Source organism: Terriglobales bacterium, assembly GCA_035651655.1.
GTDB lineage: Bacteria > Acidobacteriota > Terriglobia > Terriglobales > Acidobacteriaceae > DASRFG01.
Genome location: DASRFG010000001.1, coordinates 57,672 through 173,014, shown reverse-complemented (window position 1 = coordinate 173,014; position 115,343 = coordinate 57,672). Strand labels below are relative to the sequence as shown.

Below are 115,343 nucleotides of genomic sequence, written 5' to 3'. Positions count from 1 at the left end.
CAAAAGTTCCGGGCCGTAAAGGCCGTTAAAGCAGCGGCCCGGGAGCACGTGGGCATGCCCCCACCGACCCGGCGGGTGGAGCAGCGCATAAAGAAAAATCTGGAAAAGCATAAGCCCACGTTGGAGAAGCTGTTGGAGGATGAGTAGTCGTTTCGGTTGTCTAAAGAACTGAACCTCACCGCGAAGGGGTTTCATCGTAAGGTATGTTGTTGTTGCTCAGACCCGGCCCCACGGAGGCTTTCATCACTATGACCGACTTTGTTCCCACCCAGCGCACGCAGGTAAAGCGTCTTGCCAAACGTGGAGTGTACGACCGCAAGACGGTGTACCAGATCCTGGATGAGGGATTCATCTGCCATGTGGGATTCGTGTCAGAGGGGCACCCGGTTGTGATTCCGACGGGCTACGGCCGCTCCGCAGACACACTTTACATTCACGGCTCGGCCGCCAGCCGGATGCTACGCGGCGCCGCCAGCGGAATAGAAATCTGCATAACCGTCACTTTGGTGGACGGATTGGTACTGGCACGATCGGGTTTCCATTCATCAATGAATTACCGCTCGGTCGTAGTCTTTGGAAAAGCAACCATGCTCCAGGATCCGGCAGAGAAGGCGGAGGCGCTGCGTACTTTCTCTGAACACGTAATGCCGGGTCGCTGGGCAGAGATCCGCCCGCCCAGCCCGCAGGAACTCAGCGGAACCATCGTCCTGGCCGTTCCTCTGCAAGAGGCGTCCGCCAAAGTACGCACTGGACCACCGCTCGATGATGAAGAAGATTACGCTATGCCGGTGTGGGCGGGTGTCCTTCCCTTAAAGATGGTGCCAGGAGAGCCGATTGCTGATCCGCGGATGAATCATCCCACGGCAGTCCCGGATTACGTCCGCACTTACAGCAGAGGCAACAATGGGCGCGGCGGAAGGGTTGACGGCAGAAGGCATTAACGTGAGCGTTAGCGAGCTGCAGCTCTCGATATAGAATGCAGCTCACGAAAGCCAACTCTGCTGCAATTCTCGGCAGCAAACCTTCAGACGACTTCCGCATCTCTTAGGACAGCCCACCTTTATAGGCTGGGAAAAGACACCGTGGATTTCAGGAGGCAGTCATGAAGGCATTTCTATTTGGGTTGGGTGTGGGAGTCGGACTGGGTATTCTGTTTGCTCCCATGAGCGGGCAGGAGACCCGTGACCAGATCGCAGAGCGGGCCAGTGACCTGGCTAGTTCGGCGCGGGAAAGCGTGGAATCGGCGCGCGAGACCATTGATCAGGGCCGTGAGCGGGTGAAGCGTGGCGTCACCGCATTGCGCGATGTGGCTACCGGCGAACGGCAACGCGCCACCGGTACCGAGTCTCCCTCGGGAGTGTAACTCCCTTATAATTAACAGATTAGCAGGCCGGAGAACCCGGCCTGCGTTCCCTTGAGCAGATTTCAAGCGTGCGTCGCCCGGAAAGTCTTGAGGCATCTGCGCGCAGTCTCCAGCTCGGAAAACCTGCTGCCTTCCTGCTCGACCAGGTAATACTCAGTTCCGCCCACCGTCTCGGCTGCCTTAAAAATGTTCTTCCAGTCGGCTGCCCCTTCTCCAAACAAGACCTTGTAATCTTTGTTGGGCGACCAGTCTTTGCAATGAAGGGAGCGTATTCTTCCCGGGTTGCTGCGAATCCAGGCGACGGGATCCGATCCTGCCTTTAAACACGTGCCCACATCGAGTTGCAACGCGACTGAAGGTTTGGTCGCTTTCGCTATTAGCTCAATCGGGCGTTGGCCTTCGATGGGAGTGAACTCGGCTTCATGATTGTGATAGCCGGCCTTCAGCCCTGATGGTTCTAATTGATCGGCAGCACGGTTCAGCAGGTCGGAGATAGGGTTCCACTCAGACAAGCTGGCCTTTTTGTCAGAATAGGCAAGTACCGCGTACTTGGTCCCTAAAATCAAATTCAGGTCCCGCACTCGACTGAGGTTTTTGGGACTGAAATACTCTTCGTCATTATGGGTTGAATAACAACGCACGCCGAGGTCATCCAGTAACTTCCTGATCAGCTTGGTTCGGTCTTCGCTCCATTCGAAGTAGGGAGCGTAAAATTCCACGCATTGATATCCCATCCGCGCGACGGCGCGCAGAGTAGCCTCGGGATCACGCTTCAATTCCACGCGAACGGAATACAGTTCCAAGCCAACAGGCAGCGATGTGGCCGTGTGTTCACGAAAGGCCCAGGGAAGCATCGCTGACAGTGCAATGAACGAACGGCGTGAGAGGTGGCTTGACATGGCAGAATCCTACTCGAGAATGGCAAGATTTTCAGTCCCCGGGTTGGAACCACTCGCCTGTGCCTTCCTTGACACTCCTGCGCGCGGGCCGATATCCTTTAAGTTTGCTGCCTGGATAGTAGGCGCCTCTGAGCCGGGGCATCCCAGCGATGGCCGGGATGGCTAAGCGGTTCCCGCGGGCCTTATGGTAGTGGTTGGAGGCGTGCGGGGGTTTCGGATGTTCATCAGTCTCCACGAATTAGGGCTTCACCACCTCGACTTCCAGGAAGAGTTTCGCCCAGACACGCTCGATTTGGGCCCGGACGTGCGTCAGCGCATGCCGCTCAAGAGTTCGGGACGGGCGCAGTTGGTGGAAGAGCACCATGGCCGTCGTGGAACGCTGGAAGACATCCGAATAGCAGGCGATCTCTCCACTGGCGTGGAGTTGTTTTGCGCCCGCTGTTTGGAGCCGGTGGTGCACAATATTCAGCGGGACTTCGATCTGTTGTATCGCCCGCAGGGCGCTGACGCGGGAGTTAAAGAAGCCGCTGTGCAAAGCACGGAAGCTGAGATCAGCTATTACACTGGCGAAGGCCTGCTGTTGGAAGATGTACTGCGCGAGCAGGTACTGCTTTCCGTTCCGCTCAGGGTATTGTGCCGCGAGGACTGCCGCGGGTTATGTCGGCATTGCGGCAGGAACCTTAACGTAGAACAATGCTCCTGCGTCGAGCAGCCCGATGATCCGCGCTGGTCGGCGCTGAAAGAAATCAAAAATAAGCGGCAGCACTAATCGCAGCCCGCAATACTGAGGATTGAATGGCAAACCCAAAACGAAGACATTCCCAACGGCGCACGTCAACCCGGCGCGCGCACGATCATCTTACGGCACACTCGCTCTCTGAGTGCCCGAACTGTCACGAGAAGAAAATGCCGCACCGCGCATGCCCCAAGTGTGGTTACTATAAGGGCCGTGAAGTCCTGGAAGTCGAAGAGGCAAAATAGCTCTGATCTAGCCAGATGCCAACCGTCATAGCGGTGGACGCGATGGGTTCGGACCGTGCCCCCAAGCCTGAAGTCGAGGGCGCGATTCAGGCGGCGCGGCATCTCGGAATCCACGTTCTCCTGGTGGGACGCGAGCCGCAAGTCCGCGCGGAGCTTGACCACCACCACCTTGCCGCTGGGCTTCCCATTGACATTGTGCATGCCAGCGAAGTAATCACCATGCAGGACAAGGCTTCGCAGGCAATCCGCTCTAAGCGGGATTCCTCCATGCGAGTCGGTCTGCGTCTGGTGCGCGAAGGCCGCGCCGCTGGATTCATTACCGCCGGAAATACCGGAGCGGCGATGGCGACCGCGAAAATGGTCTTAGGCGCGCTGCCGGGAGTGGATCGTCCGGCGCTCGCCGCCGTCTTTCCGACGGCTCCCGGGACTGCCGCGATTCTGGTGGATGTTGGAGCGAACGTAGATTGCAAGCCGCAAAACCTCGAACAATTCGCCATCATGGGCGAAATCTATTCTCGGAGTATCTTCGGCAAGCGGCAACCCCGCGTGGGCTTGCTTTCCATCGGCGAGGAAGAGACCAAAGGGAACGACCTGACCCGCGAGGCCTATGAGCTGTTGAAGCATCTTCCGATTTATTTCATCGGAAACGTGGAGGGCCGGGACCTCTATAACGGCCAGGTGGACGTAATTGTCTGCGATGGGTTCGTCGGCAATGTTGCCCTAAAGATCTCTGAGGGCGTGGTCGAGTTGGTGCGGGAGGCCTTGAAGGATTCCCTTCGTTCGACAATTACCCGCCAGGTGGGTGCGCTGCTCTCCCGCAAGGCGTTTATTGATTTCAAAAAGCGCTTGGATTATTCCGAGTACGGCGGAGCTCCGCTGCTGGGGCTGAAAGGCGTTTGCATCGTAAGCCACGGTTCCTCGAATGCGAACGCGATCAAGAACGCAATCAGAGTGGCCTCCGAATTTTCTGAACGGGGCATCAACGCCAAGATTGAACACGAACTGGCAAAGGGCCACACCGTTACCCCTTTGACGCCTGAAACCACCACCGCTAAACCGGTCTAACGATCGCTGAGCCACCATGCCCGAAGATTCCCAGAAAGCTCACAACCCAAGTGGCCACTTGCAGGGGCCGCAGAAGAAACATCTCGCGCCATTGGCATTTTTGTTTCCTGGGCAGGGGTCGCAATCAGTAGGAATGGGGCGGGAACTCGCTGCCATGTACCCGGTAGCACAGCACACCTTCGAGGAAGCCGACGAGGCCCTCAACTTCAAGTTATCCAAAATTTGCTGGGAAGGGCCGGAGGAGAAGCTTCGCCTCACCGAGATTACGCAACCGGCAATTTTGACAATGTCCATAGCCGCATTCCGCGTTTTGCAGGAGAAAGGGATCGTGCCGCAGTACGCCGCCGGCCATAGCTTGGGCGAATACTCGGCACACGTGGCGGCCGAAACTGTGAGCTTCCCCGATGCCATACGCACTGTGCGCAACCGCGGCAAATATATGCAGGAGGCGGTGCCGGTGGGCGAGGGCGCCATGGCTGCGGTGCTGGGGATGTCACTGGAGAAGCTAACCGAGCTTTGTCGCGAAGCCGCACAGGGACAAGTGTGCGAGCCGGCAAATATTAACTCTCCCGAGCAGATCGTGATATCCGGCAGCAAAGCCGCCGTGGAGCGCGCAGCCGAACTGGCCAAACAACGAGGGGCAAAACGCGCCATCCTGCTGCCGGTGAGCGCGCCATTCCATTGCTCGCTGATGCGGCCGGCGCAGGACCGGCTCGAGCCCGACCTTCGAGCGTTGCACCTCGATGATCCCGAGACAGAGGTTGTATGCAATGTTGATGCCGATCTGGTGGAAACCGCTGAGAGATGCCGCGACACGCTTCTTCGCCAGGTGACGGGAGCGGTACGATGGTCGGACTCCATGCGTCTGCTGATCGGCCGTGGAGTCTCAAGTTACATTGAGGTTGGGCCGGGCAAGGTGCTCTGTGGTCTTATGCGCCAGATTGACCGCGCGAGTACCTGCATGAATGTTGAAGACGAAGCCTCGTTGCAAAAAGTTCTGAATCACTTCGAGCACGCCAGCAGCCGCGCGCAGTAGTTTCAGCTACTTAGTGGTACTTCCCCTCTATTGACCCGGTGATCCTCTTTTACAACTCAAAATACGCTGTCCATTGCAGTCCTCGTACGTCTTACTGCTAACACGGCGGGCTGGATTCTACGGAACAACTCGCCTGTCTGCTTCGTAATCAGCCTCAGGGTTGAGGCTATCGTCTGTGCCAAAACAGGCGCCTACTGTTGAAGATGGGGTGCAGCGGGCGTTAAGAGGGTCAAGACGTCGGAATTCTGTGACCGAATTTCGCATCGTTTTGAGAAGACCAAGGTCTAACGACTATGCATTCGGACGCTATTGAGCGACGTCTGCTACAGCGGCAGTGGTTCATCTGGTTCTTGCTCGCCTGTTTCTGGATGACCCTGAGCGTTGTTGGCACTTGGGTCAACCACAACCAATACATCTTTTCCAAGCACCCCATCACATGGCACCACGCCGGGATGATGAACCTGGTCGCGTATGGCTCATGGGCTCTGGTTCTCACGCCGCTCATTTTGCTCATCTGTTGGTATTTTCCCTTGGAGCGTGGCAGGCTGGGCCGCGCTATACCGGTGCACTTGGTTGGCATGTTCTCCATGGGAGTTGTGGAATCTCTCATTCGACTTCCGTTCTGCCGTTTTCTGTGCCCTGACCTCATTTCCTTGAGCCCGTGGCAGCGCTTCCGAGGTGAGGTGTTCGTGCTCATGGAAGCCGACATCTGGATGTACCTGGCGGTGGTGGGGGTCCTCCATGTGCTGCTGTACTACTCGCGATTCAAAGATCGTGAATTGAAAGCTGCCCGCCTGGAAGCGCAGCTGGCGAGTACCGAGTTACAGCTGCTGAAAATGCAACTGCACCCGCATTTTCTGTTCAACACCCTGCACACAATTGCGGCCATGATGCACAAAGACGTTCGCCGAGCGGAGCAGATGATTATGCAGCTTGGCGATTTGCTCAGACTCACGCTTGAAGGCGTGAACGTAGAAGAGGTGACGCTAAAACGCGAGGTGGATTTCTTGCAGCGTTATCTCGACATACAGCAAGTGCGCTTCCAGGAGCGCTTGCAGGTGAACATTGATATTCAACCGAACACCTGGGACGCCTGTGTTCCCTATCTGCTGCTGCAACCATTGGTAGAGAATGCCGTGCAACACGGCATAGCGAGGCGGTCGTTGCCAGGAAGAATAGAGATATTTGCTAGTCGAGAGAACGGCCACCTCTTACTTTCCATACGGAATGATGGCCCACCAGCGAATGGCGGAGGTGTTGTCCGCAGTGGTGGTATGGGACTGAGCAACACCCGTGCCCGGCTCCGTCGGCTGTATGGCCCCGGTCACGACTTCACGATGGAGCACCTGGCCACCGGAGGCGCTGAAGTGCAGGTCCGCATACCTTTTAAGTCAGCTCCTGCCGTTGAGCAGCCGGCACACGTTTTTTCCGCGGCCGATTAGCCGTGATGCAGGGAGACCATGATCCGCACCTTGATTGCTGAAGACGAGCCCGTCGCGCGCGAGCGGCTGCGCACTCTGCTCACGCAGGAAGAGGATATTCAGGTAATCGGCGACTGCAAGGATGGAGAGGAAACCATCAATGCAGTGCGCGCCCTGAAGCCGGATTTATTGTTTCTCGACGTGGAAATGCCAAACGTAAATGGCTTTGGGGTCCTGGATGAAGTTGGTCCCGATGCCTGCCCGGTGGTGATTTTTACCACTGCGTACGACCACTATGCAGTGAAGGCCTTCGATATGCATGCTCTCGATTATTTACTCAAGCCCTTCGACGAAACCAGACTCAAGCAGGCCCTGAACCGGGCCCGCACACATATTCAGCGCTCGGAAAATGAACAGCTGGCCCATCGCTTGTTCAACTTGTTGCAGGATGTGGGCCCCAAGTTTGCCGATCGGCTGGTGATTCGCTCTGGCGGCCGCATCGTTTTTCTGAAGACCCGTGAAATTGACTGGATTGAGGCCGCGGGCAATTACGTGCAAATCCACTCAGGGGAGCACTGCCATCTGGTGCGCGAGACCATGAACTCGATGGAGAGCAAGTTAGACACTTCCATGTTTCTTCGCATTCACCGCTCCATTATCGTTAACGTCGAAAGCATCAAGGAGTTGGAGCCCTGCGGCAACGGCGAATACATCGTGCAGCTCTACAACGGCAAAGGCCTGTCTCTGAGTCGCAGTTTCCGCGACCGGCTTGACCAACTCCTTGGAAGCGATACTCCTGCCAGCAAGCGAATACGCGCGATCTGAAGAACACGTGTAGGGCGGACACTCTTGTCCGCCACATGTTCGCGGGCAAGAGTGCCCGCGCTACACGAAGACAATTACACTTGAAATGTTATTTTCTCTGTGCTTTCGGCTCTAAAAATCCCTCAGCCCTAATGCAACACAGCTCGTCCTAGCAAACCTGGCGAGCTGTCCCATCCTGCGAAACCCCACAACTGCCACCCCGTCGAATGCCCAATGAACATTTGAGCAGTGGTCGTTGGGGGGCGTCATGACCGATCAAGGGTTGAGAGGCAAGCAGCAGAGTTGCTCGAACGGAACACCACGTCGCTGGAACTTGGGACCTGCAGCAACATTGATATTCATCTTGATGGCAAGTGAATTCATGCTGGCCGGCGGCGGTGCGGACCTGACCGAGAGCACGCGGAAGATCGTGCCGCTTGAACAGTCAACCGTCCCGTTCAGGCTCTACAACGGATACACCATCATCGCTCAAGGGACGATCGGCGGCCTGACCAGTCAAAACCTGCTGATAGACACAGGAGCAAGTCCCACGATCATTGATCAGAGGGCGGCCGATAAGCTCGGGCTCAAACGCGAGCTCGCCAAGTTAGCGCTGTTCAATCGCAACGTTCCCGCGCAAAATGCAGTCGTAAAAAATGTCGTCTTCGGCCCGGTGCACAGAGACATCCTCCCCGTCCTGGTCGCAGATTTGTCCTCGATCGAGCGGCAGCTCAAGTTACGCGTGGATGCGATTATTGGTTTGGATTTGATCGGGGAGAGAAGCTTCAGCATTGATTACAAGCACAAGCTGATCTCGTTTGGAGCGGCACAGGATTCACAAGAGGTCCCATTCTCCAGCGGGCCGCCCTTTATCACGGTGGCTATCAAGATTGCTAACCGGCCCATGCGGTTATTAGTAGACACCGGCACCTTCGGACTGATGTTGTTTGGCAGCCAGGTACGCGGACTGGACGCAGAAATGACTAAGGTGAACGGTAGTTCCCACAACATTGGTGGCCGCTTTCGATACCAGACGATGGTCGTTCCGGCAGCGAAACTAGGACGCGTCAACTTCGGTCAGCAATACGTTTCCGTAGTGGACGACCAGCTAGATTGGGGCAGGCAATTTGATGGTTTGATGGGGATTCCGTTCCTTCACCCCAGCCGCATCAGTTTCAACTTTGAACGCAACACCTTTGGTTGGAGCCATTGACCGTAGTCAGTTAAGAAGGGAACTGCCCCGCGGGGAAGAACCAGGATCTTGCCGTTTCAGGGTAGGACGATCATCGTCGCTGCCACCCTTTTTCTGCTCAGGATTCTGCGTCCGTCGCAAGGTAGGCTCTTTGTCCTTCGGATTCGTGACCTTGTGGCGGTTTTCAATCTGCGCCAGCCGGGCTTTCACGTCCTGGAATTCCGACGTGTCCACTACGTACTGCTGTCGCGACGGCAAAATGGTAGCGATTTCCTCCTGCGATCTTGCCGCGCGCTCCGGGGTCTGCGGATGGCTGTCAAAAGTCTTGTCTAAAAATCCAGGTTTCTTCTTTTCCATCGCCGAAAGCTTCTCGAAAAAGCTGGTGAAGGACTGCGGATCGTAGCCGGCCTTGTACATGTATTGCACGCCCAGATAATCGGCCTCGGCCTCGAAGCCGCGGGAAAATTTCATGAACGTCACAGGCAGGGCCAATCCCGCGGCACTCTGGACTGCGTAGCCAATCCCGCCGCCCACAAAAATCAAAGGAATGGAAGCCAGATTGGCAAGTTGGCCGCGTGTCTGCTCGCGAGCAATGTGGCACGCGGCAACATGCGCAATCTCATGGGACATGACGCCGGCGAGTTCAGCTTCGTTGTCCGCAGCCAGAATCAGGCCGGAATTCACGTAAAAAAATCCGCCCGGCAGAGCGAAAGCATTCACCACGTCGGAATCAATGACTTTGATGGTGAAGGGAACCTTGGAGTCCGAGTTGCGCACCAGGTTTTGGCCGAGCCGATTTACATATTCGCCAACCAGGGCGTCTTTGACCAGCTTGCTGGAAGAATCCACCATCTGGGAATACTGCCGTCCCATTGCGACCTGTTTTTCCAGGCTCATCCAGTTACCAAAGCCGCGGTTGCAGCCGACGTTGCGATTGCCAATCGCGGAGACGTCTTTGAGGCTGCCGTCGGTGATCTCCTTCGGTAACTTCTCGTCTTTGGTGGTGTCCTTATCGCTAGCAAAACCGCCGACGCTAAACAGAACTGCCGCGATGAGCGCGAGCGCACGATATCTCATAGGAGTGCCTCACCAGCTACTATAAACCCTGTACCACCCAGTTATTCCGGATTCTGCAGTGGTTTTGAGTAGACGCGGGCCCCACAAGATTCAATTACTGGTAAGTGCCTGCCGCACCCCGTTTTACACGATCTCGTCGGCAGCGAAACGGCTTGGTATCGCAGGCGCTTCGTTGACCCGCGGCAGCTTTCGCCCAGTGAGCACGCGAGACCACTCCAGCGCGGACTCGGCCACAATCAGCACCACCAGTAGCACCAGAACGCCGCTGACGGCGGCGTCCAGTCTATCGTTGAATACCAGGCGCGCAATCTCGCTAGCTCGCGCAGGCGTTGCGCCGGACTCTGTGGTCAGTTGCCGCGCGTGTGCCAGGAATCCAATGCGCGGATTCTCGCTGAAGATTTTCTGGTAGGACGCGCTGAAGGTCACCGCAATCAGCCATCCGAGTGGGACCACCGTCACCCACGCGTAACGGGCCTTCTTCATTTTGACGAGTATGGTAGTAGCCACGCAAAAAGCTACTGTCGCCAACAACTGGTTTGAAATTCCAAACAGTGGCCACAGGGAATTGATTCCGCCCAGCGGGTCTTTGATCCCCTGCCACAGAAAATAACCCCAGGCGCCCACGATCAGCGCACTGGTGGTGATCACGCTGGGGTACCAGCTGGTACGGCCAAGCGGCTCCCAGATGTGGCTGAGCGCCTCCTGAACCATGAAGCGGCCGACGCGCGTGCCGGCATCGAGAATGCTGAGGATAAACAACGCCTCAAACATGATGGCGAAGTGGTACCAAAGGGCCATTAGGATTTTCCCGCCCAGGCTGCTGGCAAAGATGTGCGCCATGCCAACTGCAAATGCAGGTGCGCCGCCGGTACGATTGAACAACGTGCGTTCGCCAACGGCCTGCGCCAAAGCCGTCATCTCCGTCGCAGTCACGGGAAAACCCCACGAGGAAATTGTGGCCGTAGCCGCTGCGGGAGCGGCGCCCACCACTCCTGCAGGACTGTTGATCGCAAAATACACACCCGGCTGCAGCACGCAGGCTGCGATTGTCGCCATGATGGCCACAAACGACTCTGCCGCCATTGCGCCGTAACCCACCATACGGGTCTCGGTTTCCCGAGTAATCAACTTTGGAGTTGTGCCGCTGGAGATCAAGGCATGAAAGCCGCTGATGGCGCCACAGGCGATGGTGATGAAAGCGAACGGAAAGATTTTGCCCGCGAACACCGGCCCCGAACCGTCGGTGAATCGCGTCAGCGCCGGCATGTGCATCGTCGGGTGAAGGATCACAATTCCGACCGCCAGGACCGCGATTGTCCCCAACTTCACGAACGTGCTCAGATAGTCTCGCGGGGCAAGTAGCAGCCAGACCGGCAATGCCGAAGCCGCAAAACCGTAAACAATCATGGCCACCGCGAGGGTGCCGGCACTCAGAGTGAAATACGGGCTGATGGTTGCCGATTGCGAAACCCACTGCCCACCCCAGATAGCGGCCAGCACCAGCACGAATCCAATGAAGGAAACCTCCAGAACTTTCCCCGGACGAATCCTGCGCAGATAGACTCCCATCAACAGCGCAATAGGGATCGTCATCGCGATAGTGAAGGTTCCCCAGGGACTGTTCTTCAGCGCGTTCACTACAATGAGCGCGATGACACCTAGCAGAATGGTAATGATCACCAGGACCGCGACATAAGCTACGAAACCCCCAATTCGCCCGATCTCATCCCGCGCCATTTCGGTCAGTGATTTGCCGTCGCGCCTCACGGAAAAGAGCAGGATCACAAAATCCTGCACGCAACCGCCGAACACCGCGCCCGCCAGGACCCAAAGCGTACCGGGCAGATATCCGAATTGGGCCGCCAGCACTGGGCCCACCAGCGGCCCGGGTCCTGCAATGGCCGCGAAGTGATGACCGAAAACCACCCACTTGTTTGTAGGCACAAAGTCGCGGCCATTCTCCAGGCGCTCAGCGGGAGTGGCTCGCGTTGAGTCGAGCACCAGAACCTTCGCTGAAAGAAATTTGCTGTAGAAGCGGTAGCCGAGTGCGTAGCTGCAAACCGCGGCTACGACCAGCCACATGGCATTTATGGACTCACCACGCCGTAGCGCGATGGTGGCAACCGAGGCAGCGCCAAATCCGGAGATCCCAATCCACAAGCCAATACGGAGTATTCGGTTCATTAAGGAGTCTTAAGCACGGAATTGTGCAGACCTTCCAGAAATGACTTGCCGGTGTTCCTCAGCTTTTCTTCGAGACGTGTCGTGCAGTCGCAATCCCCGCAGGCCCAGGGTTCGCTCCCATTCTGATCGCGGCACTTGCGCCGGTCATGCGCGTCCTGCACCTTGACCAAATCGAAATACTCTTCCCAGTAAGGACGTTCTTCCTGCAAAGGCGTAGGGCAGTAACAGACCTCAACCCAGCGCGCGGTCTGGTCGGCGCATAGCCTCGCGTCGTTCATGTTGCGCAGGTACTCGCCTTCAGCAACCGAGCCTTCTCCCAGTGTGCCGCGGTCAATCGCGTCCAGGAGGGCGCGTTCACAGCCAGGTCTAACGCGGGCTCGAACTAGATATCGCATATCGTTATAGATAACCTCGAGAAAAAAATCGATGCAGCCGCCGGCGCTGAGAATGCTATTTCACGAACGTCAACCCATGAGGCACCGCATGCGGGAAGACGTACGCGTACAGCATCACAATAATTCCCACGATAGCTCCCAAGGAAACTGAGTGCCAAAACATAAAACGGAAAACAATTCCCTCATTGCCTACCTGCTCCGTAGCTGAGGTGGCGATGGTAATGGATTGAGCGTCAACCATCTTGCCCATGACGCCCCCGGCACTATTGGCAGCACACATAAGGACAGGATCAATGCCGAGCTGCTGTGAGGTGATGCGCTGCAGGCTTCCAAAAAGTGCATTGGATGAAGTATCACTGCCCGTGAGGGCGACCCCGAGCCAACCCAAGAATGTGCCAAAGAAAGGATAGGCCCAGCCGGTGCGAGTAAAGGCGAGCCCTAAGACTGCATCCAGCCCCGAGTACCGGGTCACGTAGCCGAGTCCGAGCATGAAGGAGATGGCGATCATAGCCAGGCGCATGCGGACCAGTGTCCTCCAGAAGATTTTCGTTAGCCTGAGCGGACTCAGGCCGAGCAGCAGGCCAGAGACGAGCGCCGCTAGAAAACAGGCACTTCCCGTGGCTGACAGCCAGTTGAAATCGTATCGCGCCGGTTCGGGGCTTGGCTTGGCCACGACCGGCGCAGAACGATACACCGCATTGTGCAGGTGGGGGACATCCCAACCCGGCGGTCCAGGTCTAACTTTTCCATCCGCTAGCACAACAGTAAACGCCGGAGTCGTGGCTTGATTTATGGAGCGCTTGATCGAGGGTAATCCCCATACCAGTACAAAAACGGAGAGGATGGCGAATGGCATCCACGCCTTGAACACTTTGCCGGCAGAATATGAGCGCGGTTTGACGTACCTGTCAAAGTCCGCAGCGGCCCATCTCCCGCCTACGTCGTCCATAATTTGTGGCAGCGCAGAGGCCGGGGGCGTGGCTTTGTCCTCTTCGAAGCGCCAGATGTTCTTAGGCTTCCAAAACCGGAGAAAAGCTACGGTGACAACGATCGCCACCACCGCGCTGATGATGTCCACCAGATTGCTGTCCACATGGTTCGACCAGAAGAACTGAGTCAGAGCGAAAGAAAAGCCGACAACCAGGATCGCGGGGAGCACTTCAAGGGTTTCGCTCCAGCCCACCATGGTTCGAACTAACCACAACGGAACAATCACGGCGGTAAAGGGCAGGATGCGGCCAATCATGGCGCTCAGGTCAGATTCTGGTAAGCCGCAAACTGCCGCCAGCGTGTGAATGGGCGTTCCGATGGAGCCCCACGCAACCGGGGCCGTATTCGCAATCAGGTTCAAGACGGCTGCATGGAAAGGCTTGAACCCAAGTCCAATCATGAAGGCGCCGGCAATCGCCACCGGGGCGCCAAATCCAGCTGCTCCCTCAATAAACGCGCCGAAGCAGAAGGCGACCAGCAACGCCTGCAAACGGCGGTCCGGAGTGATGGTGGCCACCGACTCCTTCATGATTTCGAACTGGCCGGTTTCTACAGAAATGTCGTACAGATAAACAGCGGCGAGGACAATCCAGGCAATCTTAAGCAGCCCAAAGGCTACGCCATAGCCGAAGCTCATCACCGCCAAAATCGCCGGCATCTTGAAAAATACCATTGCCACCACGATCGCGGTGAAGGCTCCCGCAATAGCACACCAGTGCGGCTTCACTTTGAGGCCGGCGAGCATACCCAGCAGCACGAAAATGGGAAGCGCAGCAATGAGTGTGGACAACCACCAGTGACCCAGCGGGTCGTACACCTGGTTCCAGTGCATTCGGCTCTTCCTTGCCGGAGAAACTCCCGGACGCCTTTCCTCAAACCCAGCGAATCGCCATGTATGATAATCGCTTCGCCAGCGTCTGAGACTTGCAATATTGGGGAACTGCAGATGACCAGAGCAGCCCGCGCGGTTGCGTCTCCGCGTGTGATCAACATTGAAGATCTGCGGCGGATGGCGCGCCGTCGTGTGCCACGGGTCGTATTCGACTACATTGATGGCGGAGCCGATGGCGAGGTCACACTTCGCGAAAACTGCCGTGCCTTCGATCGCGTGACTTTTCGGCCGCGACATGCGGTGGCGCTTCCCGCCTGTGATCTGCGCACAAAAGTCTTGGGAGCGGAGCTTTCTTTGCCCGCCATGCTGGCTCCAGTTGGGTACAGCCGGCTGATGCATCCCACAGGCGAACCGGCCGCTGCCCGCGCAGCCGGTGCAGCGGGGACGGGGTACATCCTTTCCACTCTTTCTGGTCACAAGCTGGAAGATGTGAGAGCGGCCTCGTCGGGTCCGGTCTGGTACCAACTCTACCTGGTAGGTGGGCGCGAAGTGGCCGAGGCCAGCATCGCCAGAGCGCGGGCCGCTGGTTTTTCAGCGCTGGTGGTCACCATTGACACCGCCGTGTCCGGGCTGCGCGAGCGCGATTTGCGAAATGGCATGATCGAGCTTATGAGCGGCAGCATTTTTGCCAAGATTCCTTTTCTGCCGGAATTGCTATCGCATCCGGGATGGCTGGTATCTTTCCTCGCCGATGGCGGCGTACCGCGGCTCCCCAACGTAGTTTTTCCTGGTTCAGGTCCGCTCCCAATGACTGACGTCGGCGCGGCACTCGCCAGTTCCACCGTTACCTGGGAGGATTTGCGATGGCTGCGCGAATTGTGGCCCGGACCCATCGTCGTCAAAGGTGTGCTCACGGGCGAAGATGCAAAGCGGGCGGTGGATGAAGGCGCAGCGGCGGTAGTGGTTTCAAATCATGGCGGGCGGCAACTGGACGGAGTTCCAGCCACGCTGGACGTGCTTCCCGAAGTTCTGGCGGCCGTTAATGGCCAGGTTGAGGTTCTGATGGACGGAGGGATCCGTCGCGGCAGCGACATTATTAAAGCAGTTTGCCTTGGGGCCCGGGCTGTTCTCATGGGCCGGGCATATGCCTATGGTCTGGCCGCTGCCGGTGAGGCTGGGGTCACGCGCGCGCTTCAGATTGTGCGTTCGGACATGGAACGCACGCTGAAGCTCCTGGGATGTACTTCGGTGGCGAAGCTCGACCGATCGTATGTGACTGCTCCAGTTGACCACTGCTTACCGCAAAAGTCCTACTGACGTGTATCACCACGGTGGAACCTGGTTTTTCTTTTTCCCCGATCACGTTTACGCTACAACACCTACGCTGGTAATGGCGTCCATCCATTAAATTGGGCCGATCTTTCTTTACTGGGCATCTCACCTAAAGAACATTACAGTTCAGCGAAGGCGCGTGTTCGCCAATTGAGTTCAAGACGGGAGATAACAGGAAATGAAAGTAGGGTTCATCGGCTTGGGCAACATGGGGTCTGGTATGGTCCGCAACCTCATTAAGGCGGGACACGCACTCACCGTTTACAACCGGACACCCAAGCGCGCAGAAGAGTTCAAGGTGCTGGGCGCCAAGGTCGCCGAGACCCCGGCAGACGCTGCCTCCGGGGTGGAAGTGTTGATCACCATGTTGGCAGATGATCACGCGCTGGAAGGTGTAGTGTTCGAGCCGGGCAGAGTGCTTCAGTCACTCCCTGCGAACGCCATTCATGTCTCCATGAGCACGATCAGTGTTGCCCTTTCCCAGCGGTTAGTGGACGCTCATCGGCAAAACAAGCAGCATTATGTTGCTGCGCCCGTTTTCGGGCGTCCCGATGCAGCTGCTGCCGCGAAACTTTTTATTGTCACCGCCGCCCCATCCGAGCAGGTCGAGCGCTGCCGCCCTTTGTTCGAAGTCATGGGACAAAAGACGTTTGTGATCAGCGACAATCCTCCGGCAGCAAATACTACAAAATTAGCGGGAAATTTCCTGATCAGCACCGTCATTGAGAGCTTTGCAGAAGCCTCGGCATTGGTCCGGAAATCGGGCGTTGATGCGAAAAAGTTCCTGGAAGTTATGACCGGTTCTCTGTTCGATGCCCCAATCTATCGAACTTACGGAGCTCTCATCACTGAACAAAAGTTCGAACCGGCTGGATTCAAACTGCAACTCGGATTGAAAGACAACCGCCTGGTCATCGCTGCCGCGGAAGCAGCAGCGGCGCCTTTGCCCATGGCCAGTCTTGTGCACGACCATTTTGTGGCCGCCGTCGCGCAAGGTTTGGCCGACGCCGACTGGTCCGCGGTTTCACAGATCTCGGCGCGAAACGCCGGACTCTGAGTGGCTGCTGGTCTATGCCGCAGCTCGGAAATATGGAGGTCGTGATGCCAACCAAAACTGAAGAACTCAAAGATCGTCTCACCCGGGCCGAGGAAATCGAAATCAGCGTGGTCGGAAGAAAGACCGGCCGTAGAATCTCTAACCCGGTGTGGTTCGTAGTTGAGGGGAACACGTTGTATCTATTGCCGGTGAAAGGCTCAGACACACAGTGGTACAAGAACGTACTTCAGAACCGGCGAATCCGAATTTCTGCCGAGGGGGTACAAGCTGAATTCGACGCCAATCCAGTGACCGACCCCAAAATCGTCAAGTCCGTCGTTGAGAAATTCCGCAAGAAGTATGGAGAGGCGGACGTGAAGAAATACTATTCGAAATTCGATGTTGCAGTGGTTGTAAAGATCGAATAAAGCGTTTCGAAAAACTAATCAGGAGGAGTGTTATGGATAATCTTAAGGGTTTGAAAGTCGCAATTCTAATCGAGAATGGCTTCGAGCAAGTGGAGATGGTCAAACCCAGGAAAGCACTGAATGATGCAGGAGCTGAGACATACGTGGTGTCTCCGCAGCAGCAGCGCGTTCGGGGGTGGAACTTCACCGAATGGGGCGAGGAGTTTCCTGTAGACATCCACCTGGACAAAGCTAAACCTGATAATTTTGACGCGCTTTTGCTGCCGGGAGGGGTCATGAATCCCGACAAACTCCGTATGGAGCCGAAAGCGGTGGAGTTTGTGAAGGCATTTTTTGATGCCAACAAGCCTGTAGCGGTGATCTGCCATGGCCCTTGGACCGTCATCGAAGCCGGCTCGGCCCGCGGCAAGCGTATCGCTTCATGGCCGTCGCTTAGAACCGATCTGCGCAATGCGGGTGCAGAGTGGGTGGACGAGGAGTGCGTGACCGATGGCAACATAGTATCCAGCCGCAACCCTGATGATATTCCGGCATTCAATCGGGGGATGATTGACCTGTTCAGCCGGACGAAAGGGCAGGTACGACAAGCAGCATGACAACAGCAATCAAGAAGCTGGCTGAATGCGCTCACTTGGATGAAATTAAGCTCACGAAACCGACGAAGCACGTGTGCGAGGATTGCGTGAAGATCGGCGACACTTGGGTCCATTTACGAATGTGCCTGACCTGTGGCCACGTCGGCTGCTGTGACTCATCGAAGAACCGGCATGCCACCAAGCACTTTCACGCGGTTGGACATCCGCTCATTCGTTCAGCCGAGCCAGGCGAGCGTTGGATCTGGTGCTATGTTGACGAGGTCGCACCGGGCGAATTGGCTGCGTAGCGGCTGACTTGAAGTCCTAAAGCTGGATTGCGGCTTCTCCAGCCAGCAGCTATGATGCGCAGACCGTGACGGAACTCCTCCGCACCCTGCGCTTACGCGATTTGCTGTTGCTGGTGATAGGTTCCGTGATCGGGTCAGGAATTTTCCTGGTTCCCGCCGGAATCCTGAATCAGGTTGACCACTCGGTGGTCGCGGCAGCGCTGGTGTGGGTCTTTGGCGGAATCCTCTCCCTGATGGGGGCGCTCACTTACGCGGAGCTGGCGGTTACCCGGCCCGCCGCCGGTGGCGTTTACGTCTATATTCGCGACGCCTTTGGATCGCTTCCCGCCTTCCTCTACGGCTGGAGCCTATTCCTGGCAATTGCCAGCGGCGAAGTATCGGCACTGGCGGTCGCGTTCAGCGCCTACCTCGGCAGAATAATTCCTCTAAGTACGTTGGGAGCGAAGATAGTCGCCTCGGCAATGATCGCCGTGGTCACTGCGGTGAACGTTTGGGGTACTCGCAAGAGCTCAGACCTACAAAACTGGACAACTCTGATCAAGGCCCTCTTGATTGTTGGCATCAGCGCTGTACTGCTGGCGCTTGGCCGCGGCTATTCGGGAATACCTGCCTCTCTCTGGCCGTCCACTGTTTCAGGATCGCTGTTTTCGAAGTTCGGACTGGCAATGATCACGGTTTTTTGGGCATATGAAGGCTGGCAATTCGTGACCTATAGCGCGGGCGAAGCGGTGAATCCTAAGAGAGACTTTCCCCGGGCCATGTTCTCCGGAGTTATATTCCTGATTGGGGTTTACCTGCTGGCAAATCTTGGTTATCTCGCCGCTCTGGGGCCAGAGAAGGTAGGCCGCTCCGAGACCATCGCCGCCGCTTCCATCTCAGCGGTACTAGGTCCGGGCGCAGCCAAGATTGTGGCGCTCACTATTTTGATTTCTGTATTCAGCGCTACTAACAGCGTTGTTCTGACCGCGCCGCGAGTGTTTTATGCGATGGCAAACGACGGCCTGTTCTTTCGTAAGCTTGCGGACGTTCATCCGCGGTTTCGCACTCCCGCAACTGCTGTGATTGCGCTCGGAATCTGGTCTATTTTTCTGGCTTGGCTGGGAAAATTCCAGGAACTGATCGGCTACGCCATGTTCGTGGCTTGGATTTTTTATGGGCTGGCGGCCGCAGCGGTTTTCGTCTATCGGCGCAAATACCCGGAAGTAGAGCGTTCGTACCGCGTGCCGGGATATCCGTGGACGCCGATGCTCTTCGTGCTCGCAGCCGCGGTGCTGGTTATCAATGCCATCATCTCCGCCGGCGCCAATGCGGTGATCGGGCTCAGTGTGGTCGCGGTCGGGTTGCCGGTTTATTTTCTCTGGCGCCGCCGTCGCTTGCCAGAAGCTCCCGAGTACTCCCGTGTTCCCTGACCGAATGCTCGCGGTGATTCTCCTGGTAAACCCACCATGCTATTCTGACGCTACTTCCGAATCCTAATGAAGGTGCTGTACACAGATCTTCCCGAGACGCCGGTGGCGGCTCCGAGGAAGCTGGCAGGGCGTGTGGTCTTGGCTTTGCTGGTACTGGCCTCGGTGTTGGCTGGAGTCACTGCCGGACTCGTGTTCGTTGATTCCACTGATCTGCCGCAGGTGGATGAGCTCCAGCACTACCGTCCCATATCTATCACCGATCTTTACGACGATCAGGGGCGCATCATCGGGTCATTCGCGCTACAGCGCCGCGTAGTGGCCTCTTACGACGACTTCCCGAGAGTCCTCTACCAGGCGGTGATCTCAATTGAAGACAAGAATTTTGAGAAGCACTGGGGAGTCAACGTGCGCCGGATCCTAGGGGCGGCCTATCGCGACATCCTAACTCCGGGCCGCAGGTTACAAGGCGCATCCACGCTGACCATGCAGCTCTCACGGAACCTCTTCCTCTCTCCCGAGCAGAAATTTCGCCGCAAGGTGCAGGAAACCATGCTCGCCATCCAGATCGAGCGGCGATTCACCAAGGCACAGATTTTTACTATGTACGCCAACCAGATTCCCTTAGGACATGGAGTCTGGGGCTTCGAAGCTGCGGCGGAGTTTTATTTTGGCAAACGCGCAAAGGACCTGACGCTTCCGGAAGCCGCATTGCTGGCCGGTTTAGCGAAGGGCCCAACTTCCTACTCTCCTATCAATTACCCGGACCGCGCTTTGCGACGGCGCAACCTGGTGATCAATGCAATGCTCGAGGATGGCAAGATCACCGCCGCACAAGCCACCGCCGCCAAGAACACGCCGCTCAACCTAAATGTTCAGAGCGATCCCAACTCGCTGGCTCCCTACTTCGTCGAGGAAGTCCGACGGTATCTGGAGAAGAAATATGGCACCGATCAGGTCCACCAGGCGGGATTGCATGTGTACACAACTTTAAATGTGGACCTGCAGAGAGCAGCCAACCGGGCAGTACTCGATGGCCTCGCCGCGTACGAACGCCGACACGGATGGAAGGGGCACCTTGAAAATGTGCTGCGCGCGGGACAGGATCTGGAGAGCTACAAACATCCAGACTGGAACGAGCGCATCAGCGCTGACAGCTACGTGCATGCGCTCGTCGTCGAGACCACGTTGCGCTCAGCAATCGTGAAATTTGGCAATTACACTGCCACACTCAGCGCCGCAGATACCGCCTGGACCAACCGCCGCATACCCGCCTTGCTGCACATGGGCGACATCGCCTACGTGAAGGTGCTTTCACTTTCTTCGGGAGATCGGGCGCGGGTGAGTCTGGAGCAGGACTCTGGAGCGCAAGGCGCACTCGTGGCCCTCGATAATGCCAGTGGTGACATTAAGGCCATGTTTGGCGGGCGCGACTTCGATCTTTCAAAGTTCAATCGTGCCACCCAGGCATTGCGCCAGGTTGGGTCGTCTTTCAAACCATACGTTTACACGGCTGCGGTGGATCAGGGCGCCAGTCCGGACGACACCATCGAAGATGCGCCGATCATTTTTAACACTCCCTCTGGTCCATATATCCCGCACAATTACGACGAAAAGTTCGAGGGCAATATCACTCTCCGCCGGGCACTGGCACAATCGCGCAACATTCCCGCACTCAAGCTGGCAGACCACCTGGGAATGAACACGGTCATTGATTATGCGCATCGCTTCGGGATCAGTTCGCAAATACCAGCGTATTTGCCCGTGGCCTTGGGAGCGGCGGAGGTAACGCCGCTCGAACAGACCTCCGCATACAGCGTGTTCCCCGATGACGGCGTTCATGTAACCCCGCGCTACATTCTTAAAGTCACCGATTACGACGGCCGCGTGTTGGAAGAGAATTATCCCGAGGTGCGGGAGTCCATCAATTCACGGACGGCGCGGATTATGACCGCCATGCTGCGCGAGGTGGTCTTGCACGGTACGGGCGTAAAGGCGAGCCAGCTCAACTACCCGCTGGCCGGGAAAACCGGCACGACAAATGACTTCACGGATGCCTGGTTCGTCGGGTTCTCGCCTTCCCTCACCTGTGGAGTATGGGTGGGCTTTGACGAAAAGAGATCACTCGGCAATCGGGAAAGTGGCTCGATGGCCGCGCTGCCCATCTGGATTGACTTCATGAAAACGGCCCTGAAAGGCCGACCGGCTCAGGATTTCCAACCGCCGCCCTTCATCCCTCCGAGTACAGTCGCGCGCAAGCTGGATACGCCGGATACCAGTCCGGCAGACGAAGAAGCTCACTGAGCCGATGAAACTAGGGCTCGATCTCTAATTCTGTATCCGATTCCTTAGCGGCAGGCTGCGCCCCGGCTGGCTGCGCCCCGTCTGGCGATGCCATTGCCAGGTCGGTCAATTGTAAGGTCAGATTGCCGGGATTGGTCGAGTAAGCTATTCCCGTGTCTATGTCGAGCGTGCCTGCCCGGATCAGCTTTTCCAGTTCGCCGTCAAAGTACTGCATGCCTTCCTGACCGCCATCTCGCATCGCATCCAGAAGGGTCTTGCCATCGTGCTCGCCTTTTTCAACGTACTCGCGCGTGCGTAGCGACGATACCAGGATTTCGAGAATGGCGACCCGACCCTCCCCGTCTTTGCGAGGCACCAGCCGCTGAGAAACGATATAGCGAAAAGATTTCGCCAGCCGATTGCGGATAGTCTGCTGTTCCGCCGCCGGGAACACTCCGATGATTCGCTCCACCGTCTTGGAGGCATCAATCGTATGCAGGGTTGAAAGCACCAGGTGGCCGGTTTCCGCTGCTTCCAGTGCGGTCTCAATGGTTTCCTTGTCCCGCATCTCGCCCACCAGGATTACTTTTGGCGCCTGCCGCAGGGCGGCCCGCAACGCCAGGGCAAAGCTCGGCGTATCACTGTGCAATTCCCGCTGATGAATGGTCGCCTTTTTGTGTGGATGCAAGAACTCAATCGGGTCTTCGATGGTGATGATGTGGTATCCATGCAGCTCGTTGACCTTGTCCAAGATCGCCGCCATCGTCGAAGACTTACCGGATCCAGTGGGGCCGGTGATAAGAACGATTCCATTCTTCAGTTCCGCGATCTTCGCCAACTGCGCAGGTAAATTGAGATCGTTAAGAGTAGGAATTGTGTGTGGAATCACCCGCATTACAACGGCGCAGGTGCCGCGCTGGATGAATACATTCACGCGGAAACGCGCTTTTCCCGGAAGACTGTACGAAACGTCGCAAGCCCCTTGTTCGCGGAGCTTGGCCAGTGCCACTTTGTTGTTACCGATAAGGTCGCCTGCAATCCGCCGCGTATCTTCGGCGCTGAGGTGAGGAATCTCGGCGATTTTCACCGCAACGAGCTCTCCACTCAACTCTACTTGTGGCGGCCGGCCAGGAGAAAAAATCAGGTCACTTACCTTGCTCGAGGTCCGCAGCATGGCCGATAAAATGGCGTTCGTGGAAGCGGTGGAGTCCGGTGTGGTCTTCGGTTCTACTCCGGGCATGGGCGCTGGAGCTGGCGTTGCGATGGCTTTCTCCTTGAGAACTCGACCGGGCAAGGCGTGGCATTCACACACCAGTCGCTTATCTGGGGGGAAACGCTAATTTAGCCTAAGAATCACAGCGCGGCTATAGGGCAAACCCTTTCGCCGCTACACGACGGTGCATGGCCGCCCGAACTAAAAAAGGGACGGCATACTGCCGTCCCAGAAAAACCCAAAGAAAAGCCAAACTCTGCTGTTATTTCTTGGCCTTCTTCTTCCCGTAGCTGGTTTCCACCGAAGCGCCCATTGAAGCCAGCATCTGCTTGGCTGGTTCAGCATAGGGGCCGGTAGGCTGAAGCTCAAGGTACTTGTTGAAAGCTTCCGAAGTACCCTCGGGCGCCACCATTTTGTCGCCTTTCAGAGTGGCTTTCCCCAGCAAATTAACGCCCTTCCAATAGTAAGCCTCAGCCCGGTTGGGATCCGCGGCAATCGTCTTATCAAAGGCCTGCACGGCATCATCTATTTTGCCGGTATTGGTCAGGGTTGCGCCCAGATTGAAATAGTACATAGCCGCATTCGGGGGATCCACTTGCGCTGCCTGGTTGTAAGCCTTGATCGCGTCATCCGTCTTGCCGGACTTTGCCAAGGCCTGCCCCAGGTTGTTGTAAACAGCCCCGCTGGGTTTCAAGGCAAGAGCTTTCTGATAGGACTCAGCCGATTGCGCATAGAGCTGGGCTGCCGCAGGACGGTCAGTTGTTTCGGACTTCTTTGCCGCGTCGCTATATACATTTCCCAACTTGGCCCACAGGACATCGCGATTAGGATCCATGGCCGTTGCTTCTTTCATGACCGCGATTGCCTGATCGAAGTTACCGGCCTGTTGCGCCTGGGTGGCGGCTGCCAGTTTTTCGTTCAGCGCCTTGATGGTGAGATTTTCCTTTTGGGCCTTTTCCTGGGCTGCTTTCTGCTCAGGCGTCATCTGTGCCTGGCCGCGCGCCTTAGCGTCTGCCGATTCCTTTTGCAGATCGAAGTTGGTAACATTTTCTTCGTTACCCAGTGAGACCTGCACTCCGTTGAAAAAGAACAAGACCTGGCCATTGCTGATTAGGCTGATCTTGTATTTGCCCGGAGCAATACCCAGCGAGAAGAATTCACCCTTCTTATTGGTCTTAATGTCGTACTTTTGACCCGTGTCCTGATTGACGTAATTCACCGTGGCGCCGGCCACCGGTTGTCCCTGCATGTCTTTGGCAACACCCTTCACCGTGGCAGTGGCTTGCGACCAGGCAGACGGAGCACACAGCGCCGCAATCACCAGTGTCACCAACAATATTGATAAACGCTGCTTCATTTGAGCCTCCCGGCTAACCTCAAAAATAAATCTTTTCTTGTCCGCTCAAACTTCGTGTGGTTCGCGCCTAATCGCCTGTGCCCGAAACTGCCGGTTCCAGGTAAGGAATAGGGTCGTGCGCACCCGCATTTTGAAACGCGCGCAGCCGCAAAACGCAGCTGTCGCAGATCCCGCAGGCGCGGTCTTCCCGGCTATAGCAAGACCACGTTAAATCGAAGGGCGCGCCCAATTCAAGGCCCAGGCGCACGATCTGCGATTTGCGCATGGCTATCAGCGGCGTCGCAATTTCAATGCGTCCCTCTCGCGTACCTCTTCGTACCACCTCGTTAAAGGCCTGGTAATAATCCGGGCGGCAGTCAGGATAGCCCGAGCTGTCCTGCTGCACAGCGCCCATTAATACTTTCTCCGCGCCCAGCACTTCGGCCCAACTCACCGCGGTGGACAAGAAATGCGCGTTGCGAAAAGGCACATAGGTGATGGGTATTTCGCCGCCAATCACCTCACTCGCGGTTGGAACGGCAAGATCAGGATCTGTAAGCGCCGAACCGCCAACCGCGTGCAACGAGTCATTTCGTACCATCAGCCGCTGGCGAATACGCAGCCGATCGCAAATCGCGAGAAACGCCTGCCGCTCCCGCTTTTCCGTGCGTTGCCCATAGCTGACGTGCAACGCCGCAGCATCATAATCGCGAACCGCTAAGGCGGCGCAAACGCAGGAATCCATCCCGCCGCTCAATAACACAACAGCCCGGGCCTTATGCCTGGGATCAGCTGGAACCTTCCTAGTATCAATATTTCGAGTGTCCAACAACTTAGATGTCATCTCCTGCCGAGCCGCTGCCCAGCTAAATACCATTGAATCAACGAGTCATTGACGCTCTTCATCACACTCCTTTTTCCGCCGGGTCCCAGATGAACTTATGCAACTGCAATCCGAGGCGGGCTTGCAGGCCGTCCGCCAGCATCCAGTCCGTCAACTCGCGGGGATCGAGCAGGCAATGCGAGCTGTCTCGTCTTCCGGTTGCGTCCTTGCGGAACGCGGGTGAGAGGATCACGGACGCCACTCGCCGGCCAAGATTCTGCTGCTCTATAAATGCGCGAGCAAATTCATAGTCGGTGCGGTCACTGAGCACAAACTTTACTTCGTCGTGCCTCGTAAGCGCCTCCAGGTTTGCTTCCCGGAAGGTATCTGCGGCGCCAGAATGCGGGCACTTTACATCTACGACCTTGATCACCTCTTTGGGAACGGTCGCCAGCGGCCGTTCGCCGCTGGTTTCGAGCAGTACTGTGTACCCATCGGCCACCAGTCGCTGCATTAGCGGAACCACTTCGCGCTCCTGCAGCATAGGCTCGCCGCCGGTGATCTCCACCAGCTTGGTGGAGTGGCGCGTGCCGTTGCTGGGATTTGCTGGCGAATCCGGTGCGCCGCCGTTGAGCCGATGCACTTCCCGCTCGACTTCTTCCAAGGTCATCTTCTTGCCGCCGGTAAAGGTGTACTCGCTGTCGCACCACGAGCAGCGCAAGTTGCAAGCAGTGAGCCGCACAAAGATGCAGGGCAGACCGGCGTAGGAAGATTCACCCTGCAGCGACTTGTAAATCTCCGTGATCTGCATTGGAACTATATTGAATTAATGGTTCATTGAGGCATTCAGCGTTGACTAAACAGAAGGGGACACAATGTCTCATTGATTCAATGATTCAATCAGTGAACGACTCATGACTCCCGCTCAACCCTCAAAGTATCTGGCGGTAGTGGTATCCGTTTCCCACACAATGACGTCTTTTACGCGCACGCGACCATTTGCCACGGAACGCAGCTTGCCGTTCGTCTCCTGGTAAAAGTATCGAGCGAGATTCTCTGCCGAAGGGTTTTCCGCCTTGAACGGCTCAATGTCGTTCAGATACTGGTGATCGAGCCGATCAATAATGTCCGCCATCACCGCTTTCAAGTCCTTAAAATCGAAGAGCAGGCCGATGCCATCCAGCTTTTCGCCCTCAAGGGTCACCCGTACTTTGTAATTGTGGCCGTGCGGGTTCTCACACTTTCCCCGGTAGCCGCGCAAAGCGTGGCCGGCGGCGAATGTGTCTTCCACCGTGACTTCGAACATGGATTCCCCTGCGGCCCGCATAACTACAGGAGCCGCGCGCCTAGCGTCAGTAATCTTATATTGTAACCTGCTGTGACATGCGGGCGGAACGAGCAAGCGATGGGGTTCAAACCGACCAACGAGGTGAGACTGAAGCTGCAGCGCCGGGCAAACAAGAGTGCCTGCCCTACATCTTAAGATGCTTGTATAAGGCGGACACTCCTGTCCGCGAGCTTACGGCGGCGACTATTCCACTCCGAAGAACTGCTCCACCTGCGCCAAGTCCATCGTTCGCCGGTAATTTGGAAGACTCTCCACAAATACGCGTCCATATGATTTCTTCACAATGCGATTGTCCAGCAGAGCGAGCAGTCCGCGATCGTGGAGTGACCGGATCAGTCGTCCGAAGCCTTGTTTCAGCGTAATGACCGCTGCGGGCACCTGATATTCGTAAAACGCATTGCCGCCTTCGGAGTTAATCGAGCTCACGCGTGCGGCTACCACCGGATCGCTAGGCACAGAAAAGGGTAAACGATCAACGATGACGGCGCTGAGCTGTTCGCCCTGGACATCTACGCCCTGCCAGAACGAAGCAGTGGCGAAGAGCACGGCGTTGGGCGTGAGCCGGAATTCTTCGAGCAGCGCGGTTTTCGGAGCATCGCCCTGCAGGAGCATGGGATATTCCAGTTCTCCCAATAGGCGGTTATAGATTTCCCGCATCTGGGCGTAACTGGTGAACAGGCAAAAGGCGCGGCCACGAGTGATTTCTAATAACCTGCGGATGCACTCCGTAGCGCGCCCTACGAACTGCGGAGTGCGCGGATCGGGCAGATCGGTCGGAACGTAGAGCAGAGTCTGATTGGGATAATCGAAGTGTGAAGGCAACACCAGTTCGCGGGCGTGCTCGATTCCCAGCCGTCGGCGAATGTATTCAAAACCAGGGCCGACCGCCAGCGTGGCCGAGGTCAGCACTGCGGTCTCGAGCTTATCGAAGACGCAGGAGCGCAGAATCGGCGCGACATCGATGGGAGTGGCCTGCAAGAATACATTTGCCGGGCCGCTGCGGCCTTCCCGCCCAAAGCTCCGCCGCTCAATCCAGAACACGGTGTTGCGGTCCTCGGACTCCATCACGAACGAGACCTGCACGCGCAGTTCCTCTATTCGCCGGGAAAAGTTGAAAATTTCTTCCGGCTTTTCGCGCATGCCTTCGAGCTCGGAGCCGAGGCGAGTGAGTGCTTGCATCAAGGCAACGAATTCGTCCCCGTTTTCTTCGAGAAATTCGCGGCGGTTCTGGAAGGCGAAGCGGCCGTCCCCCGGCGGCAGCACGGAAAAGAAAAACTGTGACCGCTCGCGAAGGCTGCGAGTGGCGCTGAGAAGCCCTGCCGAAACCAGCTTGTGACGCTGCAGAAATGACTCTACATCGCGAATGAGTTCCTCAAAGCGCAAGTTGCTGACGGTCACGCCAAAGTAGCTGCCAGCCACATTTTCCAGATCGTGTGCCTCGTCGAAGATCACCGCACCGCAATCCGGCAGGATGCCGGCATCAGGAGCGTTTTCTGCCGACTGTTTGATGGCGAGATCGGCGAAAAACAGATGGTGATTGACGATGATGATGTCGCTTTCCATCGCACGGCGGTGCATTTCCGTAATGAAGCAGCGGTCGAACTGGCTGCACTTCTGGCCCAGACACTTGTCAGAGCGCGCGTCCAGACGCGGCCACAACGCGCTTGACTCGGGCAGCGAAGCCACCTCGGCGCGATCTCCGGTCTCGGTGCTTCTTTCCCACTCTGCAATAGCACGGTATTGCTCGATTTCTTCCAGGCCGCTGAGCACCGGCTGCCCGGTGAGGTCGTAGAGTTTCTGCCGGCATAGATAGTTGTTTCTTCCCTTCATGTAGCAGACGCGCAGGTGAGCTTCACCTTCCGGGAAGAGTGCGCTCTCGAGAAACGGAATGTCTTTGCGGAAGAGCTGCTCCTGCAGATTTTTCGTTCCGGTGGAGATGATTACGCGCTTGCCTGAGCGAATCACCGGCACCAGGTAAGCCAAGGTCTTGCCAGTGCCGGTGCCTGCTTCGACGATCAAGTGCCGCTTTTCATTCAGCGCTTGCTCGACGGCCTGGGCCATCTGCAATTGTCCGCGACGAAATTCGTACGCTGGGTGAGTACGGGAGAGCAGGCCGCCGGGGCCGAAGAACTGGTGGAGAGATGGCCGTCCAATGGCGGAGGGCGCGGACTGGGGAAGGCTGGACACGAGGAGTCTCTATAATAATCCGAGTGCGTACGCCGACCATCGCTATTGTGGGCCGTCCCAACGTCGGCAAATCCACACTCTTCAATCGGATTATCGGCCGCCGTCGGGCCATTGTCGGTGACGAGCCCGGCATAACCCGCGACCGCCTATACGGCGAGGCACACTGGCGTGGGCGGACGATGCGCGTGGTGGATACCGGCGGCATCATTCCCGAAGAGAAAGAGCACATTCCCGCCGAGATCTTCCGTCAGGCCAAGGTAGCTCTGGAGGAGGCCGATGCCGTAGTGATGGTGGTGGACGCTCGCACGGAACTCGCGGCACCCGATCTGGAGCTGGCGCGCGTCCTGCAACGGGGTGGAAAGCCATTGTTCCTGGCAGTGAACAAAGTGGATGCCGACAAAATCGAGGCGGCAGCAGAGGAGTTCCGACGCCTGGGCATTCGCAATCTTTTCCCCGTTTCCGCGGAGCACGGCAGGGGAGTGGCGGAGCTGCTGGATGCGATCCTGGAGGTGCTGCCGGAAGATCAAACCAAAACCGAAGACCAAAACATAACCACAGAGGGCACAGAGGAACTTCTAGAAACGGCAGAATCTGCCGATGCAGCGCCGAGGGAGACAAGAGTTGCCATCATCGGCCGGCCGAACGTCGGCAAATCTACGCTCCTGAACCGGCTCACAGGCTCCTCGCGAGCTATCGTTTCCCCGGTACCTGGAACCACGCGGGATGCGGTTGACGAAATCGTGCAGCGTGGTTCGCAGCGCTATCGTTTCATTGACACCGCCGGTATCCGCCGCAAAGGCAAGACACGGCTCATGGCTGAGAAGCTCTCAGTGGTGATGGCGCGCAAGCACCTGGAAGCCGCGGATATTGCGCTACTGGTGATCGACGCCACCGAGGGCGTAACCGCCCTGGACGCTACCATCGCCGGCTATGCCCATGAGAGTGGCCGCTCCATTATTGTTGTGGTCAACAAATGGGATTTGGTGGCGGGAAAACCTGCAGCTCAGGATTCCGACGAAACTAAAGCTAAGGGTGCCACCCACACCTGGCGTGGGCGCCAGATGCCGCGCCAGGACCGGCCGGTTGATCGCAAGGTTTACGAAGCCCAACTCCGCGATTCACTGAAGTTTTTGGCTTACGCACCGGTAATCTTTGTTTCGGCTAGCACCGGCAAGAACACCCACAAAATCTTCCCCACTTTGGAACTTGTCGCCGCGGAGCGCCGCAAGCGCATTCCGACTGGCGAAATGAATCGCTTTCTCAAACACATTGACTTCGACCGGGCCTCGGTTCCGGCAGCCAAGCGGATCAAAATTTATTACATGACCCAGGCTTCCACTTCACCCCCGACATTCGTATTGTTCGCCGATCGCGCCGTGAAGCTGCATTTCTCTTATCAGCGTTTTGTCGAGAATCAAATCCGGCAGGCGTTTGGATTTGTGGGCACACCAATTCGCATCAAAACGCGCGGGCGCGAGTAGCGACAGCCTCAGCCGGCCGCTGGTTCAAGCTGCGGCGGCACCGGAGGAGGGGCAGGGTGCAACACCGCATTGAGCGCAGGGTACCTCGCAGCCAGAAAATAGATGGAATAAGCGGGAAAGAACACGGTCGCGGGTACTGATACCAACCCCACCACGTAAAGTGCTCCTGCGAACACCAAGCACCCAGCGATGACCGCAGCGGTGATGGTGTACACATTCCAGGTCACGCCTGCGCCTTTGAACACGAGCACAAGCACAACCGTGAGCAAGCCTGTGGGTATTAGTGCCATCAGGAAAACGATGACGGTAGCGATTCCTATTATGAAGGCGGCGCCGATGGCCAACACCAGCTTCATCCCAAGGTACCCAGCATAACTCCCGCGTTCGCTCTTCATCATGCGAAGCAGGCGGCGCCAGCCTTCCATTGCGCTGATCGGCTCCAATGCCATTTGAGGTACGACGAAGTCTTTGGTCAGCACGGTTATCACAAAAAGAACCAGCATGTAGGCCATGGCCACCAGGACGGCCAGTACCATTCCCAGCCCCGCCGCCACCGCATGTCCGGCGGAGTGCCGCGTCATCCCTAACAGCCCCGCGATCCCGGCCGGAATGCCGATCAAAACTACCAGTCCCCCTAGTGCAACTAATCCCAGCAGCAACTGCCAAATGAAAAATCGTCTGCCCTGTGGCTGCCACTTCTCCCAGCCTTCGCGCAGTAAGCATCGGCCGGTGAGCACGCACTCGAAAAGAATGAACCGGGAGATACTGTTTATATATAGAAACGTCAGAAGAAGAATCGCACCGGCTACGATCAGTCCCGTGATCAAAATCGCGAGATGAACGTGATCCATCCCCTTCAGAATTCCCGCTAAGGGCAGCAATTCTCGCGAAGCATTGCCGGTGGTTGTAGGAGCGGGTACGTGAAAGCTGCTACTAGGGCAACCGCCAGCGCTGGAGATTTCCCCGGTCGCGAGTCCGAGCAGCGCCAACCGCGCCCATTGCGCAAAACGGAATGGCCTGAACAGCCGTTCCTTGGCAAGCTGAAGCGCGGGGCTAATGGCATCTACTGCGGAGGTCGGCACTACAAACTCCTTGCTTGCCTTTTCGCCGCGGGATGACTGCAAGGTACTTTGAATCGGGCTGGCCGTCAATCGGTTTCACTCGCCAACGAATGACGTTTAATCGACCTCGGAGCTGCAGGAGAGTCCCCTGACTAAAAAGACACTGCTCGTTCTGTAGTACAGGGTACATTCGGTTGGGACTCCAACCAACTTTGCAATTCCCCTAACGCGCGTTCACACTGCAGCCGATGCCGCTCGGCGCGGTCGCGGATTTTTGTTTCGAGCGGCGGCAGAAGATCGAATGTGATGTTTGCCGGCTGAAAATTCTGCGGATCAGCATGTGTGACGTAGCGCACCAGAGACCCGAATGCAGTCGCACGCGGGGGCGGAACCGGCACGTCGCCAAGCGCTAGCGCCGCGGCATGCATCCCCGCCATGAGTCCGGTTGCAATTGATTCGACGTAGCCTTCCACGCCGCAGATCTGTCCGGCAAAGAGCACATTCGGATGCAGCTTCATCTGCAAAGTCTCGCGCAGCAGAGAAGGCGCATTGATGTAAGTATTGCGATGGATCTGTCCATAGCGCAGAAAGCGCGCGTTCTCCAGCCCGGGGATGAGGCGCAGCACGCGGGCCTGCTCACCAAACTTCAAATGATTTTGGAAACCAACAATGTTGTACGAATCGGCTCGCAAGTTTTCCTGCCGCAATTGCACTACGGCGTAAGGCTGCTTCCCAGTGCGGGGATCGCGGAGGCCTACCGGTTTCATGGGCCCGAATCGCAAAGTGTCGCGCCCACGCCGGGCGATTTCTTCAATTGGCAGGCACGCTTCGAAATAGTTCAGCTTCTCCCAATCGCGAGCCTCCACCGACTCTGCCGCGAGCAGCGCGGCATAGAAGCGGTCGTACTCTTCGTTACTCATGGGACAGTTGATGTAATCGGCTGTCCCCTTGTCATAGCGGGCGGCGCGGTACACGCGCGAAAGGTCAATCGAGTCAGCCTCGACGATCGGGCTTATAGAATCGAAAAAATAAAGATGCGTGCTGCCGCTGAGGCGTGCGATTTCTTGCGACAGCGCATCGGAGGTGAGCGGTCCGGTCGCAATGATCGTGGTCCCGGCTGCTTCGTCAATGCGCGTGACTTCCTCTCGGTGCACATGGATGTTCGGCTCGCCAGAAATTGCCTGGGTAACTGCCGCGGAGAATGCGGTGCGGTCCACAGCCAGCGCGTGTCCGGCGGGAACGGAGGCGGAACGCGCCAACTCAAGTAGCAACGAGCCGGCACGGCGCATTTCTTCCTTGAGCAGCCACGGGGCGGTGTTCTCGCTCTCGGACTTGAGAGAGTTCGAGCACACCAGCTCAGCAAAGTCGCCGGTCTGATGGGCTGGAGTGGAGCGCACCGGCCGCATTTCGTAGAGGTCAACGGACACACCCCTGCGAGCCAGTTGCCAGGCGGCTTCCGAGCCGGCCAGACCGGCGCCAATTATTTGCACTCGCGATGGCAAGGTTCGACTTCCCCGGTCTTGTATTATAGGTGCCTAATCATGGAGTTAACGATGGCAAGAATTAAGCTGGTGGAACCGAACGCTGCCGACCCCGAAGTAAAAGAAATTTACGAGAAAGTGCTCAAGGGCAAGCCGGGCAATGTTCACAAAGCATTGGCTCAGCGACCGGAGATCTTCAAGAACTTCCTAAGTTTTTACAGCAGCGTGGGCAGAGGACTGGAGAAGCGCCTCTACGAGATGGTGTACATCCGCGTTTCCATGTTGAATCGCTGCCAGTATTGAATGCAGCACCACCTCGCTTCGTCGAAGCGCGCCGGGCTTACCCAGGAAGATTGGAAGGCACTAAAAACCCCCTCTACCGCTTCTTTCAGCGACAAAGAAAAAGCTGCGCTGGCATTCGCCGAAAAGCTCACGCGCACACCGTGGGAGATCAGCGACGGCGACATCGCCGGCCTGAAGAAGCATTTCTCCGACCCTGAGATTGTTGAGTTGGATATTCTGGTCGGCGTGGTTAACCTGACCAACCGATTTACTGATCCACTTGGGCTGGAGCTCGAATTTCCGCCGGAAAAGATTTAGTTGCCCTATGTAAGTCGATGAGTGCATGCACCCAACTCACGTGGGCACAGGCGCCCTCGCCTGTGCTGGCGAGCGTGGCTCGCCTTGGGCCCGCGAGGGCGGATGCCGCGATAGGCAATCAAAGTATTATCCGTTCGTCGGCTACTCGCCGGGTCACGCGCTCGCGATCCAGGTATTCGAGCAGTGGGATGGCGTACTTCCGCGTGATGCCGGTGAGGTCTTTGAATTCGGCCACGCCCATCTTCGGGGATTTGGCTTTGTGTGCAATTACGCGGCGCCGAAGATCATCCAGGGCATCGCGATGGAAAACCAGGTCGTCGGAAATCTTCACCAACACTTTATCGCGCAAAAGCAGGGTGACGATCTTCTGAGCGCGCACACGATCCACTCGCAATCCGGCTAGCACGTCCTTTAACGCCGGCACCTTCAATCCTGCTGACGAAAATGCCTGCTCGATGGTGCGCTTCGATTCCGCCTCCTCGTCGCGCAGCACCACGCCTCGCCCCGCGGCTCGTACCTGCTCGCCCGTGGCCTCGAGCTTCTTGTCGCGGAGCAGCGCTTCGAGAACCCCCTGAAAAACTTCCGAACTTAGATGCAGTTTCTCGCGAAGCTCTTCCTTGCTGATCCCCGCCACCAGCGGATTGGCAGCATGAAATGCATTGACGGTGGCGAGCGCCCCTGCCCGGGCCTGATCGAACCCTTCCGCCGATATCAGAACTTTCCCGATGCGGCGAATGCTTTTGTCTAGAGATTTCGCAGTCGCTTCGATCTCCTGCCGTCGCCACCCTGTTTCGTTGACAACGTCCTCGAGCCCGAGCCCGGATTTGCCACGCCGGGCCACACGAGCACTGAGTATTTCTGCAGGCGAGCCATTGGCAAGGATCTCGAGATCAGTTCCGCTTTTCTGCGCTAATTTGCCCGGCAAGGGAGCCGCATCGAGCACCACCCCGCCCCCGATCGTGACCACCGGTGAAAACTGGCGCAGGATGAAGCGGTCCCCGGGCAGCAGCAACATTGGCTGCGCGGGACGCAATCGCGCAAAGCCGGATTGTCCGGGCGCAAGCTGCTTGGCGCCATGCAAGTTAACTTCGGCGACGGTTTCTGCGGTATAAGCGTGCAGGTGAACCCGAGCCCGCTCGCGCAGCGGACGCGCCGAGGGCAGCAGCGAGAGCGACACGTCAATCCGAGAAGTCGCGCGAAAGGTGTCCGGGGGCGCGAGAACCATGCCGCGCGCCAGATCATCAGTGGTGAGGCCGGCGAGATTAAGCGCGGTACGCTGGCCTGCGGTGGCCACGTTGGCTTGACGGCCATGCACTTGAATTCCTCGGACCCGCACCCGCCGTCCGCTCGGAAACACTTCCAACTCGTCTTCCTTCTGAATCCTTCCTGAAACCAGAGTGCCGGTCACCACAGTCCCGAAGCCTTTCATTACGAACACGCGGTCGATCGGCAGTCGCGCGAAGGCTTCGGAATCTTTGGGCTGCGCCGCAGCAGCGATCTTCGACAGAGCCTGCTTGAGTTCCGGAATACCTGCGCCGGTCTTTGCGCTTACGGAGACGATTGGCGCGTGCGAGCTATCGAGAAAAGATCCACGCAGAAACTCTTCCGCTTCCAGTCGCACCACATCCAAGGTATCGGCATCCACCAAATCAGACTTGGTGATTACGGTGATCCCGCGTCGAATCGAAAGCAGCCGGCAAATATCAAAGTGCTCGCGAGTTTGCGGCTTGATGGATTCATCGGCGGCGATGACCAGCAACACCAAGTCAATCCCGCCTACACCCGCCAGCATGTTGCGCACAAAACGCTCATGTCCGGGGACGTCAACAAAGCCGAGTCGCAGCGTCTCGCCTGCAGCGTCGGGCAGCTCCAGATACGCGAAGCCGATATCAATAGTTATGCCGCGTCGCTTTTCTTCCTCTAACCGGTCAGGATCGGTGCCGGTCAGCGCCTTCACCAGCGCGGATTTCCCATGATCAATATGGCCGGCGGTGCCGACGATTACGGACTTCATCGCACAACAGTGTACTCAATCCGCCGAAAGCGCCACCGTCGGGCATCTTCACGGCCGAATCGCTTTAGAATGGAAGAGAGATGGCAAAGCCCCTGGTCACTATCGCCAGCTTTCGCGACCTGCCTGAGGCGTGGCTCGCAAAGGGCTCATTAGAGTCAGTCGGCATTCCCTGCTTTCTGGCCAATGAGAACATCGTTCGGTTGGATTGGCTGTATGCCAATGCGGTAGGTGGGGTGCGCCTTCAGGTTCACAAGAAAGACGCCAAGATTGCCACCGAACTTCTCGGCTCGGGAATTCCGGCAGTAATTTTTGGTGAGGAAGGCGAACTTTACCTTCAGCCGACCTGTCCGGAGTGCGACTCATTAAAGATCTCTTACGGTGACCGCAATCGTTGGGTCAGGTTTCTTTCCTGGCTAATGCTTTCTTTCCCTTTGCCATTCCCAAGGAGGCTGCGATGGAGATGCCAGGATTGCGGGTATGAATGGAAGGAGAAACCAGGGGAGCCTGCCGAAGATCCCGCAAATCAGGAAGAACGGGTATAAACACCCAGAAACTCGGCATCAACCCCGTACGGGGCTCAGGAAAGCCGCAGTTTTTCGGCTCTCCTGAGGCTGTCCCGTAACCTCCGGGACAGAAACTCGTTACATACCAGTTCAGATGCGCCCACCGCCGCAGGGGTTTTGCTGCTCCCTTTCCAGTTGGGCAGTTCAATGCGACAATAAAGATATCCCCGAGATCCAATCAATGAACCCGGTTACCGCCTCTGCCATTAGTCCCGAAGTCGTCCGCGAGCACGGTCTTACGCCGGAGGAGTACGAAAAAATCCAAAAGTTGCTCAGACGCGAACCTAGCCTGACCGAATTAGGTATCTTCAGCGTGATGTGGAGCGAACACTGTTCCTATAAGTCGTCTCGCGTTCACCTGAAGCGCCTGCCAACCCGCAGCCGGCGAGTCGTCCAGGGGCCGGGAGAAAACGCCGGCATCATTGACATTGGCGATGGCTGGGCCTGCGCGTTCAAGATCGAGTCACACAACCACCCCTCCTTTATTGAGCCGTTTCAGGGTGCCGCGACTGGTGTAGGCGGCATTCTGCGCGACATCTTCACCATGGGCGCGCGTCCGGTAGCGGTAATGGATTCGCTACGCTTTGGTTCCATTTCAAAATCCGGTACCGCCACAACTGAGGACGACTCCACAATCCACAAGAATCATTCAGTACTCGAAGGGGTAGTGAGCGGAATCGCCTCTTATGGAAACTGCTTTGGCGTGCCAAATCTTGGCGGCGAGACTAAATTCGAAAGCTCCTACTCCCGCAATCCCCTGGTCAACGCTTTCGCCCTTGGGCTGGTTCGTCGCGACAAGATCTTCTACGCCCGGGCCGCTGGCGAGGGAAACCCCGTCATATATGTTGGCGCGAAAACCGGCCGTGATGGCATCCATGGCGCCACCATGGCCAGCGAGGAATTTAGCGCGGCCTCAGAACAGAAGCGGCCCAATGTGCAAGTGGGCGATCCTTTCCTCGAGAAGTTGCTCCTGGAAGCTTGTTTGGAAGCCATGGAAACGGGTGCCGTGGTTGGCATCCAGGACATGGGCGCCGCTGGCCTGACGTGCTCGACTTGCGAGATGGGAGCGCGTGGCAAAGTGGGACTCGAGATTGAACTCGACCGCGTGCCGCAGCGCGAAACCGGTATGAGTGCTTACGAAATCATGCTCAGCGAGTCCCAGGAGCGCATGTTGCTGGTCGCTGAAAAAGGCCGCGAGCAGGAAGTATTGCGTGTTTTCGAGAAATGGGGTTTGGACGCCGTGGTCGTCGGGAAGGTGATCGCAGAGAACCGCATGCGCGTGTTGCAGCACGGGGAAGTGATGGCCGACATTCCCAATGACGCTCTCACCGACGACGCCCCGGTTTACGCCCGGCCAATGGAGCGTTGGGAGCCGCCGGTTCCGAGGGAAATGCCGGATGCGGTGCTATTGGGCGAGCGAGCCAACTTGACCGCGGAACTCAAGCAGTTGCTGGCCAGTCCGAATATCTGTTCGAAACGCTGGATTCACGAGCAATACGATTCGATGGTCCAGACCAATACGGTCGAAGGCCCCGGAGGCGGAGATGCTGGCGTCATCCGATTGAAGGGCACTGGCCGTGGTCTGGCAATGGCGCTCGATGGAAACGGGCGTTGGTGCTATCTCGATCCCAAACTTGGCGCCATGCACGCGGTCGCGGAGGCTGCTCGCAACGTCGCTTGCACGGGAGCGACTCCCGTTGCTGCCACAAACTGCCTGAATTTTGGCAATCCCGAGAAGCCCGAGATCATGTGGCAGTTCTCGCAGGTGGTGGACGGCATCACCAAAGCCTGCGAAGAGCTGGAAATTCCGATCACCGGCGGAAACGTCAGCTTTTACAACGAAACGCTGGGAGAGGCAATCTATCCCACTCCCGTTCTCGGCGTGGTGGGAATTGTTGACGATGTGGACAGCATTGCCCGAATGCATTTTCAGCAGCCCGGCCGCAGCGTAGTTCTACTTCGTGGTTCTGAGCCGGGTGATGTGACCGATGCTCAGGCGGAGTTTGGATCATCCGAGTACGCGAAAGAAGTTCTGGGAGAGATTTGGGGTTTCCCTCCGGCTTTGGAGCTGGAGAAGGAAGCTGCCCTGCAGAAATGCCTGGGTGAGCTGGTTCGCGACGGCCTGATCGATTCCGCCCACGATCTTTCCGAGGGCGGCTTGGCTGTAGCCTGCGCGAAGTCGGGGCTCCGGAATCTCGTCGGCGCCAGACTGGAATTGGGTTCCGGCGGCCTGCCTGCTGAGTGCGTCCTGTTTTGCGAGGATGCCAGTCGGGTAGTTCTCTCCTGCGACCCTGAGCATGTCGCGGGAATCCAACAAGCAGCCAGAAAATATGGCGTCAGGGCCCATTCCATCGGGGTTACAATTCCCGAAAAATTAGAGATTGAGGTAGACGGCAGGGTGGTGGTGTCGGCGGACATCTCAGACCTGCGCGAGGCCTGGGGCGAGGCGCTCGATCGAGCGCTCCACGCTGAGACTGAAGAGCGGCTGGTGCCGGAGATTTTGCAGAAGAGCTGAGAGCATGGTAAAGGCCTAACTGAGTAGGGCGAGGGCACACGGTTGAGCGGTGTTGGAGCACGAAGCGGAGCGGCCCGAAGGCCGCCGCGCCGCGCGATCAAAGGCCTGACCGAGTAGGGTGAGGGCACACGGTTGAGCAGCGGTGTTGGAGCACGAAGCGGAGCGGCCCGAAGGCCGCCGCGCCGCGCGATCAAAGGCCTAACCGAGTAGGGCGAGGGCACACGGTTGAGCGGTGTTGGAGCACGAAGCGGAGCGGCCCGAAGGCTGCCGCGCCGCGCGATCAAAGGCCTAACCGAGGATGTCGAGGGCACACGGTTGAGCGGTGTTGGAGCACGAAGCGGAGCGGCCCGAAGGCCGCCGCGCCGCGCGGTCAAAGGCCTAACCTGAGGATAGCGAGGGCACACTGTTGAGCGGTCTTGATAAATATAAAGACGAGTGCGGGGTGGTTGCTATATACGCTCACCCTGAGGCGGAGAAGCTCGCCTATCTCGGCCTCCACGCCCTGCAGCATCGCGGCCAGGAGTCGGCCGGGATCGTCACTTCTGACGGTGTGACTCTTCACTTCCACAAGGCCATGGGCCTGGTTGCCGATATCTTCACCGAAGAAGTCCTGGCTCCGCTTCACGGCACTTTGGCGATAGGTCACACCCGTTATTCCACCGCCGGTGGTTCCGCCCTGCTTAACGCACAGCCGATCGTGGCGCGTTCCAACAAGGGCACAATCGGGCTGGCACACAATGGAAACCTGGTAAACGCGCAAGAAATTCGCAACCGGCTAGAGAATCAGGGATCGATTTTCCAGACTACGAGCGATACGGAAGTCATCGTTCACTTGATCGCTCAATCCAAAGAGCAGACGCTTCCTGAAGCCATCGCGGATTCTCTGCGCCAGGTCGAGGGCGCATTCTCTTTGGTAATGATTACCTCCGACCGCATCTTCGCGGTGCGCGATCCGCGTGGATTTCGGCCGCTGGCCATGGGGCGCATTCGCGCTGAAAAAGGCGGACAGGACACAATCGTCTTCGCCTCTGAAACCTGCGCCTTCGATCTGATCGGCGCCGACTACGAACGCGAGGTGAAGCCGGGCGAAATGGTAGTGGTCGGCCCTGAGGGTGTGTATTCAAAGTTCTATGCGCCCGCCGCTCCTCAATCTTCCTGCATTTTTGAGCACGTTTACTTTTCGCGCCCGGACAGCATCGTCTTCGGGCGCGCCGTCGAAATCAGCCGCGAGTCTCTAGGCCGGGAGCTGGCACGCGAAGCGCCAGTCGAGGCTGACATCGTAGTGCCGGTGCCTGATTCCGGCGTCAGCGCGGCCATGGGCTTTGCCGCGGAGAGCGGCATCCCATTCCGCTTTGGGCTTATTCGTAACCATTACGTGGGGCGCACCTTCATTGAGCCGCAGCAGCACGTCCGCGATTTTGGTGTGAAGCTCAAGCTGAACCCAGTGCGGAGCGTGCTTCAAGGAAAGAAAGTCGTCCTGATTGACGACTCCATCGTTCGCGGCACCACTAGCCGCAAGATCGTCCGCATGATTCGCAACGCAGGGGCCCGCGAGGTACACATGCGGATTTCCTGCCCTCCAACCATCTCGCCGTGCTTCTACGGAGTGGATACGCCTTCGAAGCGGCAATTAATTGCGGCCAATAAATCCATCGAGGAAATTCGCGAATACATCGGCGCAGACTCGCTCTCCTATTTGTCGCTGGATGGAATGAAGCGCGCCTGCGGTGACGGGCAGAAAGCTACCTACTGCACTGCTTGCTACACCGGGAAATATCCTACCGACTGGGTGGACGTGGAAGAAATCCAACCCGCCGAAATTAGCAAGCCGTAATTCCGGAAGTTAGAAGTTCGGCACAGCTTCCAGCAGACGCACGTTCCACCGGTCCGCTGCCGGCGTCATAAGCGTCACGTAACGAATTGTTGCTTGCTCATCGTGGAGGACGGTGCTGCCATCGAGAACTTGAATTTCCAATTGTGCGGTGTCGTGCAGCTCCATGGCGCCGCCATCCGGAGAGTAGAAGTAGGCCGTCAACTTGTGGCCGTGATCAATGTAGCGAGTGCGGGTACCAGACTTTTGCTGCGCGGCAATTGCGTCCCCGAATTTCGTCCGCGCGAATCCTGCAAAGTACTGGTCTAAAACTCCGGCGCGGTTCTGCTCCAGCGCGGCGGCAAGCGTCTGCCAGGCTCGCGCGTAGTCACGCGGAATATTTCGTGCGGTCACGTCTTCAATCTGGCGTGGGCCGATATTGTCGGTGATGAACTGCACCTGTGGCGGGTTTGGGGCAGCCCCGTACAAGCGCGCCACTGCGGCCAGTAGCAAAAGGCCGATGATCAAACCAACCCAATGAATCCTGCTGGTCTGCGGCCAATTCATTGCGCTCCTCCAACCCGCACTTCGTTTCCCATGACGACCCCCGAGGCCACCGAGATAGTTGCGGGCCCCGCCGTCTTCAAGGTGGCCCGCGCCACACCCTTTTTGATGGGAGCGTCTACCGTGCTCGTTCCGCTGCTATCGGCTGCGGTGAAAGTTACCACCGTCCCATCCGAAACCGGATTCCCCGTGCAGTCGCGCACCGGATCGGTTTCTACCTCAATTCCTTTGGGCGAGCGCTGCGCCTTCAGGCGGAGATTGCAAGGATCAGAAGCCACTTGCTGGATTACACGTTTCTCGTTTGCTCCTTGCAATGAGGCCACAAACTGAGCATTGCCGGCCTTGCGGCTGGAATTCATTCTTGTCCACGCCACCCCATCGCGGGACTGTACCGACTGTGAAACCGCTGGCGCATCCTTCACGGCCAGCCGAAAATCAACCGTTTCCGGCTGCCGAACCAGGTTCTTATATTTATCGAATACGAAGACCACACCCAAAATGCCGCTCCCCCGGGCCACCGGCACCCGTGAAGGATGCGCCAGGAAGCTGAGGTCCGCCGCGTTGGTTGCAACCACATAGAAGCTGGCGCTGCTATCGTTTCCGGAGCCGCGAACCAGAGCAAGATATCGTCCCGCGCTGCGGATTTCTTCCGGGCGAATGTGGATCTCATCGCCCAGTCGAACTTCGCGCTTCACAGAAAAACTTGGGCCGACCAGATAAAACGTGGCCTTCCCACTGCCGCTCGTCGCAATGGAAAATTCGGTTCCCGCCGGAACCGTCGGCGGCACGCGCAATTCCGCTGCCTCCAGGCAATAGGCGGCAAACAAAGTTACGGCAATCAGCCATCCCCAATGAGTGATCCGCATGTCGGCTAGGACCGTTCCCGAAGGTAGTAATTTACCGTGACCCGATAGTTCTGCACTTTTCCGGCAATCGTGTCCGGCATCTGCACTGCAAAAGGTTCCGGCGTCTGGGGCAATAGTGCCCGATCCACATATCCGTTCGAGACCCAAATGACCTTGCCTTGATTGTCGTAGTAGGTAGCCAAAACCTGGGCAATATTGACGGTTTGTCCGCTCTCATTGAGCAGTTCACCACGCAGCACTTTGCGGCCAAGAGCGTCGCTGTCTTCATGCTGGCTGAGCACGCCGATCACGGGATCTGCCGAGGCTGGCACCAGCATGGCGCGCGCATCCATGCGCACACTCTTGATCTGGGTCAGATTAATCCCGCGAAAGTCTATGCGGAACGGCGAGACCTGTTTTGGCAGCAAAGTATGCGAGATGTTATCGAAGCTGCCTTCTTCATCAATGTTCGAGCCGTCTTTCCCGATCAGAATTGCGTTTACGTCTATGAACGCCGGAACCGTGTCTTCATTCACGATCTCGCCCATCACGATGGTGTCGCCGCCGTGTTGGACAGCGTTCATGGAGACAATGCGCACTTGCGGTGAGTCAACGTTCTGGCTTCCCCAGTCGTCATCCACGCCCCGATTGATGATGTCCCAGCGCAGGTAATTTACCGGTATTACCTGTGGGGGAACTTTGGCCTGCTTCTCTAACGGCCACACCACTTTCCATGCCTCGCCGTCGCGCACCACCTTCAAGTCGCGCACGTCATAGATGGGGCCGACCGCGGTTGACCAACGCATGCTGGTTCGAACCAATGACTGCTGCGGGTTCTCGTTCAGCACGCGCGTTTGCGATCCTTCCAAGCTGGAATATGTGCGCAGGCTGCCATAGTTGCCGTTTAGATCGTGAATGAACGAGTCCTTATCCACATCACCAGTGTTGGCCAATTTCGCATAGGCATGGTCCCAGTCGTGGCGAGCTATGTCACCCAGCAGGGCGCGGACCATTTGTTCTGGAGTCTTGGTTGGTGCGCCCACGCCGGGAAGAGCTTCCCCCATGGGCATGGTGAGCGAAGGGGACTGGCTAACCGGGAAAACGAAGCCCAGTACCACAAGAAGCACAGTCAAAATTGCGAGAAAAATTCCGACCTTCATTACCGGGCCTCCCGTAGAAACATTGGCTCTCCCGCCGGAAATTCCACCGTCTCCGCCGCTCTCTTTCGCTCCGGCAACAGCAGGACGAACAATATGGCGAAGATGCTGGTGGCCATCGGCAACGTGCCCCACAGCACGCCCTGCCAGGGCGCAGGCATCGCATCCGAAGGAATGGGATGAGCGGGGGGAACGCTCTCCTTCGACCACACCGTTATTAATCCGCTATCGAAGGTGTCTATCTTTCGCCAGCCGGCGAAAACGAGAAGCGGGTCATAGTACGGGTCGCGCACAAAAATATATTTGAGGCCGTAACGATTCGCGTGTTCGAGCATGGCGCGCAGCGATGCCATTCCCGCGGTGCCGTAGTATTTCGCACTCGTCAGCTGGCCGGTGCCATACTGGGTAAACTCAGGCAGCAATCGCGCCGAGTTGTACTCGCCATCCACACTGCTGGCTACGGTATAGGTCCCTACCTTGGAAAGCTCATTGCCGAAGCCGAGCGTCAAGTACCGGTAGCGGTCGTGACCGTCGCGGTTCAAGAACTGAATCACCGGTTTTACATCAAATCCGGTGACCGGTTTATACGGATTAATGGGCAACCAACCCAGTGCGAGTGCCAGACTGCCGATACCACCCAGCGCCATGATCAACGCCCCTTTTCTGCGGTAGCGGGCGATCATTTCCGTCGTCAGCAATCCCACAAACGGTAGCGCCAGCAGCGTCGCCCAAAAGGTGAAGCGCTCAAACGTAAGGATGTCGAAGGCGCGGCCCAGGAGCCATTTCGGCATTGGCGTGGTGCCGCCCAGTCCCAAAATGAAGGTGATCCAGAATCCGACCAGCAAAGGCCGCAAACGGCGAACCTGGCCACCCCGAATAAAAATGTACGGGAATGCCAGCAGCAACGCGCCATAGGGAACTAGGAAATAGTTGATTCCCAGCAAACCCCCGGTCAGTAAGTTGGAGCGGCTGGCGTGAGGAATCGGAATCTGTTTGATGGGGTGCTGAATAATCGCGAGCCAATAGGGAAGCAGAACAATGCCTGTGCCAATTGCTGTCAGCGCCGTGAATACGGCGGTACGGGCCCATACAGCCACCACAGACGTTGCCGGTTGTTCATTCCGATCCATCACTGCAAGCCAGATCACGGGGAGGGCAAACAGAATTGCGCCAAAAACCAAGGTGACGTGGTGGACCGCAGCACCGGCAAGGCTAATGGCGACGCCTTTTAGAAGCGAACGAAATTTTGAGCTGCGTATCCAGTCGTAGAAATCCGGGAGCGCATTGAAGAACAGCGCTGCCGCGATCGTGGTTGAGAGCTGGCCCGCCTCATACAGCAAGAAAGAGAGCGCTCCAACGAAGACGCTTGCTATTGCCGCATAACTGGCTGAGCGTTCGTCCACCCACAGCTTGGAAAAACGGTAGATGCCGACCGGCAACAGCAGCACGCCGATCAATTGCACAATGGCGTATGCCATGTTCAACCCGACCACGTGTGAGACGAGTGCCATCCATTGGTGCTCCAGGGGCGGATAGGTGGTCTGTGAAAATCCCGCAAACCACTTCTCATTCCACGGGTTCCACCAGTGCTGGGCGTAATGGCTGGCAAAAAAGATATGGAAATTACTGTCGAACGAGTTTGACGGCAATTGCATGAACAGCAAAGGGCCGTGTATCGCCAGGGCCAAGAGCACAATTGCATAGAGCGGAATAAGGCGTCGCTGGGGTTCAGCGTAGGACGTTGCAGCCAATGGGAGCCTCCGAAATCCTGAGCAGCAGTTTGGATTCCCAAACCAGGGGTCGGGGTTTTCCAGCTACTCACCTGCCCGTGCCATTAACTTTGCTTCGCTTTTCCTTGGTGGCTCCTGATTTCAGGTGCTCCGATGCCCTCCGCGGCCGTGGCACCGGAAGTCACAACAAGGGTATCCGCCTTCCATAGGTAGGTATTCACACTGCTGTACTTTCCCTAAGCGTCCGTTTTATCGGCAGTTTGCATCAGAGCAGTTGGAATGCTGCTTGCCTGCTGTTCTGCCGGCAGACCTATACCTGCAATGGTGATCCGTTGAGAAAAGTGTTCCCGATCATTACTTGTTCCCTAATGGTGCTGGCACTTGGCCGCCTGCAGGGGCAGACCTTCGAGATTAATGGTCAATCCACTCAATCCAGTAAGCCATCACCCGCCAGACCTGCCAAAAAGTCTGCACCCAGGTCCGCGCCAAGCGGCAAGAGCGCCGGCCAGCCAGCCCCATGGGCACGCGAGTCACAGGGAATCGGTTGGGGCTCGAGCATCCAGGTCTCCCGGGTAGCGCGCGCCGCCCAGGACGCCATGCGCCGAGGCGAAAATGGCAAGGCGGCTGACTTCGCGCAACGTGCGGCACAGGCAGCGCCGCAGAACCCCGATTTCTGGTTTCTTTATGGCTATACCGCTCGCGTCGCCGGTCGTTACCAGGCCTCTATAGACGCCTATAACCATGGCTTGCAGCTGAAGCCCTCGTCCATTCAGGGACTTTCAGGTCTGGCTCAGACATATGCCCGCATGGGCAACTCCGACGAGGCCAAGAAGCTGCTCATGAGAGTGATCGCCGCCAATCCCCGCGGGGCGAACGATCTGTTGCTCGCCGGGGAACTGTTCCTCAACACGGACGAGCCACAAAAGGCGCTGCCTTTGTTGCAGCGCGGGGACGCGTTACAGCCTTCATCCCGTGCGGAAGTGCTCTTGGCAAAGGCGTATCAGCGCACCAAGCAGCCAGAGCGCGCTAAACAAATGCTGCAGGCTGCGGAGCGCCGGTCTCCTGGAAGTCCCGAAGTGCTGCGCGCTGTCGCCGGGTTCTATCGCGAGGCTGGAGACTACAACTCAGCCATTGCGGCCCTGAAGAAGGTCCGTTCGCGCACTCCTGATCTGGTGGCCGAGCTGGCCTACACCTATCAGCTTGCCGGCAACAAACAACAGGCCGCCCAGTATTATGCGGAAGCTGCCAACGCCGCCCCCCAAGAATTCGCGTTGCAGATTAACGCTGCCCAGGCACAAGTCGGCGCCGATAATCTTTCCCAGGCAAAGACTTTCATAGATCGCGCGGCTGCCCTGCAGCCGGATCACTATCGTGTGCACGCGGTGCGGGGGACCATCGCTCAGCTGCAGGACCGTCCTGCCGAGGCCATCCGCGAGTACCAGACCGCCCTTGAGAAACTTCCCGAGGGGGCGCCCGAAGGCTTGCTGTATCCCATCGAGCTGCGCATGACTCTTGCTCAGCTATATCGTGATACCAATGACCAGACTTCGGCCGAACAACAGGCCCGTCTGGCTTCCGCCGAGGTCGGCAAGTTACAAATTACGGGGCCACTCCGCCCGGAGTTCCTGCGCTTGCGGGCGGCCATTGAAAACAGCAATGACGACCTCCAGTCCGCCGATAGAGATCTGAAAGAAGCGCTCTCACTCGATCCAAATAACAACAATATCCGGTTGCAGTTTGCAAACCTGCTCTGGCGATTGAAAGATAAGCCTGCCGCCAGGCAAATGTTCATGGAAGTCTTGCAGCGCGAGCCCAATAACCGCTTCGCCTTGATTTCAACTGGCTACCTCCTACGCGACATGGGAGACACCAAAGGTTCAGAGAAGTATTTTCTGAACGCCGTTCATCTCTACCCCAACGTGTACGTTCCGTACCTGGCATTGGGTGACCTGTATACCGGGACCGGTGAGTTCGCCAAAGCGCTGCAGAGTTACGAGCAGGCCTACAAACTGGCGCCCACAAATCCGCTGATCGTTGCTGGCGGTACCAATGCGGCGCTGGAATCACACAAGCTTCCACTGGCCCAGTCCTGGCTGGAGCGCGCTAAAGGCGAAATGCAAAACAATGCCGAGGTGATGCGCGAGCACGAGCGCTATCTCACCTGGACCGGTAAGTACGAGGAGTCAGCACGATTGGGTTGGCAGGTAATTCAGAAATTGCCACGGGACCGCGAAGGTCCGGTGTATCTGGCCTACGACTTGTTTTACCTGAATCGCTACGACGACGCGTTGCGCGTGGTGGAACACTACAAGCCCATCCTGCCCAAGGAAAAAGATCTGTGGTTGATCTCCGGTTACGTGCACACGCGTGCCGGATTGCTGACCAAAGCAGTGGACGATTTCAGCCATGCGCTGGAGCTGGACTCCAAAATGGCCACCGGCTACGTGAATCGCGGCTTTGTATTCAACGACACTCAAAATGCACAGCAAGCCGCGAGCGATTTTGAGACCGCGCTCAAGTTGCGGCCCGACTACGGCGAGGCCCACTTGGGAATGGCGTATGCCAACCTGCAGCTGCATCGTCCCAAGCAGGCCCTGCAGCAGGCTAATACGGCCGAACGCCTGCTCGGCGAATCAAAAGCCACGCACCTGGCGCGGGCCGGTGCATATCGCCAGCAGTTGCTGCTTGCCGAAGCGACCAAGGAATATCAAGCGGCGCTGAACTACGAGCCGCGGAACCTCGAGATCCAGCTTTCGCTCGCGGACACACAGTACCGTCTGCACCGATTTAACGACTCCATTGACACACTAAACAAAGCGCTGGCGCTCTCTCCCGACGACCCTTTTATCTATGCCCAGCTGGCTCATAACTATGTCCGCTTACACAGGCGAGAGGAGACCCTCCGCTACATTGAAGCAGCCGAGCGCGCGGGGGGTGACCAGACCGACGTGTTGCTGGCCAGCGGCGATGCACTGCTGGAACTGGGTGATCGTAATGCGGCTATGGACCGCTTCGCTCGTGCGCTTAGCTCGCCTGCCGCAGACCGCGTTGAAGCTCGTCTGGCGATTGCCCGGGTCTTTCAGCGTGAGGGACATTTCGACGATGCTCGCCAGCAGATCAGCCTTGCCTTTGCTGAGGCCCGCATAGGCGAGGCCGCCCCCGTTACCTCAGACAATTTTGTGGAAGCTGCCGGACTGTTCCTGCAGATGCACGACTTCAATCTGGCCGAAAAGTATTTTCAGCGAGCCAAGGCCGCCGGCGCTGACGATAGCGTTATTGCCATCGGAATGGCGAATACCTATCTCGCTCAGGGTCAAACTCAGAATGCTGAGGCGCAGCTTGCCAGCCTGGGGAATTCTGCAGATTACGACCACAATTACGACTTCATGATGGCGCAGGCCAATGTCTACCGGCAGCAGCAGAACAGCAATCGCGCCCTGATGGCCTTTGCCCGCGCTACCAGTCTGGCAGCGGAGGATGAAAATGCACAGCGTGCCGAGCTGGACGTTGCCGGGCAAGAAGGGCGACCCATTACCGAGAACGTGAGCGTGGGTTCCCAGATGTCCCTGGCGCCGGTTTTCGAAGACATCAATATCTATCAGCTCGACGCGCGGTTATTGGGAGTCACGGGAAATCCCGCGCTCCTTCCACCCCCGCGGCATTCCTGGGAAACCAAGGCCGACGCCGACTACAAGATCCATATCGGCAACTTTCCTACCATTACCGGCTTCGTGGAAGAGCGCAATGCGAACGGAACCGTCTCAATCCCGAGCACACTATTGATCCAGCATCGCAACACGTTCGATACCTCTTTCAATAGCGGGATAAACCCTGTGCTCCGTCTCGGATCAAACAAAATTGTCTTCAACCCAGGACTGCAGTTCACTCTGCGGCGAGATACCAGCGCTCCGACCTCAATGAACCAGAATTTGTTCCGGCAATACCTGTATCTCTCTACGTCTTCCTTCTTCAACTGGGTTTCGATACGGGCCAACTTAATGCGTGAAGCTGGTCCCTACACACGTTCCCCTCTCCCCCTACGCTCGAGCGACAAAACTGCGACTCTCCAATTCACCGTGGGCCGCCCCTGGGGAAAGACAGCACTTATTACCGAATACTCCGTCCGTGACATACAGTTTCCGCCCCTGGTGCGTGAGTACTACCAGACCAGTGCCGGCATTGGTCTTCGGAGAAAATTCGGCGAGAGATTCACCGCCAGCGTGTTGGCTGACTACTTACGTGCATGGCGCGTGCAGGACAATAGATTCGCAATTGCTCAGGCTTTGCGGCCCTGGGGACGCTTCGAGTACCGGCCCAATACTCGCTGGTCTGTCTTGGGAGCAGTTGCACTTTCGCGTGGCGCGGGATTTCACCTCTATGACAACGTGCAAGGCGAATTTCTCGTCTCATATGTAAAGCCCGTGCAACACACGCTGAGCGCGGTGGATGGCGAGGTGCCGGTCGCCTATCCTTTGCGGTTCTCGGTGGGTGTACAACAGCAGACCTTTTATGGTTTTACTGGCCGTGGCAGCGCAACCAGCATTGTTCCAGTGATTCGCCTCTCGCTCTTTTGATCGTTTAGGCGCATCTCCCGACAGTTCACTCAATGTCCCAACTCACTTCCATTGCCGACCGGTTCGGATCAGCGTTGAAACTGAACCCCACTGCGACCCAAAAGCGCATCGTGACTGGAAGTCTCACCATGCTGGTCGGGTCCGGGATGGTCGCGCTCTTGAACCTGATCTATAACGTGGGCATTGCCCACCTTCTGGGCCCAATCGCATTCGGCGAAGTGGCAGCCATATACACGCTGCTGATGCTGCTCTCAGCTATTACTTTGACGCTTCAGTTGGTATGCGCCAAGTTTGTAGCCCGCAACGACTCACCCGGCGCCAAGGCTGCCGTGTACTTGGCATTGCGCCGGCGCGCTTGGTACTTCGGAGCGACGATTGCTTTATTGCTCATTTTGGCTAGCCGCCCATTAGCCGTTTATCTGAACCTTAGCTCTCCTATTCTGGTCATCCTGCTGGCGGTTGGGATCGCCTTCTACATTCCTTTAGGGGTGCGACGGGGCGGAATGCAGGGCACATATGCCTTCCGCAAGCTGGCACTCAATTTTGTTCTCGAAGGCGTGGTCAAGCTGGGGGGCGCTCTGGTTCTCATCCGGATGGGAACGGGCGTGATCGGCGCCATTGCGGCGGTATCAGCCTCGGTGATCATCGCTTACGTATTTTCCCACCCCGGTCACGAACTGGAAGCCTCTCCCCAACCCGGCATACCGGCTTCCTTCCGCGAGGTCATGCAGGCCATCGTCTTCTTTGTGGGTCAGGTGATCATCAACAATATAGACATTGTTCTGGTGAAACATTTCTTCTCTCCCGAGCAAGCCGGCCTGTATGCCGCGGCCGCCCTTGTCGGTCGCGTGGTTTACATGTCGTCATGGTCGGTGGTGAGTGCGATGTTTCCTATCTCGGCGGGCGCCACCCCCGCCAAGCAGAACGATCGAGGCATACTGGCGGCTCCTCTGGCTATCGTTCTTTTCATTACCGGCAGCTTCGCATTGCTGTTGTCGTTTTTTCCAAATCTGGTTTGGCGCGCGGTGTTCGGCGCCGACTTCCTGCATCGAGACTTGGCCTTCTACTCATCTTTGTTGGTTCTCTATGCGGTGGCAACCGGGGTTTATTCACTCTGTGTTGTCCTGATCACTTACGAAATGTCGCGCAAGCTGGCTAACAGCGCTTGGATTCAGTTGGCGTTCAGCGCCGCCATCGTTCTTGGCATTCTCGCTTTTCACAATACCCTTCAACAAGTTGTATTGGTGCAATTGGTGATGCTGGCGGTACTGCTGGTTACGGTTACGTTGCCTTTCCTGCGCAGCCCAGCACGAGTACGTCCGGAACCACTCATAGTGCCGGCGCGCGTCACCATGCGCAAGCTGCGCGCAATGACCGAGGACGAAGTGATCTCCGAATTCTTGCGCAATGAATTTCACCACCGCGAATTCGACGCTGATCGTCAGAAATTTACTCCAGTGGTGGAAACTCCCGACCTGAGCAATCCCCAGCAGAACCGGCTGCGCCGCGCTCTTCTCTTTCGCCGTCGCGGGGGCATGTGGCGCGAACTGCCAGGCGACACTCAGTGGTGGGAAGTGGAATTAGGTCCGGAAGAAATCGCCCGCATGCGTTTCTTTCCGCGGGCCATGTGGCGCAAGTTCTCCAACGGAAGTTTTTATATTACCGACATGATAGAGCGAATTCGTACCGCCAGGAGCAAAGCCAGGGGCAGCCAGTTCAATGCCAAGATGGAAGAAGTCATCAGCGCTTTGCGGCGGCAAAACTCGCCAGCCACTTCAGTTTTGTTGATCGCTGAGGCTGAAAGCCGGCCGTTCACCATTATTGAGGGCAATCATCGGGTAGCTGCCGCCATGCAGATTTCGCCGGAATTTCTGCGTTCCCGCTTGCGATTTATCTGCGGCCTCTCTCCCCGCATGCATGAGTGCTGCTGGTACAAGACGAATTTGCGGAATTTATGGCGATATGCCCGGAATAAGGCGCGACACCTGGCTCACGATCCCGAGTCTGACATGGACCGCTTGCTCCAGCTACCGACGGAGACACCGGCAATTCAGTGACCAATTCCGCCCAAAATCAACTGTGTATTTTGTGTACTGCTGAAGGACAACGTGAGTAACCACCCAGGCATCTGTTTAATAGCTGCTGATAGCGAGCAGGTTCTAGATGATAGGAGGAGCGGTCTGTCGCCTGCGAGTTCAGCGGTGAAGTTCCCCGGTAACTCGGCCCGTTCTTCGAACCTTTTCGATGTGCTACTTACTGGTTGTTGGGAGCGTCTTTTGTGATTTTGGGCCCTATCAATTTCAATGTAAAAAATGAGCGGGAGTTCCCGGGCGCGAGGTGGCTGGCGTGGATGTAGCTGCCATAATCGTCATCGGTGCTCCCCCGGCGCGTTCTGCCCACGGCGCAAACGGCCACTCCTCTAATGGCCATGGGTCTAACGGACATGGGTCTAATGGCCATGGCTCCAATGGCCATAGCTCCAACACCCACGCCGCCGACGGGTACTCCATACCAACCTCCCCCGAAGAATTTGTGGGATTGCCCATCGCCTTGATGGATGTGCTTGGCGCGTCGGTGGTGCAGCGAGTGGTAGATCGTCTGCGCGGGGCAGGGATTTCAGCCATCTCCGTTTTGTTTGAAGAGCGTTTGCAAGGCTCTCCCGTGGTCCGTGAAGCCGAAGCACCTGACGCTAAGTGGGCTGCCGCGGCTGATCCGTGGGCTGCTGCCGAGGATGTCTTCACTGACTACGCCGCTGAAGGCGCAGACAACGTAATCGTTATCCGACTCGGAGCTTATGCCGAATTTGACCCCGCCGATCTGCTGCAGTTCCACGTCTCCCAAAGGCAGCACGTCACCCAGGTGTTCAACGATCGCCAGACGGTTGAGGCAGTAGTCATTAACTCCGATCGGCGAAATGATGCCGCGTGCCTGTTTCGTAGCCGTTTGACCAAGTTCAGATCGCCGGCGGCTGCTTACCTGATGCAAGGCTATATGAATCCTCTTGAAACGCCTCAGGACCTCCGTCGGCTTGCCCAAGATGGGCTCCTGAAGCGTTGCGCGCTGCAACCCGCGGGCAAAGAAATTCGCCCAGGGATTTGGCTGGGAGAGCATGCGCATGTTCACCGGCGCGCGCGCTTGATCGCTCCCTGCTACGTAGGACCTGGGGCAAAGATTCGTGCCGCCGCAGTCCTCACCCGCGCGACCGCAGTGGAACATCACGCTGAAGTGGACTGCGGAACGGTGGTTGAAGATGCGAGCATTATGCCCTACACGTATCTGGGTTCCGGTCTCGACTTCTGCCACATGGTAGTGGGCTTCCGGCAAATCGTGCATCTACACCGGCACGCACAAGTGGAAATTTCGGATCCCAGGTTGGTGGATGCTCTCACCGCCTCCGCACCGTGGCGTACGATCGAAAGTGCGGCCGTACTCGCGACCTACCTGCCATTGCAGTTCCTTCGAGGGTTGCTGTCGTCCGCGCCGCGCCAACAGCCTTCCAACCAAACCGTGCGGGTCTTATCACCCGCTCTCGACTCCTCCGCCTTGCAAGCAACTACGCAGTGCGCCGGAGGTGAAGATTTTTCTGCCAACCTGGCAGCCGTGAGGAGATATGGGGACCAGTAGGCCTGTAATTGTGAAACGTATGCCGGAACGGCTGAACCTGAAGCATGCTCAGGAGTTTCTGCGGGAAGTTCAACCTTTCGTCAAATCGGATCGGCCACAGATCGTGTTCGACTTTTCCGCCGTGCGTCTGATGGATGCTGCAGGCGTCGAACTTTTGTTGCAGTGCATGCGTGAAGCCATGAAGCGCGACGGCGATTTGAAGCTTGCCGCGCTCTCGCCCCAGGCGGCAGTAGTGCTCGAACTTACACGCACTGATCGCCTATTCGAGGTGTATGACAACGCCGCCGACGCAGTACGCAGCTTCAGCGGCTTCTTGCCAAACGCCCTGCGGAACTACCCAGATTGGAAGGTGGTTGCGCCGACTCCCAGTGTCAATGAGCTGGCAGCGTAAGCACGTCCTTCGCAGGAAGGTAAGGACTTCTATGAGAATTCAGAGTAGGTGGACGTTGCGAGCGGTCAGCTTGGGTTTGAGTTTGATCCTGGCGAGTGGAGAGTTGGTCTGTGCGGTTGGTCAGACGGAAGCCCCGCAAGCCAGCCCGGCTCAAGCAGAAGGTACGCAAGCACAGGTGCCACCGGCGCCGCGGGCGGAAGCGCCACCTGCGCCTTTGCCTGATGCCCCAAGCTCTTCCCCAGCCAATCAACCGAGCGCGGTTGGCCAAAGTAGTGGAGATCAGGGCAATGCTCAGCCCAATGGTACTGAACCCAAGCCTGTTCAGCCCCAGAACGGCCAGACTCCCAACAACGATCAAAATCCAGCGCAGCAATCGAAGCCGCAAGAGCCAGCCGGCACCGCCGCTGCTCAAGCCGCGCAAACTTCTGGTGGAGCAGCATCCAAGCCGGCCGGAATGGCGATCGCTCCCGCCAAACAGCGCCAGGTTCGTTCGTTCCTCATAAAGTTGGGTGCTATCGCCGGGGCAGGAGTGGCAATCGGTACGGTGGTCGCCTTATCCAAAGGAAGTCCCTCCAAGCCGCCGGGCGCGAGGTAATGGGACAAAAGCTGATGGAGACCCGCGATTCACGGCAACGCTCCCCTGTGCTGATCAGTTTTTCCGGCATTGATGGCGCTGGGAAAAGTACCCAGATCGAGCACCTGGAATCCGAACTCGCCCGTTCCGGGCGGCAAAGTTACCGACTCGCCTTTTGGGATGACGTGGTCGTTCTCAAGAGCATTCGTGAAGGAGTTACCCACAAAGTCTTTAAGAGTGAGAAAGGCATCGGCGCACCTGGGCGTCCCGTTGCGCGCCGCGATAAAAACGTGCGCGCCTGGTATCTCTCCCTGGTTCGTTCAGCCTTTTATCTGCTCGATGCCATTCATTTGCGTCTGACGGTTAAACGAGCGCTGAGAATGCGGGTAGACGTAATTATCTTCGACCGCTATTTGCATGATGAGCTCGCGAATCTTCCCCTGGGGAACCCTATCGCTCGGGCCTACATCCGTTTCTTGGCCTGGTTAGCGCCCCGGCCTGACTTGGCGATGGTTTTGGACGCTGATCCTGCGGCGGCTTGCCTTCGGAAACCAGAGTACCCGGTTCAGTTCGCGGAGCGTTGTCGCAGAACTTATCTGGATATGGCAGCCCTGCTGGGCATGACCATCATTGCTCCCCAGCCCCTGCCCCAAGCCAAAGCAGCAGTTTGGACTGTTGCCCGCAGAACGTTGGTTCCGCCCATCGCCGAGGAGCGCCACCTTCCGGTGGCGGCTCGAATTCCCGCGTAACTCCGCACAGGGCCGCTTCTACAAGAAACAGAATCCAGCAACTCTGGATGCAGAATCGTGGTCTGACGACCATTCCCACACCATTTTCAACTCGTATATGGGCGGAATTGTCCAATTATTTTTTGTGCCGCAGCTCAGCCAACACTGCTGCTCTGGCTTCCATCCTAAGTATGCAGACGAAGCAACTCTGCAGGATTCGCAATGAACTCAATGCAAAAACTGGGGCTTGTAATCCCCACATTAAACGAAGCGGGCAACGTCGAGGTGCTTCTCCAGCGAGCGCAGGCCAGCCTTGATCCACTGGGGATAGATTACGAAATCATTGTTGTGGACGACGACAGCCGCGACGGCACGGGAGAGGTCGTACAAAACTACGCCCGCGGTAACCACCGAGTGAAGTTACTCGTGCGCCGCGGACAGCGTGGTTTGGCAGGCGCGGTCATTTATGGCTGGCAGAACACGGATGCGGACCTTCTAGGAGTTATGGACGCGGATTTGCAACACCCTCCCGAGCTCTTGCCCAAGCTAGTCGCAGCCATTGAAGAAGGCAACGACATTGCAATCGGCAGCCGCTATGCCCAGGAAGACAGTAACAGCGTGGCCGGTTGGAATCCGCTGCGGCGTTTGGTTTCTACCTTGGGGACGTGGGTGACGGTTCCTCTGTTGAAGCGAACTGTTCGCGTAAAGGACCCGCTTTCCGGATTTTTCGTGGTTCGGCGGAATTCAGTTGCGGGTATTCCCTTGCAACCTGAAGGCTTCAAGATTCTGCTGGAAATCCTGGTCCGCGGCCGTGTGCGTTCGGCGGCAGAGGTTCCGTTCCGCTTCGGCCTGCGTTACGCGGGTAAAAGCAAAGCCAGCATGAAAGTGGCGCTCGATTACTTTTCACTTCTTGGAAGACTTTCGGTCAACGCGTTCTTGAAGTTGGGATCCTGATGAAAATTTGCCTGATCAGTACATTTCCACCTAGTCGGCAGGGGCTCAGTGAGTACGGATATCACATTGCACGCGAGCTGCGCCAAAATCCTCTCACCAGTATTACCATTCTGGCCGATGAGCTCACCACTCCCGAGCCTGAACTGGAAGACTTCAGCGTGATCCGCTGCTGGTCCTTCAACTCTCTCCGTAACCCGGCCCGGTTGTTGCGCTACATCCACACCCTTAAACCTGACGTCGTGTGGTTCAACCTGGGCTTTGCAACTTTTGGGGATAAGCCCCTCCAGACCTTTGCCGGCATTTGCATCCCGTTGTTGACGCGCCTTAACGGCTTTTACACCCACGTCACGCTGCACCAGGTGGTTGACTACGTTGACCTCAAAGCGGCCGGTATCCGCTATCCGCGGCTGTACCGCGCTGCCGGATACATCGCAACTCGGCTGCTGCTGATGTCGAATTCCATCTCCGTTCTGCTGCCTGCTTACCGCCGCACTTTACGTGACAGATATCGCGGAAAGAACATTCACGTGCGGCCTCATGGGATCTTCTCCAATTGTCCGGAACACCCCGATCTGTCTTTGCGCGGCAATCCGGTACAGCGCATTCTGGCGTTCGGAAAATGGGGTACCTATAAACGCCTGGAGCAGATTCTGGATGCCTTTCCTGCCATAGCTGCGGCGGTTCCAAACGCTCAACTAGTGATTGCGGGCGGCGATCACCCCAAGACAATCGGTTATGTAAACTCTGTGGCAGAAAAATATAAGAACGATCCGCGCATTGTGTTCACCGGCTACGTGGCAGAGGATGAGCTTCCGGAACTTTTCAAAACGGCATCGGTTGCCGTGATGCCCTACTCCTCCGCCGCGGGATCGAGTGGCGTTGCCCACCTCGCATGCACCTACGGCCTGCCCATTGTCTGCGCAGACATCCCCGATTTCAGGGAGATGGCAGATGATGAGAACCTGGCTATCGATTTCTACCGGACCGGCGACACACGCAGCATGGCTGAAGTTCTCACCAACCTCTTGTTGTCCACGGAACGGCAGCACGAAATGGCGGAGCAGAATTTCTCCGCTGCCATGCGCATGACTATGCCCCAGGTCGTTCGGCAATACTTGCGTGCCTTTGACGTGCACCAGCGCACCCGCGCGCTCGATCCGCTGCGACGTTTTCGCCGCATACCTTCCTGGATACCTTCACGTTCCGCTTTAGCGCGTGCCGTCGGTTCCAGGACTGCACCCTGGAGCTGAATCTCTCACCGGGCAGCTCATGCCGTGTAAGCTGCAGCAGCTAATAGGTTTGTTCCCACCTACCCGCACCGTGATTTCAGCCAGTTTCGCAAACTAAACGTAGCGGCACATCCCCGCAGGTGTTTACAATTTTTTACTTCTTTTTACTTGCTCGTGACACACCTGCAATACACTTCAACTATCTTGTGGCCCGGTAGCAGTGATGAGCAACCTCGGGCAGGAGAAAGCGATGAAGAAACGGATGCCGGGGAAACAGCCCACCCGAATGGTGCTGATGTTGATGTTGGCCGTCGTACTGCCCGCGGCCGGTTTGATTGGTTTCAGCGTGCTTCATTTGGCGTCCATTCAGCGCAACAGCGGAATCGAAGCCCTTTTTCAACGCGACTTTTATCATACCCTCGGCATCTCGGAAAAACAGATCAATCACAAAGCGTTCGACATGATTGATGGCCTCAGGCGTCAGTTTCCTAATCCAGGAACGGCTTGCGAGAGTTCTCTCGACCAGTTGCTGGAGAAAAATTCATTCGCAGCACACTTATTCGTTTATAACCCGGAACGTGGGTTAGTCTACCGCTCCCAGCCGGCTCGTATGAACGATCCGGAATTTCGTTCCGAGCGCGAGCAAGTGCAAGAACTTGCCGGATGGATTAAGGGCGGCTATGAATCCATGATCAAAGAATTCGAGAAGATGGATGAGAAGGGAAAGCTGCCAGTCTATTTCGACCACATGATGGTTAGCCGCGGCGAAAAACACCACTATATTTCCGTGGCTTGGTTCCTTGTGCCCCCATCACCGGGTGTGACCCCCTCGATTGGAGCCATGGCGTTTGACGCTGACTTCCTGCGTGATCATTTCTTCCCGGAGATGCTGAATAGCCTTTTAACAGAGAACGCCGGGCAGGACAGAAATCATGCAGTGATGATGGTGCACGTGAAGGGCGATTCGTCCCCGACAGCAGTCTCCGCAGAATGGGATGGCGGCTACCCTGAAGTAGAACGGCCGCTCGACGGAGCGTTTCCGGGAATGATCCTCGGCATCAAGTTACGCGGTACCACCCTGGCGGCACTGGGCCAACATTTTATACGTACCGAGTTTCTGATCCTCTCCGTCCTTTCGCTATTGATGGCAGGAGGAATTGTTCTGACGTATCGCAATGTCAACAAAGAGATGGCGTTGGCCCGCCTCAAGTCCGATTTTGTGTCCAATGTTTCCCACGAACTGCGAACTCCTCTGGCGCTGATACGCCTCTATGCAGAAACTTTGGAAATGGGCCGCCTCACGAACAAAGAGAAGTTTGAGGAGTACTACCGCATTATCCGCAAAGAAAGCGAGCGTCTCACCGCACTGATCAACAATATTCTCGACTTTTCACGTATCGAGGCCGGCCGCAAAGAGTACGACTTTCGCGACACCGATATCGCCGAGCTGGTGCGCAACACACTCGAATCTTATCGCTACCAGATCGAGCAAAACGGCTTCGCATTTCAGGAGAACATCGCAGACGATGTTCCTCCGGTCAAAGTCGACCGCGAAGCGATTGCCCGCTCCTTGTTGAATCTGGTCAACAACGCCTTAAAGTACTCGCAGAAAGATAAATTCCTGAATGTGAATCTCTATCGCGAAAACGGTTCCGTCAAATTGGAAGTGGTTGACCACGGAATTGGCATTCCAAAATCTGAGCAGCACAAGATTTTTGAGAAATTCTACCGAGTCGGCGATCCGCTGGTTCACACAACCAAAGGGAGCGGTCTGGGACTCTCGCTGGTTCGTCATATTGTTCATGCTCATGGAGGAGATGTTTCCGTCGAGAGCGCGCCCGGCCAAGGCAGCAAGTTCACTATCGTTTTGCCGGTGGATTCGGAGGGCATCAATGCCAGGACAGCATCCGCATAGAAACGGTGAGTCAGTGACCGCGAAGCCCGAAACTGTGAACATGGCTGGCCGCTCTACTCAGGAAGGCAGGAGGTCGAAGGGAATGGCAAAAATTCTCATCGTTGAAGATGAGCCAAACATGGTTGCCGGCTTGCGCGACAACTTCGAGTACGAAGGTTACGAAGTAATTACTGCGGGAGACGGCGTGGATGGCTTGGAGCGTGCGCTCAAAGATTCCCCGGACATTCTTGTGCTCGACGTCATGATGCCCCGGATGAGCGGGCTCGACGTTTGCAAGCAGCTCAAGGCCAAACGCCCTTCGTTGCCCATCATCATGCTGACTGCCCGAGGTCAGGAAGTAGACAAAGTTGTCGGCCTCGAACTCGGCGCCGACGATTACGTAACCAAGCCGTTTTCTATCCGCGAGCTGTTGGCGCGAGTCAAAGCTGTTCTTCGCCGCAGCCAGGGAGCCGCCAAAGGCGGTGAGAATCATTCCTTCGGCGATGTTGACGTCAACGTGCGCAGCTGCCGGGTCCTGCGCGCCGGAAAGCCGCTTGAATTTTCGGCGAAAGAATTTGAGCTGCTTAAGTATTTTCTGTCTCATCCCGGCGAGACCCTCAGCCGTGATCGTTTGCTGGAAGAGGTCTGGGGCTATGACAAGTTCCCCACAACTCGCACGGTGGACGCGCATATTGTCCGCCTGCGGCAGAAGCTGGAAGCCAAGCCGGAGGAACCTCGATTCATCCTTACAGTTCACGGCGTTGGATACAAATTTGTAGGTTGATCAGAATCGAGCAAGGTTTTTGAAAGCAAGAGTTGGATAGCGAGCAACTGCGTTGGATTCATAAACTGGCACCGTAAATCTCGGCAATTAGCCGGAGGAAGCAGTGGGCGAATTTTTGCAGGAACGGCGGATCCAGTACACGCGGCAGCATTCATCAGTAGCGCTGGGAGTCGCGCGGCGTGGGGCCGCATCCCCAGCTCACAAGCAGACGCTACTCCACCACAATCAGGCGCTGGAGGCGGAACTCACCACCCTGCGAAGCGAGCGCGATACCTTGGCACGCGCGGTCGCAGAGGCCGCTCAAGTGCAGCGCAAGCTGAGTGCTCCTCGTTATTTTCGTCACGCCGATTTCGACATCGCGGGAGAGATCTTCCCTGTAAACCAGGTCTCTGGCGACTTGCTGGCCAGCTTTGAAGTCGGAAACCAAATGCTGCTTGCGATCGGCGACATTGCGGGCAAAAGTTTCTTTGCGGGCATGTGGTTCGCTCACATCATGGGGCTCATTCGCTTGTTCGCCGGATCGCTAGCAGACCCGGCGGCCATTGCCGCGGAAATGAACCGGCAACTATCAGCACTGCAACCAGAGCCACCCATGACCACGCTTTTCCTGGCGCTGCTGGATGCAGCAACCGGTGAGCTTATCTATTGCAATGCTGGCCATCCCCCTCCGCTTCTTCTGCGCCGCGACGGCACCGCCGAATGGTTGCAAACCGGCGGACCCTTGCTCGGCGCGGTTCCCGGCGTTCCGTTCGCAAACGGACACGTTGTGCTCAGCCATGCAGACACACTAGTGGGGTATTCCGACGGGATCGTCGAATGTCGCGACGCTGACGGCGAAAATTTTGACCAACCGCAACTTGTGGCCGCGGCCCGCAAGTCTGCAGTCAGCGAGTCGACTACCCGGTCTGCTGACTCCATTCTGTTTTCCGTGTTGGGAGCCGCCCAGGATTTCGCCGGCGGTCACCCTTGTGCCGATGACATTACTTTGATGGTCGTACACCGTCTGGAGGAGACCGGAACGCTTTCGGTCGGATGACGTATGCCCCTTGCTGATGCCAAATCGAGGGCCACCCCGCTGGCTATGTCCGGTGTGCCCTTTGCATCTTCTCGAGCACGCAACCCGAACATCACTGTGCCCGTGGACCACACCTCGCTGGTTCGCGAGGCGCAGTCGGGGAATATTGCGGCCTTTGAAGAACTGGTGCGCAGCTACGATCAGGCTGTGCTCCGGCTCGCGCTGCATGTCACCGGTTCGGAGCACGACGCCCAGGACATTTATCAGGATGCATTTCTGCGCGTTTACCAGAATCTTTCCACTTTTCGCTTTGAGTGCTCGTTTTACACCTGGGTTTATCGCATCGTGACCAATTTGTGCCTGGATTACATACGCCGGCGGCAGAACCGTCTGAAGCATGTCACGGTCACTGTCTCTCCCGATGGTGAAGAAAGCGATGTGATGGATCGCGTTCCGGATCGCCGGCCCGGAAGCAATCCCGACCGTGAGTTGATGAACCACGAGCTACGCGGTTACATCAGCCGCGCCCTGGCAAAACTCTCCCCCCGCGAAAGAATGGTATTTGAACTCCGGCACTATCACGGGCTCAAGCTGCGCACTGTCGCCGGCATGTTAAAGACCAGCGAGGGCACCGCCAAGAACATCCTGTTCCGCGCTACTCATAAGTTGCGGGGTGATCTGGCTGAGGTGCGGTAAGGGAGAGAGGATTAACTGCCCGAGAGGGTCAACTCGTCTTCTTGAAATGCTTGCTGAGGGTAAGGCTCTGCCGCTGATACGATGAGCCGATGTTGGTTCCGTAAATTTTCTCCGGCAGACTCAACAATCGCATATAGGTAAGGCGGCCGACGATCTGCCCATCTTCCAGGAGGAACGGCACATCGTGCGCCCTTACCTCCAACACGGCGGGCGTCCCTTTGATGTCGCTGAGTCCGTATCCAAATCCAGGGTCAAAAAATCCTGCATAGTGAATGCGGAACTCACCGACTGAGGGGTCAAAGGGCACCATCTCCGCCGCGAACTCCGGTGGCACCCGCACTTTTTCCTTCGATGCCAGAATGTAAAAGTCTCCCGGATCAAGGATCAGCCGATTTTTGCTAGGCTGGCGTTTTGCATCCCAGAATTCTTCTGGCGAGTAGTAGTTGATCTTCTCCAGATCAATGGCGGGAGCGTTTCTCTTCGCCTTATAAGCAATCACTTCCGTCGGTTCATGGGGCTGCAAATTCACGGAAACTCGCAAGCCTCGATCAATCAAAGCCTTCGTGGGACTCTTTTCATCGCCCAGATACACCAACGATTTCTCCTCATCCAACGCATAAATTGCGCGATCGCCACTAAGCGGATTGCCACGCAGAAAACGCAGCTGGCTTAGCCTCATGCCGGCCCGCACGATGATGGCGAAGGTTCGCGGAACAATCTCCGCGTACAGCTTGCCGGTATAACCCTCGGGGACTTCTTCGAATTCAGTTCCGTAGTCGGCAATCAGCCGCGTAAAAATATCCAGCCGACCGGTGGAACTTTTGGGGTTTGCCCTGGCGGAGATGCTGGCCGGCAGATTTAGCTCCTCCATGAGCGGCACAATGTAAACGCAGCCCGTCTCCAGCACCGATGTTTTAGTCAGATCAATTCTGGCCATCCGCAGATCTTGAATCTTCTGCTCAACCGTGCAGGAGGGGCCCGGCAGGAAACTGGCCTGGACACGGTGCGCCACTTCTCCAATGCGCAAATCCAAGCTGGCTGGTTGAATCTGCTCTTCTTTTATCTCGGTGTACGCGCGAACCCGCCCTGCCTCAATGAGAGCTCTTATGTCCTGCGAAGGCAGGACTCCCGTCTTGGATGTTGCCACATCGGTGCGCTCTAGTTCAGGGAAAAGACCGGGTGCCACCGTGGTCACATCCAAAGGCATAGTATCTGGGGATCCCTTGCTAAGGGGGCTACGAAAACAATATCAGAATTCCCCTCTCCCGGTTTCTGAGGAACCCTGTGAATTTTAGGTAGGAAAATAGGCGGTAAAGTCGCCTGCCATGACTGCGGGTTATGCGGGAGCTGTCTAGCGCCCCGCCATGGCGGCCATGGCTTGGGCAGGTTTCACCTCGGCCTCTGCTACCGGCCTGAAGTACAGGTGGAACGAACGGTAGGTGAAGTACATGAGCGTCATCGCCAGTGCCGGAATACTCCAATGCAAGTAATCTGCAGCGCTTGGCCGGGTTGTGTGCATGGCCATGAGCGAGATTGCAGCCACCCCAGCACTCAGAACGAAGTAAGGCAGCGTCAAACTCGCCACCTCTCGCCAAACCCGCTGCACCTTGAGGTGTTCTGTCAGCGAGATCACGGTCGCGACCGGCACTGTCTGAGCGAGGAAGAAGATGGCGCCGGTCACTCCAAGTATCACTGCTTTTTCATGCAGATTTGTGCGCGTCAGAAGTCCAACCCCGAGAAAGCCGAGTGCCACCGCGTTCATCATGTTGCACATATTGAACGCTACCTGAACTGCTGTGGACCGCTTCCCAGCTCTCGGAAGGCATTGCACCAGCGTGGACAAGGCCGCCACGGTTACCGCTTCGCTAAAGCTGAGGACGGCAACTGCCAGCAGAATAAACGGCAAATTTACCGACATGTTGCCATTCAGGCCGGGTAACGAGACCTTAAACCTGGACGCAACCACCGCCATCACGCCGATGTAGATAAACCAGGCCTGATGACTAAACCCTCTGAGCAGCATTGCTTCGCCGAGGACAACGGTGCCCGATACCAGTACCGCGCCTATAAAAACTTTGCTTAGGCCGTCAAAACCCGCAACTCCCGCCTTTGTCTTCATTGGCACACCGCCAGGCCCGTAACTGGATCAATCGGGCAATCGCCGTCGTCGGCACTGAATGCCGAGGTATCGCTTGTGCCCCAAATGACGCTGGTTCCCCATATGACGCTGAAGGCTGAGTTGGTATCCGTGCCCCATACCACCGATGATCCCCAGAGGACCGAGGAGGCGCCCACGAACATATTGCTTCCCCACACTACTGAAGTGCCCCAAACCACCGAGGTTCCCCACAGCACGGACGTACCCTGCGGCACGGTGTTGGGGTATTTCAAGGTCACTGTGTGCGTGATTGGGTTGTACACGACGTAAGGCGATAATGCCAATCCGGCGCCGCTGTCCTTGTTGTTCAGCGCGGCAGGGATGTCCAGATAGCCCGCACCGTAAGTAAAAAGATCGCTCTGGCTGCTATAGCTATAGCCGTAGTGATCCATGCCCACACTGAAGTTCGAAAAGAACTTATACGCCGTCTTCATCATCCGGGCTTTGATCAAGTCCGGTGTAAGGGTCGGGTCCTGTTGAATCATGAGCGCGGCAGCACCTGAGACAACCGGTGTCGCCATGCTGGTCCCGCTCAGACGGAAGTACTGCGAAGGACCGACGGTACTGTTGCACTGTCCAAATGCATTGCAGGGGAAGATGTTGAGCTTGGGATATGTACTCTCCAGGGTTGCTCCTGGATCACCCAGCGAAACCACTGTGTTTCCGGGCGCGACCAAGTCGGGCTTTACGACATGGTCAAACAATGACGGGCCCTTGGAACTGTAGCTGGCAATGGTGTCATCGGCACGGGAATACGTGTTCATCGTGTTGGTGGCGCCGACAGTAATCACGTAGGGATCATTTCCCGGCGCTGCGATCGTCGCATACCCTCGCGTGCCCAGGGAATTGTCACGCCCATAATTGCCGGCTGCCACCACCACTACGATGCCCGCCTTCCAGGCCTGTTCTACCGCCTGGCAAAGCGGATCCAGCGTGTAACTCTCGAAGACTCTGCGTCCCAGAGAAAGATTAATGATGCGGATGTTGAACTGGGCCTGCAGTTCGATTGCCCTCTGAATGGCAGACACTACACCGCTGTCGGTGCCTCTGCCGTTCGCATCCAGCACCCGCAGATTGATAATGTTTGCGTTGGGAGCGATGCCGCGATACTCGCCCTTATAGCCATTAACAGAGCTCTGGCCATCTCCCGCGGCGATTCCGGCAACGTGAGTCCCGTGCCCATAGGCGTCGTCGGGGTTGGCATCGTTCGGAACGAAACTCTCGCTGTAAACAATGCGTGAACCGCTGCCATCGGCGGTGTTCAAATCGGGATGTGAGTAAACTCCGCTATCGATGATGGCAATACCTATGCCGCTGCCGTCGAGGCCATAGGACCAGGCGATATCGGCATTCACTGCCTTGGTAACGTAATCCAATGACATCGCAACCGGGCGGTCCAACGTGATGTATTCGACTTCCGCTTGCTTAGCCAGGATCAGGATGGCTCCCGCCGGAAGACTCAGGGCCGCAGATTTGATCGAGTGCAGACGCCGGTGGACTCTCCCGCCGTGCTCCCGAACATTGTCATACTGCTCCTGCCGCGGAGCCCACCGGTACCGGACGATGATGTTGATCCGTGTGTCCAGAGTTACGCTCTGGATCCTCTCCAAGAGGTCGGGCGAGATCTTTGAGGAAACTTTGGGTGATATCTTCGCGCCGTTGATTAGCGACACCGATGTAGAGTCGCTTACCGTACTCCCGTGTAACGAGGTAATGCTCAGCAGGACGATCAAGATTGCCGTCAGCGTCCGCCCGACTAGATTTCCGAATTTAATGTGCTTGCTCCGCATAACAGTCGGCAAATGAGGCCGCCGTCTCACTGCCTAACAATGCAGGAGGGGGGCCAATCTTCCCATTAGCTGTAACTTGCTGTGGATGTGGTACTTAGGTCGGAGATACCGTTGTCGGCAAAGGGACAAACTGTCCCCCGGGCATAGCCACGTGACGTTTTGTCCCACTGCTTTTGATGTCAGGGTAGCGAGATAAAAGGCAAAGGCGGATCCCCGTTCGGGAAACCCGCCTTTACCTCCTTAGGAGGGAGAACAGATATGTGGCGCGCCTATTGCCCGGTCACCTACCAGAGGGTGACCTTCATTTTGTCAACCCACATGTACCATGGGTCGCCGTACATATCCGTGTCTTGCTCCCACTGCACTTTGAAGTTGTGACCGGCAGCTACCCCCACAGCGCGCATCCAGCGGTTGATGTAGTACTGCTTACCATCGACCTGGAGGGTTACGAAGTGGACGTACTTTTTAACCGGGTCCCGCTCCAGGTACCACGTCACGTTGTGCCAGCTTCCCGGCGCCCACTTCTGGCAAGGAAGGGATAGGTGCTCCCAGTAACGGCCCGACATGTTCCAGAGGTCCCAAGTGCCATGCGCATAGCCGCACTGCGTGCCGAACCAGTATTTGTACCCGTTGTCCAGAAACAAGGTGTCGAACTCAATCGCCTGGACTACATATCTTCCGTTTGGCTGCCTGATCTTGGGCGCATTCCACTTAAAGGTCGTGCTCCACAGAATGTGGTTCTTGTTTCTCTGATCGCCGAACTCTTTTACGAATAAATCGTCGGCCCATAACTTATAGCCGCCCTTGATATAGCCCAGCATCGAACGCCCATCCAGCGAGGGGCTGCTGACGTTCTGCTTGAACCAGAAAGTTGCGCGCACGCCATTGGCGCACTTGTCACAGCCGACCCAACCACTCATCTGATCGACATCATTGAATACCTTTGCGCTGCTGGGAGGCTTAGGGATCAGTTGAGCCAAGCTGGGAGAAACCGCAAGCAGCAGCCATGCGACCAGTTTTGCAAAATTCATTAGGACTCCTAAAAAGTAGTAGTTCGGGAATTGGCGGCGGTCGAGCGCGACGGCAGGTTTGACGGTCGAAGCTTCCACCCTGACGTAGGTGAAAGTAACATCTCTGCAGGATCACACCAATCCGCCAAATGCCTCAGAATCAAAGAAATCCAGAGACAAACGATTGCGAGAGAACGTCTAAGGTGTATACCTAAGGTGTTCTCAGGTGATACCCGTGTTTGTGGAAAAAATAGGGCGCAAAACAACGCGGAAAAGGGCCATGGGCCTCGTCCTGGAGAGTCCTGAAGCATTGGGGGAGCAGTGTTGCAGGGGCATCTTGGCGAGGCAGGTTTTTGCGCGTCCGCACCCGCGCCGGGTGGATGACAACCTGCACCAGCTCTCATGCGTCGTAAGGTTAGCTGTTAGTGCGTATTAGCGATTGTCCTGGGCCAAACACCGGCTCAGAAGGTCTTTCTGATTCCGGATATCAATCGCGCCGGCAAATGGAACGGATTCCTAGATCGTGGACTGGCGAAAACCTCAAAGAAAACCTGCGCACGGTAGTTCTCAGCTCCGTGGCAAAGTCGTCCCTTTTCAAGGAGAAACCAAACCTCCAGGGACTAAGCCTCAGAGCGGATGGAGAGCGTGGTTATCCAGAATCGCCCCGGGAATCGTAACCGGCGCATCTGACCTCGATCCTTCGGCGGTTGTCACTGCTACCGTAATTGGAGCGGCTTTTTGGTTCTCTTTACTTTGGCTGGTTGTGCTTTGCGTCCCTTTCCTGCTCGCTATCTTCTCTGTCACAGCCCGTGTGGGCGTTCAAACCCGTAAGGGTTTATTCGATCTCCTGCGTGTGCACTACGGACGAAAGCTTTCGATTGTGGCGGCGGCCCTCACCATCACCAGCAGTATGGCAGTGATTATTGCCGATTTGATGGCAGTGTCTGACGCATTTTCGATATTTATTGATGTGCCCAGGACCTTCTTGGTAGGCGCGATTGCCTTTTCAGTGTGGTACATCCTGATCTTCCGCGATTACCGGAGAATCACCCAGGCCCTGGTCTGGTTTTCACTGCCCCTCTACGTCTATGTACTGGCGGCGATTCTCATGAAACCCAGCATTTCTCAGTTGCTGTGGCATAGTCTTGTGCCCCATCTTCCCCAAAACGGGCACCTGCTGGACGGAGTGATTGCCATCTTCGGCTCATTACTGACTCCCTACATTCTGCTTTGGCAGGCAAGTTCACGGACCGATCCCGAACACGAGCCCCATCAAGCGGACGCATATGCTGCGACCCTGATCAGCGGGCTGCTCTTTTTCTCGGTGATGGTCTGCGCTGCGTCGGTGCTGCACCTGAAGGAGCCGATTGACATGACCACGCGCCAGGCGGCTGAAGCGCTGAGCCCCGCGGTTGGCGGCTACGGCAAGTTTGTTTTTGCGCTTGGGATTATCGGTTCTGGGTTGGTTGCGCTTCCAGTCCTTGTGGGTTCTATGTGTTATGACGTAGCTCAGAGCCTGGGCTGGGAATATGGACTGAGTTCGTTTCCATGGCATGCCAAGAGGTTCTACCTGCTCATATCGGGAGCGATGATTGCCGCAACCATCGCAAACTTCACCCCGATAAACCCCGTGAAAGCCCTCTATTGGTCAATGATCCTGGCGGGAATACTAACAGTCCCTACGTTAGCCTTTATTCTGGTGGTGTCAAACGACACCCGCATCGTTCGCACCAAGAATACAGTTTGGCAAAACTTCGCGATAGGGGCCGCTGCTGGCGGTTGTGCCGCGGCAACTCTGTTATACCTCGGCCGCGTGGTGCTGCACTTATAGTGTGAGCACCACATTCAACCTTACATTCCGCTGTCGGTGCGTCGCTTGAGCGTCGGCCGGCCATCATCGGTCCCGCTCGGGTTCTTCTGGTCGGGTTGCTGCTGCGCCCTTCGCAGCGTCGGCCGATTATTGTCTTTCTGATTATCAACCTTATGGCGGTTTTCAATTTGGTTGAGCCGCGTCTTCACATCCTCGAACTCCGAGGTGTTCACAATGTATTGCTGGCGCGCCGGCAGGATGCTCGCGATCTCCTCTTGGGATTTGGCGGCCCGGGCCGGCGTCTGGGGATGGCTATCGAAAGCCTTGTCTAAAAATCCGGGCTTCTTCTTTTCCAGGGCCTGGATCTTCTCAAAAAAACTAGTAAACGATTGCGGATCGTATCCTGCTTTGTACATGTACTGTACGCCCAGGTAGTCAGCTTCCGCTTCAAAGCCACGGGAGAATTTCATGAAGGTTACGGGTAGGGCGAGTCCGGCGGCATTCTGAATGGCATATCCGATTCCGCCTCCCACAAAAATCAGCGGAATAGAGGCCAGGTTAGCCAGCTGCCCGCGCGTCTGTTCGCGCGCAATGTGGCACGCCGCTACGTGGGCAATCTCATGCGCCATTACTCCGGCAAGTTCGGCCTCGTTATCAGCGGCCAGAACCAGTCCAGAATTCACATAGAAGAAACCACCGGGCAACGCGAAAGCGTTTACCTGGTCGGAATCAATCACTTTAATTGTGAATGGCACCTTACTATCGGAGTTCCGTACCAGATTTTGCCCAATGCGATTCACGTACTCCGTCACTACAGGATCACTCACCAGCTTGGACGAGGATTCAACCTGCTGAGCGAACTGCTTGCCCATGGCGATCTGCTTGTCCAGGCTGTACCAATTGCCGACACCGCGTCCGCATCCCACATTGCGATTTCCGATGGCGGACACATCTTTCAGACTGCCGTTCTGAACTTCTTTAGGCAGGCTGTCGTCCTTGCTGTCTTTCTTGTCGTCATTCGCGGCAAAGGCACTGACACTAAGGATGAGGACGGTAAGGAGTGATAAGGCTCGGCATTTCATATGGTTACCTCACAACTGAACCGAGGATGGTCCTGCAGTTCTGGCCGCGCTTGAGATGGGTGGAGTCAGTGAGTTAGACGCATAACGTTGCCGGGCAGTTGCACGGAAAGCGCCTGGAGCCAAGGAGAACCAGGATAGACCCCCTCCCGCGACGCAGGGCATTCTGCCGTCGCCAGCTTGGTTCTATTCCGGTGGTGCCGAGAGCTGCGGATCGGGAATAGTCTCACCACTCAGTTCACGTTGGCGTTCGCTGCGCCGCGTGTTCATCATTCGAGAAGCAAGGTCGAGTTCCACCTTTGCCTGCTGCATTCTGCCCATGTGCCGCAACACCTGTCCCTTGAGGTAATGGATGTTGTAGCTATTCGGATCCAGCTTGCCGGCTTCTTCCAGCGCCTTTAATGCAGCGGGATACTGTCTCTTCTTTTGGTAGAGCTTCGCCACTCCCAGATGAGAACTGGTGAGGCGAGGGTCACGCTTCAGCGCGGCCTGAAAATTGCGTTCGGCGTCGGCATCTTGACCAAGATAGGAATAAACCAATCCCAATTGGTCGTAATTAAAAGCCACATCCGGTTCCACCGCAACATCTTTAAGAAACTCATCCCGAGCGCTCTCGTAGTTCTGCTTGCGAAGCAATGCCAGCCCCAAATTGAAGTGTAGGAACGGCAGTTTGGGATTGACCTTGGCAGCTTGCTCCAGTTCGGCGATCGCTTTGTCGTCCTCCTGGCGATTCAAATAGGCCTTGCCCATCAAAAGATGAAACTCCGGCGTATCCTGCCCAATTTCCAATAAGCGGCCGAGTGCGCGGTCCTCGATTTCGCCCCGTTTTGCTTTGTGCGCCGCGATTCCCAGCACATAGAGGTACGTCAGATTGCTATTCTCCTGCGGCCATAGTCCATCGAGCGCCTCAATCGCATCGCTGTGTCGGTTCGTAAAGAAATAGCAGAGGCCCAAAAGGTAGCGCGCCTGCAGTGAGTCGGGTTGGTCTTGGATCACGGACTGGAACGGCGCAACCGCAGAAGCGAAATTTCCTTGCCGGTAATAAGCCAGCCCAATGTTCAGCCGGATACCCGGCACTTTGGGCGCCAGCTTTCTCGCTGTTTGAAGATAGCGCAGCGCCAATGGCCAATTCCGTCGTCGCATGTAGATCACGCCGAGATTGGCGTTGGCCCCAGGATCGGCCGGGTTATGGGCCACGATCTCCTGGAATGCTCCCTCTGCAGTACTCAAGTCCCCTTTTTGTAACGCGGTCTCGCCTTTCAGATAGAGCGCCTTCGTCTTTGCCTCACTTGCACTGGTCGGAGAACTTGTGGGCAGTCCACTCGCGCTACCTGATTGGGTGAGTTGCAAGCTGGGCATCGCTAGCAGCAAATATGTGAGGCAGAATATGATCATTGACCCAGGCTCGGCTTCCTTTTCACGATATTACGTGCGGACCCCTTAGCGTCAAGAGAACAAGCTTCCGGCGCGAGCCCCTGGGCGGCTCTCCCAAAATCTGTATTACGATCGTAGTTTCTATGAAATTTCAGAAGGCTTTCACTGTATGGAAACGAATTACCTCGGCATGAGCCAGCTAATCATTTGCAGCAACACAGTTTATGCCACATACTTCCAGCGTTAACGATTTGTAAACAGTTGGTGTCCGGATTGCGACAAGAACGATGCAGTGCCTCTCCTTTTTGCCCGTGACTCAGAAATTCTCGCGAGTTTGCCGCGCGCTGCGCGCCCCAAAAACTGTGGAGGAGTTTATATGACATCTGATCGTTGGTTGCGTTTGTTGGTCACGCTGCTGGTGTTGTCCGTCGCCGCTCTAGCACAAGACACCGGCCAGATCACGGGTAGTGTGAAAGATCCATCCGGCGCCAGCGTCGCCAATGCTCAAGTCACAGTGAGTAGTCCGGAGCGTGGCATTAATCGCGCTACACAAACCAACTCTGACGGTGATTATCTGGTGGGGGGCTTGCCCTCGGGTGCCTACGACCTAAATATTTCCGCCTCCGGGTTCCGGAACTACTCCGCCAAGGGGATTGTTCTTCGGATTGGAGGAAAGAATCGCGCGGATGCGACTCTCCAAGTGGGTGCGGCCTCAACCGAGATCACCGTTGAAGGCCAGAACATTGCGCAAGTAGAAACCCAATCTTCGGACTTGGCTGGTACGGTTACTGGCAAGCAAATCACTCAGCTTCAACTCAATGGGCGGAATTTTACTCAGCTCGCAACATTAGTTCCGGGAGTTAGCAATCAGACCGGTCAGGATGAGGGTACAGTCGGCGTGTACGGCAATGTGGCGTTCAGTTTCAATGGTGGCCGCACCGAGTACAACAACTGGGAGCTCGACGGTGGCGACAATATGGATAACGGCAGCAATGCCACCTTGAACGTTTATCCCAGCATTGACGCTATCGGGGAAGTTCGAGTCCTCACCTCCAACTACGGTGCCCAATACGGACGTAACGGCTCCGGCACGGTTGAGACTGAGATCAAGTCGGGCACCAGCGGTTTTCATGGCAGCGTCTACGAGTTCGTCCGCAATGAGGCTTTCAACGCCAGGAACTATTTTCAGTCCAAGGTACCGACTTACAAGAAGAACGACTATGGCTATAACGTGGGGGGGCCGATTTTTATCCCCGGCGTCTACAATACCAAGAAAGACAAGAGCTTCTTCTTCTGGTCGCAGGAGTGGCGTAAGGATCGAGTTCCCGGGCAGACCTTTAACGTTCAGGTCCCCTCGGTGGCGCAGCGCGCCGGCAATTTCAACGATATTTGTACATCCAGCAATCCGGCACTAAACGGATTGTGCCCTCACATTCCAGGCACATCCACTCCTTTCCCCGGGAACAAGGTCCCGATCAATCCTAATGGCGCTCTGCTTCTGCCCCTTATTCCCGAACCCAATGCACCTGGAAATTTCTTCAACCTTGCGCCGGTGCAGCCCACCAATTGGCGGGAAGAGTTGTTGCGCGTGGATCATAACTTTAACTCCAAGGTGCGTGCGATGTTCCACTACATTCATGACTCGTGGGATACGCAAACCGCGGTGCCTCTGTGGACTAACGGCACCGATCTCCCAACCATCGGCACAAATTTCGAAGGCCCGGGCGTAAGCGTGGTTGCGCGCTTGACCGCCACTGCTTCGCCTACCCTCTTGAATGAGTTCGTCTTCAGCTATACCACTGACCACATCATTCTTTTCAACACTGGCTTCCCCGACCCTAATGCCTGGAAACGCCCTGCAAGCATGACTATGGGAACGTTGTTCGGAACCGGGTCCGGCGTGATCCCTGGAATAAGTCTGCAGGATGCCGGCGACATTTATGGCGGCGGCAGCTTGGCAATCGATGCCGGGTACATTCCGAATGGCATATACAACTCGAATCCCTCATACACATTCCGCGATAACGTCACCAAGATCGTGGGCCGCCATAATCTTCAGTTCGGCGCCTACTCTGCCATTCGTCAAAAGAACGAACTGGGCGGCGAATTAGGGCCAGGTGGGGTCGGTGGATTTCTGACGTTTAGGGGTAGCAACAGTACGGTCGGTAGCGGTAACGCGTTCGCCGATCTGTTGATGGGCAACGTCTCTTCATTTGGACAGCAGAACCGAGCAGTAAAATATTACAACCGGTCTAAGACTCTGGAACCCTACTTCCAAGATGACTGGCGTGTCACCGATCGGCTGACCCTCAACCTTGGTATGCGCATTAGCATGTACGGTGTCTATAAGGAGCGGTACCACAATGCCTTCAACTTTGACCCGACTAAGTACAACCTCGCGACAGCTCCGACGCTGAACGCTGACGGGTCGCTCAACCTTACAGGAGGCAAAGACCGATTCGACGGCATCGTTCAATGCGGCGTAAGCGGAGCGCCAGATGGCTGCATGGAGGGCCATTTGTTCAATCCGGCGCCTCGATTTGGCTTTGCTTTTGACCCAGCCGGGAACGGCAAGACTGCGATCCGAGGTGGATACGGGATCTTCTTTGAGCAGACCAATGGTAATGAAGCGAACACTGAGTCCCTGGAAAATTCGCCTCCAGGCGTTCTGGCTGCTACTCAAAGCAACATTGCTAGTACTTTTGGTCCCTCGGGGGCACTGCTAGCAAGTGGGTACAACGGCATTGGTGCCGCAGGAGCCATTTTTCCACTCACCGTAAACTCTATACCCCGAGAGGCCATCTGGCCGTACGTACAACAGTGGCACCTGGATGTTCAACGCGAAATTGTGAAGAATACCGTTGCGACGGTTTCGTATGTCGGTAGCAAGGGCACACACTTAGGCCGGCAGGTTGATCTCAATCAGCTCCTCCCCGTTCCCTTGAGTGACAACCCGTTCAAGCCAGGGGAGGTCATCACCGATAATGTGTGCAAAACCAACACCACCCCTAGCGGCGTGGCCATAACTCCCGGCATGCGTGCTTTCCAAAACCTTAGAGTAGCCTGTGGGGATGACGCCAACTTCTTCCGGTCATTCCGGGGGTACGCTGATATCAACTCTCTCGAGAACAAGGCCAGTTCCGTCTACCATGCTTTCCAGAGCTCGTTGCGCCACACGGTGGGCGGTCTTCACCTCAATTTTGCCTACACGTATTCTCATTCCATTGACGATTCCTCAGACCGGTTTGACGGTACCTTCGTCAATTCTTTCAATCCTGCGTTTACTCGCGCGACGTCCAACTTTGATCAGCGACATATCCTGAACATCGGCTACGTTTATGACCTTCCCTTTTTCAAGGGGTCCGGTCTCACCAACACGCTACTCGGCGGCTGGCAATGGTCTGGCATTGTGAGTTATCAGACGGGAACACCGTTCAGCGTAACCAACTCTGTTTTCGGTGACAGCGCCGGGGTGGCGAACGGTACCGGAACCGGATCTTATGCCGATCGAGTAGGCGACCCACGTTCCGGAATCGATCAAGCAGCAGCTGCTCAGGCGAGTTTGGGGCCGTTAATCTACAATCCGGCTGCATACGCCCAGCCTCAGGGTCTGACATTTGGAAACTCGGGCAGAAACTCATTAACTAATCCGAGCCGTACAAATGTGGACATGGCGCTTTTCAAGCGCTTTAACATTAAAGAGCGGGCTGCGGTCGAGTTCCGGGGTGAGGCATTCAACATTTTCAACCACACCTCCTGGTTGCCACTGGGCGGAAACAACGGCACTGGGAATGACTCGCTGGACTGCTCTTTTGGAGGAGCTTGCCTTTCGAGCTCGAGTTTCCTTCACGCGTCCGGTGCGCACCTCTCGCGCATCCTCCAACTCGGATTGAAGTTCATTTTCTAGCTGTCGCTTATCAAGACGTTGCCCTGGCCACTATGTGGTGGCCAGGGTTTTTTATTGTCCCAGACCCCGTTCTAGAATGGTCTCAACGTGAAAATGGCTGCCGTCGCCCTTTGGGTTCTCGCTGCTCTCGTCTGCTCGCCGCTGTTGCACGCCCAGAAGCCGCCCGCGAATCCGCCAGCGGCGGGGCCAGTAGTCGGCAAAGCACCTCCTCCGCCCCCCGCAAGGAAGAAGAAGCCTGCCAGTTCCGTGCCGGTGCCCAAGTTTGAGGATGTCGCGGCTGAACTTGGCGTCACGGCCCCCCACATCGCCACTCCCGATAAACGTTACGTAATTGAATCCATGAGCGGCGGTCTCGGCCTTTTCGATTGTGACAATGATGGTCGCCCGGACCTGGTCGTCGTGAATGGTTCCACCGTCGAACGCTACCGCCAGGGTGGCGATCCTTTGGTGACGCTTTATCACCAGGAACCCAACGGCAAGTTCACCGACATCACCAAGTCCGCCGGACTCAGCCGCAAAGGTTGGGGGATGGGAGTTGCCGTCGCCGACTTCGATAACGACGGCCAGCTCGACCTCTATGTCACTGGTTATGGCGGAAATGCGCTTTATCGCAATAAGGGCAATTGCACCTTCGAGGACGTCACCGACAGAGCCGGCGTGCGCGGCGGCGGCTTCAGCACCGGCGCAGCGTGGGCAGACTACGACCGCGACGGCAATGTGGATCTGTTCGTCTCACGCTACGTGCATGTTGATATTGATCATCTTCCTGAGCCGGGCAGCGCGCAGTTTTGCCGCTACAAAGCGGTAGCCGTGCAGTGTGGCCCGTGGGGCATGGTCGGTGAAACCGACCTGCTGTTTCATAACCGCGGGGACGGCACTTTCGAAGAAGTTTCCAAGAAAGCCGGAGTCAGCGATCCCGCGGGATACTATGGCCTGGGTGTGGTATGGGGAGATTACGACAACGACGGATGGCCTGATCTGTTCGTGGCCAACGACTCCACTCCCAAATATCTGTACCACAACAATCACGATGGCACCTTCAGCGACGTTGCCATGCTGATGGGCGCAGCCCTCGATCCCGATGGCCAGGCGGTTGGCTCCATGGGGGTGGATTTCGGCGACTACGATCACAGTGGCCGGTTTTCCATGTTCGTCACCAACTTCGCGGAGCAGGTGAACAATCTCTACCACAACCTCGGCGTCGAGGGCTTTGACGACATCAGTTGGAAGGCCCGGCTGGCCCAGGCCAGCTATCCTTTGGTTGGATGGGGCACCGCCTTTTTCGACATGGACAACGACGGTTGGCCCGATATTTTTGTGGCCAACGGCCACGTCTATCCGCAAATTGACGCCGTTCCCGGCAGCGCTCCTTATCGGCAGCCCCTGCTGCTCTACAGAAACAACGGCGATAGCACCTTCGATGAAGTTTCAAGTGTCGCCGGTCTCGCCGGCCTTCCACCACAGTCGCGCCGCGGCGCCGCCCTCGGCGATATCACCAACAATGGCAATGTTGACGTAGTGGTGCTGAACATGGACGGATCTCCAACCGTGCTGATGAATCACAACGACAGCCGCAACCATCGCGTGTTGTTGAAGCTGGTCGGCACCAAGAGCAACCGTGCCGCAGTCGGTGCGCGTGTGACCGTGCACACCGGAAAGATGGTCCAAATGGACGAAGTGCACGGCGGATCGAGCTATCTTTCGCAAAACGATTTGCGTTTACATTTCGGCTTGGGCGGCAACACCACCATAGATTCTGTGCAGGTCAATTGGCCCAGTGGCAAAGTGGAAACGCTACGCAGTGTTGCAGCCGATGCCATTTATACAATTGTAGAGGGACGTGGAATCAGCCAATCGCAACCGCTGCCCACACCCGGCATCACGGCCGCTGATCCACAGCGGTTGAGATAACGTCTGGGTGAGAGCACGAACCCAGCCCGCTAAGGCGGCATAGCTTTTGGCCCAGCGCGTAAGCCCTGGGGAGGCTCTCAGGGACGTCACCGAATTTCAGTGCCTCCGCTTAGGTTAAGAAGATCGCCTCAGACTACGCCCCTCTGCGTGTAAACCATCCACAACTGACCATGCAAAGCGGGCAGATCCTCAGTGCCCGGGACTTGGGTAGTCGTAGCCTGACGGCGAAACGACCAGCAACTTCTCGTTCGGTCGATCGATCAGCTTCTTCAGGGTTGCGGCAGAGGATGTGTCTGTGAGCAGCCCCGTCATCGTGACCCAGTACTGTTGTTGGTCACTCGAAACCGCGTAGTAGATCACGCCCGGACGATCCGACACATTGTCCAAACGTGGCCCAGATGCATCGTTTACGACAACGATTTGGTAAAGGATCCGATGTCCTCTCTGAGAGTAGCAGCTCTCCGTGGGCGGCGATTTCACACGATTCTGCCACATTTCGCGGCCCCTCCTCAGGGCATCCAAGAACTCGGCCTCGTTCTTTGGGAATCTGTGGTTGGCGTCATGCCAAACACCAAGGAATGAATGGACACTCGACAAGTAGTTAGAGTCTTGAATCATGCTCCGGTGCACATGCGGTATCCCATCTGGGATGTACACGAGGATCGACAACCCGAGTGCAGCTCCAACAGGGAGAAGAAGTCTGTAAAAACCCTTGCGCGATGTACCATAAAAAGCGCAGCAGAAAATGCCAGCTCCGAGCGTCACTAAGCCTGCACCCACGGCAAGATACGGATACTCGACGTAGTAGACCTCAGTCGTGTGGATGCGGACTGAGCAGGCGACAAGATAGAAGCCGAATATCAGCGCGGGAAGAGCAAAGAGCCCAAAAAGTATCGTGACCGCCACCCTGACGCTTTTTTGCATACTCTCGATCCCTGCCTATCTCCGCTAGTGCTTCGGAACCGTGATGCTCGTGTTCGCCCAAGAGTCACAGATGACAGCCGGGTCCGATGGATTGGAAGAATTGCCTATGGCGACGCGATGAAGCCCCCAGTGCGTGCTTTCCACTGTGAAATTCCAGTGGTCCGAGACTGCAATTTATGAGTACAGGATGCGGTATTACGATCCCGCGACCGGTGTCATAGTTGTACACCACATTGTAGGTCAGCCCTGGCAGGAACGAGGACTGCGTGCTGGTGCCGGTCAGGCGTCCCATGTTGTCGTAAGCGAGCCGTACGTGCCGGGTGGGGTCGGTGACCTGCTTGATCTTGCCGACCAGGTCCAACCCCGGGGGGGCGGCACACCCCTGCGCCGGAACTGCATCTCATCCCTGATGCCCCTCGCCGCCCAGATCATCTGGCTCTTCCTGCTGGCTCTCCCCATCGCCACCATCAGCTGGACCGTTACCCACGAGGAAATCTTTCGTGAACCCAGGGAATATTGCGTTCGCCAAAGCGAGCAGGCGTCGTCCGTCTTACGACGAAAATTCTTCTTCTTATTCACCTGCGAATTTTGTTTCAGCAACTACGTGACCATCTTGTTTCTGGCCATCACCCGCTACAAGCTGCTATTGCCGGACTGGCGTGGCTACCTCATCGCTGCTTTGGCGCTGGTGTGGGTCGCGAATCAATACATGAGCCTCTACGGCCATCTTCGGCTCGACATCAAGAAGGAAAGAGTAGAAATCAAGAGGGTAGAGAAGCAGGTGGAGCAGAAGTCGAAACCTGGCGGTCAGGAAATTCGGCCCGCCGCATAGTCAGCGTTTTGGCGCACAAGAGTGTCCGCCCTACACCATCCACCTCGTCTAATTGAAGTACGTTGCCGGCAATAGTTCACGGCCTCGTTTTCGCGATTTCCGGTGTCTCCCGCCGCTGCGGGCCGAGATGGAATTTGGTAAGTCCGTCGCGCAGAAACTCAAAACCCTCTTCTGGCGAGTCAACTATACGAAACAAATTCAAGTCCTCGGGCGAGATTGTCCCCGATTCCACCATGGCATCAAAATTTATTAGCCGGCTCCAGTAATCCTTGCCGTAAATAATCACCAGGATCTTCTTTGCAAGTTTCTCTGTCTGGGCCAGGGTGAGAATTTCAAACAGCTCGTCAAAAGTGCCGAAGCCACCGGGAAAAATCACCAGCGCTTTGGCAAGATAAGCAAACCAGTACTTACGCATGAAGAAGTAATGGAATTCGAGGTTGAGCTCGGGAGTAATGTAAGGATTCGGCATTTGTTCATAAGGCAGCCGAATGTTGAGCCCAATCGTCTTGCCGCCGGCCTCGCGCGCGCCCAGATTGGCGGCCTCCATGATCCCCGGCCCCCCGCCGGTGGTGACCACAAATCTTTGGCGCTTGGCGGGAATCTGCAAAGACCAGTTGGTGAGCATAGAGGCCATGCGGCGGGCGTCTTCGTAATAGCGCGCCATCTCCACTGCCGCCCGCGCCCTTTGTACTTTGGTCTGCTCTTCAGGCGGGGCTGGCCGCGCGGATCCAGGTTTTTCCAGCAGCACCAGCGCATTTTCCGCGGCGGACAAACTAACAAAGCGCGCCGATCCAAAAAAAACCACCGTGTCCTGTATCTGCTCTCGGCGGAAGCGGGCCAGCGGCTCGTAATATTCCGAGAGGATGCGCAGGGCGCGCCCGTCCGGACTATGCAGGAAATTCTTATTTTCGTAGGCCAGCGGCGCCCGATGAAGCAGCGAGGCCGGAGTTGCGAGTCTCTCAGGAGATTTGTCAGTTGGCTGCTCAGACTTTGTCTTCAACGCATTTCCTCGAATCAAGAGCTAATTAATAATTCCACGCTGGGGCAGAGATTGCTGCGGAAAAGTGGCCGAGAGCAAGCACGTTAGTTGGGGTGGGGAGCCCGGTTTCGCACTGCCTCCCAGATTCCAATCCAGACATCTATAAGTCCCAGACCCGAAACAATTCCCTTCACAAATGGGCTCAGTGCTATCGAACGTAACGCTGGAAAACGAAACAGCAGGTTGTTCTCCGACCACCAGAGCGTCCACGGAAGCACCGCCAAAACTGTCCCCAGCAAGAGGCAAATCAGCATGAATAGAATTAGCGACAGCCGTCGCGCCCACACTTCTGACTGGGGCATCGGTTCCGGCTGGGGCTCCAGTCCAGTGGCGGTGGAGTTGTTGGGAGTTTCGCGCTCCTCCGGGCGGTTGGCCAGTGCACCCCAGCGATCGCTTCTGGTTAGCCGGTCCGGATTCGAAGTCACACCACTCTCCATTCAAACAGCATACGACAGGCAGGTGCCTCAAGGTTCGCCGCTATGAAAGCTGTTTGATTGATTTTACGACGTTAGGGCCGCGATTACGATTTCAAGGCTTTGATGCGTTCCGCCACATCACGATAATCAATGTTGCTGCCATAAACCTGCATGAAATGGCTGAGCGCGGATTGTTTATTGCCTGAGGCCTCATACACAGCAGCCAACTCGTAGTGTAGAGCAGTACGGGCTTCTTCGTCGATGTTCGAAATTGTCAATGCCTTTTCATACCAGCGGATCGCCGCCGGATGTACTCCTTTTTCCAGAAAGCACTGAGCCAGCCAGGTATACGCCTGCATGACGTTAGAGAATGCTTGGCCACGCTCAACCGCCTGGCATACTTTCTGCAGCTCTCCGATGGCCTCATCCATAAGGCCCATTTCCTTGAAAGCTACACCCAGGTTGTAGTGCGTCTCCGGATCTTCATCCTGGCTGGGACCGGCATTTTCCTCGAGTCCTTCTTTGAATTCGCTGAAAATCTCGCTCAAGTCTGATGTGTCCAGGTGCGGCGTGGCCGCTCGGACAGTCACCGGTGGTGCTGGCGCGGGCGCGGGCGCGACAACGGGCGCCTGCATGACCGCGGTTTGCGCTCCAGCCGCAGCCGCCGCTGCGCGCGCTGGTGCGGGCGAAGCGGGAACAGCAAATTCCTGCGGCAACGCATCTTCTAATGCCATTGCCAGATCGCCAAGCGCGCCTTTGTCGGCGGGCTTTTTCGCGAGAGGCTTTTCTGGGGCCGGCTTTTCCGGAGCCGGCTTTCCCGTAGCGATGCCCGGCTTGGCAGAGGTCTTGGCGGCCAGGAGCGCGCGCAGATCAGTCAATTCAGGCAGTTTGGGAAATTCCGCCGCGCACTTTGCGACTCCTGTTTCCGCTTCCTCCCACATCGCATGCTCAATATAGAACTTGATCTCTTCTACTAGCTCCGCGGCATCGGCCTTTGCCGGCGCATGGGATTCTGTCTTCGCTGCCTCGGTAACGTCAGTGCTGCCTTCCCACTCGTGCGAAAGATCGATCTCTTGCGTTGGAGCCGCAACCGGCTCCGCAGGCTCCCTCACCACCGACGCTGAACGTTGCTTATCAAACCTATCGGCGAGCTTGCCATACTTGGTCGCATACTCGCGGTGGCCGGCTTGCGCATAGGCGCTTTCTAGCGTGCGGCAGCATTCAGCAGCCTCGTCCAGCCGGCCGGCGCGAACATGTAACGCCGCCAGTCGTTGGTTGATGGGCACGTCATTCGGAGCCTTGGGAAGTACCGCCACTAACGCCGGCATCGCTTTTTCCGGCGATTTATAAGAAATATAAAGATCGGCATCGGTGATGGCCTGGTGAAGCTCGGTGGCCAGCGCCTCTGGATATTTCTGTTCCACCGGTGGGGCACTCGTATTCAGATCGTCCAGGACCACCGGGCCGGGTTCATCTTCCGACTTGCCGGCGATCTTCGATCCTGCTTCGCCAATGCCATGGTATTGCTCATGCGTGGCCGCGGGTTCCTGCGGCTCCACAGCCGCCACTTGCAAGTGCAGGTCGCGGGCGCGGTCGGTATCGCCGGCCTGTTTGCATGCCTCGGCCAGTAATTCAGTTACCTCAGATAAATGGACATTCTCGCCGGCTCGTTCATAGAGCTCCCGCAGAAGTTCAAGTGCCGCCCGGTTGCCCTCGACCAGCGGAATGGAGGCGTTCAGATTTTGTATGATCTCATCTGCCTTGCCGGCAAACAGTTGGTCGGCGAACTGATGATAAGTACGCAGCGCTTCTTCGTGCTCGCCCGATTTCATCAGTGCATCTGCGTACATGACCAGGGCACTGTGGTCCTGGTATTGGCTGAGAAGTTTTTTCGCTGCCGTGCTCGCATCTGCGGTCCTACCGGCCGCAATATAAGCCCGGGCCAGAAGCCGCAACCCATCAGAAAGTGAATCAATGTTCTTGATACCTTGCAGGGCTTTAATGGCGCTGCCTGTCTCTCCTGCCTCCAGAGCGGCATTCGCGCGCGCCAGCAATGCATGGGCGTCAGAAGGATCAAGTTCCAGCAGCTTCTGAACCACCGCTTCCACTTCCTTATGAGCTTTGCGCGCTTTCAGGACTTCCACGCTGCGCCACAAGATTTTTATGGCTTCTTGCTTGTTCTCAAGGCGAACATGCACTTCAGCCAGCCGCAGTTGCAGCGGAACATTTTCGGGATCAATGTCCAGGACCTTTTGAAATATCCGGACCGCTTGCTCGGTTTGGCCGCTTCTCAATAGCTGATCGGCCACCAGCATGTACTGTGCACGCGCATCGTTTTGTAGCCCTTGCTGAGCGTACAGATCAGCGAGGCGCAGAGTGCACTCCAGGCTCGGCTTGAGCTTGGTGAGCTTCTTGTACATGGCGATGGCTTTTACGGTGAAGCCCTGGGTGGCATAGGTATCGCCGACGCTGCGGAAGAAGGAGATCGCCTGGTCGGTCCGTCCAATTCGGGCGTACAAGTCCCCGATGGTATTTAGAACGGTGAGGTCTTTAGGGTCTGCTTTTACGACCTTCTCGTACTCCGCAATGGCGTTTTGCAGCTTGCCTTGCTGGATGTAGCGTTCGGCCGCACTGAGGACCTTCGTCTTGTTGAAACCAAAACCAAAAGCCATAGCGCTGCGGACTCCGAACACAGAACTGCAGAAAAGTGATTACCGTGAAACTGGTCGTAAAGTACCACAGTCACCTGCTCACCCCAATGTTACTAACGGCACCTAAGCATGATTGGCCCATGGTTCCGCCGCGTCAAAGCTCTATATCTAACGGGCAAACAAGGCTGTTCTCGGGCATTCCTCTGATCCGAGCCTGCCGGGGATCATGCCGGCCCGGGCGGCGGCCATCTTCTCTTGGGGTTTTGGTGCGAAGGTTTTGTCTTACGTCGCTGGCCTATTCCCGGGTAAATCGGGTTTTCATCTTCTCGGCGTGGCGCTCTAGCGCCAAAACAATCAGTTGGTCAATCAGTTCTGGATACTGGACCCCTGACGCTGCCCACAACTTGGGATACATGCTGATGGCAGTAAATCCCGGCATAGTATTGATCTCATTCACGTAGATCTTCTTGCTTCGTGGATCCATCAGGAAATCCACCCGCGCCAGCCCGGCGCAGTCCACCGCCCGAAAAGCGGCAGTCGCCATCTCCTGCACTTTTTTGGTCTGCCCTTTGTTCAACTTGGCGGGAATGATCAGCTCTGAGCCTGCTTCCAGATACTTCGCAGCATAGTCGTAGAACTCTTTAATGGGGACGACTTCCCCCGGCAATGACGCCTGTGGCTCATCGTTGCCCAGGACCGAGCACTCCAGTTCGCGCGCTTTTTGCTTCTTTCCGCCCACGCCTTCCTCGATGACGATCTTGCGATCGTAAGCAGCGGCAGCATTCATGCCGCTCGCCAGCTCTCCGCACCCGTGCACTTTTGTGATTCCTACTGACGAACCCAGATTGGCCGGCTTAATGAAAACCGGATATTTGAGCTTGCTCTCGATCAGCTTCTGAACTCGCTTAGGGTTGGTCTCCCAGTGATGTCGCAGCACGGTCACGTGCTTCACAATGGGCAGTCCGGCCGCGATGAAAAGCTGCTTCATAATGTCCTTGTCCATGCCCGCCGCCGAGCCCAGCACGCCCGCGCCGACGTAGGGGATGTCTGCCAGTTCCAGCAGCCCCTGGATGGTTCCGTCCTCCCCAAAGGTGCCGTGAAGCACGGGAAAGATCACATCTACGTTGATGGTGTGGTCGCTCCAGCGTCTTGCTAATTGCGCCGTGTTGCCATCAGGTTGGAAGGGCTGCAATGAACCGCCTGCCCGCACCGGCACCGGTGGTACTACGATCTGCTCGCCTCTGGCCAGGACAGCGGCCCCAGGCGTCGCCCCGGGGTCTCCGGCGCGCAATTGCTGTCCGGGATTGTTTCCCTTCAGCATCCGCTCGGCATGGCCTGCTACCAGCCAGCGGCCTTCCTTGCTGATACCGATCGGGACCACGTCGTACTTTTGCTTGTCAATCGCAGTGATAACCGAGGCCGCCGATAGCAAGGAAACTTCGTGCTCACCGCTTCGCCCACCGAAAAGAATGCCCACTCGGATCTTATTCATCGGTTAGATAGATTCGGAAAAGATATGAGCATATTACCGTGCCGTCAGGGCGACGTCACTGCGCGGAGGTATTACCACGGTTATACGTCGTTCGACCGTTAGCAAGGTCGGGTTTGCCCCGACCGAGGTTGCGGCGCTTTCAGGATATAGGCAGTAGTGGGCCTTAGAGAATCTTCTTCCCGAAGGCGGAGAGTGCCAGCTCTACTGCCAGGTTTGCCGTCCGATTGTGCTCATCAATCACCGGATTGACCTCCACAATCTCGAATCCCAGCATGCGGGCGTGGTCGGCGATGATTTCCATGGCCAGGTGCGCTTCCCGGTAAGTCGCGCCGCCGCGGACCGGGGTGCCCACGCCAGGCGCATCTTCAGGATCAATCCAATCCATGTCCACGGAGATGTGATACCCGGTAGTGCCCCGGCCCGCCATGCGCAGCGCTTCTTCGATAACGGCTCGCATGCCTCGCTCATCAATGTCGCGCATGGTGAAGACTTCAACCCCGGTCTTCCGGATGTTCTCCTTTTCCGTGGCGTCAATGTCGCGCACTCCCACAATCACACAGTTTTCCGGTGCAACTTTGGGGGAGAAGCCGAAGATGTTGGCCAGTTCGGGTGGCCCCAGTCCAACGATTGCCGCCAACGGCATGCCATGCACGTTGCCGCTGGGCGATGTCTCCGGTGTGTTGATGTCCGCGTGCGCATCAATCCAAACCAAGCCAATCTTCTGCTCCTGTCGGCGGTGAAATTCTGCGATCCCCGCCACCGTCCCCGCAGCCACGGAATGATCACCACCAAGTACCACCGGCACTTTGCCCGCTTCCAGCGTCTTAACCACCAGCTCCGCGTGCTTTGTGCACGTGGCCGTGATTTCTTTCAGATATTTGGCGTGAGGATCGCCTTCCTTCTTCTGCTCAGCGATAGCGACGCTAATATTTCCGCCATCTTCCACCACGTGGCCGAGACCTTCCAGGCGGGCTTCCAACCCAGCCACTCGTACCGCTGACGGTCCCATGTCCACCCCGCGCCGCGACTGCCCCAGGTCGAGTGGCACGCCGATCACACGAATCTTCCTGGGGATAATATTTGACGCTGTGGCCACAGCCACAGCTCCCGGTTGCTTCGAAGCAACGTCGTTCATCAATCTCCTTACTGCGAGTCAAAACCTTCTGAGGGTCAACACCAAAAGAATCAAGCTTCAGGTTGCGAGTTTCAACACTCCCGCGACCGGAACTGGAAACTCGCAACGCCTTACGGATACATGCGGTACAGCATCCTGGGAAACGGAATCGTCTCGCGCACGTGCTCCAATCCGCAGAGCCAGGCCACCACACGTTCGATTCCCATACCGAAGCCGGAATGTGGCACGCCTCCATATTTGCGCAGGTCCAGATACCATTTAAATGCCTCTTCCGGAAGCCCGTGCTCCTGGATGCGTTTTCGCAGCAGTTCGTAAGACCCAATACGCTGCGAGCCACCGATAATTTCGCCGTACCCTTCAGGAGCCAGCACATCCACGCACAGCGCCAGCTCCGGCCGCTGCGGGTCAGGCTCCATGTAGAACGCCTTGACCTTGGCGGGATAGCGATGCACCATCACCGGCTTCTCGAATTGCGCAGAAAGATACGTTTCGTCCGGCGCGCCCAGGTCTCCACCCCATTCGAATTTGGCTTCCAGCGCGCCTTTGGCATGCGCATCTTGGAGCATTTTCACCGCCTCGTCATAGCTGAGCCTGGGGAAAGGCGGTGTGATCTTCTCCAATTTGCTGACGTCACGGCCAATCGTTTTTAGGTCTTCCTGGTGACGCTCCAGGCATCGCTTTACGATAAAGCTGATCAGTCCCTCACCCAGTTCCATGATGTCGTCGAGGGTCGCATAAGCGACCTCTGGCTCTACCATCCAGAACTCGGTCAGATGGCGTCTGGTCTTGGACTTTTCAGCGCGGAAAGTTGGGCCAAACGAGTACACCTTGCCCAGAGCCATCGCGGTCGCCTCGATATAGAGCTGACCGGACTGCGTTAGAAACGCCTGATCTTCAAAATAATCCACGGGAAAAAGAGTGGATGTCCCTTCGCAGGCTGCGGGAGTCAATATGGGAGGATCGGTAAGCACAAAACCGCGATCATCGAAGAAATCACGCGCCGCTTTGATGATCTCCGCTCGCAAGCGCAAAATCGCCGCCTGCCGCGGAGTTCGCACCCACAAGTGCCGATGGTCCATGAGGAACTCGACCCCATGCTCCTTCAGCGAAATGGGGTAGGGTTCGGACTCAGGCACCTTCTGCACCACCTGCACATCGCTCACGTCGAGCTCATATCCGCCGGGAGCGCGCTTGTCGGCCCGCACTTTTCCTTCGACGATTACACTCGATTCCTGGGTGAGGCCCTTGATTGCATCGAATATTTCAGGTGAGACTGCATTCTTGGCCACCACTCCCTGGATCACACCCGTCCCGTCTCGAAAAATTGGAAACAACAGCTTGCCACTCTCTCGCAGGTTATAGAGCCATCCGCGCACGGTGACAGACTGTCCCTCGTGCCTTCCGATCTCCGCGATGGACGCCACCGGGGCCTGCGTCACCGTTACTCTTTCCGCTTCACCCATAACAATAAATCTCTCTACTCCTCAGAGTACGTGCCCACAGGCGCCCTCGCCTGTGGGGGCGAGCGCAGCTCGCCTTTGACCCTACGCTCTGCCCGCCGCCTGTTCCAATGTGCGGAAGGCCTCGCTCATTTGCTTAGACACGTCGGTCTTATCTTCCCCATCAATTTCCATCAGTAAGGGCGGCACTTGCGGAGCCGAGCCCAGCGCACCCATGGCCTCCGTCCAATCAATGCTCCCTTCCGTGGGCCAAAGGTGCGAATCGCGGTCGCCGGCATTATCGTGCACATGCGTGGATCGAATATGGTCCTTCAGGATTTCAAAGGCCTGCACCACCCCGCCTGCGAGATGCGCGTGTCCGACATCAAAGCACACTCCTACATCCTCGAGATGGCTGGCGCGGATAAACTCCACCAGCTTCTCGGGTGTGGAGAGTTCGTTTGGAATGTTCTCCACTAGAATCTGTACTCCAAGCGGCTTCGCGAAGGCGCGCAGATGCTCGATGGAAGTCATCGCGGCTTCCATTTTCTTGTCGCTGAACTCCTCGCCGCCATTCCCGATGTGTTGCACCAGGAAGCGAAACGGGATCTGCTCGGCTATCTCCAGGGCCCGCTTGATCTCATCCATCGCCTCAATACGCCGTGCGCGGTCAGTGTCGGCGATATTCACCGGCGGCGAGCCGCTGCGCCCGAAGTCGTAATCGGAGAACATGGGGGAGTGGACTGAGTTCAAGGGCACGCCGGTGCTTTGGAACCACTGTGCGATCTCGCGAACATGCGACTTGCGGTTGGCATAGTCGAGATGCTGGCGGGCGGCAAAGATTTCAATCGCCTGCGCGCCACCACGGGTCAGCGTTTCCAGCAGCCCAGGATGCAGCCGCTGCTTTACGTAAACGTACGTGGACATCGCTCTCAGCATTCAGTCTTGTCCTTCGGACTAGTAATCAATACCCCACCGCTTTGCCGGTCGCATTCCGCTCGTCCGTCGCGCCCAAGCGCTCGCCCGTCTTCGGGTCAATCGCGATGCACTCACCGTCGCTCCAGTAGTCTTCTTGCTCCACTTTGTGGCCCATTTTCCCCAGCAGGCTGACCGTATCTGGCGAAAAGCCCTTCTCCAGGTAAACCGTGTCCGGCAACCACTGATGGTGGAAGCGGGGTGCATTCACGGCCTCTTGAATATTCATGCCGTAATCAACCATCCCCATAAGAATATTGGCAACGGTCGTAATAATCCGCGGACCTCCCGGCGACCCCAGCACCAGAAACAGTTTGCCGTCCCTCAGCACGATGGTCGGGGTCATTGCCGAAAGCGGACGCTTGCCGGGGCCAATCGCGTTTGCCGGCCCTTGAATCAACCCATAAATATTCGGCACGCCGGGCTTGGACGAGAAATCGTCCATCTCGTCGTTGAGCAAGAAACCCAAACCCGGCACCGTGACCCTCGACCCAAAATCATCATTCAACGTGGTGGTCACCGCAACCGCATTTCCCGCCGCGTCCACCACAGAATAATGGGTAGTCTGGTCAGGCTCGCGACTGGCAAGTGGCTGCGGATGAGAGGCCGCATAGCGCTCCAGTTCATTGAATTCTGCTGGGCGTTTCAAGTCAGCGCTTAACGTAGCATGCAGCGGATCAAGCGTCGCCCGCCACGCCGCTCCATAACGTTTGTCCACCAGTTGTGGCACCGGGATCTTCGAAAAATCAGGGTCGCCCAAAAACTCGGCGCGATCAAAGAATGCCCGTCGAAAGGCCTCTGTTGTCAGGTGCAACGTGGCTGCTGAGCCGCGCCCCAGCTTGGAAAGGTCGTAGCCTTCCAGAATGTTCAGCATTTCCACCAGTGCAATTCCACCCGAGGACGGAGGCGGAGCGCCAATGATCTCGTACCCGCGATAGCTGCCTTGGATCGGCGTCCGCTCCTTCACCTGATAAGCCGCCAGGTCCTCAGCGGTAATCAGCCCGCCGCCCTTTTGTACCGCTGCCGCAAGCTGCCGCGCGATTTCTCCGTGGTAAAAATCGTCTGGGTTCCGGGCAATCCGCTCCAGTGTGTTCGCCAACTCGGGTTGCCGGAAGACTTCGCCGGCTGTGTAGTAATTGCCGTCCCGCTGGAAGATCCGCCGCGACTCCGGGAATTTTCCTAAATCCTGGTCGTGCATGCCATCGGCTTCCGCCCAGGTCAAAGCAAATCCCTGGCGGGCAAGCCGGACGGCTGGAGCCATTACCTCCGCCAAGGTCAACTTTCCATATTTCTTTTCTGCGGCCGCCATTCCTGCGACCGACCCGGGTACTCCCACAGCTTTATAGCCGACGATGCTGGCGCCGGGAATGACGTTCCCTTGCGCGTCCAGGTACATGTTGGCGGTGGCTTTGGCCGGCGCCTTCTCGCGGTAATCCAAAAAGTGAGTAGCGCCATCTGCCATGCGGATCAGCATGAAGCCGCCCCCGCCGATGTTTCCTGCGTCAGGATGCACCACCGCGAGCGCGAAACCCGTAGCTACCGCGGCATCCACTGCATTGCCACCTTTGCGCAGTACCTCAACTCCAGCTTGCGACGCCAGCCCATGAACGCTCACCACCATAGCGTGGCTCGCGTGCGCCGGCTGCATGGATGCGACCAGCGGTCGCGGCGCAGCCCCGGCCACCAGCATTAGCAGCAGCGCAGTCAATAACTTGCAATGGGATCTCATGTATGCGGGAGATTCCGCTCAGCGCAGAATCACATGCCAGCACAGGCAGAGCATGATGTCCTGAGCAGACCTTTGAGGCTAGCCCACACCCCTAGAGAGAGTCAAATTTGTGGACTGAAGAGCGCACGGAATGGGTAAAGAGGTTTTCAGTTTCAGGTTTCAAGCCCTCAATATCATCTCGAACTCGAAACCTGAAACTTGAAACTACTGGGTTAGGGCTAAATCGGCCTTCGTATTTCCAGCCACGGTCACGTCCTTGGTCGTGGTCTTGCCGTTGTGCCATACCGTCAGCTTGTACTGCCCATCGGGCACATTCTGGATGAAGTAGTCGCCCAGGATCTGGTCCGGCTGCGCGAAGTATGGGGTGGGCGTAACAATGATGGTCGCCAGCATATCGGAGTGGCGATTGCACACAATATGGATCGCCCCGGGGTGATCAAATTTCCACGACGCCGTCTGCCCTCTCGGGAACGTTCCGAGATTGCGGGCCAATCTCCTGTCGCCTCCGACTGCCAGCCAGCTTACATTGTGCGCGTCATTGTCATTGTTTAGAAATTCGACCGTAGCTCCTTGTGGGATGACCAGCATGTCGGGGATGAACTTCATGCCCTTCTGGTCTACTTTGTAGGCCGTGGTAGGCGGGGGGAATGACTGCTTTACCAAAGTTTCCAGATATACAACCGTCGGCCCGGCGCCAGCCTTCACATTGCCGCTTAGGGTTCCAGCACTGGCAAACAGACCGGTTGCGAGTAAGAAAGCAATTGCTACCAGAATAGTGCTTTTCATCTATCCTCCTCATTCTTATAAACGCGGTATCAGAATAGGAGAAGAACCAAAGCCTTGCCCACGGCAACCATCACCAGGGTATGTGATCGCCGTCACACGCTCCGAAGGCTTAGGTTTGCCGGTCCGCTTCCCCCAAAGTGACGGGGACTTCCATTTTCCGCTTTCCGCGGAAGATGCTCACTCGCACCGTGTCTCCTGCGCGATGCTGGTTCATTACGTCGGAGAGGTCCTGCTGATCAATGATGTCTTTCCCGTCTATACCCACAATCAAATCCCCGCCCAGCATGATCGGGGTGTTTCCGAGATAAGCCCGCTCGCTTCCGCCCCGCAACCCCGCTCGCTCTGCTGCTCCTCCCGGAACTACCTGGATGATCAACACGCCGTTGTCGGCGGGAAGTCCCAATTCTGCCGCCAGTTCCGGCCCGATCGGCAAGCTGCGGATGCCCAACGCCGGCCGACGCACTCGGCCCAGAGTTACCAAGTCATTGAGCACCGCCTTCGCAGTGTTAATAGGAATCGCAAAGCCAATACCTGAGCTTTGCCCAGTCGAGCCGAGGATCATGGTATTGATCCCGATTACATCACCGTGAGAATTCAGCAGCGGCCCGCCCGAATTTCCCGGATTTATGGCGGCATCCGTCTGGATCGCCTTATCAATCGTGGCTCCGTTGGGCTCGCGCACTGAACGGATTGAGCTCACAATCCCGGTGGTCAAGGTTCCATTCAAGCCGAATGGGTTTCCGATGGCGTACACCTTCTGTCCGACCTGAAGATTCTGCGCATCACCCAGCACCGCGGATACCAGATTCGGTGCGGAAATCTGCAGGACCGCCAAGTCATGCGTCGGATCCTTGCCCACCACCTTGGCGCGATACTTCTTGCGATTGTGCATGGTGACGTCCACTTCTTGCGCGTCCGCCACCACGTGGTAGTTGGTGAGGATATGTCCTTCCTTGTCAATTACGAATCCAGAACCCTGGCCTTCCTGCGGCATCACTCCGTAAAAGAAGTCAAAGGTCAGCGCCCGTGACGTAATGTTGACCACCGCCGGTATGTTCTTGCGATATACCGAGATGTTGTTTTGCTCTTCGGCGTCGACGCCTTCCGGCCCCGCTGCCTCGGTGATCTCCACTTTGCTCGGATTCGCTATCCAGTTCGCTGCGGTTATCCGGCCTCGTCCGTGGGTGGTGAAGTAGTAGAACGCTCCTGCGATCAGCAGGGCGAAGATGATGGGTCGTAACAAGCGCATAAATCCTCTTTCTTGCCTATTTAAACAAATCATTGGAACCGACTGCCTGAACAGTCGGGCAGAAACAAACGGAACCTGGATGTTAGATTGTCCACGCTGGATTGTGTCAACCGGAACCAGAAAGTCTACCGGCGCGCGGCCACTATTTGCAGCTCCCGAAAGACTCGTTCGACCTGCTTCTCGGTTTCCGCCAACGTTCCCGAGTTGTCAATCACGAAATCCGCGGCTTGCACCTTCTCTTCTTCGGGTGTCTGCGCCGCCATGCGACGCGCCACCTCTGCTCGGGCCCTCTCCGCGTCCCAATGCAGTCTTTTGGCGAGCCTTTCGCTGCGCTGTTCCGGCCGGCAGGTGACCACCAGGAGCTTGTCGAAGCGCTTGGAGACTCCCGCCTCCACAATCAGGGCCGCTTCTACTACCACGATCGCGTCCCGCTCCCGCCTTCCGACCTCTTCCATCCATTCTTCCTGGCGCTTAATCACCGCCGGGTGCACAACGCGATTCAGTTCCTGCACGCGCGACCCGGCGACATCAGTGGCAAATGCCAGGGTCGCCAGCTTCTGCCGGTTAATTTTCCCGTCCGGTTCGAGGATTTCGCGTCCGAAATGCTGGACCACTTCCTCATATACCGCTTGTCCTGGCTGCATCAGTTCGTGGGCGATGAGGTCGGCTTGGATCACGTGGGCGCCGCGTTTGGCTAGCATCTCGCCTACTGTCGTCTTGCCGCATGCGATCCCGCCGGTCAGGCCGACGCGCAGCACGTCACCCGCGCTCCAGCGAGAGTGCCGCTTCCCGCAAGCGACTGCCGCGGCGCATCTTCGCCGCTTTCACGGTATTCGACATCAGCATGGCGATAGTCAGCGGCCCCACGCCCCCCGGTACCGGGGTCAAGGCTCCCGCCACTTCTGCCACCTCTGGGTGTACGTCGCCCATCAGCACTGACCCATTCCTGGCAAACGCCTGCTCCCGCTTTTCATTGCCACGGAAAAAGCGCTCGAACTCAGCCTTGTCGGTAATCTTGTTCATGCCTACGTCAATGATGGTGGCGCCTGATTTGACGAAATCGCGGGTGATCATTCCCGCGCGACCGATCGCCGCCACCAGGATATCGGCCCGGCGGCATACTTCCGGCAGGTCACGGGTCTTCGAGTGGCAGACGGTCACGGTGGCATTGCGATTGATTAAAAGCATTGCCGTTGGCTTGCCCACGATGTCGCTGCGGCCTACGACCACTGCTTCTTGCCCAGCAACCGGGATTTGGCTCCGCTCTAGAATCTCCACAATCCCGGCGGGTGTGCACGGAACCAGTCCCGGGCGTTGCGTAGAGAGGAACCCAACGTTCATGGGATGAAACCCGTCCACGTCCTTCGCTGGATCCACGGCCAGCAGCACGGCTTTAGAATCCACCTGCTTTGGAAGCGGCAACTGAACCAGGATGCCATCAATTTCGTCGCGCCGGTTCAGGCTGTGGACCAGCTCCAGAAGCTCCCTCGTACTCACCGATTCCGGCGGGGTATGTTTCTCGCTGTAGATTCCTAACTCTTCTGAAGCCTTTACTTTGCCGCGGACGTAAACCTCAGACGCGGGATTGTTCCCCACCAGGACCACCGCCAGTCCCGGGCGCATTCCGGCTGCCGTCAGAAGACGCGCCTCTTCCCCGACCTCTGCTCTTATCTCAGCCGCGATTTTGTTGCCATCCAGAATGGTGGCCATGGATCCTCGCAACCTAAAATTCAGCCCGCGAACGTGATCGAATTCTAAACCAAACGGGTGGATTGATCGCACCAACGTGGAAGAGCACGGCTTTCAGCCGTGCGGCCTGCGGCGATCGTTTTGGGGCGGACACTCTTGTCCGCCATTTCCGCAATAGGAGTGTCGGCCCTTACGCGTGCCCCCGGTGTAGAATCGGCCCATGATTCCGCAGGATTTGCTCGACATTCTGGTCTGTCCCGCCTGCAAGAAACCCCTTGTCTTAAAAGACGAGGGTCAAAGCTTGAAGTGCGCGCAGTGCCATCGTGTGTACCCGATTCGTGATGGCATCCCTATCCTTTTGATTGACGAAGCCGTGGTCGAGAAATCGTAAAACAGGCCGCGCCGTTCCAGAGTGGCATTTCGTGGCACGTAAACGTCAATTTGGGTCAGGTTGACGCGCTTGTGCCACCCCGGCCTAATGGGAAGCCGACCAACAGTGCTCTCTCCACTTCCCCTTGGCGTCGCAACTTCAGGTAGCTACAAGGGTTTACCTTGATATGTGACTCCCTGTTGAAAAACTCATCTAAATTATTGGCTTTGGAGAGCAAATTGCACGCAACGATGATAGGGTCAACGGAGTCTAATTAAGGAGAAGCACGGGTCGGAGGTGACGGTATGGCGATTGAGAAGTTTTCCGGTACCGAGCTTGCAGCACTGCGTAATGACCTGTTGCAGGGCGGCATTGATTGCCGCGAAGCCGCCGAACTCTTGCAAGTGTTCCTGATAGGTCGCGGCTACGGAGTATCGCCTGAGGCAGCTCGTGATGCAGCCAGCCGGGTCGAGGGCGCAGGCTGCTCTCTTGAGGTGATTCAGAAGGAACTGGAAACTATTGCTCTTGTGATGTAAGTAGTCCCAAGTGGATTCTTCCACCACAAACTGAAGCCGGGCCAACCAGCCCGGCTTTCTTATTTAAACCCGATAAATCGTTCGTTCTTGGTGAGGTTTGTGGGAAGGCTCTGCTACTCGTACCGCAGGCTCTCCACCGGATCCAGTTGCGCGGCGCGGGTCGCCGGGACGGTGCCAAACAGCACCCCCACCATGGTAGATACCACGATGGCAATTACCGCCGACAATCCCGAGACCGGCAGCCGGTAACTAGTCAAAAAGCGCACCGAAAATGGCAAGGCCAGACCAATGGCGATTCCAACAATGCCGCCGATGAGAGAAATAAGGATGGCCTCAGCCAGAAACTGATACTTGATTTCCCGTTTCGTCGCGCCCACCGCTTTGCGAATCCCGATTTCGCGGATTCGAGCACTCACCGTGGCCAACATAATGTTCATGATCCCAATGCCACTCACCAGCAGGACGACCATGGCGATCAGAAGCAGCACCAATGTCAACGCATTTGCCGTCTTGGTGGCCACGTCCAGCAGTTGTGTCAGGTTATTGACGGCATACACCGACTCTGGACGGTGGCGGGATTGAATAATCCGGTGCGCCTCCTGCGTCACCCGCGGTACATCGGCTGCGTCGGATACTGTGAAGTAAATCTGCTTGACGATTGCTCCTTCGGTGAAGTATCGGCTCACGGTGTAAGGAATGAGAATCGTGTCCTCGGTGACCTCGGACATTCCGAAGGTTTCAACCCGCTCTTTGAAGGTCCCAATTACGGTAAATGGAAGGTTACTTAGCTTCAAATTCTGTCCGATGGCTGCATCCGGTGACCCATAAAGCTTGGTCGCCAATTTTTGCTGGAGCACCGCCACCTTGTTGCGGGCCTGTTCGTCTTCATGGTCAAAGAAACGGCCGGAAATCACGTCAACGTTTCGAATTGTCTGGTACTGAGGCTCCACTCCTAGGACCAGAATGTCACGCTCTTTGCCACCGGGGAGGACGATGCGATCGGTAAGGTTGACCACCGGTGACGCAGCGGTAATGCCCGGCACCTGCTGTTGCACCGCATTCATATCATTGATAGTCATGGGGTCGAGCGCCGCTTTGTTGACATGGGTGCTGCCCCCCTCATACTCCGCATAAACCAGGTTCGACCCGATTCCTTGGATCAACTTCAGAATGTATTGTTTCCCCGTGAGTCCGATGGTAACTACCAGGATCAGTGAGGCCGTCCCGATCATCATTCCCAAAGCGGTCAGCGCAAACCGCACCTTATTGCTGGTAAAAGTTTCGTAGGCGAAGCTGAATACCTCGCCCAGGCATAGTTCAGGAGGATTGCGTACCACTCGTCTCGCAATCGGTGCAACGCCGACCCTCTGATTGGACGCGTGAGTGTCCGCAGCCTGAGACACCGGCAGCGAGTGAACGCTCGTCGCATTGTTCTCCGCGACTCTCGTCTCCACCATCGGCGTGCTCACTTGATCTGACATACAACTACTGCCTCATTGTGATAAGGACACGGCAATCCGCTAACCGGGCTTGCCACTACTACCCAATCTACGCCGAACTGCGAGTTCAGTTGCTTAAAATTGGCCAATCCGAAGTGCTTCCACCCCTGTTCCGCCTCCACCTCCTGCTTCCATAACTCTGCCAGCTTGGGGAACATGGTTACAGCGCCGCTATCCTTTAGATTGTCCGCCAGCATGCTCCGTTGCGCAATTGCTCTGAAGCCGTGCTGGTCCTCACCTGCCATCCCCATGTGGTCGGGATCCAGAGCAAAATAAGCGGCCCTCGGTGTGTTGTCCCTGATCCACAGAAAAGACCTAACCCAGGGATTTTGTGGCACGCTCCAGGGCCACTCCAAGTGTGGAGTGGCTGGAAACAACTGTCGCTGTGCATACCACATACCAAAGCAGAGTGGAACGAAAAGCAGTAGCCAGCGCCAGACCTCCGCCTTTAGCACCCATTCTGCGAGCATTCCCCCGGTAAACACGAATAGCAGGATGTAAAGCAAGAATAATGCTCGCATGGGTTGCAGCAGCGTAAGGTTCTCAAAGCGCCTGGGGACTGTGATGATCAATGAGATTACGAAGAAGACGCTTCCGAAAGCGATCAGCGCCGAGCTCAGCCGTTGCAGCGTTGACAGCCCGTGACGTCGCGCAATTCGCTGGTACCACCACAAGAGCACCAGCGGCGCGAATATCCCCAGCCACTCATACCACTGCCAGCGCAGCAGGAAGAAATATTCACGCGTGACCAGGGCCTCATGATAGGCCTGGGTCATTGGGGGAAATAATCCCATGGGGAGAATCAGAATTGCCATCGCCGTCGACACCCGCCCGTACAGGCGATGGGGTGCGCCGGCACTGATAATTTCCATCCCCATCACGATTGCCACATAGGCCAGGCCAAACACCACCATCAGAGGATGAATCAAGCCCGTGCACAACAGCCACAGCCCAGCACGTTTCCATTTATGTTCTATAGCATTCACGATGGCAAAGAGGACGCTGGGCGCAGAAAGCGAACGAGTGTTCAAGTACTGGTCCATGATGTACAGCGACGTCCCGGCGACCGGTATCGTCAAAAGTGCCGCCACCAAGATAACTCCGCCCCATTGGGCCCGGACACTGTTAAAGCACAGCCGCCCGATATGCCAGCACGCCAGCAGTAGCAAAAAAATCGCCGCCATCTGCCATAGCAGCAGCGCGTAATCCAACGGAATGTGAGAAATTCGTACCGACCACGCAATCAGATTCGGAAACAGCGTCATGTGCGCGTGCGACGCGAAGAAGCCCTGGTTAAACGGATACAAATCCGGATGAAGGACTTTCAGGATCCCCGGCAGGTAAATTTCGGCGTCCTCTACGCCGGGGTGGTACCCCTGCACCAGAATTGCCGCCACCGTGATGAGTAGCAGCAATCCCAAATCTCGCCAGGATGTACTTTGTTCGGAATGGCTCCCTCTTTGGGGAAGCTTTAGAATCGTTCTGAATTTCCGGTATGAAGGACGTTCGACAACTTGCTGTTGGTCCATTAGATGAGACGCCGATTCCCCCTGGTCCAGTGCCCCAGCTGGCCGTCGTGATACCTACGCTTCACGAGGCAAAAAACATCAAGGCTGTGCTCGAGCGCATTCGCGGCAGCCTGGACCCTTTGGATATCAACTATGAACTTATTGTAATTGATGATGATAGTCGCGACGGAACAGAATCCATCGTCAAGCACGTCGCCCAGCAAGATACTCGGGTCAGGCTTTTACTGCGGCAGAACCAGCGCGGGTTGGCGGGAGCCATCGCTCATGGCTGGCGGCACAGCCAGGCTGAGGTCCTGGGAGTGATAGACGCCGATCTGCAACATCCGCCGGAGGTTTTGCCTGAACTTTGGAAAACAATGCAAGCTGGCCACGACCTGGTAATTGCCAGTCGCTATGCAGCTCCCGGAGGAATGCGCGAATGGAATCTCATTCGTCGGCTGCTCTCTAAAATCAGCACGCGTTTGGCTTGGCCCTTTCAGCGGCCTGGAATCCGTGTGAAGGATCCGCTTTCCGGCTTCTTCCTGGTCCGCCGTTCCTCCCTCGATGGCATTTCACTTCAGCCTGAGGGCTTCAAGATCTTGCTGGAGATACTGGTCAAAGGACGCATCCGCTCCGTCGCCGAGGTGCCCTTTGTGTTCGGCCTGCGGCAGGCCGGAAGCAGCAAAGCCGACCTCAGCACGGGCTGGCATTATTTGAGGTTGCTGGAACGTCTCTGGCGCGAGCCCTAGGCGGCGTGTGCTAGGCTGTGCCCTTTGCTCCTCTGTTACATTACCGATCGTACCGGCTTTCCCGGTCCTGACGCGGAGCAGCGCGCCAGGCTGTTGGATAGAATTGCGGCCGCGGCGGCTTGCGGAGTGGACATGATTCAGCTTCGCGAAAAAGACGTTTCTGCGCGCGATCTTGTGTCCCTCGCGCGTGAGGCGCTGGAGACAATTCGCGCAGCCTCCTCGTCCACCCGCACCCGGCTGCTGATCAACTCGCGGACGGACGTGGCCCTTGCGGTCGGCGCCCATGGGGTCCATCTGCGTTCCGACGATATCTCCGCCAGCGAGGCGCGAGTTGTGTTTTGCAAAGCAGGACAGAATCGGCCGCTGATCGGAGTTTCCTGCCACTCGGTCTCCGAGGTTCGTCTGGCTGAATCGCACGGCGCCGAGTTCGCGCTCTTCGGCCCGATCTTTGGCAAAGTGGCCGCCGACAAAAGAGAAGCGAAGTCTGCTGTAAAGGGTGTAGGCGTCGCGCCGCTGCGCGCGGCATGTGGCAAAATTCCCGCGCCTGGACTCGAAGCACCCGTGCCCGCAGGCCGCATGCCTGTGCTCGCGGTCGGGGGCATCACTCTGGCCAATGCTAAACGTTGTCTGGAAGCAGGAGCAGCCGGGATCGCCGCCATTCGATTATTCCAACAAAACGATATTTCGACCGTCGTGGAGAAACTCCGTGCATTTGGCAGCAGCAACTGAAGCACCTGTCGCGCGACACTGGCGGTTACGCATTGCCTGGAAGGTAATGCTGATCGCCTATCTCGGACTGTTTATGGTCAGCGTGGCCATCATGCGCCGCGGAATTGATTTGAATACGTCGGTCGGACGGCACCTGCTGGCAGGCGCGCTGGCCAACGCCGGACTGGTGCTGATGGGAGTGCTGCTGACGGTGAATGCCTATCAGCGCGGCGAGCGTTGGGCCTGGGTGGCAAACCTGGCGGCCTTCTATGGCGTGCCGGTAATGTTTGTGGACGCGCGCCGCTTCGGCTTCATGAGCGAGACCGTTTTTCCTCAAATCATCGGAATGAGTTTGCTGGTGCTGGGACTGGCGTTGCCCATAGACCTCTTCTGGTCGCGCCAACGAAAATTTGGGGGCGCGTGATTATCTACTACCCAGGCCCAACTGTCAGGCATTTGTCAGTGGGAGTCCAGTCGGCACCGGAACGACCATTCCAATATGCCCGTAGGAGCTGAAAGCCATGAACCGTAGAGAACTCGTTGCGGCGTTGAGTGCTTCGCTGGGTTACTCCTTTATGGGGGCATCGAGGCTAACTGCGTCCGAGGACAAACCAACAGGTCTCAGCCTTATTCGTCTGATCGCCAACCCCAGCAGCTTCGACGGTCGCCGATTGGGTCTGACAGGATATCTTGCTAACAATGGTCTTGACCGGGCGCTGGGTCTATATGTGTCCGAGGTTGACGCCCGTAACTTCATCGTCTCGAATTCGGTCGATGTCAGGATCGAGGAATCCGCTGTTAAGGGTTTAGTTGGCAAGTACATAACCCTCGCCGGGACCTACCACGCTCCGCCGGAAGGGGTGTCCGCCTACAATGGTTATCTTGAGCACATTTCGAACATCAGAGGATGGGAGTTCGGCGATAATCGTTAGAGGTTTCTCGTGTCAGCCCACGAATAGACCCCTAGAGTTCGCGTTCCACTGGTGGGCGCACCAGCCACCGCAAAATCATATTGACCAGAGAAAGCACGATCGCCCCGAAAAACGCGGGCCAGAATCCATGTACCTCAAAGCCGCGCAGATGGCCCGAGACCAACTCCAGCATCAAGGCATTGATCACAAACCAGAAAACGCCGAGCGTCAGAATTGTGAGCGGGAAGGTGATGATCTTGAGGAAAAGCCCCAGCGTAGCGTTCACCAGTCCGATGACGAGGGCGGCTATCAGCGCGGTGCGAAATCCGCTGACCTCGAAGCCTGGAATCACGCGCGCGACAATCAGCAGCGCCAGCGCGCTCAGGATCCAATTGATCGCCAGCCGGAGCATGACGAATTATCCGCTCCGCAGGGGCGCGATGCAAGTGGCGCTGAATTTAGCAGCAGCGGGTCAGCCCGCGAGCTTGGCAGGTGGCTGCACGTTGCGCTTGGGACCGCGTTTGCGCACCAGCAGCAGCCGAATCCGCTCCAGCAATTCGGCGGGGGCATACATGCCCTTGGGCAGAAAGACGTCGGCGCGGGTGTCGCGATCGTAAATCTTGATTTTCCCCGAGAAGAGCACTGCTGGAGTAGTAGGAGAGATGGCCTTGATCTCGTCAATCAGGCGGGTGCCGTCCACCCCCGGCATGATCAGGTCGGTTAGCACTAGGTCCACGCTGCCTTTGCGGAATGCCTCCAGCGCATCTTGCGCGTTGTTGCAGGCGATCACGCGATATCCGCGAGTTTCCAGCATGACCTTGCGGATGGAAAGTGATTGTTCGTTATCGTCAACGCAAAGAATGGTTCGTTTGGGTTTCATCTCTCACCAAAAATTGCGGGTGCTGGTACCGCGTGTCAACTTGGGGCGCGCAACATCCATGACATCCCCGCGCGCTTTGGAATAGCCTGGGTTCTCTGAGAGTCTCTGACGGCGTACTCAGAAGGACCAAGAATTCTGCAGTGAACGCATCCTATTCTCAGTCGAGAAGGTTTGTAAAGTATCGCTCAAGCCAATAGGAATTTTCCTGAGGAAAAATTTTCGTCGCTCTTAATACCTTCAAGCTTCACAAGAAGTTTTGTCGGCTTGCAGGCATTTGGAGCCAGCAGAGATGCTGCTCCCGCCTTGCCGCGACAGTGATGCAGGAGTTTGCACATTGACTACTCGATCAACTTTCGTGAGCGAGCGACGGAGCTAAGAATTTTTACCACAGAGAACACAGAGGGCAAGGAAAGATTTATGCCTAAGCTTGGTGTTCCTTCGTGTCCTTTACGGTGAAAGTTTGATGCGAGCCTAGGCGCCGACTGCCGATGCTCGCTCTCCTGGCTGCTTTGCCGGCGCCAGCGCGAGCAGGGCCACACCGATCGCACTAAACACAGTCGCGGCGATCAGCAAACCTTTGCGTTCACTCGTAATGTGGATCGCCATTACCGCCATTACCGCGGCGTGAGCAAGGTTCGCCCACCCTGCATAAGCGATCAGGCTGCGATTCGCCCAAGGATTACGCGCCGCCAGCAGCAAGAAAATCCCCAGCGCCACATACAGGCTTATAAACATCGGCTCGGCAGATTCCTTGTTCGTTTGCCAGGTATCCCGTATAGATCCCACCAAGGGATAAATGCCAGCCGTAAAGAGCAATCCCACTACTATCAATACGACCTTCAGCGCCCGCATGCGATTCATGACGCCCTCCTGCTGAATCCCGCCGTCCAGCATTGCCGGTGTGCAATTGGCCTGGCCGACCATTCGGCTGGAATGTTAGGACTGGTTGTAGTGCAAGTCAATGAGCGGCAAATGGTTCACACGGATATCAAGCGACGCAAAGAGCGGCTCTGTGCTTGAGATGGTCTTGTTCCAGAATCCGGAATTCGGGCGTGTTTGGGCGTCACTGGAGAATTGTGACGTCACAACATCTTGTGACGGGGTAGTTCCGGAATTTGGAACAGCCTCGGGGAGTTGCTAGCGGCTGTTGACCCACTCGCCTGCGTAAAAGGCCAGTTTTAAATGGCAACCTCTCACATCCCGACCCGATTTTTTCTTGACTGATACACCTCAACCTTCTCACACACTCGATCTGTGCTCTGTTTTCGGAACGAAGCTTGAGGAACTTGAAGAAAGCCAGCGGCTAAGTGCTTCGGAATCTAGGATTTTTCCTCTAACCGTCCTGCATTGATGGACCTGGCGGAAAAACATAGGTCAAACGCGTGATTCTAAAGATGGGCAGGGGGTGGGGGGGGTTGGAGCCCCGCACACGCCCTGCCAAAGCTAAAGCCAGTTGTCAGTACTCAGTTGCTAGTACTCAGTAAATCCAAATCAGCTGCAGCCACTCGTACTGCCGCAGCTCATGCAGCGATAGCAACTGCCGTTCCTCACCATGATCGAGCCGCAGACGTGGCACGAAGGCGCGTCGCCCAAGTCCACAAGCTCTGCCATCGCATCGGCGGCATGGAACTTACCGGCGGCTGGTTTCGAGTTGCGAGCTTCAAGTTTCGAGTCGAGCGCTGAGTCGCCGAGACCGGATTCGTCAGCGGCGCCAGTTTGGCCACCCGGCAGTTCGGCCGGCCGGACGCGGAAGTTCTCGAACAGCATCTGCTGCTGGCCGGTGAGGAAGCGCAGGCGCAGCCAGCGGAAGATGTAATCCATGATGGACTTGGCGAAGCCGAGCTCGGGATTGTTGGACCAGCCGCTAGGCTCGAAGCGGGTGTGCTCGAATTTTTCGCACAGCAGCTTGAGCGGCACGCCGTGTTGCAGCGCGATGGAGACGGCAAGGGCAAAGCTATCCATCAGGCCGGAGACGGTGGAGCCTTCCTTGGCCATGGTGATGAAAATTTCGCCCGGGGTGCCGTTGGGATAGAGACCGACCGTGATGTAGCCCTCGTGTCCGGCGATGTTGAATTTGTGGGTGATGGAGGCGCGCTCGTCACGGAGTTTGTGGCGGACGGCGCGAGGTGGAGCGTTCAAATCCTCTTCAACCACAGAAGCCACAGAGGTCACAGAGGATTTGTCGTCTTTCTTTGATGTAGCCGTAGCAGTGCCGGCGGCGGAGAGCGGCTGGGACTTCTTGCAGCCGTCGCGGTAGATGGCAACCGCTTTCAGTCCCTGCTTCCAGGACTGAATGTAGGCTTCCATGATGTCTTCAACTGTGGCCGACTCGGGCAGGTTCACGGTCTTGGAGATCGCGCCGGAGATGAAGGGCTGAACGGCGGCCATCATCTTTAGGTGTCCCATGTAGTGGATGGAGCGAGTACCTTTGGCCGGTTTGAAGGAGCAATCGAAGACGGGCAGGTGCTCGTCCTTGAGATTGGGCGCGCCTTCGATGGTGCCGGTAGCGTCAATGTAGCTGACGATGGCGTTGGCCTGGTCGTGGTTGTAGGCGAGCTTGAAGAGCGCCGCGGGCACGGTGTTGTTGACGATCTTGATCATCCCGCCGCCGACCAGCTTTTTGTATTTCACCAGGGCGAGGTCGGGCTCGACGCCGGTGGTGTCGCAATCCATCATGAAGCCGATGGTGCCGGTGGGCGCGAGCACGGTGACCTGGGAGTTGCGATAGCCGAACTTTTCGCCGTGGGCGAGGGCTTCGTCCCAGACCTGCTTGGAGGCGGCGGTCAAGTCCGGCAGCTGTGAGTTTTTAACCACAGAGTTCACGGAGGAAGAACCAATATTATTTACCGATGCGCGGTGCATGCGGATCACGTCCAGGAAGGGCTCGCGATTGATGTACCAGCCGGGGCATGCGGCGCCTGGCATGTTATCGGCGGAGCTCACGCCAAGCCGTTCTTCAACTGGCTTGCTGGCAGGTGAGAGCGGCTGGGCAAGCTCGGCGATGCGCGATGACTGCAGATAAGCTTCGCCGCACATGATGGCGGTGACGCAGGCGGCATAGTCGCGGCCAGCGTCGGAATCGTAAGGCAGGCCGGAGGCCATGAGCAGCGCGCCCAGGTTGGCGTAGCCCAGGCCGAGCGGGCGATAGTCATGCGAATTGCGCATGATGGACTCGGTCGGGTAGCCGGCGTTGTCCACGATGATTTCCTGCGCGGTGATGATCACGTCCACGGCCCGGCGATAGGCCTCGATGTCGAAAGCGCCGCTGGGCGCGAACTTCAGCAGGTTCAGGCTGGCCAGGTTGCAGGCCGAGTCGTCGAGGAACATGTACTCCGAGCAGGGGTTGGAGGCGTTGATGCGCGCCGTGTTCTTGGAAGTGTGCCAGCGGTTGATGGTGGTATCGAACTGCATGCCGGGATCGCCGCAGTGCCAGGTGGCGTCGGCGATTTTGCGCAGCAGCTCGGGCGCCTTGTAGGTGTTGATGACGCGGCCGTCCACGATGGACTTAGTGGAGAACTCGGTGTCGCGAGTGACGGCGTACATGAAGTCGTCGGTGACGCGCACGGAATTGTTGGCATTCTGGAAAAAGATGGAGCTGTAGGCGTCGGAATCAGGCGAAGAGCCGTCGTAGCCGGACTGGATGAGGGCGTGAGCCTTGGCTTCCTCTTTGGCCTTGCACTCGATGAAGTCAACGATGTCCGGGTGGTCGATGTTGAGGATGACCATCTTGGCGGCACGACGGGTCTTGCCGCCGGACTTGATGACGCCGGCGAAGGCGTCAAATCCTTTCATGAAGCTGAGCGGACCGCTGGCGGTGCCGCCGCCAGAGAGGCATTCGGTGGAAGAACGCAGCGGCGACAGATTGGTGCCGGTGCCGGACCCCCACTTAAAGAGCATGCCTTCGGTTTTCGCGAGCGTGAGAATGGAATCGAGCGAATCTTTTACCGAGTTGATGAAGCAGGCGGAGCATTGCGGTGTCCTGTAGCCGGTGACGCCGAATTCGACGCGCTGGGCGTCGTGGTTCCAGTGCCAGTTTTGGGCGTCGGAGTTGGGCTCGATGCGATCGCAGCCGACGTTGAACCACACTGGCGAGTTGAAGGCGGCATACTGACGAAGCAGCAGGAACGCGAGTTCGTCGTGAAAGGTGGCAGCGTCTTCGGCGGAGCGGAAGTAGCCGTCGGCCATACCCCAGTCGCGAATGGTTTCGGCGACGCGGGCGACGAGTTGGCGGACGCCGGTCTCGCGCTCGGGGGTGCCGAGTTTGCCATGCAGATATTTGGAGGCCACGATGTTGGTGGCGGTCATTGACCAATCTTTGGGGACTTCGACGTTCTGCTGTTCGAAGATGACGCCGCCTTGAGCGTCGGTGATTTGGGCGGTGCGGAGCTCCCATTCCAGCTCGTCATACGGAGAGACGCCGGGTTTGGTGAAGTAGCGCGGGAACGTCAGGCCCGGAGCTTTCTTCTTGGTCGAAGTTGATGGTGTGACTGCGGTGGTTTGTTCGGTGACCTTCGACATCGTGCGCTCTCCTTACGTTTTTGCCCGCAGGGCTTACGGCCTGCGGGATGTTGTGTCGCCCCTCCGGGGCTTACTGCTTTACTCGGCCCTACCCAGGGCTTACGCCCTAAGCTAAAAGCTATGCCGCCCTCACGGGCTGGATCCTGCTAAGGAAGAAGACGTAGCAAGCTACGTCTCTACCCCAAGTTCCGCTCCGAACGGAAATGTCGTTTATTCCAGCCACTTTAAACCTCAAAAGCCGGCGGGAAGCGACGGAGGCGGCGCCTCTGCGCGCTTGGTTTCCCGATCCGGGCCAGCAGGCGAACTCGATGGCGGCGCCGCAGCTTCCGCGGAAGCTGCCAGCCACTCTTGAAGTGCAGCACATGCAGCCTCGCGACGCGTGGAATCTTCAATTACGGTGTAACGCACAAAGCAGCGGCCACCCGCCAGGCGTTCATAGATCGGGCTGGCCGGAGTAAATAGTCGGCTCAGCGCGCGGGAAAGGTCCTTTGCTTGCTCGAACAGCAGAACGGCCAGCAAGCGCTTGCCGGCGGTGGCAGCCGATTCGCCGGGCGCGAGAACTTCTTCCCCTACGGCAAAAATGCCGGCGCGAGACGGTACCAGCAGCAGGCTGAAGCTGGACTCGCAACGGCACCAGCGTGACCAGTTCAAACCCGGTTGAGTCTGCGGGGGCAAACTGCCCATCGCTCCGGTTATGGCATCAGTGCCCATGCTCAATCACCTATCTGGGATGGCAACAGTACTGCTGCTAATAGGGCCTGTCAATAATAAACCGCTATATGTGGTATTTTACTGCAAATAGGCTGGTTGTGCGACTGGAGGCTGAATTTGAAAGCGATATTCCACAATAAGATGCGGTCGAGGTATTCCCGGCGTCAATAATCATCAGGTAAGTACCTGGTCATCCTGTCATCCCAAACAAAGGAACCTGCCGAGGGTCGGTACTCTCCCGGTCAACGCGGCGCCCCCGATAGAGAGTAAAAGCGCGCGCCAGTTCGGCATTTTCCAGCTCGACATAGATATCTTCAAAAATCTGCCGCGGAGCGATGCGTCGGGAACCGTCAGAACACTCCACCAGGTAGTCGCCCTCGCATCCGATCTGCTCGCGACCCGTGGGATCAATGACGGTGACAGTGTCGGTGAGCTGGCGGGCACGCACAAGAAAGCGCGTGCGATAAACCTTCCATTCGGTAGCGCCGGTTTCAGTCACTTCGTCATCCTGGGTGAGGGCTGATTGAGTTTGTGAGTGACGTGACGCGAGCAAGTGCGAGCAATGTACCAGAAATCGTGGAGAGTCAATCCCGAAGAAGGTGCAACCAGAAAAAAATTTTATCCAGGACATGCATGGAGTTCCAGCGCTATAAAAAGCAGAGTAGAAGGTGGAAGCAGCTGGAAAAACAAAGGGATTTTTCAGAATGCGTGGCAGAAGAGCGTGGAAGACAAATCGTGTCGGCAAAATATTCACATCGAGCGCACAGGAAATGCACCGGGTATGTAGATCTCACCCACAGATGACACGAGTTTCAGGTAGAAAAACCTGGAGGTACGAACAAAAAAGGGCGCACCACGGAAAGAATCCGAGTGCGCCCCCGTGGAGAAAACGGGTCTAACTCAGCGGCTGGCCAGTGCTGGTTCGCGGGTGGCGCCAAGCTGGCTGTGTTCGAAGCGCTGGTTGATCTCGTCCCAGTTCACAACGTTCCACCAGGCTGATAGGTACTCGGGCCGGCGGTTCTGGTACTTCAGATAGTAGGCGTGCTCCCACACGTCGTTGCCCATGATCGGGAACTGACCATCAGAGAGCGGACTATTCTGGTTGGGAGTGGTGACTATCTGAATCTTGCCGCTGGAAGCGCGAGCCAGCCATACCCAGCCGCTTCCGAAGACTTTAGTCCCCGCCTCTTCGAATTGCTTTTTAAAGTCGGCAAAGTTGCCGAATGTCTTTTTGATCTCGTCGGCCAACTTGCCCGTGGGCTCACCGCCGCCTTTGGGCTTCATGATCTTCCAGAACATGCTGTGGTTGACGTGGCCGCCGCCGTGATTGCGGACCGCGGTACGGATATCTTCGGGCACGCTGTTGATGTTCTTTAGGAGTTCATCGGCGGACTTGCTTTGCAATTCGGGGTGTTTCTCGAGAGCGGCATTGAGGTTCTTCACATACGCGGCATGGTGCGCGTCGTGGTGCAAATGCATGGTCTGAGTGTCAATATAGGGTTCGAGGGCTGAGTAGTCATACGGCAATGGTGGTACTTCGTGAGCCATGATTCCCTCCGGTAAGTTCAGATGCTGGATAAGAAACTCCCGATTCTAACAAAGTACAGAGCTGCTCGTGCGGCGTCACTTCCGCTTCCAGCGCACGCCCTGCTTGGTGTTCTCCACCAGGATCCCGGCTTCGGCGAGCTGGGTGCGAATGGCATCCGATCTGGCGAAGTCCCGGGATTTGCGAGCCCGTTCGTGCTCGGCTACCAAATGATTGACCTCTTCGTCGGGTAGACCGTTGGACCGCGCCCCGGCGACCAGCTCTTGCGCTGCGTCTTGCAGCTTGTTTTCGGTTTTTGCCCAATCGAGAATGCGCCGAATCTTCGCCGCATCGTCATCCTTGAGCACGGCAAAGATATCATCGAATTTTTCCAGCGCCTGCTCGAGCGCGGGAACGTCGCTGGCCCTAAGCTGGCCCGCATCGGCGGCTGCGTTGGCTTGCCGCACCATTTCGAATATTGCCGCGAGTGCCTGGGGAGCGTTGAGGTCGTCAGAGAGGGCTAAATGCATCTTGCTGATGGTTTCGTCGGCGAGCTGGGCCATGCTGCCGCTCGCGCCGGAGGGAAACTGTCCACTCCGCAAACGCAGCCGGAAATTGCGCAGCCGCTCCACTGAGTTTGCCGCCTGTTTCAGCGCCGCGAAGGTGAAATTCAGCTGGGTGCGGTAATGCCCTGATGCCAGCAGGAAGCGAACCGAAGAGGGCTTATGGCCCTTGAGCACCAGATCACGCAGGGTGTAGAAGTTGCCGAGACTCTTCGACATCTTCTCGCCTTCGACCAGCAAAAACCGCACGTGGAACCAGAAACGCACGAAAGGCTTCCCGGTGAGCGCCTCAGACTGAGCGATTTCATTTTCGTGGTGGGGAAAAATCAAGTCCTCACCGCCGGCGTGCAGATCGAAAGTATCGCCCAGAAACTTCATTGACATCACTGAGCACTCGATGTGCCACCCTGGCCTGCCGGGGCCGATTTGCGTCTGCCACTGCGCTTCACCCGGCTTGGGAGCCTTCCACAAGGCAAAATCACGCGCATTGTCCTTTTCATATTCGTCCACGTCCACGCGCGCCCCAGCTTCGATTCCAGCAAAATCCTTCTTCGACAGTTTGCCGTATCCGGGAAACCTGGCTATGCGGAAGTAATAAGAACCATCGTCCGTACGGTAGGCGAATCCTTTGTCCACAAGTTGGGCTATGAACTTCGCCATCTCGGGAATGTGATCGGTGGCGCGCGCTAGCTCCGGCCGTTCCACGTTGATGCTGTCTATGTCCTCCAGGAATGCCTGTTCGTACTTGGCGGTGTACTCGCGCACGCTGAGCCCGGCAGCGGCAGCGTTGCGGATGATCTTGTCCTCCACATCGGTAATGTTCATGACATGGCGCAATTTGAAGCCGCTCTGCCGCAGAAACCGGCGCAGCACGTCCACCGCCACGAAGGTGCGGAAGTTTCCGATGTGGCCGTAGTCGTACACCGTGGGACCGCAAGCGTACATGCGGATAAGCTGGTCCTCCATCGGCGCAAACTCCTCTATTGCGCCAGAAAGCGTATTAAAAAGGTGCAGTGCCATATTGAAAGTGCGTTGGAGCGCAGAGTCGCGATTCGCTGAATCTTAATCCGCAGAAGCTTGATTCTAGGGGTGGGCGCGAAAAAGGGTCAAATCCGCGAGTGCTCGCCGCGATTAAGCGGGCGGTCTTGCGGCAGCAATCCGGTGCAGCCTCTCTCCCACCAGCAGCACGTAATGGGCCGCGGAAATGATGGTAAAGGCAAACGTGGCCCACAGAAAAAAGAAGCGCGCATACGCTACCCAGCTTGCCGGATAGACATCCTGCAACATCACAAAAAAGACCGCCGCCACCTGCGCCGTGGTGTTGGCTTTGCCGAATATGCTGGGGCTGAAATCGCGCAATCCGACTATGGCATATAACACCGCGCTTGCCACCAAGATGGAAATGTCGCGGCTGAACACTAAAACGGTAAATTTCCACGGGATCTTGTGCAGGATGGAGAGGACCAGAAACATGCTGCTGAGCAGCAGTTTGTCAGCGATCGGATCGAGGTACTGCCCGAGCATGGTCTGCTGATGAAGGCGGCGTGCCAGCAGGCCATCCAACCCGTCACTGAAGCCGGCCAGGACGAATAATCCTAATGCCCAGCCGTAATTGCGCCCCAGCAGGCTAATAATGATGAAAGGCAGGAACATCATGCGCATCAGGGTGAGCTGGTTGGGTGCAGTGAGCAGACGCCTCACATCTTCTCCTTTGCTCACTCGCCAGCCCCAAACAGACTGGCAGGATCGCGCCCGGTGCGCGTAGTGAAACGCTCGCTTAATGATGGGACACCGCCGGAATTCGTATCCAGCTCAATGCGTTCCACGCGGTGCATAGGGAAAAACACCGAAGTCGGTGTGAACGGTTCGTCGGATTTGACCATGGCCGCGGAATCATCAAACGACTGCAAATCAATTCCGCGGATGCTCAAACCGGCCGGGCTGAGTGCCACGACTACTCCCCAGAATTTTTCCCGCGGCTCGCCCAGGCTGACCAGCACCATCACTCCCGGTTGGAATGGTCCCTCGCCTACTGAATCCGCGCCGGGAGTGTTTTGCGATTTGTGGGGTTTCTGCGGCAGCACAAGGGAATTCTCCCTGCCGCTGGCCAGCTTTGCAAGTGCGGCGCGCAAGTTCGTTGCCCGCGCGCAGGCTCGCCCAGTACAATAATCGAGTCCCGTAGGCGCGTAGCTCAGTTGGTTAGAGCGCTACCTTGACACGGTAGAGGTCTGGGGTTCGAGTCCCCACGTGCCTACCATCTATCTTCTTGAATCCATTCAGAGGGTCATTGCAGCCGAATCGAAGCCAGCGGTAATTCTCCCGAGTTTTGATCGTTTCTGACATCATTTGCCATCAAACGGAAAGTTTCAGCGGTGTTCCCACGTACTAGTTTGCGGAAAAGCATGGGTGGGCAAAGGTTTTTAGTGTTGTGATCTCAAAATTATCAATGTTGAGACTCGTGATGCTGTATCTCGGGCTCAATTCGGTGCCTGACCGATTGCCGATAAGACTCTCTCTTGAGTGATTCCTGTTTCTCTGAGGATTTGAGCGATTTGGCTCGATCGGTCTTGAGTAGCGGCGGCCAGGAGATGTAATGGCTCAACCTGTTTCTTCAAAGAGTTGTCTGCGAAGGATCGTGCCACCCTCATCATAGTAGCGGCACGTCGGGAAAAGGGGAGGTCTATAGCTGTAGAGATAGGCGTCTTTCGTGAGAGAAGTCCTTGCATTTTAGTAAGTAAGTCAACGGCCAAATTCGAATCAAAAAAGCGCGGATGATTTTCAAACTTAAGGCGGCGAAACTCAGGAATTCCTGACAAAATTCCTGACAATATGTTGTTGGCATCTCCCTGATCTTCAAGGAGAAAAGCCATTATAAGATCGTCCACCCCAATAGCTTTTGCGCCGCGTTGTCCGGCCACGAGGCGGGCAATAAAGATCACATGCCGCGCTCGGACCGAATATTTGTCGAGCATCGGAACACCTGCCGTTCGCACGGGTTGAATGCAGAATGAACACACATCGACAATGATCAGCAAGAGTAGCGCTGGAAACAGCATTCATCTCCTATGCCATTTGCCGCCTTCCCTCACACTTTGCGCGTGGAAATGAAGATCAAACGCCGAATCTCTCTGCGGCGCGAGCTTTCGCTCGTGCGGCCTCTTCTTCTCGATTCCTCGGCGACGCATTCGTTTGGAGCGAGCTGAGAAGGCGAGTCGAGATCTCGGCTATTTCATCAACTGCGGCCAGGAATGAGCCTTCGTTTGCCTTAGACGGCTTGTTAAAACCGCTGATTTTTCTTACGAACTGAAGCGAAGCAGCTCGAATCTCCTCGGAAGCAACGGGCGGATCAAAGTTGAAAAGCTTCTTGATATTCCTGCACATTTACTGTTACCTCAAGCTCTCGGAACGCCAAAATGGACTGGGAACACTGTCGGGACCGAAAACTATTTACTAAAACGAACAAGGCCCGATAGTACGCGGATAGTTAAGGTACACACTCTTCAGTTTCTGCTTCTGATCTCTTGCTAAGGAGACCTTCAGAGACTGCCTGTTTACCAGGGGCGTTGATAGTCCAAGTTGCAGTCGGTACGCCCCTTGGAGCTGGTCGGTAATCAAACTCTTTACTTGTTGGAGTAGAGCTTGTTCTTTATCGCCGAGCCCGAATCGTGGAATAGAAACGAGGTATCCTCCCGTTCTGACAGTTAGATCTTCCATCCGGGTGACACCCGCAAACTCCTCTTCGCTCTGTGGAACAGTGTCACGAATTAGGAATACGAACGCTCTTACTCGGTTTGCAATTAGCTCGTCCCGCACGCGACCGAACTGCACATGACTGTGGTTGTCACCCCCATCGGTAACTAGATAAACGGCGTCCCCGAACCTAGGGGCACCGAGTGAAGCCACACTCTCGTGTATAGCGTCATAGAGCGCAGTGCGACCCTTTCCCTGTTTATCACTCAGAGCAGTGATATCGGCAGCAATTTGTTTTCGACCGGTAAACCCAATTAGCTGCGTTTTCTCATTGAAGGTAACCAACGCGATTGACGCATTTTGTGGAATCGTATCCAAAGCAAAAGTGGTGATACGTTGGGCGAAACTCCAACGTGAACCGGAGGGGTATGAATCTGTCGCCATGCTTCCACTCGTGTCCACAAAAAGGATCACTCGCTGTGGATGCTCATCGAAGGTCAGCGATTTAATGGGAACAGGACGTCCCCCGATTTTCACCGCGAGCTCATCTGACTGGAGATCCCGCATGACCTTTCGACCACTGATGGCGCTCAAGGGGACGATCGCCGATTCACAGTAGTCGTTTTCAGAAATCGAACTGGCTTGCCCGACACCGTACGCCGAGAGCACCAGTACGAATAGGAGAGTCAAGACGCTTTGGACCACGGCTCATTATCTCGCTTCTGTCAAAAATCGCTTGTTCAGCCCGTCGTTCATGTGACACCCTGTTAGGTGCTGACGAGAGAGCCGAACCGAAGCCTTCCTTCAGTTTATGCGACCGCCCATTACCCTTTTCCCATCAAAGGGGGTCAAACAGAAAACCAGGGGGTCAGAATTTGGGTCCAACTTGGGTCCAAATAGTGCCGAAAACCAGCGAACAAACGGCAAAACGACGCAGAACCGAGCTAAGCGAATCAACAACTTGATAAACCGGGCCGATCTTCGGGACCAGAAGGTCGGAGGTTCGAATCCTCTCTCCCCGACCCACGCGTGGCTTTGCGGCAAACCCCAAGCCATGGGGTAGTAAAGAAAGTTCAAAACTCGCCATCAATTCGCCATCAAAACCCGGCATTTTAGGTTCGCTTCGGGGGCCTGTTTTTGCGGAAAACGTAGGTGGGCAAAGGTTTTTAGGTTTGTGACCTCAAAATTGACACGGTAGAGGTCTGGGGTTCGAGTCCCCACGTGCCTACCACTTACCTTCTTGAACCCATTCAGACGGTTATTGCAGGCGAGTCGAAGCCAGCGGCAATTCTCCCGAGTTTTGATCGTTCCTGCCGTCATTTGCGAGAGCAAGCTCGTTACAACTTGTCCAAAAATACTCTTAGGTCGGTGTCGGCGAGATCCTCTTTCGTCATCAGTCTTGCGATTCTCCAGTTCTCGTTTTTTCCCCATGCTGGATCCACATCCCTCAGTTTTTGGTAAGGGGCAAGGGCACGATACTTATCGCTATTCTTGACAGTTCTGATAGCGCGCTCTGACAGATAGTTTTCTATGGCGCCACGCTCAAGAACGCAACATGGAATATTCAACTTAGAGCATAGGTCGGTAAAGCCTTGCCTGTCCGCGGCAAGCGGCTCTCCGGCTTGACTACGCTCGCTGTCAATGAGAGCGTACACGCGCTGAGAGATTCGGCTAATTTCCGAAAGCTGGGCTTCGCACGCTCCATTAATCATGGAGCTTCCGCCGAGCTGTAATAGCACGATTTGGTGCTCCTTTTGATAAAGACGAAGAAGTTGCTGAATGCAGGTCACGTCCGTTGGACCTTCGACCAAGAGGATGGTTTCGAATCCGAGATCTTGATACGCGTTGAAGCCAAGCTCTCCCAAGAACTCCGCCAGTGCCGGCGTTCCGGCAAAGTCCCGGACTTCCCGGCCCTCAGACCCGACGCGTCGTACTGAATAGACCCTGTCCGAGACAGCCCGAGCAAGTCCCAAATTGTGTGTAGCGAACAGCACCCCGTGCTCTGCATAAGACGCAAGCGTCGTCAGAAAGTCAATTTGCAGGGAGGGATGCAGATTCAGCTCAGGTTCGTCGATGAGGATATAGCTTGGCTTCCTGATTGCCGAATTGAGTAACACGAGGATGAATTGGATTAAGCCAGACCCGATTCACTTTGCTCCTTTTGGTAGCCGGTTTTTAAGCGTCGCCAGTTCATTATGAATGGCTGCCCGATTTGGATGTCGTAGTAATCGCCACTGCCGCCAACGTTGACAGCATTCCGAAATGGGCCCAGATATAACATTCTAGTGAGAATAGAGAAGAGATCTGCAGCAGGCTTGAGCGCAACAAGAGGTACGGGAGATGGCGATACCGCTCTCGACACTAACACGTCGTTCCCCTCATTGCGGATGGAAACATTCGTCACGTTGACTGCTGCTGAGATTTGTAAAGATATTACGTAGTCCGTAAAAGAGTCGTAGCAGGCAAGATTTCCCGGAGTTATTGACCCCGACAAAGGCCTGTAGCCCGTTTTTTAAAGCAAAACGTATCGGGGCGTCAGAGAAGCACCGATAATTGCTGACCGTTACTTCGGCGTCCACTTAGTTAGAATAGGAGGCGAGCGGAGTAGTGTCAAAAGCGTAATGTGGTGGACCTATGCAGACATTGAATGTTGGTGCAGGTCGAACGGACCAAGAGTACGAAGCGGCTGAGGAGCAGCGACGCAGCGATCTACGTGCCGATAGCCGAAGCGATGCGAACTACTTCTTCTGGGCCGCAGGTCTAGCTGCGCTCGGCACCGGCCTGCTTCCGGTACGGCTGGACGTTCTGGTCAGCATCGGCACGGTTGACCTCTTGAGGTTCTACGGCGGGTCACTAGGTCCCCTTTATCCCCTCGCGGTGTTCGGCGTTGCAGCAACGTGGGTGTTTGCCTTGTTGGCGCTGGGATTTGCCGGACGCGGCGGCCATCGTTGGGCGTTTCTGGCCGGCATGGTTCTGTATGGGGCTGACATGATCGCCCTGATGGTCATGTTTTCGTTGTGGGCATTCGGGATCCATGCTTTCTTCGTTTTGAAGTGGTGCCAGGGACAAAAAGCCCTGAAAGATCTCAACGAGGCGGGCGTCTCGACTTCTTAAGGTGGCCGATTCATTTTACGTCCTGATTCTTAAAGCGCCAGGGAGCTGTCGCATGCAGGAGTGCTGCTTTCGTTCTTTCTGGCGGTCACGGAGTCCACGACAAGATAAGCCAGTACCCCGCCCGCGCAAACGGTCATCCCTCCGGCGTCTCCATACCTGAGCACCACGGCCAATGAGGCAAAGAACATTCCTGCCAACCAGAACGTGAAGGTGCTCCGCTCGCGTGGAGCATAGAGAGACTGAACAGCTATCATCAGCACAGGAACAAGCAGGACCACTTCGTCAAATGGCCATCCATAGGCAGCAGTAAGTACGGATAACGTCAATACGGCAGGAAGGCGATCACGCCACTGCCACTGCCCGCTATGTTTGTTCCAGTACCAGCCCAGCGCGAGTACTCCGGGCAACATTGGCGCCAACTGGAGCAAGTGACTGTGCGACGCGAACAAGGATCTCGCGAGCAATGATCTCGCGAACAACGATCTGAGGACTCCGCCAGCACCGGAGGAATATTCCCAAACATAGTCGCTTCGTATGAGGGCCATGTACTGCGAGAGCGCCGCCGGATCAACCAGCAGCGCGGCCGTCAACGCAATGCAGATGGTTACGCTTGCGCCAGCGATCACCCGCATTTCTCTCCGTTTAACGCTCCACAACAACAATGCCAGCCAGAGCAGATAGAACAGGTGTGGTTTGAACGTGGTCAAGGCCAGCGCGCTTCCTGCCATGAAAAGATGACCACGTCGCTCCAACCAGAGAAATCCAACTATTCCGAGGAGCAAAAGGGGGCCGATCTGGGCGACAGCGAGGCAGTGCCAAACTGGAAAAAACACGCCCGCAACGCATATTGAAATCCATCGGTGGTCATCATCACCGCCGTAGAGGCGCCACAGGATGAATACCTCAAAAACCAGCATTGCTATGCTCAAGCACAACCAAAGTAGCCTTGCGAGCGCGTATGAATGCATGAATCCCAGGGGCAGCAAAAAAGGGAGGAAGTGAGGCGGAGACATTACCATCAGCGGCTGTGCTTCACTCCAGCCCATCGCCTGCTGAAGTTTCATGAGCGCCTCAACCGAATAAGGGTCCTGGTGGCGCATGAATACGTGAGCAGCGGTCCAGTACTCTACGAAATCATGTAACGGGACGTAGCGAAAGGCGACGGCCGTTATGACGCCTGCCGCAGCTAACGCGAGTACGGTAACCGCCTTTTTTGCAATTCGCATTCTGACTCTGATGCGAAACCTGTCCGGTCCGGGGGCCGTGATAACCTGCACTTTAGAGCCCGCGAATCACAAGCTGCTGAATACTATCTACGGCAACGCAAGCTTAAGCATCCAAGCTGCTAGCATGAACCACTACGAGGAGCCCGTGATGTCGCGGGTATGGGAGAAGGCTCCAGTGGCGCGGTTCAGGACGGCCGAATTTCTGAGTAACAGACCAAGATGACAAATGTTGCCTCAAAAGCCTGGGACATCTTGCGCACAATGCCCCGCGGCGGGCCGGGGCTCTGCAACGTGGCAGTCACAAATGCCTGCAATGCGAGATGCGATTTTTGCAATTTCGCGAATGGGAAAGTCCCGCAAAAAAACCTGCGTTGGATTGACGCCGATCAGTTCGGGCGCGCACTGGACATTTTGTACCAACGCGACGTCCGATACATAAGCTTCTTTGGAGGTGAGACTCTTCTGCATCCCCGCCTTGCGGAGATGATTGCGGCGGCGGTGGCCAGAGGAATGGGGCCGGCGATCATTACCAACGGATGGTTGCTTCCCGACAAGCTCGATCAACTTGCCGCCGCCGGACTGAAGACCATCTACGTTTCCATTGATGCGCCAGGGATGGCCGAGCACGAGAAGAACCGCGAC

The 115,343-nt window shown here is 56.7% G+C and carries 101 protein-coding genes and 1 tRNA gene (2 of these 102 cut by a window edge); 48 read left to right on the top strand and 54 right to left on the bottom strand.

What is annotated here, in order from left to right; all coding sequences use genetic code 11:
- From VFA76_00775 to VFA76_00765, 3 genes are all read left to right on the top strand, one after another.
- Nucleotides 1-147, top strand: partial view of a hypothetical protein gene (locus tag VFA76_00775; protein HZR30368.1) — the 3' portion only. 18 nt of this gene lie to the left of the window's left edge; only the last 147 of its 165 coding nucleotides appear in the window; its start codon lies beyond the left edge, outside the window; the stop codon is at nucleotides 145-147.
- 101 nt (nucleotides 148-248) lie between these two features.
- The gene (locus VFA76_00770) at nucleotides 249-941 is read left to right on the top strand and encodes a pyridoxamine 5'-phosphate oxidase family protein (GenBank protein ID HZR30367.1); all 693 of its coding nucleotides are present in this window, start codon (nucleotides 249-251) and stop codon (nucleotides 939-941) included.
- 161 nt (nucleotides 942-1,102) lie between these two features.
- The gene (locus VFA76_00765; GenBank protein HZR30366.1) at nucleotides 1,103-1,363 is read left to right on the top strand and encodes a YtxH domain-containing protein; all 261 of its coding nucleotides are present in this window, start codon (nucleotides 1,103-1,105) and stop codon (nucleotides 1,361-1,363) included.
- A 62-nt stretch (nucleotides 1,364-1,425) separates the two neighbouring features.
- Here VFA76_00765 and VFA76_00760 read toward each other — a convergent pair whose 3' ends face one another.
- Nucleotides 1,426-2,262, bottom strand: a complete 837-nt coding sequence (locus tag VFA76_00760) for a sugar phosphate isomerase/epimerase (GenBank protein ID HZR30365.1) — start codon at nucleotides 2,260-2,262, stop codon at nucleotides 1,426-1,428.
- A gap of 217 nt (nucleotides 2,263-2,479) precedes the next feature.
- On the opposite strand from VFA76_00760, the gene VFA76_00755 reads away from it, so the two are divergent.
- From VFA76_00755 to VFA76_00725, 7 genes are all read left to right on the top strand, one after another.
- Nucleotides 2,480-3,031, top strand: coding sequence for a DUF177 domain-containing protein (locus VFA76_00755; protein HZR30364.1), 552 nt, complete (start codon nucleotides 2,480-2,482; stop codon nucleotides 3,029-3,031).
- A 26-nt stretch (nucleotides 3,032-3,057) separates the two neighbouring features.
- Entirely contained in the window at nucleotides 3,058-3,243 is a 186-nt protein-coding gene (gene rpmF, locus VFA76_00750; GenBank protein ID HZR30363.1) for a 50S ribosomal protein L32, read from the top strand.
- Nucleotides 3,244-3,258: 15 nt separating this feature from the next.
- Nucleotides 3,259-4,308 (top strand): phosphate acyltransferase PlsX, encoded by a 1,050-nt coding sequence (plsX, locus tag VFA76_00745; protein ID HZR30362.1) that lies wholly within the window; start codon nucleotides 3,259-3,261, stop codon nucleotides 4,306-4,308.
- A gap of 16 nt (nucleotides 4,309-4,324) precedes the next feature.
- Nucleotides 4,325-5,344 carry an ACP S-malonyltransferase gene (gene fabD / locus VFA76_00740; protein HZR30361.1) on the top strand — a complete coding sequence of 340 codons (1,020 nt, stop codon included), beginning with the start codon at nucleotides 4,325-4,327 and terminating at the stop codon, nucleotides 5,342-5,344.
- Nucleotides 5,345-5,637: 293 nt separating this feature from the next.
- Nucleotides 5,638-6,786, top strand: coding sequence for a histidine kinase (locus tag VFA76_00735; protein HZR30360.1), 1,149 nt, complete (start codon nucleotides 5,638-5,640; stop codon nucleotides 6,784-6,786).
- Between the two features lie 18 nt (nucleotides 6,787-6,804).
- Nucleotides 6,805-7,590, top strand: coding sequence for a LytTR family DNA-binding domain-containing protein (locus VFA76_00730; GenBank protein ID HZR30359.1), 786 nt, complete (start codon nucleotides 6,805-6,807; stop codon nucleotides 7,588-7,590).
- 346 nt (nucleotides 7,591-7,936) lie between these two features.
- The gene (locus tag VFA76_00725; GenBank protein HZR30358.1) at nucleotides 7,937-8,782 is read left to right on the top strand and encodes a retroviral-like aspartic protease family protein; all 846 of its coding nucleotides are present in this window, start codon (nucleotides 7,937-7,939) and stop codon (nucleotides 8,780-8,782) included.
- Nucleotides 8,783-8,788: 6 nt separating this feature from the next.
- Here VFA76_00725 and VFA76_00720 read toward each other — a convergent pair whose 3' ends face one another.
- From VFA76_00720 to VFA76_00705, 4 genes are all read right to left on the bottom strand, one after another.
- Nucleotides 8,789-9,838, bottom strand: coding sequence for a M48 family metallopeptidase (locus VFA76_00720; protein ID HZR30357.1), 1,050 nt, complete (start codon nucleotides 9,836-9,838; stop codon nucleotides 8,789-8,791).
- A gap of 123 nt (nucleotides 9,839-9,961) precedes the next feature.
- The gene (locus VFA76_00715) at nucleotides 9,962-12,022 is read right to left on the bottom strand and encodes a carbon starvation CstA family protein (protein ID HZR30356.1); all 2,061 of its coding nucleotides are present in this window, start codon (nucleotides 12,020-12,022) and stop codon (nucleotides 9,962-9,964) included.
- Nucleotides 12,022-12,417: a hypothetical protein gene (locus VFA76_00710; protein ID HZR30355.1), complete on the bottom strand. Its 396-nt coding sequence runs from the start codon at nucleotides 12,415-12,417 to the stop codon at nucleotides 12,022-12,024. Before VFA76_00710 ends, VFA76_00715 begins: the two co-directional genes overlap by 1 nt.
- A 55-nt stretch (nucleotides 12,418-12,472) precedes the next feature.
- On the bottom strand, nucleotides 12,473-14,239 hold the full coding sequence (locus tag VFA76_00705; GenBank protein ID HZR30354.1) for a lactate permease LctP family transporter: 1,767 nt from the start codon (nucleotides 14,237-14,239) through the stop codon (nucleotides 12,473-12,475).
- A gap of 114 nt (nucleotides 14,240-14,353) precedes the next feature.
- Here VFA76_00705 and VFA76_00700 point away from each other — a divergent pair, with 114 nt between their 5' ends.
- The 7 genes from VFA76_00700 (at nucleotide 14,354) to VFA76_00670 (ending at nucleotide 21,628) form a co-directional block, all read left to right on the top strand.
- Nucleotides 14,354-15,556: an alpha-hydroxy acid oxidase gene (locus tag VFA76_00700; GenBank protein ID HZR30353.1), complete on the top strand. Its 1,203-nt coding sequence runs from the start codon at nucleotides 14,354-14,356 to the stop codon at nucleotides 15,554-15,556.
- 193 nt (nucleotides 15,557-15,749) lie between these two features.
- Complete coding sequence (locus VFA76_00695; GenBank protein ID HZR30352.1) at nucleotides 15,750-16,628, top strand: NAD(P)-dependent oxidoreductase; 879 nt, start codon at nucleotides 15,750-15,752, stop codon at nucleotides 16,626-16,628.
- A gap of 44 nt (nucleotides 16,629-16,672) precedes the next feature.
- Nucleotides 16,673-17,035: a nitroreductase/quinone reductase family protein gene (locus tag VFA76_00690; protein HZR30351.1), complete on the top strand. Its 363-nt coding sequence runs from the start codon at nucleotides 16,673-16,675 to the stop codon at nucleotides 17,033-17,035.
- A 32-nt stretch (nucleotides 17,036-17,067) separates the two neighbouring features.
- Nucleotides 17,068-17,631 carry a type 1 glutamine amidotransferase domain-containing protein gene (locus VFA76_00685; protein HZR30350.1) on the top strand — a complete coding sequence of 188 codons (564 nt, stop codon included), beginning with the start codon at nucleotides 17,068-17,070 and terminating at the stop codon, nucleotides 17,629-17,631.
- The gene (locus VFA76_00680; protein HZR30349.1) at nucleotides 17,628-17,918 is read left to right on the top strand and encodes a UBP-type zinc finger domain-containing protein; all 291 of its coding nucleotides are present in this window, start codon (nucleotides 17,628-17,630) and stop codon (nucleotides 17,916-17,918) included. The genes VFA76_00685 and VFA76_00680 overlap by 4 nt, the downstream gene beginning before the upstream one ends.
- Before the next feature lie 65 nt (nucleotides 17,919-17,983).
- The gene (locus VFA76_00675) at nucleotides 17,984-19,327 is read left to right on the top strand and encodes an amino acid permease (GenBank protein ID HZR30348.1); all 1,344 of its coding nucleotides are present in this window, start codon (nucleotides 17,984-17,986) and stop codon (nucleotides 19,325-19,327) included.
- Between the two features lie 66 nt (nucleotides 19,328-19,393).
- Complete coding sequence (locus tag VFA76_00670) at nucleotides 19,394-21,628, top strand: PBP1A family penicillin-binding protein (GenBank protein HZR30347.1); 2,235 nt, start codon at nucleotides 19,394-19,396, stop codon at nucleotides 21,626-21,628.
- Nucleotides 21,629-21,638: 10 nt separating this feature from the next.
- Here VFA76_00670 and VFA76_00665 read toward each other — a convergent pair whose 3' ends face one another.
- From VFA76_00665 to VFA76_00640, 6 genes are all read right to left on the bottom strand, one after another.
- Nucleotides 21,639-22,901 (bottom strand): PilT/PilU family type 4a pilus ATPase, encoded by a 1,263-nt coding sequence (locus tag VFA76_00665; protein ID HZR30346.1) that lies wholly within the window; start codon nucleotides 22,899-22,901, stop codon nucleotides 21,639-21,641.
- A 181-nt stretch (nucleotides 22,902-23,082) separates the two neighbouring features.
- Nucleotides 23,083-24,177 carry a tetratricopeptide repeat protein gene (locus tag VFA76_00660; GenBank protein ID HZR30345.1) on the bottom strand — a complete coding sequence of 365 codons (1,095 nt, stop codon included), beginning with the start codon at nucleotides 24,175-24,177 and terminating at the stop codon, nucleotides 23,083-23,085.
- Between the two features lie 67 nt (nucleotides 24,178-24,244).
- Nucleotides 24,245-25,000: a 7-cyano-7-deazaguanine synthase QueC gene (queC, locus tag VFA76_00655; GenBank protein ID HZR30344.1), complete on the bottom strand. Its 756-nt coding sequence runs from the start codon at nucleotides 24,998-25,000 to the stop codon at nucleotides 24,245-24,247.
- A 61-nt stretch (nucleotides 25,001-25,061) separates the two neighbouring features.
- Entirely contained in the window at nucleotides 25,062-25,790 is a 729-nt protein-coding gene (locus tag VFA76_00650) for a 7-carboxy-7-deazaguanine synthase (GenBank protein HZR30343.1), read from the bottom strand.
- Between the two features lie 114 nt (nucleotides 25,791-25,904).
- Entirely contained in the window at nucleotides 25,905-26,285 is a 381-nt protein-coding gene (queD, locus tag VFA76_00645) for a 6-carboxytetrahydropterin synthase QueD (protein ID HZR30342.1), read from the bottom strand.
- A gap of 225 nt (nucleotides 26,286-26,510) precedes the next feature.
- Complete coding sequence (locus VFA76_00640) at nucleotides 26,511-28,514, bottom strand: ATP-dependent DNA helicase (GenBank protein HZR30341.1); 2,004 nt, start codon at nucleotides 28,512-28,514, stop codon at nucleotides 26,511-26,513.
- Between the two features lie 23 nt (nucleotides 28,515-28,537).
- Here VFA76_00640 and der point away from each other — a divergent pair, with 23 nt between their 5' ends.
- Nucleotides 28,538-29,995 carry a ribosome biogenesis GTPase Der gene (gene der / locus VFA76_00635; protein HZR30340.1) on the top strand — a complete coding sequence of 486 codons (1,458 nt, stop codon included), beginning with the start codon at nucleotides 28,538-28,540 and terminating at the stop codon, nucleotides 29,993-29,995.
- 8 nt (nucleotides 29,996-30,003) lie between these two features.
- Here der and VFA76_00630 read toward each other — a convergent pair whose 3' ends face one another.
- Nucleotides 30,004-31,077, bottom strand: coding sequence for a hypothetical protein (locus VFA76_00630; GenBank protein HZR30339.1), 1,074 nt, complete (start codon nucleotides 31,075-31,077; stop codon nucleotides 30,004-30,006).
- 131 nt (nucleotides 31,078-31,208) lie between these two features.
- Nucleotides 31,209-32,558, bottom strand: coding sequence for a methylenetetrahydrofolate--tRNA-(uracil(54)-C(5))-methyltransferase (FADH(2)-oxidizing) TrmFO (trmFO, locus tag VFA76_00625; protein HZR30338.1), 1,350 nt, complete (start codon nucleotides 32,556-32,558; stop codon nucleotides 31,209-31,211).
- Between the two features lie 51 nt (nucleotides 32,559-32,609).
- Here trmFO and VFA76_00620 point away from each other — a divergent pair, with 51 nt between their 5' ends.
- Both VFA76_00620 and VFA76_00615 read left to right on the top strand, forming a co-directional pair.
- Entirely contained in the window at nucleotides 32,610-32,840 is a 231-nt protein-coding gene (locus VFA76_00620; GenBank protein ID HZR30337.1) for a hypothetical protein, read from the top strand.
- Complete coding sequence (locus VFA76_00615) at nucleotides 32,841-33,137, top strand: hypothetical protein (protein ID HZR30336.1); 297 nt, start codon at nucleotides 32,841-32,843, stop codon at nucleotides 33,135-33,137.
- Nucleotides 33,138-33,255: 118 nt separating this feature from the next.
- Here the strand turns inward: VFA76_00615 and selB are convergent, their stop codons facing one another.
- On the bottom strand, nucleotides 33,256-35,151 hold the full coding sequence (selB, locus tag VFA76_00610) for a selenocysteine-specific translation elongation factor (GenBank protein ID HZR30335.1): 1,896 nt from the start codon (nucleotides 35,149-35,151) through the stop codon (nucleotides 33,256-33,258).
- An 80-nt stretch (nucleotides 35,152-35,231) separates the two neighbouring features.
- Here selB and VFA76_00605 point away from each other — a divergent pair, with 80 nt between their 5' ends.
- The 3 genes from VFA76_00605 to purF all read left to right on the top strand — a co-directional run bounded on the left by VFA76_00605 (nucleotide 35,232) and on the right by purF (nucleotide 40,063).
- Complete coding sequence (locus VFA76_00605) at nucleotides 35,232-35,693, top strand: hypothetical protein (protein ID HZR30334.1); 462 nt, start codon at nucleotides 35,232-35,234, stop codon at nucleotides 35,691-35,693.
- A gap of 202 nt (nucleotides 35,694-35,895) precedes the next feature.
- On the top strand, nucleotides 35,896-38,229 hold the full coding sequence (purL, locus tag VFA76_00600; GenBank protein HZR30333.1) for a phosphoribosylformylglycinamidine synthase subunit PurL: 2,334 nt from the start codon (nucleotides 35,896-35,898) through the stop codon (nucleotides 38,227-38,229).
- A gap of 406 nt (nucleotides 38,230-38,635) precedes the next feature.
- Nucleotides 38,636-40,063, top strand: a complete 1,428-nt coding sequence (purF, locus tag VFA76_00595; protein HZR30332.1) for an amidophosphoribosyltransferase — start codon at nucleotides 38,636-38,638, stop codon at nucleotides 40,061-40,063.
- Nucleotides 40,064-40,072: 9 nt separating this feature from the next.
- On the opposite strand, the gene VFA76_00590 is transcribed toward purF, so the two are convergent.
- Genes VFA76_00590 through VFA76_00575 form a run of 4 tightly spaced genes read right to left on the bottom strand, consistent with a single transcriptional unit; the run spans nucleotide 40,073 to nucleotide 44,356 of the window.
- A complete protein-coding gene (locus tag VFA76_00590; protein ID HZR30331.1) occupies nucleotides 40,073-40,606 on the bottom strand; it encodes a hypothetical protein in 534 nt (177 codons plus the stop codon).
- A complete protein-coding gene (locus VFA76_00585) occupies nucleotides 40,603-41,469 on the bottom strand; it encodes a hypothetical protein (protein HZR30330.1) in 867 nt (288 codons plus the stop codon). The genes VFA76_00590 and VFA76_00585 overlap by 4 nt, the downstream gene beginning before the upstream one ends.
- A gap of 5 nt (nucleotides 41,470-41,474) precedes the next feature.
- The gene (locus tag VFA76_00580) at nucleotides 41,475-42,608 is read right to left on the bottom strand and encodes a hypothetical protein (protein ID HZR30329.1); all 1,134 of its coding nucleotides are present in this window, start codon (nucleotides 42,606-42,608) and stop codon (nucleotides 41,475-41,477) included.
- Nucleotides 42,608-44,356 carry a hypothetical protein gene (locus tag VFA76_00575; protein ID HZR30328.1) on the bottom strand — a complete coding sequence of 583 codons (1,749 nt, stop codon included), beginning with the start codon at nucleotides 44,354-44,356 and terminating at the stop codon, nucleotides 42,608-42,610. The genes VFA76_00580 and VFA76_00575 overlap by 1 nt, the downstream gene beginning before the upstream one ends.
- 320 nt (nucleotides 44,357-44,676) lie before the next feature.
- Between VFA76_00575 and VFA76_00570 the strand changes: the two genes are divergently transcribed.
- From VFA76_00570 to VFA76_00515, 12 genes are all read left to right on the top strand, one after another.
- Entirely contained in the window at nucleotides 44,677-48,909 is a 4,233-nt protein-coding gene (locus VFA76_00570) for a tetratricopeptide repeat protein (protein HZR30327.1), read from the top strand.
- A 32-nt stretch (nucleotides 48,910-48,941) separates the two neighbouring features.
- Nucleotides 48,942-50,966 (top strand): oligosaccharide flippase family protein, encoded by a 2,025-nt coding sequence (locus VFA76_00565; GenBank protein ID HZR30326.1) that lies wholly within the window; start codon nucleotides 48,942-48,944, stop codon nucleotides 50,964-50,966.
- Nucleotides 50,967-51,246: 280 nt separating this feature from the next.
- Entirely contained in the window at nucleotides 51,247-52,533 is a 1,287-nt protein-coding gene (locus tag VFA76_00560) for a hypothetical protein (protein ID HZR30325.1), read from the top strand.
- Nucleotides 52,520-52,924 carry an STAS domain-containing protein gene (locus VFA76_00555; protein HZR30324.1) on the top strand — a complete coding sequence of 135 codons (405 nt, stop codon included), beginning with the start codon at nucleotides 52,520-52,522 and terminating at the stop codon, nucleotides 52,922-52,924. The genes VFA76_00560 and VFA76_00555 overlap by 14 nt, the downstream gene beginning before the upstream one ends.
- Nucleotides 52,925-52,955: 31 nt before the next feature.
- Nucleotides 52,956-53,519: a hypothetical protein gene (locus VFA76_00550; GenBank protein HZR30323.1), complete on the top strand. Its 564-nt coding sequence runs from the start codon at nucleotides 52,956-52,958 to the stop codon at nucleotides 53,517-53,519.
- Nucleotides 53,519-54,247 (top strand): thymidylate kinase, encoded by a 729-nt coding sequence (locus VFA76_00545; protein ID HZR30322.1) that lies wholly within the window; start codon nucleotides 53,519-53,521, stop codon nucleotides 54,245-54,247. The genes VFA76_00550 and VFA76_00545 overlap by 1 nt, the downstream gene beginning before the upstream one ends.
- 201 nt (nucleotides 54,248-54,448) lie before the next feature.
- Complete coding sequence (locus VFA76_00540) at nucleotides 54,449-55,180, top strand: polyprenol monophosphomannose synthase (GenBank protein ID HZR30321.1); 732 nt, start codon at nucleotides 54,449-54,451, stop codon at nucleotides 55,178-55,180.
- Nucleotides 55,180-56,430: a glycosyltransferase gene (locus VFA76_00535; protein ID HZR30320.1), complete on the top strand. Its 1,251-nt coding sequence runs from the start codon at nucleotides 55,180-55,182 to the stop codon at nucleotides 56,428-56,430. The genes VFA76_00540 and VFA76_00535 overlap by 1 nt, the downstream gene beginning before the upstream one ends.
- A gap of 229 nt (nucleotides 56,431-56,659) precedes the next feature.
- Entirely contained in the window at nucleotides 56,660-58,324 is a 1,665-nt protein-coding gene (locus tag VFA76_00530) for a HAMP domain-containing sensor histidine kinase (protein ID HZR30319.1), read from the top strand.
- A gap of 82 nt (nucleotides 58,325-58,406) precedes the next feature.
- Nucleotides 58,407-59,087 carry a response regulator transcription factor gene (locus VFA76_00525; protein ID HZR30318.1) on the top strand — a complete coding sequence of 227 codons (681 nt, stop codon included), beginning with the start codon at nucleotides 58,407-58,409 and terminating at the stop codon, nucleotides 59,085-59,087.
- Nucleotides 59,088-59,190: 103 nt separating this feature from the next.
- Complete coding sequence (locus tag VFA76_00520; GenBank protein ID HZR30317.1) at nucleotides 59,191-60,123, top strand: PP2C family protein-serine/threonine phosphatase; 933 nt, start codon at nucleotides 59,191-59,193, stop codon at nucleotides 60,121-60,123.
- 3 nt (nucleotides 60,124-60,126) lie between these two features.
- Entirely contained in the window at nucleotides 60,127-60,798 is a 672-nt protein-coding gene (locus tag VFA76_00515) for a sigma-70 family RNA polymerase sigma factor (protein HZR30316.1), read from the top strand.
- Nucleotides 60,799-60,826: 28 nt separating this feature from the next.
- On the opposite strand, the gene VFA76_00510 is transcribed toward VFA76_00515, so the two are convergent.
- From VFA76_00510 to VFA76_00495, 4 genes are all read right to left on the bottom strand, one after another.
- A complete protein-coding gene (locus tag VFA76_00510; GenBank protein ID HZR30315.1) occupies nucleotides 60,827-61,984 on the bottom strand; it encodes a 2'-deoxycytidine 5'-triphosphate deaminase in 1,158 nt (385 codons plus the stop codon).
- A gap of 165 nt (nucleotides 61,985-62,149) precedes the next feature.
- Complete coding sequence (locus VFA76_00505) at nucleotides 62,150-62,917, bottom strand: hypothetical protein (GenBank protein HZR30314.1); 768 nt, start codon at nucleotides 62,915-62,917, stop codon at nucleotides 62,150-62,152.
- On the bottom strand, nucleotides 62,914-64,746 hold the full coding sequence (locus VFA76_00500; protein HZR30313.1) for a S8 family peptidase: 1,833 nt from the start codon (nucleotides 64,744-64,746) through the stop codon (nucleotides 62,914-62,916). Before VFA76_00500 ends, VFA76_00505 begins: the two co-directional genes overlap by 4 nt.
- A gap of 284 nt (nucleotides 64,747-65,030) precedes the next feature.
- Nucleotides 65,031-65,777: a hypothetical protein gene (locus VFA76_00495; protein HZR30312.1), complete on the bottom strand. Its 747-nt coding sequence runs from the start codon at nucleotides 65,775-65,777 to the stop codon at nucleotides 65,031-65,033.
- Nucleotides 65,778-66,279: 502 nt separating this feature from the next.
- On the opposite strand from VFA76_00495, the gene VFA76_00490 reads away from it, so the two are divergent.
- Nucleotides 66,280-67,587: a divalent metal cation transporter gene (locus VFA76_00490; GenBank protein HZR30311.1), complete on the top strand. Its 1,308-nt coding sequence runs from the start codon at nucleotides 66,280-66,282 to the stop codon at nucleotides 67,585-67,587.
- A gap of 20 nt (nucleotides 67,588-67,607) precedes the next feature.
- Here the strand turns inward: VFA76_00490 and VFA76_00485 are convergent, their stop codons facing one another.
- The gene (locus VFA76_00485) at nucleotides 67,608-68,648 is read right to left on the bottom strand and encodes a M48 family metallopeptidase (GenBank protein ID HZR30310.1); all 1,041 of its coding nucleotides are present in this window, start codon (nucleotides 68,646-68,648) and stop codon (nucleotides 67,608-67,610) included.
- 183 nt (nucleotides 68,649-68,831) lie between these two features.
- On the bottom strand, nucleotides 68,832-70,040 hold the full coding sequence (locus VFA76_00480; protein HZR30309.1) for a tetratricopeptide repeat protein: 1,209 nt from the start codon (nucleotides 70,038-70,040) through the stop codon (nucleotides 68,832-68,834).
- 355 nt (nucleotides 70,041-70,395) lie between these two features.
- Between VFA76_00480 and VFA76_00475 the strand changes: the two genes are divergently transcribed.
- Together VFA76_00475 and VFA76_00470 are read left to right on the top strand one after the other, a co-directional pair.
- Nucleotides 70,396-73,926 carry a carboxypeptidase regulatory-like domain-containing protein gene (locus tag VFA76_00475; GenBank protein ID HZR30308.1) on the top strand — a complete coding sequence of 1,177 codons (3,531 nt, stop codon included), beginning with the start codon at nucleotides 70,396-70,398 and terminating at the stop codon, nucleotides 73,924-73,926.
- Nucleotides 73,927-74,019: 93 nt separating this feature from the next.
- Nucleotides 74,020-75,837 carry a CRTAC1 family protein gene (locus tag VFA76_00470; GenBank protein ID HZR30307.1) on the top strand — a complete coding sequence of 606 codons (1,818 nt, stop codon included), beginning with the start codon at nucleotides 74,020-74,022 and terminating at the stop codon, nucleotides 75,835-75,837.
- A gap of 189 nt (nucleotides 75,838-76,026) precedes the next feature.
- Here the strand turns inward: VFA76_00470 and VFA76_00465 are convergent, their stop codons facing one another.
- Complete coding sequence (locus VFA76_00465; protein HZR30306.1) at nucleotides 76,027-76,332, bottom strand: hypothetical protein; 306 nt, start codon at nucleotides 76,330-76,332, stop codon at nucleotides 76,027-76,029.
- A gap of 616 nt (nucleotides 76,333-76,948) precedes the next feature.
- Here VFA76_00465 and VFA76_00460 point away from each other — a divergent pair.
- A complete protein-coding gene (locus tag VFA76_00460; GenBank protein ID HZR30305.1) occupies nucleotides 76,949-77,593 on the top strand; it encodes a hypothetical protein in 645 nt (214 codons plus the stop codon).
- Between the two features lie 76 nt (nucleotides 77,594-77,669).
- Here VFA76_00460 and VFA76_00455 read toward each other — a convergent pair whose 3' ends face one another.
- The 12 genes from VFA76_00455 to VFA76_00400 form a co-directional block, all read right to left on the bottom strand.
- Nucleotides 77,670-78,530, bottom strand: coding sequence for a TIGR00730 family Rossman fold protein (locus VFA76_00455; GenBank protein ID HZR30304.1), 861 nt, complete (start codon nucleotides 78,528-78,530; stop codon nucleotides 77,670-77,672).
- A gap of 146 nt (nucleotides 78,531-78,676) precedes the next feature.
- Nucleotides 78,677-79,057: a hypothetical protein gene (locus VFA76_00450; GenBank protein HZR30303.1), complete on the bottom strand. Its 381-nt coding sequence runs from the start codon at nucleotides 79,055-79,057 to the stop codon at nucleotides 78,677-78,679.
- A gap of 95 nt (nucleotides 79,058-79,152) precedes the next feature.
- Nucleotides 79,153-81,720, bottom strand: coding sequence for a tetratricopeptide repeat protein (locus VFA76_00445; GenBank protein HZR30302.1), 2,568 nt, complete (start codon nucleotides 81,718-81,720; stop codon nucleotides 79,153-79,155).
- Nucleotides 81,721-81,994: 274 nt separating this feature from the next.
- Nucleotides 81,995-83,191, bottom strand: a complete 1,197-nt coding sequence (locus VFA76_00440; protein HZR30301.1) for a D-alanine--D-alanine ligase family protein — start codon at nucleotides 83,189-83,191, stop codon at nucleotides 81,995-81,997.
- A gap of 163 nt (nucleotides 83,192-83,354) precedes the next feature.
- A complete protein-coding gene (rocF, locus tag VFA76_00435; GenBank protein ID HZR30300.1) occupies nucleotides 83,355-84,326 on the bottom strand; it encodes an arginase in 972 nt (323 codons plus the stop codon).
- A gap of 110 nt (nucleotides 84,327-84,436) precedes the next feature.
- Complete coding sequence (asnS, locus tag VFA76_00430; protein HZR30299.1) at nucleotides 84,437-85,789, bottom strand: asparagine--tRNA ligase; 1,353 nt, start codon at nucleotides 85,787-85,789, stop codon at nucleotides 84,437-84,439.
- Between the two features lie 81 nt (nucleotides 85,790-85,870).
- The gene (locus VFA76_00425; protein HZR30298.1) at nucleotides 85,871-86,704 is read right to left on the bottom strand and encodes a sugar phosphate isomerase/epimerase family protein; all 834 of its coding nucleotides are present in this window, start codon (nucleotides 86,702-86,704) and stop codon (nucleotides 85,871-85,873) included.
- A 25-nt stretch (nucleotides 86,705-86,729) separates the two neighbouring features.
- Nucleotides 86,730-88,469 (bottom strand): gamma-glutamyltransferase, encoded by a 1,740-nt coding sequence (gene ggt / locus VFA76_00420; protein HZR30297.1) that lies wholly within the window; start codon nucleotides 88,467-88,469, stop codon nucleotides 86,730-86,732.
- Nucleotides 88,470-88,673: 204 nt separating this feature from the next.
- Nucleotides 88,674-89,255: a plastocyanin/azurin family copper-binding protein gene (locus VFA76_00415; GenBank protein ID HZR30296.1), complete on the bottom strand. Its 582-nt coding sequence runs from the start codon at nucleotides 89,253-89,255 to the stop codon at nucleotides 88,674-88,676.
- A gap of 109 nt (nucleotides 89,256-89,364) precedes the next feature.
- Nucleotides 89,365-90,504: a trypsin-like peptidase domain-containing protein gene (locus VFA76_00410; GenBank protein HZR30295.1), complete on the bottom strand. Its 1,140-nt coding sequence runs from the start codon at nucleotides 90,502-90,504 to the stop codon at nucleotides 89,365-89,367.
- Between the two features lie 125 nt (nucleotides 90,505-90,629).
- A complete protein-coding gene (gene coaE / locus VFA76_00405) occupies nucleotides 90,630-91,262 on the bottom strand; it encodes a dephospho-CoA kinase (GenBank protein HZR30294.1) in 633 nt (210 codons plus the stop codon).
- A gap of 1 nt (nucleotide 91,263) precedes the next feature.
- Complete coding sequence (locus VFA76_00400; protein ID HZR30293.1) at nucleotides 91,264-92,214, bottom strand: bifunctional 5,10-methylenetetrahydrofolate dehydrogenase/5,10-methenyltetrahydrofolate cyclohydrolase; 951 nt, start codon at nucleotides 92,212-92,214, stop codon at nucleotides 91,264-91,266.
- A 199-nt stretch (nucleotides 92,215-92,413) separates the two neighbouring features.
- On the opposite strand from VFA76_00400, the gene VFA76_00395 reads away from it, so the two are divergent.
- Nucleotides 92,414-92,584: a Trm112 family protein gene (locus tag VFA76_00395; protein HZR30292.1), complete on the top strand. Its 171-nt coding sequence runs from the start codon at nucleotides 92,414-92,416 to the stop codon at nucleotides 92,582-92,584.
- 284 nt (nucleotides 92,585-92,868) lie between these two features.
- Nucleotides 92,869-93,099, top strand: coding sequence for a hypothetical protein (locus VFA76_00390; GenBank protein HZR30291.1), 231 nt, complete (start codon nucleotides 92,869-92,871; stop codon nucleotides 93,097-93,099).
- 113 nt (nucleotides 93,100-93,212) lie between these two features.
- Here the strand turns inward: VFA76_00390 and VFA76_00385 are convergent, their stop codons facing one another.
- Both VFA76_00385 and VFA76_00380 read right to left on the bottom strand, forming a co-directional pair.
- Nucleotides 93,213-94,580, bottom strand: coding sequence for an ABC transporter permease (locus VFA76_00385; protein ID HZR30290.1), 1,368 nt, complete (start codon nucleotides 94,578-94,580; stop codon nucleotides 93,213-93,215).
- Nucleotides 94,565-96,013 carry a hypothetical protein gene (locus VFA76_00380; GenBank protein ID HZR30289.1) on the bottom strand — a complete coding sequence of 483 codons (1,449 nt, stop codon included), beginning with the start codon at nucleotides 96,011-96,013 and terminating at the stop codon, nucleotides 94,565-94,567. The genes VFA76_00385 and VFA76_00380 overlap by 16 nt, the downstream gene beginning before the upstream one ends.
- Before the next feature lie 80 nt (nucleotides 96,014-96,093).
- Here VFA76_00380 and VFA76_00375 point away from each other — a divergent pair, with 80 nt between their 5' ends.
- The 4 genes from VFA76_00375 to VFA76_00360 all read left to right on the top strand — a co-directional run bounded on the left by VFA76_00375 (nucleotide 96,094) and on the right by VFA76_00360 (nucleotide 98,495).
- Nucleotides 96,094-96,855 (top strand): polyprenol monophosphomannose synthase, encoded by a 762-nt coding sequence (locus VFA76_00375; protein ID HZR30288.1) that lies wholly within the window; start codon nucleotides 96,094-96,096, stop codon nucleotides 96,853-96,855.
- Between the two features lie 24 nt (nucleotides 96,856-96,879).
- Nucleotides 96,880-97,584 carry a thiamine phosphate synthase gene (locus VFA76_00370; protein HZR30287.1) on the top strand — a complete coding sequence of 235 codons (705 nt, stop codon included), beginning with the start codon at nucleotides 96,880-96,882 and terminating at the stop codon, nucleotides 97,582-97,584.
- Nucleotides 97,568-97,987: a hypothetical protein gene (locus VFA76_00365; GenBank protein HZR30286.1), complete on the top strand. Its 420-nt coding sequence runs from the start codon at nucleotides 97,568-97,570 to the stop codon at nucleotides 97,985-97,987. Before VFA76_00370 ends, VFA76_00365 begins: the two co-directional genes overlap by 17 nt.
- 97 nt (nucleotides 97,988-98,084) lie before the next feature.
- Nucleotides 98,085-98,495, top strand: a complete 411-nt coding sequence (locus VFA76_00360; GenBank protein HZR30285.1) for a hypothetical protein — start codon at nucleotides 98,085-98,087, stop codon at nucleotides 98,493-98,495.
- A 31-nt stretch (nucleotides 98,496-98,526) separates the two neighbouring features.
- Here the strand turns inward: VFA76_00360 and VFA76_00355 are convergent, their stop codons facing one another.
- The 10 genes from VFA76_00355 to VFA76_00310 all read right to left on the bottom strand — a co-directional run bounded on the left by VFA76_00355 (nucleotide 98,527) and on the right by VFA76_00310 (nucleotide 108,755).
- Complete coding sequence (locus tag VFA76_00355; protein ID HZR30284.1) at nucleotides 98,527-98,886, bottom strand: phage holin family protein; 360 nt, start codon at nucleotides 98,884-98,886, stop codon at nucleotides 98,527-98,529.
- A 60-nt stretch (nucleotides 98,887-98,946) separates the two neighbouring features.
- Nucleotides 98,947-99,354: a response regulator gene (locus tag VFA76_00350; GenBank protein ID HZR30283.1), complete on the bottom strand. Its 408-nt coding sequence runs from the start codon at nucleotides 99,352-99,354 to the stop codon at nucleotides 98,947-98,949.
- A gap of 471 nt (nucleotides 99,355-99,825) precedes the next feature.
- On the bottom strand, nucleotides 99,826-100,215 hold the full coding sequence (locus tag VFA76_00345; GenBank protein ID HZR30282.1) for a DUF6632 domain-containing protein: 390 nt from the start codon (nucleotides 100,213-100,215) through the stop codon (nucleotides 99,826-99,828).
- Between the two features lie 630 nt (nucleotides 100,216-100,845).
- Nucleotides 100,846-103,872 (bottom strand): vitamin B12-dependent ribonucleotide reductase, encoded by a 3,027-nt coding sequence (locus VFA76_00340; protein HZR30281.1) that lies wholly within the window; start codon nucleotides 103,870-103,872, stop codon nucleotides 100,846-100,848.
- 231 nt (nucleotides 103,873-104,103) lie between these two features.
- Complete coding sequence (locus VFA76_00335) at nucleotides 104,104-104,583, bottom strand: hypothetical protein (protein HZR30280.1); 480 nt, start codon at nucleotides 104,581-104,583, stop codon at nucleotides 104,104-104,106.
- Nucleotides 104,584-104,773: 190 nt separating this feature from the next.
- The gene (locus tag VFA76_00330) at nucleotides 104,774-105,214 is read right to left on the bottom strand and encodes a hypothetical protein (GenBank protein ID HZR30279.1); all 441 of its coding nucleotides are present in this window, start codon (nucleotides 105,212-105,214) and stop codon (nucleotides 104,774-104,776) included.
- 269 nt (nucleotides 105,215-105,483) lie between these two features.
- Nucleotides 105,484-106,131 carry a superoxide dismutase gene (locus VFA76_00325; protein HZR30278.1) on the bottom strand — a complete coding sequence of 216 codons (648 nt, stop codon included), beginning with the start codon at nucleotides 106,129-106,131 and terminating at the stop codon, nucleotides 105,484-105,486.
- Nucleotides 106,132-106,206: 75 nt separating this feature from the next.
- Nucleotides 106,207-107,691, bottom strand: coding sequence for a cysteine--tRNA ligase (gene cysS / locus VFA76_00320; protein HZR30277.1), 1,485 nt, complete (start codon nucleotides 107,689-107,691; stop codon nucleotides 106,207-106,209).
- Between the two features lie 111 nt (nucleotides 107,692-107,802).
- Nucleotides 107,803-108,372, bottom strand: a complete 570-nt coding sequence (locus tag VFA76_00315; GenBank protein HZR30276.1) for a CDP-alcohol phosphatidyltransferase family protein — start codon at nucleotides 108,370-108,372, stop codon at nucleotides 107,803-107,805.
- A 14-nt stretch (nucleotides 108,373-108,386) separates the two neighbouring features.
- Nucleotides 108,387-108,755: a hypothetical protein gene (locus tag VFA76_00310; protein HZR30275.1), complete on the bottom strand. Its 369-nt coding sequence runs from the start codon at nucleotides 108,753-108,755 to the stop codon at nucleotides 108,387-108,389.
- Between the two features lie 96 nt (nucleotides 108,756-108,851).
- On the opposite strand from VFA76_00310, the gene VFA76_00305 reads away from it, so the two are divergent.
- Nucleotides 108,852-108,928, top strand: a tRNA-Val gene (locus VFA76_00305).
- A gap of 220 nt (nucleotides 108,929-109,148) precedes the next feature.
- Here VFA76_00305 and VFA76_00300 read toward each other — a convergent pair.
- The 4 genes from VFA76_00300 to VFA76_00285 form a co-directional block, all read right to left on the bottom strand.
- Nucleotides 109,149-109,727 (bottom strand): Clp protease N-terminal domain-containing protein, encoded by a 579-nt coding sequence (locus VFA76_00300; protein ID HZR30274.1) that lies wholly within the window; start codon nucleotides 109,725-109,727, stop codon nucleotides 109,149-109,151.
- A 55-nt stretch (nucleotides 109,728-109,782) separates the two neighbouring features.
- A complete protein-coding gene (locus VFA76_00295) occupies nucleotides 109,783-110,052 on the bottom strand; it encodes a DUF2277 domain-containing protein (GenBank protein ID HZR30273.1) in 270 nt (89 codons plus the stop codon).
- Between the two features lie 69 nt (nucleotides 110,053-110,121).
- Entirely contained in the window at nucleotides 110,122-111,066 is a 945-nt protein-coding gene (locus tag VFA76_00290; protein HZR30272.1) for a VWA domain-containing protein, read from the bottom strand.
- 632 nt (nucleotides 111,067-111,698) lie between these two features.
- Nucleotides 111,699-112,478, bottom strand: a complete 780-nt coding sequence (locus VFA76_00285) for an AAA family ATPase (GenBank protein ID HZR30271.1) — start codon at nucleotides 112,476-112,478, stop codon at nucleotides 111,699-111,701.
- Nucleotides 112,479-112,995: 517 nt separating this feature from the next.
- Here VFA76_00285 and VFA76_00280 point away from each other — a divergent pair.
- Nucleotides 112,996-113,475 carry a hypothetical protein gene (locus tag VFA76_00280; GenBank protein ID HZR30270.1) on the top strand — a complete coding sequence of 160 codons (480 nt, stop codon included), beginning with the start codon at nucleotides 112,996-112,998 and terminating at the stop codon, nucleotides 113,473-113,475.
- Between the two features lie 29 nt (nucleotides 113,476-113,504).
- On the opposite strand, the gene VFA76_00275 is transcribed toward VFA76_00280, so the two are convergent.
- On the bottom strand, nucleotides 113,505-114,701 hold the full coding sequence (locus tag VFA76_00275) for a glycosyltransferase family 87 protein (protein ID HZR30269.1): 1,197 nt from the start codon (nucleotides 114,699-114,701) through the stop codon (nucleotides 113,505-113,507).
- A 291-nt stretch (nucleotides 114,702-114,992) separates the two neighbouring features.
- Here VFA76_00275 and VFA76_00270 point away from each other — a divergent pair, with 291 nt between their 5' ends.
- A protein-coding gene (locus VFA76_00270; GenBank protein ID HZR30268.1) for a radical SAM protein crosses the window boundary here: on the top strand, nucleotides 114,993-115,343 show its 5' portion. 684 nt of this gene lie beyond the right edge of the window; only the first 351 of its 1,035 coding nucleotides appear in the window; it begins with the start codon at nucleotides 114,993-114,995; its stop codon lies beyond the right edge, outside the window.

Bases quoted from the DNA above. Each gene is read 5' to 3' on its own strand.
- VFA76_00770 (HZR30367.1), top strand. From the start codon at position 249: ATGACCGACTTTGTTCCCACCCAGCGCACGCAGGTAAAGCGTCTTGCC.
- VFA76_00765 (HZR30366.1), top strand. From the start codon at position 1,103: ATGAAGGCATTTCTATTTGGGTTGGGTGTGGGAGTCGGACTGGGTATT.
- VFA76_00760 (HZR30365.1), bottom strand. From the start codon at position 2,262: ATGTCAAGCCACCTCTCACGCCGTTCGTTCATTGCACTGTCAGCGATG.
- VFA76_00755 (HZR30364.1), top strand. From the start codon at position 2,480: ATGTTCATCAGTCTCCACGAATTAGGGCTTCACCACCTCGACTTCCAG.
- rpmF (HZR30363.1), top strand. From the start codon at position 3,058: ATGGCAAACCCAAAACGAAGACATTCCCAACGGCGCACGTCAACCCGG.
- plsX (HZR30362.1), top strand. From the start codon at position 3,259: ATGCCAACCGTCATAGCGGTGGACGCGATGGGTTCGGACCGTGCCCCC.
- fabD (HZR30361.1), top strand. From the start codon at position 4,325: ATGCCCGAAGATTCCCAGAAAGCTCACAACCCAAGTGGCCACTTGCAG.
- VFA76_00735 (HZR30360.1), top strand. From the start codon at position 5,638: ATGCATTCGGACGCTATTGAGCGACGTCTGCTACAGCGGCAGTGGTTC.
- VFA76_00730 (HZR30359.1), top strand. From the start codon at position 6,805: ATGATCCGCACCTTGATTGCTGAAGACGAGCCCGTCGCGCGCGAGCGG.
- VFA76_00725 (HZR30358.1), top strand. From the start codon at position 7,937: ATGGCAAGTGAATTCATGCTGGCCGGCGGCGGTGCGGACCTGACCGAG.
- VFA76_00720 (HZR30357.1), bottom strand. From the start codon at position 9,838: ATGAGATATCGTGCGCTCGCGCTCATCGCGGCAGTTCTGTTTAGCGTC.
- VFA76_00715 (HZR30356.1), bottom strand. From the start codon at position 12,022: ATGAACCGAATACTCCGTATTGGCTTGTGGATTGGGATCTCCGGATTT.
- VFA76_00710 (HZR30355.1), bottom strand. From the start codon at position 12,417: ATGCGATATCTAGTTCGAGCCCGCGTTAGACCTGGCTGTGAACGCGCC.
- VFA76_00705 (HZR30354.1), bottom strand. From the start codon at position 14,239: ATGCACTGGAACCAGGTGTACGACCCGCTGGGTCACTGGTGGTTGTCC.
- VFA76_00700 (HZR30353.1), top strand. From the start codon at position 14,354: ATGACCAGAGCAGCCCGCGCGGTTGCGTCTCCGCGTGTGATCAACATT.
- VFA76_00695 (HZR30352.1), top strand. From the start codon at position 15,750: ATGAAAGTAGGGTTCATCGGCTTGGGCAACATGGGGTCTGGTATGGTC.
- VFA76_00690 (HZR30351.1), top strand. From the start codon at position 16,673: ATGCCAACCAAAACTGAAGAACTCAAAGATCGTCTCACCCGGGCCGAG.
- VFA76_00685 (HZR30350.1), top strand. From the start codon at position 17,068: ATGGATAATCTTAAGGGTTTGAAAGTCGCAATTCTAATCGAGAATGGC.
- VFA76_00680 (HZR30349.1), top strand. From the start codon at position 17,628: ATGACAACAGCAATCAAGAAGCTGGCTGAATGCGCTCACTTGGATGAA.
- VFA76_00670 (HZR30347.1), top strand. From the start codon at position 19,394: ATGAAGGTGCTGTACACAGATCTTCCCGAGACGCCGGTGGCGGCTCCG.
- VFA76_00660 (HZR30345.1), bottom strand. From the start codon at position 24,177: ATGAAGCAGCGTTTATCAATATTGTTGGTGACACTGGTGATTGCGGCG.
- queC (HZR30344.1), bottom strand. From the start codon at position 25,000: ATGACATCTAAGTTGTTGGACACTCGAAATATTGATACTAGGAAGGTT.
- VFA76_00650 (HZR30343.1), bottom strand. From the start codon at position 25,790: ATGCAGATCACGGAGATTTACAAGTCGCTGCAGGGTGAATCTTCCTAC.
- queD (HZR30342.1), bottom strand. From the start codon at position 26,285: ATGTTCGAAGTCACGGTGGAAGACACATTCGCCGCCGGCCACGCTTTG.
- VFA76_00620 (HZR30337.1), top strand. From the start codon at position 32,610: ATGGCAAGAATTAAGCTGGTGGAACCGAACGCTGCCGACCCCGAAGTA.
- VFA76_00615 (HZR30336.1), top strand. From the start codon at position 32,841: ATGCAGCACCACCTCGCTTCGTCGAAGCGCGCCGGGCTTACCCAGGAA.
- selB (HZR30335.1), bottom strand. From the start codon at position 35,151: ATGAAGTCCGTAATCGTCGGCACCGCCGGCCATATTGATCATGGGAAA.
- VFA76_00605 (HZR30334.1), top strand. From the start codon at position 35,232: ATGGCAAAGCCCCTGGTCACTATCGCCAGCTTTCGCGACCTGCCTGAG.
- purL (HZR30333.1), top strand. From the start codon at position 35,896: ATGAACCCGGTTACCGCCTCTGCCATTAGTCCCGAAGTCGTCCGCGAG.
- VFA76_00590 (HZR30331.1), bottom strand. From the start codon at position 40,606: ATGAATTGGCCGCAGACCAGCAGGATTCATTGGGTTGGTTTGATCATC.
- VFA76_00585 (HZR30330.1), bottom strand. From the start codon at position 41,469: ATGCGGATCACTCATTGGGGATGGCTGATTGCCGTAACTTTGTTTGCC.
- VFA76_00580 (HZR30329.1), bottom strand. From the start codon at position 42,608: ATGAAGGTCGGAATTTTTCTCGCAATTTTGACTGTGCTTCTTGTGGTA.
- VFA76_00565 (HZR30326.1), top strand. From the start codon at position 48,942: ATGTCCCAACTCACTTCCATTGCCGACCGGTTCGGATCAGCGTTGAAA.
- VFA76_00555 (HZR30324.1), top strand. From the start codon at position 52,520: ATGGGGACCAGTAGGCCTGTAATTGTGAAACGTATGCCGGAACGGCTG.
- VFA76_00550 (HZR30323.1), top strand. From the start codon at position 52,956: ATGAGAATTCAGAGTAGGTGGACGTTGCGAGCGGTCAGCTTGGGTTTG.
- VFA76_00545 (HZR30322.1), top strand. From the start codon at position 53,519: ATGGGACAAAAGCTGATGGAGACCCGCGATTCACGGCAACGCTCCCCT.
- VFA76_00540 (HZR30321.1), top strand. From the start codon at position 54,449: ATGAACTCAATGCAAAAACTGGGGCTTGTAATCCCCACATTAAACGAA.
- VFA76_00535 (HZR30320.1), top strand. From the start codon at position 55,180: ATGAAAATTTGCCTGATCAGTACATTTCCACCTAGTCGGCAGGGGCTC.
- VFA76_00530 (HZR30319.1), top strand. From the start codon at position 56,660: ATGAAGAAACGGATGCCGGGGAAACAGCCCACCCGAATGGTGCTGATG.
- VFA76_00525 (HZR30318.1), top strand. From the start codon at position 58,407: ATGGCAAAAATTCTCATCGTTGAAGATGAGCCAAACATGGTTGCCGGC.
- VFA76_00515 (HZR30316.1), top strand. From the start codon at position 60,127: ATGCCCCTTGCTGATGCCAAATCGAGGGCCACCCCGCTGGCTATGTCC.
- VFA76_00505 (HZR30314.1), bottom strand. From the start codon at position 62,917: ATGAAGACAAAGGCGGGAGTTGCGGGTTTTGACGGCCTAAGCAAAGTT.
- VFA76_00500 (HZR30313.1), bottom strand. From the start codon at position 64,746: ATGCGGAGCAAGCACATTAAATTCGGAAATCTAGTCGGGCGGACGCTG.
- VFA76_00495 (HZR30312.1), bottom strand. From the start codon at position 65,777: ATGAATTTTGCAAAACTGGTCGCATGGCTGCTGCTTGCGGTTTCTCCC.
- VFA76_00485 (HZR30310.1), bottom strand. From the start codon at position 68,648: ATGAAATGCCGAGCCTTATCACTCCTTACCGTCCTCATCCTTAGTGTC.
- VFA76_00480 (HZR30309.1), bottom strand. From the start codon at position 70,040: ATGATCATATTCTGCCTCACATATTTGCTGCTAGCGATGCCCAGCTTG.
- VFA76_00475 (HZR30308.1), top strand. From the start codon at position 70,396: ATGACATCTGATCGTTGGTTGCGTTTGTTGGTCACGCTGCTGGTGTTG.
- VFA76_00470 (HZR30307.1), top strand. From the start codon at position 74,020: ATGGCTGCCGTCGCCCTTTGGGTTCTCGCTGCTCTCGTCTGCTCGCCG.
- VFA76_00465 (HZR30306.1), bottom strand. From the start codon at position 76,332: ATGTGGCAGAATCGTGTGAAATCGCCGCCCACGGAGAGCTGCTACTCT.
- VFA76_00460 (HZR30305.1), top strand. From the start codon at position 76,949: ATGCGGTATTACGATCCCGCGACCGGTGTCATAGTTGTACACCACATT.
- VFA76_00445 (HZR30302.1), bottom strand. From the start codon at position 81,720: ATGGCTTTTGGTTTTGGTTTCAACAAGACGAAGGTCCTCAGTGCGGCC.
- VFA76_00440 (HZR30301.1), bottom strand. From the start codon at position 83,191: ATGAATAAGATCCGAGTGGGCATTCTTTTCGGTGGGCGAAGCGGTGAG.
- rocF (HZR30300.1), bottom strand. From the start codon at position 84,326: ATGAACGACGTTGCTTCGAAGCAACCGGGAGCTGTGGCTGTGGCCACA.
- asnS (HZR30299.1), bottom strand. From the start codon at position 85,789: ATGGGTGAAGCGGAAAGAGTAACGGTGACGCAGGCCCCGGTGGCGTCC.
- VFA76_00425 (HZR30298.1), bottom strand. From the start codon at position 86,704: ATGCTGAGAGCGATGTCCACGTACGTTTACGTAAAGCAGCGGCTGCAT.
- ggt (HZR30297.1), bottom strand. From the start codon at position 88,469: ATGAGATCCCATTGCAAGTTATTGACTGCGCTGCTGCTAATGCTGGTG.
- VFA76_00415 (HZR30296.1), bottom strand. From the start codon at position 89,255: ATGAAAAGCACTATTCTGGTAGCAATTGCTTTCTTACTCGCAACCGGT.
- VFA76_00410 (HZR30295.1), bottom strand. From the start codon at position 90,504: ATGCGCTTGTTACGACCCATCATCTTCGCCCTGCTGATCGCAGGAGCG.
- VFA76_00400 (HZR30293.1), bottom strand. From the start codon at position 92,214: ATGGCCACCATTCTGGATGGCAACAAAATCGCGGCTGAGATAAGAGCA.
- VFA76_00395 (HZR30292.1), top strand. From the start codon at position 92,414: ATGATTCCGCAGGATTTGCTCGACATTCTGGTCTGTCCCGCCTGCAAG.
- VFA76_00390 (HZR30291.1), top strand. From the start codon at position 92,869: ATGGCGATTGAGAAGTTTTCCGGTACCGAGCTTGCAGCACTGCGTAAT.
- VFA76_00385 (HZR30290.1), bottom strand. From the start codon at position 94,580: ATGTCAGATCAAGTGAGCACGCCGATGGTGGAGACGAGAGTCGCGGAG.
- VFA76_00375 (HZR30288.1), top strand. From the start codon at position 96,094: ATGAAGGACGTTCGACAACTTGCTGTTGGTCCATTAGATGAGACGCCG.
- VFA76_00360 (HZR30285.1), top strand. From the start codon at position 98,085: ATGAACCGTAGAGAACTCGTTGCGGCGTTGAGTGCTTCGCTGGGTTAC.
- VFA76_00355 (HZR30284.1), bottom strand. From the start codon at position 98,886: ATGCTCCGGCTGGCGATCAATTGGATCCTGAGCGCGCTGGCGCTGCTG.
- VFA76_00350 (HZR30283.1), bottom strand. From the start codon at position 99,354: ATGAAACCCAAACGAACCATTCTTTGCGTTGACGATAACGAACAATCA.
- VFA76_00345 (HZR30282.1), bottom strand. From the start codon at position 100,215: ATGAATCGCATGCGGGCGCTGAAGGTCGTATTGATAGTAGTGGGATTG.
- VFA76_00340 (HZR30281.1), bottom strand. From the start codon at position 103,872: ATGTCGAAGGTCACCGAACAAACCACCGCAGTCACACCATCAACTTCG.
- VFA76_00335 (HZR30280.1), bottom strand. From the start codon at position 104,583: ATGGGCACTGATGCCATAACCGGAGCGATGGGCAGTTTGCCCCCGCAG.
- VFA76_00330 (HZR30279.1), bottom strand. From the start codon at position 105,214: ATGTCCTGGATAAAATTTTTTTCTGGTTGCACCTTCTTCGGGATTGAC.
- VFA76_00325 (HZR30278.1), bottom strand. From the start codon at position 106,131: ATGGCTCACGAAGTACCACCATTGCCGTATGACTACTCAGCCCTCGAA.
- cysS (HZR30277.1), bottom strand. From the start codon at position 107,691: ATGGCACTGCACCTTTTTAATACGCTTTCTGGCGCAATAGAGGAGTTT.
- VFA76_00300 (HZR30274.1), bottom strand. From the start codon at position 109,727: ATGCTGTTTCCAGCGCTACTCTTGCTGATCATTGTCGATGTGTGTTCA.
- VFA76_00295 (HZR30273.1), bottom strand. From the start codon at position 110,052: ATGTGCAGGAATATCAAGAAGCTTTTCAACTTTGATCCGCCCGTTGCT.
- VFA76_00280 (HZR30270.1), top strand. From the start codon at position 112,996: ATGCAGACATTGAATGTTGGTGCAGGTCGAACGGACCAAGAGTACGAA.
- VFA76_00275 (HZR30269.1), bottom strand. From the start codon at position 114,701: ATGCGAATTGCAAAAAAGGCGGTTACCGTACTCGCGTTAGCTGCGGCA.